Here is a 112,694-nt window from a genome sequence, read left to right as displayed (position 1 = left end):
AGGTCCTCATGCAGCGCGCCGGGTTCGACGTGCGCATCGCCCATGACGGGGACGAGGCGCTGAGTTCGGTCGCGGCCTTCACCCCCGACCTGATCCTGCTCGACGCCATGATGCCGAAGCGCGACGGCTTCGACGTCTGCCAGACGCTGCGGACCAATCCGGCCTGGAAATCGCTGCCGATCATCATGCTGACCGCGCGCAGCCGCGACGTCGAACGGCAGAAGGGTCTGGCGCTGGGCGCCACCGACTATATCACCAAGCCATTCTCCACCCGCGACCTGCTGGCCACCGTCCGCCGCCACCTGGGCATACCGGCGACGGCCGGCACCGTGGAGCCCAGCCGATGACCATCCCGGCCCTGGAAAGCGCAGCAGGTCCAGACGCCGACGGTAAGCCCGGAACCGCTCCCCGCCCCCGGCGCATGGTGCAGCCCGCCTTCCTCGCCGCCGGCCTCGGGCTGGTGGGGCTGGCGGCCGGGATGGCGGCGGCGGTCCGCGGATCGGACGCGGCGGACCCGCTGCTGACCTATGCGGTGGTGATGGCGGCGGCCTGCGCCGCCACGGTCTGGGGGCTGTGGCTGACGGTCGACCGCCGTCTGCTGCGCGCCGCGGAGACGCTGAGCCGCGAAGCCGGACTGATCGCCCATGGCAATGCGGAGGGGGCGGTCGGCGGCCGGGTGCCGCTGGCCCGCTACGGCGACCTCGTGCCGATGGCCCGCGCGGTCAACGACCTGTCGGACAAGCTGGCCCAGGTCCGCCGGGACATCGCCCACACCGTCGCCGAATCGACCGCCACGGCGGAGGAGCAGAAGACGCGGCTGGCCGCGGTGCTGCGCGACCTGCATGAAGGCGTGCTGGTCTGCAACACCCGACACCAGATCCTGCTCTACAACCAGACCGCGCTCGACATCCTGCACCTGACCGGGGATCTGGGTCTTGGCCGCTCGCTGCTGCATTTCGTGGTGGCGGAGCCGGTGACCCACACGCTGGAACGGCTGAGCCTGCGGGTGCGCGAGGGGCGGCACCTGTCCCACGAGCATGGCACCACCGCCCAGTTCGTCGGCGCCACCACCGATGGCCGCATCCTGCTGGAAGGCCGCATGAGCGCCATCCTGCAGGAGCCGGAAGCGGAACCGGACGGGCCGCCGGCCTTCGGGAGCCCGATCATCACGGGCTATGTCCTGACCCTGTCCGACGCGACCAGCGAACTGGCGGCGCTCGGCCAGCGCGACGCCCTGCTGCGCGAGGCGACGGAGGGATTCCGCGCGCCCATCGCCAACCTGCGCGCCGCGGTGGAGACGCTGTACGACACCCCCGACCTCGGCCCCGGCGAGCGTGCCGCCTTCGAAAGCGCCATGCTGGAATCCTGCGACAGCCTGTCCCAGCGGCTGGAACGGGTGACCGCCTCCTACCGCAACGTCGTCACCGGCAGCTGGCCGATGAGCGACATCCACTCCAACAACCTGATCACCCTGGTCGCCCATCGCGCCGGTGCCGACCAGCCGGCCGGCCACCCGCTGGCGGTGACGCTGACCGGCCTGCCGCAATGGGTCCATGGCGACAGCCACAGCCTGGTTCTGCTGTTCGCCCAGCTGATCGGCCGGGTGCATGGGCTGACCGGCGCCACCGCCTTCGATCTGGAGGCGGCCGGGCCGCAGGACGGCGACCGCTGGGTCTATCTCGATCTCGTGTGGGAAGGGGCGGCGGTGCCCAGCGCCACGCTGGACGGCTGGCTGGAGCAGGCCCTGCCGGGCGGCCTCGGCGGCCTGAGCGCCGGGGACGTGCTGCAGCACCATCGCAGCACCGCCTGGAGCGAGCCGCTGCCCATGGTGGACGGGACGCCCCGCGCCCGGCTGCGGGTGCCGCTGCCGCCGGCCCAGTCGCCACGCTCCGCCCATCCGCGCCCGCGTGCCGGCGCGCGTCCGGAATTCTTCGATTTCGGCCTGCTGCACCAGCCGCTGGCGACCAGCGAACTGGGCCGTACGCCGCTCGACCGGCTGCATTACGTGGTGTTCGACACCGAGACCACCGGCCTGTCGCCCAGCACCGGCGACGAGATCATCCAGATCGCCGCGGTGCGCGTCGTCGGCGGGCGCATCCTGACCGGCGAGACCTTCAACATGCTGGTCGATCCGAAACGGCCGATCCCGCCCGAATCGATCCCCTTCCACGGCATCGGCGACGCCATGGTGGCGGGAAAGCCGACCATCGACGCCGTGCTGCCGCAGTTCCGCGGCTTCGTCTCCGGCGCGGTGCTGGTGGCGCACAATGCGGCCTTCGACCTCAAATTCCTGAAGATGAAGGAACGGGCGGCCGGCGTTTCCTTCGATTGCCCGGTGCTGGACACCATGCTGCTGTCGCGCATGCTGCTGGGCAACGACGGCGACCACACGCTGGACGGCATCGCCGAACGGCTGGGCATCGCCGTGGTCGACCGCCATACCGCGCTGGGCGACAGCCTGGTCACAGCGGCAATCTTCCTGCGCATGATCGAGATGCTGCGCGAGCGCGACGTGCGGACGCTGGACGACGCCATCCGCGGCGCCAACATCCTGGTCGAGCTCGCCGCACGGGAACGCGCCTTTTGAGCGCGCCGCAACAGGCGGCGCGGCCGAACCCGCGGCCGGACCCGGGCGCGGAAGCGACGCCTGACGCCGGCCGGCGCCGCGACCGTCTTGTCGGGTTGTTCCTGCTCGCCGCGGCGCTCTTCAACCCGCCGCTGCTCGGCCTGTTCGGGGTGGAGGGCAGGCTGCTGGGGGTGCCGGCGTTCCATGCCTGGGTGTTCGGCGTCTGGGCGGCGGTGATCGCGCTGGCCGCGCTGGCCGGCCGGGCGCATTAGGGAAGAGCGCGGATGGGCAGCGGCTTGGGCGTCGGCATGGGCTGGGCCACCGTCCTGATCGCCGCCCTGGCCTATCTGTCGGTCCTGTTCGCCATCGCCCATTGGGCCGACCGCCGCGCGGCGGCCGGGCGCAGCGTCATCGCGTCGCCCACCATCTTCGCCCTGTCGCTGGCGGTCTACTGCACCACCTGGACCTTCTACGGCTCGGTCGGGCGGGCGGCGACGCTGGGCATCGGCTTCCTGCCGGTCTATCTCGGCCCCACCCTGCTGATGCTGCTGGCGCCGCTGGTGCTCCGCAAGATCCTGCGCATCGCCAAGGCGCAGCGCATCACCTCGATCGCCGATTTCCTGGCCAGCCGCTACGGCCACAGCCCGTTGCTCGGCGGGCTGGTGGCGCTGACAGCCACTGTCGGCGTCACCCCCTACATCGCGCTGCAATTGAAGGCGGTCGCCGTCAGCTTCGATGTGCTGACCGGCGGCGGGCTGGGCACCGCCCCGCCCTTCCTCGATTCCGGCTTCCTCATCGCGGCGGCGATGGCCCTGTTCGCCATCGTCTTCGGCGCCCGCCAGATCGACGCGGCGGAGCACCATCCCGGCATGGTGGCGGCCATCGCGCTGGAATCGCTGGTAAAGCTGGTCGCCTTCCTGGCGGTCGGGCTGTTCGTGGTCTGGGGACTGCACGGCGGGTTGGGAGCGTTGTTCGACGCCGCGGCATCCCGCCCCGACATCGCCCGCCTGCTGGGCAGCGAGGCCGCGCTGGGCGGAGCGGGAGGGGCATGGGTCACCACGACCATCCTGTCGGCGGCGGCGATGCTGTGCCTGCCGCGCCAGTTCCAGGTGATGGTGATCGAATCGGTGGACGAGCGGCACCTGGAGCGTGCCGTCTGGCTGTTCCCGCTCTATCTGCTGCTGATCAACCTGTTCGTGCTGCCGGTCGCCCTGTCGGGGCTGCTCACCTTCGGCGGAGGGGTCGACCCCGACCTGTTCGTCGTCGCCCTGCCCTTGCATGGCGGGGCGCAATGGCTGGCCCTGCTGGCCTTCCTCGGCGGCCTGTCGGCGGCGGCCGGGATGATCGTGGTCGAGTCGGTGGCGCTCTCCACCATGCTGTGCAACGATCTCGTGATGCCGGTGCTGCTGCGCACCCGGCCCAAGGCGCTGGCGCGGTCCGCCGATCTGGCGCCGCTGCTGCTGGCTGTCCGCCGCGCCGCCATCCTGGCGATCCTGCTGTTCGGCTACGGCTATTTCCGGCTGGCTGGTTCGGCTTATGCGCTGGTATCGATCGGGCTGATCTCCTTCGCCGCGGTGGCGCAGTTCGCCCCGGCGCTGATCGGCGGGCTCTATTGGCGGGGCGCGACTCGGCGCGGTGCCATCGGCGGGGTGTCCGCCGGCACCCTGGTCTGGGCCTACACGCTGCTGCTGCCCAGCTTCGCGCGGTCGGGCTGGCTGCCCGCTTCCTTCATCGCCGACGGGCCGTGGGGACTGACGGCACTGCGCCCCTATGCCCTGCTCGGCCTGGAAGGCTGGGACCCGCTGGCCCATGCCCTGTTCTGGAGCGCGCTGGCCAACATCGGCACCTATGTCGCCCTGTCGCTGTTCGACCGGCCGGGCGCGGCGGAGCGGGCGCAGGCCGTCGCCTTCGTCGACGTCTTCGAGTCGTCTGGGTCCACCAGCATCCCGGCAGCGCCGGAGGACTGGCGCAGCGAGGCTAGCGTCGGCGATCTCACCCGCGTGGTCGCCCGTTTCCTCGGCCTCCAGCGCGCCGAACAGGCCTTCGTCGGCGCCGCCCCGGAGGAGCCTGCGGGGCCCGAGCGGCTGCGGCTGGCCGAGCGGCTGCTGGCCGGCGCCATCGGCGGGGCGTCGGCGCGGGTGGCGCTCGCCTCCTCCGTCTCCGCCGGGGCGGTGGAGGCGGCGGAGCTGCTGCGCATGCTGGACGAGACCAGCGACGTCATCGCCCACAGCCGCCAGCTGGAACTGAAGACCGTGGAACTGGAACGCGCCACCGACGCACTGCGCGCCGCCAACGAGCGGCTGACCGAGCTGGACCGGCTGAAAGACGATTTCCTGTCCACCGTGACCCACGAGCTGCGCACACCACTGACCTCGATCCGCGCATTGAGCGAAATCCTGCACGACGATCCCGGTCTCGACTCCGGCCAGAGGCAGGAATTCCTGGCCGTCATCATCAAGGAGAGCGAGCGGCTGACCCGGTTGATCAACCAGGTGCTGGACATGGCGAAGATCGAAGCCGGGCTGCTCGACTGGCGGATCGGGTCCATCGATCCCGCCCAGGCGCTGACCCAGGCCGTGGCCGCGACGGAGGCGCTGTTCCTGGAACGCGGCATCGCCCTGTCGGTCGACATCCCCGGCCACCTCCAGCTGGTGCGCGGCGACGAGGACCGGGTGATCCAGGTCGCGGTCAACCTGCTGTCCAACGCCGCCAAATTCACGCCACCCGGCGGCAGGGTCCGGCTGCAGGCCCGACCGGAGGGCGGCCGGCTGCGGGTGACGGTGACCGACAGCGGCCCCGGCGTGGCGCCGAAGGACCGCAAGCTGGTGTTCGACCGCTTCCGCCAGGCCGGTGACAGGCTGAGCGGAAAGCCGGCCGGCACCGGGCTTGGACTGGCCATCGCCAAGCGCATCGTCGAGCATCTGGGCGGCGACATCGGGGTGGATGACGCCCCGGGGGGGGCGGATGCCGGCTCGGGCGAGAGCGGTACGGACAAGAGCGATTCGATCGGCGCCGCCTTCTGGTTCACGCTGCCGCTCGCCGGTTCCGCACCGGATGGATCGACGGCGCGCGATTCCACCGAATGATCACATACGGTTTCCGCACAAGCGGCCCACCGCACTGCAATCCCATGTTATCCTGCTCGTTGTCCGTGCGTGACATCGAATGGGAGCACCCGTTTTGCGATCCATCCCGACCTCGCTGCCACAGTGCCGCACAACCGATGGGGCGCCCCATGCCACGGTGCTTCCCGTCGGCGCGATCCACGCTTATGGTGGGGCGCCCGGCTCCGGCTGTTGCGGAATGCCGGCGGGGTTGCCCGCCGGGCGGGCGGGTTGGCGGTAGGAAGGCGGGATGGGCAAGATACTGGTTGTCGACGACGAGCGGGACGTCGAAACGCTGATCATGCAGCGCTTCCGTCGCGCCGTCCGCGCCGGCGAGCTGGAGTTCCTGTTCGCCCATGACGGGCAGGAGGCGTTGGAGACTCTGCGCACCCAGCCCGATATCGACATGGTGCTGAGCGACATCAACATGCCCGGCATGGACGGGTTGACCCTCCTCGACCACCTGCCGCGGGTGAACGCCGATATCCGCGCGGTCATGGTCTCGGCCTATGGCGACCTGGGCAACGTGCGCGCAGCGATGAACCGTGGCGCCTTCGACTTCATCATCAAGCCCATCGACTTCTCCGACCTGGAAGCCACCATCCACAAGACGCTGGAGGCGAGCCGCGCCGTGCGACGGCTGCGCGACGCGCTGCAGGAAACCCGGACGGCGGAAGCGGCGTCGCGCGCCCAGGCCGCCCGCCTGCGCCGGGTGCTGGACGGCAGCCCGATCGGCGTGTCGATCATCACCGAGACCGGCGAGCTGCTGTATTGCAACCAGCGCTGCATCGAACTGTTCGGCGTGCCTTCGGAGGCGATGCATCAGCACTGCGCACCTGCGTTGTTCCGCCATGTCGGCGAACGGCTGCCGGAAATCGCCCCGTCCTCCGACGAGATCCATTACCTGCGCGAGGACGGGCGCACGGTGTGGATGGCAATGTCCGTCGACCGGACCAGCTACGAGAACCAGCCCGTCTTCATCGTCTGGCTCTACGACATCACCGAACGCAAGGAGCAGGCCGAGGCGCTGCGGACCGCCAAGGATTCGGCCGAACAGGCCCTGGCCGATCTGGAGCGCATGCAGTCCGACCTGATCCGGGCGGAGAAGATGGCGGTCATCGCCCAGCTGATCGCCGCGGTCGCGCATGAGATCAACACACCCGTCGGCATCGCCCTGACCGCCGCCACCCATTTGCAGACGGCGTCGGATGCGATCATCATGACCTTCAAGGGCGGACAGCTGCGCAAGAGCGACTTCCAGGAGTATGTCGGCACCGCCAGCGAAGTGTCGACCCTGCTGGTCGCCAACATCGAACGCGCCGCCGCGCTGATCCAGAGCCTGAAGCTGGTGACGGAGGGCAAGGCCAGCTCCCCGCGCAGCCGATTCGACCTGCGCGACTACCTGTCCGACATCGTGCTGGCGGTGCAGGTGCAGCCGGCGGCCTCCGGCCATCGGCTGGCGCTGGATTGCCCGGACGGGCTGGCACTGGACACCTATCCCGGCGCGCTGACCGAAGTGCTTCTCGCCCTGCTGACCAATGCCTTCGCCCACGCCTTCGAGGCGGAGCCGGTCGCAGCCGTCGTCGCAGCCGGCGTGAACGGGGATGAAGGCGAGATGCCGGGCGGTGGACGGGGGCGACCGGCCGGCCGGGTCACCGTGTCGGTCCGTATGCTGGGCGAAGAGCGGGTCGAGCTGCGCATCGCCGACAATGGCCGCGGCATTCCGGCGGACATCCAGCCGCGGCTGTTCCAGCCCTTCACCACAACGCGGCGCGGTGCCGGCAGCATGGGGCTGGGCCTGTATGCCGTGTTCAACCTGGTGACCGGCAAGCTGGGCGGCGAGATCGACATCGACAGCTCGGTCGGGCGCGGGACCACTGTGATCCTGCGGCTGCCTCTGGACGCCCCCTGACTTCATCCCTCATCCGCCCGCCTGACCTGACCGACCGCCCACCCGACAGGACGATCCACAGGGACGATCATATATGGACGACAAGACCGAGCTGTTCCGCGCCCTGCCACCGCTGTCATCCTACTCTTCGCCGGGCGAGGCCCTGTCGGCGGCGGCCGACCGGGCGAGGCTTTACCATGACCAGCTGGTCGCCGCGATGCCGGGCGTGATCGTCCACCGCGACGGCATCATCCTCCATTGCAGCAACACACTGGCCCGCCTGCTGGGTTATGAGTCGGTGGAACAGGTGCTGGCCTTGCCCGACATCATGGAGCTGGTGCCGGAGGACGCCCGGCTGGCGGAACGCAACGCCTATGCCCGCTGCCTGCAAGGGCCGATCCAGTCGCAAGCGCGCCGCATCAAGCGACACCGTGCCGACACCAGCGTGCAATGGTTCGACCAGTTGCTGGAGCCGGTGGATTGGGGTGGCGCGCCCGCCGTGATGGAGATGCTGACCCAGATGCGCCCGCAGGCCGCCAACGCCGAGGTACCGCACCAGGGGCAGCTGTTGCAGGCAGCGATCGACGCCATGCCCAACGGCGTGCTGATGCTGGACCGCGGCCTGCGGCTGGAAGGGGCCAACAGCGAATATTTCCGGCTGTGGGATTACCCCCCCGGCATGTTCCCGCCCGGTACGCCGGTCGCCGAAACCCTCTATTACAACCACCAGCGCGGCGATTACGGCGACGTCCCCTGCGAGGAGACGGTGGCGGAGCTGTGTACCCGTTTCCTGGTGAAGGGGGTCATCAATTCCGAACGCCAGGTTCCCTCCAACGGCCGCATCCTGGACATCCGCACCGCTCCGCGCGCCGACGGCGGCTATGTCATCACCCACCACGACATCACCGACCGCAAGCGCATCGAGGACGAACTGCGCCAAGCCAAGGAACGCGCCGAAGCGATCCTGAAGGAGCTGCGCGACACCCAGCAACAGCTGATCGTTCAGGAGAAGATGGCGTCGCTCGGCCAGTTGACCGCCGGAATTGCCCATGAGCTGAAGAACCCGCTGAACTTCGTCAACAACTTCGCCGAGCTGTCAGGCGAATTGCTGGACGAGCTGTTGGAATTGCTGGGACCGCTCGATGGCCATCTCGACGAGGCCACCCGCGCCGACGTCGACGAACTGGTCGACAGCCTGCAAAGCAACCTGCGCAAGATCGCGGACCATGGCAGGCGCGCCGACAACATCGTCAAGAGCATGCTGGCCCATTCGCGCGGCGGCGGCGGCGAATGGCAGGCCACCGACCTCAATGCGCTGGTCGAAGAGGCGCTGGCTCTGTCCTACCATGCGGTGCGCGCCCAGGACCGCGCTTTCAACGCCACCTTGGAGCACCGCTTCGACCCGAAGGTGGGCGACGTCAAACTGGTTCCTCAGGACATGTCGCGCGTCCTGGTGAACCTGTTCACCAACAGCTTCTACGCCGTGCGCAAACGCCAGCTGGCCTCAGGCGACCCCGGCTATGAACCGCGGCTCACAGTCACAACTGAAGCGAGCATTTCCGAAGTATCGATCAGAATTCACGACAATGGCGTCGGCATGCCGCCTGCGGTGGTCGACAAACTATTCACCCCATTCTTCACGACGAAGCCCACCGGCGAGGGAACGGGCTTAGGCCTTTCGCTGAGCTATGACATCGTGGTACATCAACACAGGGGCCGATTCGACGTATCCAGCGTCGAAAACGAGCATGCCGAGTTCACGATCACGCTGCCACGCACGGTGACGGCAATGTCGCTAGGGGAGCGCCGCAAGACATGACCCTGGGAATCCTCGTCGTCGACGACGAACCGGATATCGAGGATCTCTTCCGCCAGCGTTTCCGCGCCGAGTTGCGCCGTGGTGAACTCGTGCTTCATTTCGCCGCGTCGGCGGAGAAAGCCCTTGAAAGCCTGAACACTGGGCTACAACCGGAGGCTGTTCTTGTCCTTAGCGACATAAACATGCCGGGCATGAGCGGCCTTGATCTTCTGCAATGCCTGCGTGCAAAAGTGCCGCATGTTCCGGTCATCATGGTCACCGCCTACGGTGACACGGAAAACCGCCGGCGCGCACTGGACATCGGTGCGGCCGAACTGGTGACCAAGCCGGTCGATTTTGTCGCCCTGAAGAAACTCGTGCACAGCGTCATCGAACAAAAGAGCGCCGCCTGACACGAGGCGGCGCCCTTCCGCTTTCCTCTGTCAGACACCGCATACCGCCGCGATATCGCTCAGTTCCGGCCGCGCACCATGCGAACAGGACGGACAGTCGGGATCGACCGGCACCGCGATCTCGTTGAACTCGCCGCGCAGTCCGTCATAGAGCAGCAGACGGCCAGCCAGAGGTTCGCCCAACCCCAACAGCAGCTTGATCGTCTCGGCCGCCATGATGGTACCGATCACGCCGGGCAGAACGCCCAATACGCCAGCCTCGGCGCAGGACGGGGCATATTCGGCCGGCGGCGGTTCCGGAAACAGGCAACGGTAGCACGGACGCACGCCCGCGGCGCCGCCGAACACCGACACCTGTCCTTCGAACCGGAAGATGGCGCCGTAGACGTTGGGCACGCCCAGCCGCAGGCAGGCGTCGTTGACCAGATAGCGCGTCGGCAGATTGTCGGACCCGTCGACCACCACGTCGTGACCGGCCAAAAGGTCGAGCACGTTGGCGGCCTCCAACCGCGTGTCGTGGCTCACCACTTCGATGGTCGGGTTGAGGTCGAGCAGGGCGGCGCGCCCGCTCTCGACCTTGCGCTGTCCCAGCCGGCTTTCGGCATGCAGGATCTGGCGCTGGAGGTTGCTGCGCTCGACCCGGTCGTCGTCGATCAGGGTCAGATGCCCCACCCCGGCGGCGGCCAGATACAGCGCGATGGGCGAGCCGAGCCCGCCCGCACCGATCAGGGCGACACGGCTACGCAGCAGCCTGTGCTGACCTACCTCTCCCACCTCGGGCATGGTCAGGTGGCGGCGGTAGCGCTCACGCTGGGCGGCATCGAGTTGCGGCGGCACCTCCACCGGCAGGCCCGCCGCCTTCCAGGCGGAGAAGCCGCCGGCCACCGACCGCACGTCGCCATAGCCCAGCCGCAGCAGATCCTCGGCCGCGAACAGCGACCGGGTGCCGCCGGCGCACATCAGCAGCAGGGTGCGTGCCGGATCGGACGCCTTGTCCTCGATCCGCAATTCCAGGAAACCGCGCGGCAGGCGCAGCGCCCCGACGGGAGTGCCGGTCACCGTCTCCTCGTCCTCACGGACATCGACCAGCAGAGCACCGCCACGCTGCAGAGCGAGCGCGTCGGCCGCGGTGACTTCCGGAATGCGGGCGCGCAGCTCGGACAGACGACGGTCCTTCAGGCTCATCACGCGAACTCCTCAACCGCCCGCCAGGGCGACCATCAGGGTCAGGGTGGCACCGGCCGGCAGCGCCGCCTCCAATCCACCCAGCCGTCGCACGTCATCGCGGCCGAGATAGACGTTCACGAAGCGGCGCAGATCGCCTTCCGCGGTGAACAAGCGGTCTCTGAACGCCTCCTGCCCGGCGGTCAAAGCCGCCAGGGCTTCGCGCACCGTGGTACCGGGAACCGTCACCTGATCGCTGCCGCCGACGAAGCCGCGCAGCGGAGTCGGCACGCGGATGATCACTTCTGCGTTGGTCACGTCTGCATCTCCTCTTCCGGCACGGGTTCCGCCGGCGCCGGGTCGGACGCCAGCGCCGCTTCCGCCTCCCCCGCCAACTGGCGGAACAGGTCTCGCACCTGCTTGGCCCGCATCAGGTCGATGCGCAAGTCGAGCAGATCCTTGAAGCCATATTCATACGCCCATACGTCGGCCGCCGCATCCATCCGGCAAGCGGTGCTGCCGAGATGGTCGGCGATCAGTTCCTCCACCGAGTTCGTCGGCTGACGGCTGGCGTCGGCGAAATGCAGCTCCATCACGCGTTCGATCAGCGCCGCCTCTTCGGCGGTCGACTCGTAGAGGCCGCGCAGACGCAACTCGTTCAGCACCGGCTTGGTCGTGCGCGCCAGGAACCGGCGGGGGATCAACCACAGCCGCATCGCCCGTTCGATGGCCAGTTCGGTCATCAATTCGGAGAACTCGGCGTCGGTCAGGTCGTTGCGGCGGCACCAGTCGGCCAGCGCCCCGGCCCCGCCGAGCCCGCGCATCGCGCAAAAGCGTTGCGTCTCGGTCCGCACCGCCGTCTCGTCCACCGAGACCCCCATCACCTCCGCGAACTGGCGGATCAGCAGCCGGCCGAGCGCGGCGTTGTTGATCTCCGCGAAGTCCGGCCGGTGCAGGGCAGCGTGGGTGGCGATCTCGGACAGCGGCACAGTGTTGCCGCCATGACAGACACGGCGGTCGCGCTCGTACAACACATCGAAGTAATGGGACGCATTGAAGTCGAAGGGGGCCAGCCGCGGCGGCGTGATGAGGCTGGCGAGATGGCCTAGCAGAGCCTCTGCATCGCGACGCTTCTGGTCGACCGAGCCGGTTTCCAGGAAACGCTCCAGCCGCTCCGTCTCCTCCGCAGTCAATCCGGCTTCGGCGAAGACGCGGTCCCGGGTCCGCTCGGTGAAGTAGAGGGCCTTGGCCGCGGCGATCACGCGGTCGTGCACGGCCTTGTCCACCACCCCGGCGGCCAGCGTGGCGGCCATGCTGGCGCGCAGATTCACCAGCGGCTCGGAGAGCGGAAAGTAGCCGTCCTCCGGGCCGGCATGGGCCAGCGCCACCTCGTCGTCGCCGGTCAGCCGGCCGTCGACATAGCCGCGCGCCACCTCGCCCACAGGCACCATGCCGAAGGGATGGCACTCGGCCGCCCGCAGCGCCCCCATGCTGGAGGCGCCGTAGACCGCCACCCCCTTGTGCAGGGCGAACAGGATTTCCTTGTGCCACACCGACAGCGACTGGCCGAACACCCCATCGATCAGGGCGATCACGTCGGGCCGATGGATGGTCATGGCGCTGATGATATCGGCCTGCGCAGCCGGCGCCAGATAGACCGCGCCCGGCAGGATTGCGCGGGCATCCTCCGCCGGCATGGTCGGACCCAGGAACACACAGATCTTCATGCGACCGACCCCATCTGGCCCGGATGCGCCTGCGGCGCGTGAGAGGCATGCGCCTGCAGCGCCTCGGTAAAGGCCAGCGGCCGGGCCCCCGGAGTGTAGAAGTCGAACTGGTACCCCTCCAGCCCCGGCACGAGCAGCCGCACCACCGGAATGCCGATTTCCGGGAGGGTCAGGTCGAAGACCAGCGCCTGTTCGATCCCGGCACGGCGCAGCACGGTCAGCAGGACCGTGATGTCACCCTCGAAGCTCGGGGTGGCGTGGTTGACATGGCGGCGGCCGTCGATGGTGATCGGCGTCGCTTCCAACGCCGCGATTTCCGCGTTGCCGTCGGCGTTCTGGTTACGGATCAGGTCGCGGCGGAAAAAATCGTCGCGCGATCCGGCGATCAGCACGAGACGCGACTGCACCGCTTCGGTCAAGGCGCGGCACATGGCGACGGCCGGTTCCAGGTGGCTGCCGTACCCGCGGTTCATGCCGGTCTTGCGCATCTCGCGGTCATAGACGATCGCCATGTAGCTGGGCACGCCGAGGTCGGTGGTCACGTCGAACAGCAGCGGACGGATGCCGGCCAGCTCGAACCGGTGCAGCAGGTCGCGCACGGTGGGCGCGTCGACACTGTCCAGGTCGACCCGCGGCGTCGGCCAGCGCAGCTTGTCGCCGGCATAGCGCCAGCAAGCGACGGAATCGCGCTCGATCACCTCGTAGAGGCCGGAGGCGACGGCTTCCAGGATGTGGTTGCCGCTGGCCAGCCCGTTGGTACCCATGGCGTAGAAGCTGCGCGCGCCCGGCTTGGTACCCGGCGGCATGCTGTGCAGCCCGACCGCCGTCCAGGGGGCGGCAACCGGACGCCCGCCCATCAGATCCCAGCCCCAGGTCCAGATCTCCGGACGGTCGGGGCGGAAAGAGCCGTGCTTGGTTCCCGCCAGCCGGTCCACCGGGATGCGCCCATCGGCAGGCAGGTCGTTCCAGGTCGCCTCGATATGAGGCAGCCGCAGATGTTCGGCGTGATGGAACTCGATCGCCTCCATTGCGGCAGAAACGGTGGCCGCTGCCAGGCTGAAGCCCTTGCCGGCGCTGCCGGACAGGGTCGGGCTGTTGGGGCGGTGCCCAATGACCGTATGGATGCCCAGACGGTCGAGCCCGGTCACGTCGGCCAGCCGCGTGATGCCGCAACTGGCGAAATGGGGCGAGATGCGGGCCAGGGTTTCTTCCGGCGTTGCCGTGCGGTGCGTACCGATGAAGAAGCGCTTGGCGGCGCGGTGGACGGTGTCGCCCAGGCGGATGCCGGGAAACTCCGGATAGACGGTTTCGGGAGATGCGCTGTCAGCCATGGGATGGGTCAGGACTCGCTGCTCCGGCCGGTTCGGGTGGGGTGGTCGCTGTGCTGCAAGGCAGGGGGCGGGGCCGGCCCTCTCTCGAAAGAGAAAAGATCGGCCCCAACCCGATCAAGCCTCGGCCGTGGGATCGTCGCTCGGCGCTGCCGGAGCAGGCGATGCGGATGCCGAAGCCGCGGGGGCGGCGGGGGTCGCCGACGCCGACTGGGCAGCAGCGGACGTCGCAGAGGCAGACGTCGCGGACATCCCCGAAGCCGACTGTGCGGACGCCGAGAAGGCAGACGCCGAGAAGGCCGGGTTCGGGACCGCGGACGCCGACTGCGCCGCAGCAGAGAAGGCCGACGCCGGAGCGGCAACCGCCGAGAAGGCAGGCGCCGGAACCGCGGACACCGACTGCGCCGCAGCCGAGAAGGCCGACGCCGGAGCCGCAACCGCAGAGAAGGCAGGCGCCGGAACCGCGGACGCCGACTGCGCCGCAGCCGAGAAGGCCGACGCCGGAGCCGCAACCGCAGAGAAGGCAGGCGCCGGAACCGCGGACGCCGACTGCGCCGCAGCCGAGAAGGCCGATGCCGGAGCCGCAACCGCAGAGAAGGCAGGCGCCGGAACCGCGGACGCCGACTGCGCCGCAGCCGAGAAGGCCGACGCCGGAGCCGCAACCGCAGAGAAGGCAGGCGCCGGAACCGCGGACGCCGACTGCGCCGCAGCCGAGAAGGCCGACGCCGGAGCCGCAACCGCAGAGAAGGCAGGCGCCGGAACCGCGGATGCCGACTGCGCCGCAGCCGAGAAGGCCGACGCCGGAGCCGCAACCGCAGAGAAGGCAGGCGCCGGAACCGCGGACGCCGACTGCGCCGCAGCCGAGAAGGCCGACGCCGGAGCCGCAACCGCAGAGAAGGCAGGCGCCGGAGCCGCAACCGCAGAGAAGGCAGGCGCCGGAACCGCGGACGCCGACTGCGCCGCAGCCGAGAAGGCCGACGCCGGAGCCGCAACCGCAGAGAAGGCAGGCGCCGGAACCGCGGACGCCGACTGCGCCGCAGCCGAGGTCGCCGATGCGGATTGCGCCGATGCGGAGAAGGCCGGTGCCGGGACCGCCGAAGCCGACTGCGCCGCAGCCGAAGTAGCAGAGGCCGACTGCGCCGCAGCCGACTGGGCGGAAGCCGAGAAGCCGGGTGCCGGGAACGCCGAAGCGGACGCGGACGCCGAGAAGGCCGATGCCGACTGGGCGGAGGCGGAGCTGGCAGAAGCAGACGTTGCGGAAGCGGAGGTGGCAGACGCGGACTGTGCCGAAGCCGAGGTCGCGGAGGCCGAGGCGGCGGTTGCGATCGACTCGACAGCGAGGCCACTGTCCAGTCCGCCTTCCTGACTGGTCAGGTGCTTGAAGGCGTCCGCGGCAGCGGCGCGAACATGCTCGGCGCTGACACCGCCGAACCCACCCTGGGCCAGCAGCGCCTGCTTGCCCGAAATATCGAGTGCGTTCAATTGATTACGGAATTCGCCGTCGGTAGCAAGACGCTTAATGAGGGCGAGTGCCTGTTCGTTGGCCATTTAAGGGCCCCTCCTGCAATCGGTCTGCCATTAGGATTGCTGCGAATGGGAAGCAACAGCTAAACCAATAGCATACGCAATCCGTAAAATTTCTAGTGAAAATGCACAAGAAAGTGCGATTGCCATCGAAATTTAATGCTGCGTCACGGCAACAAGATTATGGAAAAACCCGGTGCATGGCCCGGTTGCCGTTGGCCGCTGGAGCCATGCACCGCCGTCGACAGGCGAACGTGACCGGCTTCAGGCAGGGACTACGTCAGCCGACGCCTTGGCACCCAAAACGGCGCCGAAAGCAGGAGCACTGAAAGCAGGAGCCGCAAAGGCCGGGGCGGCAAAGGCCGGGGCGCTGAAACCAGCCGACGCGATGGCCGGCACGCTGATGGCCGCAGTAGCAGCCGGCCCGCTGATGCCTGCAGTGTCGGCCGGACCACTGATCCCCGCGGTGTCGGCCGGGCCGCTGATCCCTGCCACGGACATGGCCGCAATGCCGGTCACGGCTTGGTCGGCCCGAACCGCGGCAAGCGGATGCTGCATGGCCGGCGGCACAGCCTTACGGACGTCGTCGGCTGCGAGATCCGCAAATCCTTCGGTTGCCAGAAGGGCACGCTTACCTTGGGAACCCTCGCTGTTCAAACGTTTGCGGAATTCGCCGTCGGTGGCGAGACGCTTTATCAAGTCGAATGCAGTCGTCAGTGCCATGACCACTCCCGTTTCTGAAGGGCCGAACCGATCCGGCCGATAGGAGAAGGTTATCCGGTAACACTCACCCACTCAATCGCAAACACTCCTTATGCGGGATTTTTTGCATTGATGAACCATTTTCCGTACGCTCAATCCCAGACCCATGCCAGCAAGAAGATGTCAGAACCTGCCGACACCCGCTTTGAGACGCCGCGCACGCCACTCATCGCGCGTCTGGTGCCAGACATCCGCCTCCGGCGGATTCACCGGCTCGGGCAGCAGAGTGGTGCCACGCATTTCCGCCCCCAACTTGCGCGCAACAGCCTGCGAGGCGATGTTGCGGGGGTGGATGGTGTGGATGACCTCGGTCCAGCCGAGACGATCGAACACCCAGTCGATGGCGGCTGTCGCGCTTTCCACCGCATAGCCTTGGCCCCAGCAGTCGCGCATGACCGCCCAGCCGACTTCCGGCCCAGGCCAGCCTTCAGGCACCCAGGGACCGACGCGACCGACCCAGCGTCCGGTTTCCCTCTCGATGACCGAGAACATGGCGAAGCCCTGGATCGACCAGGCGCCGGCCATGGACAGGAACCCACGCCAGGCGATCGGGCGCGATTGCAGGCCGCCAATGAATTCGGTGGCTTCCGGATCTGCCATCATCGCCGCCCAGGCGTCGAAGTCCTCCGCCCGGGTGGGACGCAGGATCAGCCGAGCCGTCTCCAACACAGGTTCATCCGTGAAGGCCATCATCGCCCTGCCCCAACCATCGCCAAGAAGCGCAACCATCAGCGCGAACACCCTCCTACCATACGGCCCGAATGACGCGTCCGGACAATCGCTTCACAACCGAAGGAACAAGGCGGAACCGCCTTCGTCAACGGTCGCAAGAAATATCATTCACAAGCACCGGACCCGCGTCCAGCGCGAACTGTCGGCACTGCCGCTGCCCCATCCGCAACAACCGAATGCCCCAAATCCGAATTCACGCGTCCGGATCCCTGGCCCGATCCGGAAAACCTGCCTAGGCATTCTGGGCTAGGGCAACCACGCTCCCGCATCCCCATATGATTGGGTGATGCCCTGCCGCAACCTGCGGACGGGCGGGCAAAAAGAACAGAGACAAGAACGGAGCACGACGATGTTGCGGTTTCGGATGGCGATCCTGGCCCTGGCGGCGGTGAGCGGTGCGGCGATGGCGGGTTGGAGCGGCGGGGCCGCGGCCCAGTCCAAGCTGGATTCCTCGGGTCAGCCGGTTTGGGACGAAAGCCATAACCAGCGACCGACTGCGGTCAGCGACCGCGCCCTGCCTGCCGGCGTGGTGACGCTGCGCACGGCGACCTCGGCCCCTGGGATCCTCGGCGTCTATGCCCGCAACGGCCTGCCCTTCGACATCGTGCTGACGCGGGTCGACGCCACCCAGTGCATGAACATCGCGCCGGAGGATTGCGGCCTGCTCGGCACCGACGTCCGCGTCGCCACCGGGGCGGAGGTGCTGGTGCGCAGCCTGCGCCAGGCCGACATGACCCGGACCTACGGCATCACCCCGGTCTACAGCTGGCGCCCGGCCGTCGCCGCCAAGTGAGCGGTGCCGAATGACGGACGGGGCCGCCCGCCCGGCGGCGCGGCGGCCCCGTCCGTCTCTTCCCTATTCCCTTGACTTCCCGTCGGCCGCGGGCTGAATGCCCAAAGACCAGACGGGTTGCCGGCGATGATATCCTTGTCCAAGATCCTCCTTTTGGCGCTGGTGATCGGCGTCGTATGGTTCGGTTGGCGCTGGGTCAACCGCATCCAGGCAATCGGCCGCGCCCGCTCCGCCCCCCGCCGGCAGGATGGGCGCCGCGACGCTGCCGCCGGCCCCGCCGCGCGCGACGCAAGGCCCCACCCCGCCGCCATGGAGGCGGAGGACATGGAGAAATGCCCGGAATGCGGCGCCTATGTCGCACCCCGCTCCGCCGTGTCCTGCGGCCGGCCCTCATGCCCCTACGGCCGCTGACGTCCCGGCCGGCTCCCTTTTTCCCGGCCCGACGGCCCTGACCGCGCCGTTGCCGCGCTGCGGCTTGATTTGACGGTTGCGCCCGCCTATCGTGCGGCGCGTTTCAACACTTCTCATTGTGGACCGTCCATGGCCTCCCAGATCGGGACTTCCGACGGCGGAAACTCCGCCGACCGCCGCGGCCTGTCGTTCCAGGCCCTGATCCTCAAGCTCCACCAGTTCTGGTCGGAGCAGGGTTGCGTCATCCTGCAGCCCTACGACATGGAGGTCGGCGCCGGCACCTTCCATCCGGCGACCACGCTGCGTGCGCTCGGTCCCGATCCCTGGAAGGCCGCCTATGTCCAGCCGTCGCGCCGGCCCAAGGACGGCCGTTATGGCGAGAACCCGAACCGGCTTCAGCATTATTACCAGTATCAGGTGATCATGAAGCCGTCGCCGGCCAACCCGCAGGAACTGTATCTGGACAGCCTGCGTGCCATCGGCATCGATCCGGCGCTGCACGACATCCGCTTCGTCGAGGATGATTGGGAAAGCCCGACGCTGGGCGCCTGGGGTCTCGGCTGGGAAGTGTGGTGCGACGGCATGGAGGTGACGCAGTACACCTATTTCCAGCAGGTCGGCGGCATCGAATGCGATCCGGTCGCGGTCGAGCTGACCTATGGGCTGGAGCGGCTGGCCATGTATGTGCAGGGCGTGGAGAATGTCTACGACCTGGACTTCAACGGCCAGGGGGTGAAGTACGGCGACATCTTCAAGCGCGCCGAGATCGAATACTCGAAGCACAATTTCGAGTTCTCCAACACCGACATGCTGCTCCAGCATTTCAAGGACGCCGAGGCCGAGTGTCAGGCGCTGGTGGCGCAGAACCTTGCGCTGCCCGCCTATGACCAGTGCATCAAGGCGTCGCATCTGTTCAACCTGCTGGACGCCCGCGGCGTGATCAGCGTCGTCGAGCGCGCCGCCTATATCGGCCGCGTGCGCGCGCTGGCCAAGGCCTGCTGCGAAGCCTGGACGGGGGCGAAGTGAATCCCATGACCGAACTTCTGATCGAATTCTTCTCCGAAGAGATCCCCGCCCGCATGCAGGCGCGGGCCGCCGACGACCTCAAGCGCCTCGTCACCGACAAGCTGGCAGCCAACGGCCTGGCCTTCACCAGGGCCGAAGCGCACTCCACCCCGCGCCGTCTGGCCCTGGTGGTCGACGGGCTGGCCGAACGCACCGCCGACGTGCGCGAGGAGAAGAAGGGTCCGCGCCTCGGCTCGCCCGAGCAGGCGGTCGCCGGCTTCCTGAAGTCGGCCGGTCTCGACAGCCTCGACCAGTGCGAGCAGCGCGACACCGGCAAGGGCGTGTTCTATTTCGCGGTGACCGAGAAGAAGGGCCGCGAGACCGCCGACGTGCTGGCGGAGATCATCCCCGCCGCCATGGCCGAACTGCCCTGGCCGAAATCGATGCGCTGGGGCACCGGCACCGTGCGCTGGGTCCGTCCGCTGCACTCGATCATCGCCCTGTTCGGCGGGCGCGTGCTCGACGGCGGCTATGAGATCGGCGGCACCCAGGGCCGCATCGCCTTTGGAAACAGCACCCGCGGCCACCGTTTCCTTGCGCCTGACGCTTTCACAGTCGAGAGCTTCGCCGATTATCGGGAAAAGTTGCTGGCCGCCAAGGTCGTGCTCGACCGCGAGGAGCGCAAGGCCAGGATCAAGGCCGATGCCGAGGCGCTGGCCGCCTCCCAGGGCCTGACCCTGTCGCCCGACGACGCGCTGCTGGAGGAGGTCGCCGGCCTCGTCGAATGGCCCGTCGTGCTGATGGGCAGCATCGACGAGAGCTTCATGGACGTGCCGTCGGAGGTCCTCATCACCTCCATGCGCACGCACCAGAAATATTTCGCCGTGCTGGATGCGGCCGGCAGGATGGCCCCGCGCTTCATCGTCGTCGCCAACACCGAGACGGTGGACGGCGGCAAGGCCGTGGTCGCCGGCAACGAGCGCGTGCTGCGCGCCCGCCTGTCCGATGCCAAGTTCTTCTGGGACCAGGATCGCAAGACCAAGCTGGAAGCCCGCGTCCCGGCGCTGGAGAAGATCACCTTCCATGCCAAGCTGGGCACGGTGGCCGAGAAGGTCACCCGCGTTCAACTGCTGGCCGCCGAGATCGCCCGCGCGATCGGTGCGGACAGCGACGCCGCCAGCCGCGCCGCCCTGCTGTGCAAGGCCGATCTGGTGACCGAGGTGGTCGGCGAGTTCCCCGAGGTGCAGGGGATCATGGGCCGCTACTACGCGCTCGGCCAGGGCGAGAGCGCCGAAGTCGCCAATGCGATCGCCGACCATTACAAGCCGCTTGGCCCGTCCGACAGTTGCCCGACCGCGCCGGTGGCGGTGGCGGTGGCGCTGGCCGACAAGATCGACACGCTGGTCGGCTTCTTCGCCATCGACGAGAAGCCGACGGGCTCGAAGGATCCCTACGCGCTGCGCCGTGCCGCGCTGGGCGTGATCCGACTGGTGCTGGAGAACGGGCTGCGGGTGAAGCTGGCGGAGGTGTTCGCTGCGGCGCACAGCGCCTACAAGGTCAGCGGCTTCGCCCCCGCCGGCAGTGTCGGCGGCGACCTGATGTCCTTCTTCGCCGACCGCCTCAAGGTGGTGCTGCGTGAGCAGGGCGTGCGCCACGATCTGGTGGATGCGGTGTTCGCGCTCGGCGGCGAGGACGATCTGGTGCGGCTGCTCGCCCGCGTGAAGGCTCTGCAGGCCTTCGTCGGCTCCGAGGAGGGCGCCAACCTGCTGGCGGCCTACAAGCGCGCCTCCAACATCGTCCGCATCGAGGAGAAGAAGGACGGCCGCAGCTATGAAGGTCAGATTGACATTTCTCAGCTTGTCACTGCCGAAGAGCAGGCTCTTTATAGTTCGTTGGGAGAAGTTGACGACATTGCAGAACCGTATATTGCTAAAGAAGACTTCGCCGGCACCATGGCAGCTCTGGCGAAGCTGCGCGGCCCGGTGGACGCCTTCTTCGACAAGGTGACGGTGAACGCCGAGGATAAGGAGTTGCGCGCCAACCGCCTGCGCCTGCTGACGCAGATCCGCAGGACGCTGAACGCGGTCGCAGAGTTCTCGAAGATCGAGGGGTGAGTGCGGGGGGCATCAGCCCCCTCAAGCCGACGGCCCCCTCCCCATCCCTCCCCCGCCTTCGGCGGTGGAGGGGGCGGGACGCTTGTCCGCGTTACTGAAATGCCAAAGCGGCGGCAGTCCCCTCTCCCGCGATCGGACCGGCCTTCGGCCGGCCGAGGGCGGGGGAGGGTTAGGGAGGGGGCAAAAGACGCGCCCCCGACCTTACCGCTCACAGCCCCGCCAAGGCCCGCCGGATCGCCATCCGGAAGGCGTCCATCGAGGCGATGTCGAGCAGGAACAGCGTATGTCCGCGGGCGTCGCCGGCAGCCAGCGCCATGTCGATGCGCACGAACAGCACCGGGTCGGTGGCCGAGCCGATGACCGCCTCCGGCGCACCGGAGCCATAGCCGGGAACCGCGCCCGACAACTCGCCACCGATCAGGTTCGACAGACTGGCGAGGCAGCCGTTCAGGATGATGTTGCCGATCTCGGTCAGCGCATCCTGCTCCATCTCGCCCGGGGCCTCGGCATCCGGATCGACCGGTATCAGCCGGCCGACCAGGGCCAGCGTGCCACGTTCGGGAAAGATCAGCATCGCTTCGCCGGTGAAGGGGCCGGTGAAGGCGCCACGCACCGCGCAGACGGGCGAGCCGTCCTCCAGGTCGCCGCCGACCTCCCGGGTGATGCGAGCGCGGGTCGACACGGCGAAGGACGGCACCGACAGATGCACCTCCTCCCCCAGCATGGAGCTGAGGGCGGCCGCCGGCTCGCCCATGCCGATGTTGAACAGCTCGGCGATGGCATCGGCCTCGTCGGCGTCGAAGCGCAGCGGATCCGCGGATGCCGGAACCGATGGCGACTCGTCCATCGCCATCACTGCCCGGCCGCGGCGAGGAAGTCGCGGATCTTGTCCGAGGTGATCGGCTTGGCGATGAAGCGGATGCCCAAAGCCTCCGCCTTGCGCCGCAGCGCATCCTGGACATTGGCGGTCAGCAGCCCGATGGGCAGGCCGGTGAACCGCTCCTTCAGCCGTTCGGCGAGAACCAGCCCGTCCATGCCCGGCATGTTGTAGTCGACGATGGCGGCGACCGGCGGCGCCTCGCCGACGATCTCCAGAGCCTCCTCGCCGCTCGCCGCGGTGACGATGGTCCAGTCCGGCCGCAGAGAGGCGATGACGCTGGAGACCATGTTGCGCGCCAGTCTGCTGTCGTCCACGACGAGGATGCTGGTCATACGGTTACTTCCGCCATAAAGAGTCACGTTTATACCTGTTGGTTTCTTACCGCAAAGCGCCCCTTGTCACAACAGAGGCCCACGACATGTCCGGTATCTTCGATCGATGCGGCCTGCCGACATGGTGATGCTCACCCACGAAACGTCTCCACCGGTCCCGGTCCGCGCCGTGCTCGACACCAACATCCTGGTCGCCTACGCCCTGTTGGACAGCGGCGCGGGACGCAGTCAGGGCGGACGGTACGGCGCGATCCGCCAGTGCGTCGAGCGGGTGCGCGGCGACCGCGGGCTGGTCGGCAGCGCCGAGACGCTGGCCGAGTTGGCCGAAGTGCTGATGCGTCCCACCTTCGACCGCTACGCCGCGACCGCGGACCGGCGCCGGTTCCTGGATGCCGTCGCGGCGGAGACGGTTCTGGTCGCTCCGGCCACGGTCGGACGCCTGTGCCGCGATCCCGAGGACGACATGTTCCTGGCTGCCGCCATCGGCGGAGCCGTGCCCTGGCTCGTGACGGTCGACCGCCAGCTCCTGTCGGTGCGTAAGGCCGGCGAGACCCGCGTGCTGCGGCCCGAACGCTTCCTGAACGCCGTGGCCTGAGCCGATGCCCGCCAGATTCTCCTAGACAAACCAGATGCGGTTTCTAGAATGAAAAGGGAACACATCGCAAACTGCGAGTGAACGGCAATGGCCGCAGGCCGGTTATGGCATCGGCTTTGATGATGCGCAGGGGGCATCTGCAGCGATGAGCGTCCAACGGCTTCTGTTCGACGACCTGCCGGTAACGGAGCCGACGCGCAAGCCGCGCCGTCCGCGGGCCGCAGGCACTGCGGCTGTCATGGCGGCACAGGTCGCGGTCGACATGGTGCGTGGGGCTGCCCCCTTGCCGAAGACCCCGGCCTTGGTGGCCGCCGCCACCCTGCCGCTCGCGCCGCCACCACCGCCCCCTCCTCCGCCCGCCTTCGATCCGGCGGCATTGTCGAACGCCGAGATGCGGGCGCTGGTGCAGGCCTTGCCGGACCAGCGCCTCGCCCATCTGCTGATCGAGGCTGCGCGGGAGCTGAAGCACCGCGCCATGCCCGACCGCGGCGACCCGGATGGTGAATACGACGATATGCCGCAGCAGCCCAATCCCGCCCTGCTGCGCGCTGCGCAACAGGTGGTCGGCGACCTCTCCGGCGATGAATTCTGACCCCGGCTCCACTGTCGGGGTGACTCCTTAGCCAATAAAGTTTCCGAGACAAAACGCGCGGCTTTATGTCATGATCCTTCCCAGCCCGCGCTGTACCTGCCGCATCGCACAATAAAGCGGCCGCCAGACGCCACCGGGCCCGCCGAACCCATAAGCGACGTCTCCCGGAGGGGGCTTTGGACTGGATATCTTGGTTGCAGGAATGGGGGAATGCCTTTTACCCGCTGGCCTTTGTCTGGGCCTTTTTTGAAGGTGAAACATTTGTAATCTTCGGCGGGATGGGTGCCAAGCTCGGGATCGTCAATCTCTATTGGCTGGTCGGCACCGTGTGGGTCGGCAGCTTCATGGGCGACCAGCTGTGGTTCTGGCTCGGCCGCCGCTGGGGCTCCAAGGCGCTTGCCCGCTTCCCGTCGGCCGAGGTTCATGCCAGCCGGGTGCTGCGCTGGCTTGAAAAATACGGCGTGGCCTTCATCCTGGTCTTCCGCTTCCTCTATGGCGTGCGGAACATCGCATCGGTCGCCATCGGCACCTCGCGCATGCCCTGGTCGCGCTTCCTGTTCTGGAACTTCATCGCTGCCGGCATCTGGGCCTGGAGCTTCGCCGGCGCCGGTTACATGTTCGGCGAAGCCGCTGCAGCCATGGGCGAGAACGGCCCGAAGATCCTGCTGCTGACCGGCCTCGCCATCGGCGGCCTGTGGCTTGCCATCAAGAGCATCCGCTGGGTCCGCCGCCGCGCGCTCGCCGCGACCAACGCCGCGGAATAGACAGCCCCCCGCTTCCGGTTCACTGCCTCTCCCGGCGACGTGGACGGCACCGCAAACGAAAAGGCCCTCTCCAATCGGAGAGGGCCTTCTGCGTTCAGCGCTGCGGGGCCGGTTACAGCTCCGCGGCCATGTAGTTGGGCAGCCAGCCTTCGTTGGCGTCGCGCAGGCGCTTCAGCGACACGATGTCGCCGCCGCGGCCCGACAGCGCGGTGCCGCGGGTCTCGCCCAGCACCGCGACCGGAACGCCGGTCGCCTTGGCCTTCTCCTGCACCGCCGCGGCGTCTTCCGGACGGACGGCCAGGACGTAGCGGCCCTGGTCCTCGCCGAACAGCACGCGCGGGGACGCGCCGTCGAAGCCGGTCAAGTAGGCGCCGACGCCGCCGGCCAGCGCCATTTCGGCGATGGTGACGAGCAGGCCGCCGTCGGCCACGTCATGGCTCGACACCACCAGACCCTCGTGGATCAGGCCGCGGACGAAGTCGCCGTTGCGCCGCTCGACCGCCAGATCGACCGGCGGGGGTGCACCCTCCTCGCGGCCGAGGATCTCGCGCAGGAACAGCGACTGGCCGAGATGGCCCCCATTGGAATTCGTCGTGTCGCCAACCGCAAGGATCACGTCGCCCTCACCTCGGAAGGCGATGCCGACCGCGATCATCGCATCGGGCATGATGCCGACGCCGCCGATGGCCGGGGTCGGCAGGATCGCCTCGCCGTTCGTCTCGTTGTAGAGCGAGACGTTGCCCGACACGACCGGGAAGTCGAGCGCCTTGCAGGCCTCGCCGATGCCTTGGACGGCGCCGACGAACTGGCCCATGATCCGCGGCTTCTCCGGGTTGCCGAAGTTCATGTTGTCGGTGATGGCGAGCGGCAGCGCGCCCACCGCCGACAGGTTGCGCCACGCCTCGGCCACGGCCTGCTTGCCGCCCTCGACCGGGTCGGCCAGGCAGTAGCGCGGGGTGCAGTCGGTGGTGATGGCGACCGCCTTGGTCTGGCCCGGCACGCGGACGACCGCGGCGTCGGCCTGCCCCGACATGAAGCGGGTGTCGCCGCCGACGAGGCTGTCATACTGCTCCCAGATCCAACGCTTGGAGGCGAGGTCGGGGCAGCCGAACAGCTTGGTCAGGGTGTCGCCGAGTTCGGCCGCATAGCCGTCGAGCACGCTGTCGGCGACATCCTCGGCCTTCGGCGTCGGCTCCCACGGGCGGTCATATTCCGGCGCGGCGTTCGACACCGGGGCGATCGGCATGTCGCACCAGGTCTCGCCATACATCTTGATGACGAGGTTGCCGGTGTCGGTCAGGTGGCCGATGACGGCGAAGTCCAGCTCCCACTTGTCGAAGATGGCCTTCGCCACCTCCTCGCGGCCGGGCTTCAGGATGATCAGCATGCGCTCCTGGCTTTCGGAGAGCATGATCTCATAGGGCGTCATCGCCTCTTCGCGCATCGGCAGGCTGTCGAGCGTCAGCTCGATGCCGAGACCGCCCTTGCCGGCCATCTCGACCGACGAGGAGGTCAGGCCGGCGGCGCCCATGTCCTGGATGGCGACGATGGCGTCGGTCTCCATCAGCTCCAGGCAGGCTTCGATCAACAGCTTCTCGGTGAAGGGATCGCCAACCTGCACGGTCGGGCGCTTCTCCTCCGAATCCTCGGTGAACTCGGCGGACGCCATGGTAGCGCCGTGGATGCCGTCGCGGCCGGTCTTGGATCCCACGTAGACGACAGGGTTGCCGATGCCGGCGGCGGCCGAATAGAAGATCCTGTCGGTCTTGGCGACACCCACGGTCATGGCGTTGACCAGGATGTTGCCGTTGTAGGCCGGGTGGAAGTTGGTCTCGCCGCCCACGGTCGGCACGCCGACGCAGTTGCCGTAGCCGCCGATGCCGGCGACCACGCCCGAGACCAGATGGCGGGTCTTGGGATGGGAGGGATCGCCGAAGCGCAGCGCGTTCATGTTGGCGATGGGACGCGCGCCCATCGTGAACACGTCGCGCAGAATGCCGCCGACGCCCGTCGCCGCGCCCTGGTAGGGCTCGATGTAGGACGGGTGGTTGTGGCTCTCCATCTTGAAGATGACGGCGTCGCCGTCACCGATGTCGACCACGCCGGCATTCTCGCCGGGGCCGCAGATCACCTGCGGGCCGGTGGTCGGCAGCGTCTTCAGCCACAGCTTGGACGATTTGTAGGAGCAATGCTCCGACCACATGACCGAGATGATGCCCATCTCGGTGAAGGTCGGGGTGCGGCCCATGATGGCGAGCGCGTTCTCGTATTCCGCCTCGGACAGGCCGAACTCGCGGGCCAGTTCCAGGGTGACGGGGCGCTCCTGCGCCCGGGTAGCGTCCGCGCTCACGACAGGGCCTCCACCAGACCTTCGAACATCGGCTTGCCGTCGGTGTTGCCGTGCAGGGCCTCCACCGCGTCTTCGGGGTGCGGCATCAGGCCGAGCACGGTGCGCTTGGCGTTGAAGATGCCGGCGATGTCGGACACCGAGCCGTTCGGGTTGCCGCGCGGGTCGGCCCGCGCCTCGTCGCCGACATAGCGGAAGGCCACCTGCCCCTCGCCGTCCAGCCGCTTCACCGTCTCCGCGTCGGTCCAGTAGTTGCCGTCGCCATGGGCGACCGGGAAGCGGACGATCTGGCCCTTCGCGTATTTCTTCGTGAAGGGGCTGTCGGTGTTCTCCACCCGCAGATGCTGGACGCGGCAGACGAACTTCAGGGCGCCGTTGCGCATCAGCGCGCCGGGCAGCAGCCCGGCCTCGGTGATGATCTGGAAGCCGTTGCAGACGCCGAGAACGCGGACGCCCTGGTCGGCCCGCGCCTTGACCTCGCGCATGATCGGCGAATGCGCCGCCATGGCGCCGGAGCGCAGATAGTCGCCATAGGAGAAGCCGCCGGGCACGACGATCAGGTCGACCTTGGGCAGTTCGGTGTCGCGGTGCCAGACCAGATGCGGCTTGGTCCCGCTGACGGCCTCCAGCGCGGCGACGGCGTCGCGTTCGCGGTTGGAGCCGGGGAAAACGACGATGGCGGCCTTCATGGGGCGGTCAAAATCCGGCGTCGTGAGGGGGAGGAGTTCGCGCCGGACACTAAAGCCGCCGCCCCGGCAAAGCAAGAGTCGGCCAGGGGCGGCGGACTTGTCGGCAGCGCATTACAGGGAGCGCGTTACAGGGTGGGCGCATCCTCCTCCGGGTAGGCGGTGATGCGGTGCAACGACAGGTCGGCGCCCTTGTACTCCTGTTCGGGGTCGAGGCGGATGCCGACGGTGACGCGCAGCAGGCCGTAGACCGCCAGCCCCGACGCGAGGCCGAAGGCAGCACCGCCCAGCGTACCGACGGTCTGGCTCAGCAACGATACGCCGCCCAGCCCGCCCAGCGCCTCCTGCCCGAAAATGCCGGCCAGCAGGCCGCCGGTCAGGCCGCACAGCCCGTGCAACGGCCAGACGCCCAGCACGTCGTCGATCTTCCAATCGATCTGGCACTTGTTGAAGGCCCAGACGAACAGCAGCCCGGCGACGCCGCCGGTGACCAGCGCGCCCAGCGGGTGCATGACGTCGGACCCGGCGCAGACCGCCACCAGACCGGCCAGCGCGCCGTTATGGACGAAGCCGGGGTCGGTGCGGCTGATCACCAACGAGGTGACGATGCCGCCGACCATCGCCATCAGCGAGTTCAGCGCGACCAGACCGGACACGCCGTCCAGCGCCTGCGCGCTCATCACGTTGAAGCCGAACCAGCCGACGCACAGGATCCAGGCGCCCAGAGCCAGGAAGGGGATGTTCGACGGCGGGATGGCGATCAGCGAACCGTTGGCACGGTAGCGGCCGCGGCGGTTGCCAAGGTTCAGCACCGCGCCCAGCGCCACCCAGCCGCCGAAGGCATGGACCACGACCGATCCGGCGAAATCGTGGAAGGGCTGGCCGAAGCTCGCCGCCATCCAGCCCTGCAGGCCGAAGCGGGTGCCCCACACCGTACCTTCGAGCAGCGGGTAGAACAGCGCGATCAGCGCCAGCGTCGCCCCGGCCTGCGGCCAAAAGCGGGCGCGCTCGGCGATGCCGCCCGACACGATGGCCGGCACCGCGGCGGCGAAGGTCGCCAGGAAGAAGAACTTCACCAGATCGTAGCCATAGGCGGCAAAGCCGCCGCTTCCCTTGCCGACCAGCGTACGGGCGTCGGCAAAGAAGTCGACGCCGTAGGCGACGGCATAGCCGACGAGGAAATAGGCGATGGTCGACATGGCGAAGTCGGACAGAATCTTCACCAATGCGTTGACCTGGTTCTTGCGCCGGACCGTCCCGACCTCCAGCAGGGCGAAGCCGCAATGCATCGCCAGCACCATCACCGCGCCCATCAGCACGAAAAGGACGTCGCCACCCGTCTTTGCCGCATCCATTCTGCATAAACCTTCAGCATTTCGCCTAAAAAAGCGGCGAACTGCTAACAGATAAGGCAGATATGCGCAAGGGCGTAGCTGACGTTCGGGTGGGCAGCGTGGCGGAAATACAGCACAAAAAGCGGGCGAACCCACTTTGGGTTGCCCGCTGTCTGCGCAAGAACGATGCCAGATGATGAAGAGGGAGGCGTTACAGCCCGGCGATGGTCATGCCGTCGATGCGCACGGTCGGCGCATCCATCCCAAAACGCAGCTCCAAATCGTCGGCGGCCTCCATGTTGAGGAACATGTCCTTGAGGTTGCCGGCGATGGTGATCTCGTTGACCGGATAGGAGATCTGGCCGTTCTCGATCCAGAAACCGCCGGCGCCGCGGCTGTAATCGCCGGTGACGCCGTTGACGCCCATGCCCATCAGGTCGGTGACATAGAAGCCGTCCTTGATCTCCGCCAGCATGTCGGCGCGGCTGCGCTTGCCGGCGGCCATGTAGACGTTGGCGGGGGCCGGGCCGGGCGGGCCGGAGGTGCCGCGGGCGGCATGGCCGGTGGTCTGCAGGCCGAGCTGCCGGGCCGAGCGCAGGTCGAGCAGCCAGGTGGTGAGCACGCCGTCCTCGATCAGGGTGCGGCGCGACACTTCGACGCCCTCGGCATCGAAGGGGCGGGAGCGCAGGCCGCGCTTCACATGCGGATCGTCGACGATGGTGATGGAGGAGGCGAAAATCTGCTGCCCCATCCGGTCCTTGAGGAAGCTGGTGCCGCGGGCGATGCTGGGACCGCTGATGGCGCCGGTCAGGTGGCCGAGCAGACCGCGCGACACCCGCGGGTCGAACAGCACCGGCACCTTGCAGCTCTTGACCCGGCGTGGATTCAGGCGGCGCACCGCGCGCTCGCCGGCCTCGCGGCCGATCTCGGCGGGGGCGCGCAGGTCGCCGCCATAGACCTTGCTGTCATAATCATAGTCACGCTCCATCCCGGTGCCGGTCCCGACGATGACGGAGGCCGACAGCGACTGGCGCGACACGCCGTAGCTGCCGGCAAAGCCGTTGGACGCGGCGATGGCGATGGTCGAGCGGCTCCAGCTGGCATCGGCCCCTTCGGAATTGGTGACGCCCTCGACGGCCAGCGCGGCCTCTTCGGCGATACGGGCGCGCTCGATCAGTGTTTCCGACGACGGCTCCTCAGCATCGCAGATGTCGAGGTCGGGCCAACTGCGGGCCAGCTGCTCCGGGTCGGCGATTCCGGCAAAGCCGTCCTCCGGCACCACGCGGGCCATGGCGATGGCGCGCTCGACCAGTTCGCCCAGCGCCTTGGCGCTACGGTCGGTGGAGGAGACGATGGCCTGCCGCTTGCCGATGAACACCCGAAGGCCGAGATCGCCCGACTCCGAGCGCTCCAGCTTCTCGGTGCTGCCCAGCCGCTGGGCGAGGGAGACGGACGCGCTGTCGAACAGCACGGCGTCGGCTGCATCCGCCCCGGCGGCGCGCGCCTTGGCGATCAGGTCGTCCAGCAGGTTCAGGACCCCGGACGAATCCGTCTTGTGCTGGTCGTTCGGCGAAACGGTCATCAGGCTCTCCGGTTGGTCTCCGTCCTTGTCTACCAAATGGGACGGCGACGCGGAACGGGGAAGAGGCGAAATGCCCCCTCCCCGCTCCGCGTCGCCGTCGATACCGTCCCCGGTTGGGGGATCAGGCCAGTTCGCGCCGGCAGACCGGGGCGTTCAGCGCCGGAACCTTCAGGGCGAAGGCGCCGTCACCCAGCAGCGACTGCACGACCAGCAGCAGGGTCCAGAAGGCCGGAAACTCCCAACCGCCGCCCGGCGCATTGAAGACCCAGCCGTTGCCCGCATGCTGGAGGGTCGCGCCAATCAGGATGGGCAGCAGGGCAAGCGCAATCCAGCGGGTATAGACACCGGCGATCAGCAGAAGCCCGCCGCCGATCTCGCCCAGGATCACCAGATAGGCGAAGGCGCCGGGGTAACCGATGCTCTCGAAATAGCCGACGGTGCCGGGAATGGTGAAGGTCAACACCTTCAGGACCAGCCCGTGGGCCAGGAACAGCATGCCGAGCGCGACACGCAGAAGGAAGGCGGCATAGAGAGCGGTGCGGATGTCGATCATGGCCAGGGTCTCCTCAAATTCAGGGCGGCGGGTCCAAGCTGGGTGGGGGCCGCGTTTCGTCTGAAGAGGAGATTAGCCGGTTCCGTGGGCGTGATAATCCGCGGAGTTCGCGATGGTTTGTTGTAAATAGAAGGACAATTCAGCGGAGCGGTGCCCTCTCCCGACTCGGGAGAGGGCAATTCGGTCCCTCACCCCCGCTTCCAGGTGGTGCCCTGCGGCCCGTCTTCCAGCACGATGCCCTTGTCGGCCAGCTCCTTGCGGATGCGGTCGGCCTCGGCGAAGTTCTTTGCCGCGCGGGCGGCCTTGCGGCCGGCGATCAACTGCTCGACGTCCGCGTCGCTCAACCCCTCGGCGCCACCGGCCGGAGCCCAGCGGAACCACGCCTCCGGATCCTGCTGCAACAGGCCGAGCTGCTGGCCGGCCCCCAGCAGGGCCCCCTTGGCAGCGGCCTTCTCGGCGTCGCTCTTCGTCTTGTTCACGGCGGTTGCCAGCTCGTGCAGGTGGGCGATGGCGAGCGGGCTGTTCAGATCGTCTTCCAGCGCAGCGAGCACGTCGAACGGCACCTCGGCGACGGCCGGAGCCGGATCGCCGCGCAGCGCCTGATACCAGCGGTCGAGCGTGCCCTTGGCCTGGCGGATGCCCTCGCGAGTGAAATCCAGCGGCTGGCGGTAATGTGCGCTCAACAGGGTCAGGCGGATCGCCTCGCCGGGGAACTCGTCCAGCAGGTCATGCACGGTGAAGAAGTTGCCGAGCGACTTCGACATCTTCTCGCCTTCGACCGTCACGAAGCCGTTGTGGACCCAATAGCGGGCCAGCCGGTCGGTGCCGTTGGCGCAGCAGCTCTGCGCGATCTCGTTCTCATGGTGCGGGAAGATCAGGTCCAGCCCGCCGCCATGGATGTCGAAGGTGGCGCCCAGATGCTCCTTCGCCATGGCCGAGCATTCGATGTGCCAGCCCGGCCGCCCGCGGCCCCACGGGCTGTCCCAGCCGGGCTGATCGGGGCTGCTCGGCTTCCACAGCACGAAGTCGGAGGCGTCGCGCTTGTAGGGTGCCACCTCCACCCGCGCGCCAGCGATCATGTCGTCCAGCGAGCGGCGGGACAGCTGGCCGTAGCTCGGCATCGACGGCACCGAGAACAGCGCATGGCCTTCGGCGGCATAGGCGTTGCCGCGCTCGATCAGCGTCGCGATCAGCGCGATCATCTGGCCGATATGCTGGGTCGCCCGCGGCTCGATGGTCGGGCGCCGGGCGTTCAGCGCGTCCATGTCGGCATGGAACAGGTCGGTGGTGCGGGTGGTCAGCGCGTCGATCGGCTCACCGCTGTCGCGCGCGCGGTCGATGATCTTGTCGTCCACGTCGGTGATGTTGCGGACATAGGTCACCGCCGGATAGAGCCGCGACAGCAGCCGGAACAGCAGGTCGAACACCACCACCGGCCGGGCGTTGCCGATATGGGCGGTGTCGTAGACCGTCGGACCACAGACATACATGCCGACATGGTCCGGGCGAAGCGGCTCGAAGCGCTCCTTGCGGCGGGTCAGCGTGTTGTAGAGGTCCAACGGCACGATCCGAACTCCCGGGAAAGAAGGGTCTGGAAAAGAAAGGGTTATGCGGTCTCTCCGCCCAGCCGGCGAAGCGCCCGCGCGCGCCCGATCAGGGGTAGCAGGTTCTTCAACTCCGGTCCATGGTCGCGCCCGGTCAGCGCCCGGCGCAGAGGGAGGAACAGGTCCTTGCCCTTGCGGCCGGTCGCCGCCTTCACCGCATTGGTCCAGGCGCCCCAGGTGGCGGTATCCCACGGTTCGGCGGGCAGGAGATCCGCCGCCTGCGCCAGGAAGGCGGCATCCTCCACCAGCGGCGCCACCGGCGCATGGGTGACCGCCCACCAGTCGCCGGCATCGGCCAGCCGCGACAGGTTCGGCCGCACCGCCTCCCAGAAGACGGGGTCGACCCCGGCCAGCCCCAGCGCCTCCAGCCGACCGGCAACCGCGTCGAACGGGGTCAGGTGCAGGATGCGGGCGTTCAGCCGGCCCAGCTCCTCCGGATCGAATTTCGGCGTGCCGCGGGCGATCTTGGACAGGTCGAACTCGGCCACCAGCTCGTCCAGGGTCAGCCGCGCCTCGATCGGGTCGGAGGTGCCGAGCTTGGCCAGCAGGCTGTTGACCGCCATCCGCTCGATGCCGTCCTCATCGCGCAGGCTGGCGACCGACAGGCTGCCCAACCGCTTCGACAGCCCCTGCCCGCCGGCATCGGTCAGCAGCGGCAGATGGGCGAAGGACGGCACCGCGGCGCCGATTGCCTGGAAAATCTGGCTCTGCACCGCGGTGTTGGCGACATGATCCTCGCCGCGGATGATGTGGGTGATGGCGAAGTCTGCATCGTCCACCACGCTGGTCAGGGTGTAGAGTGGCCGGCCATCCTCGCGGATCAGCACCGGGTCGCTCAGCGCCGTGCCCTCGAAATGCACCGGTCCGCGGACGAGGTCGGTCCATTCCACCGGCGTCGGGGTCAGCATGAAGCGCCAATGGGGCTTGCGTCCCTCGGCTTCCAGCCGGGCGCGGTCGGCGTCGGTCAGGCGCAGCGCCGCACGGTCGTAGATCGGCGGACGCCCCTGCGACACCAGGCTGGCGCGCTTGAGGCTCAGTTCCTCCGGAGTCTCGTAGCAGGGATAGAGCCGGCCGGCGGCCTTCAGCGCGGCGGCAGCCTGGTCATAGCGCGGATAGCGGTCGCTTTCGCGGGCGAAACGATCCCAGCTCAGGCCGAGCCAGGTCAGGTCCGCCGCGATGGCGTCGGCGAATTCCTGGGTCGAACGCTCCTCGTCGGTGTCGTCCAGCCGGAACATGAAGCTGCCGCCCGTTTTGCGCGCGAACAGCCAGTTGACCAGGGCCAGTCGCACATTGCCGACATGGATGCGGCCGGTCGGGCTGGGGGCGAAACGGACGGCTGTGGGCATGGCGGTGCTGGTCATGGCGGGACTCGCTTGAAACGGACTGACCCGGACGAAGGGGTGCGCTGTCCTAGCATGCCGGACCGCCGGCCGGAAGTGCCGCAGCCGGCCCTCAGGCCGGCGTTCAGACCGGTCCGGGCCGGTCGCCGAGCGTCTTGTTCAAGGTACGCACCTGCCGGTTCAGCGTGTCGATCTGCTCGCGGTCCATGCCGGACCGTTCGACCAGCGTGTCCCCCAGGCAGCGGCTCTCACCCAGCAGGCTGCGGCCGGCATCGGTCAGCCAGACCTGGACCTGCCGCTCGTCGAGCCGGCTGCGCTGCCTTTCCAACAGTCCGACCTGTTCCAGCCGCTTCACCGGCGGGGTCGCCGTGCTCGATTCCAGCGCCAGCCGGTCGGCGATCGCGCCCACCGTCGCGCCGTCCGCCTCCCCCAGCACACTGAGGATCAGGTACTGCGGATAGGTGATGCCCATCGCATCCAGCATCGGCTTGTAGGTGCGGGTGATCGCCATGCTGGTCATGTAGAGGGCGAAACAGAGCTGGTCGTCCAATGGGATAGAGAGCGGGATAGAGAGCGGGATAGAGGGCGGGATGTTGGGCGGACTGGCCATGGTGCCTCTCCTTGGGACCGCTGCCTTCTTCATATCACGGGAAATGATATCGCGATAAAAAATTGTCTGGACAGCCCGGTCCGAGCGGCGTAAGCATTTCCTTATCGCGATATTGAATTCCGCACAATGATTCTCCGGCGCATCACCGATGCACCGCCTACCCGCAACGGACACTCCAGCAAGGAAGATCGACATGACGAGCCAGATCGAAGACACCCATGCGAATCCCGGCACCTCCCGGCGGGGCCTGCTCGCCGCGGGGCTGGGCCTGACCGCAGCCGCCGCCGTGGCACAAACCGCCCAGGCGGCGCAAGGCGGGCCGGCGGCTGCCGGCAAGAGCCATGGCAAGGGCGGCGGTACCAGCGGCGGCAAGGGCAGCGGCACTTTCACCACCAAGGACGGCGCGCAGATCTTCTACAAGGACTGGGGCACCGGCCAGCCCATCGTCTTCCATCATGGCTGGCCGCTGTCGTCCGACGACTGGGATGCCCAGATGCTCTATTTCCTGGGCAAGGGCTTCCGGGTCATCGCCCATGACCGGCGCGGCCATGGCCGCTCGACCCAGACCGATACCGGGAACGAGATGGACACCTATGCCGCCGACGTCGCCGCGCTGGCAGCCCATCTCGACCTGAGGAACGCCATCCATATCGGCCATTCGACCGGCGGCGGCGAGGTCGCCCGCTATGTCGCCCGGCATGGCGGCAACGGCCGCGTCGCCAAGGCGGTGCTGATCGGCGCGGTGCCGCCGATCATGCTGAAGACGCCGGCCAATCCTGGCGGCCTGCCGCTGGAGGTGTTCGACGGTTTCCGCGCGGCGCTCGTCGCCAACCGCGCCCAGTTCTTCCGCGACATTCCCGCCGGCCCCTTCTATGGCTTCAACCGAGACGGCGCCAAGGTCTCGCAGGGGGTGATCGACAATTGGTGGCGCCAGGGCATGATGGGCGGCGCCAAGGCCCATTACGACTGCATCAAGGCCTTCTCGGAAACCGACTTCACCGAGGATCTGAAGAAGATCGACGTGCCGGTGCTGGTGATGCATGGCGATGACGACCAGATCGTGCCGATCGCCGATTCCGCCCTGCTGGCCGTCAAGCTGCTGAAGCGCGGCACGTTGAAGGTGTACAAGGGGCTGCCGCACGGCATGGCGACCACCCATGCCGAGACCATCAACCCCGACCTGTTGGCCTTCATCAAGGGCTGATGCGGCCCTGCGACCGCAAGGATCGGATCGCCGGGGCGGCGGGAGGGCGACGGCGGGAGGAGCGCAAGCCTCCCCCGCCGCGCGAGCGATTTTGCCGCAGCCGGAAGCATGGTAGGCGGGAACGGCGGCCTGCGTTAGCTTGGCGGCAAATCCATCCCTCGGAGACATCCCATGGCGGAAAAGAGCTTGCGGATCGGCGTCGTGCTGTCGGGCTGCGGCGTGTACGACGGCACGGAAATCCATGAAGCGGTCTGCACCCTGCTGGCCATCGCCAGGGCGGGCGCGGAGGCAGTGTGCTACGCTCCCGACATCCCGCAGGCCCATGTCGTCGACCACCTGACCGGCCAGGAGACCGGCGAGAACCGCAACGTGCTGGTCGAATCGGCCCGCATCGCCCGCGGCAGGATCACTGCGCTCAGTGAATTCTCGGCCGGCGACGTCGATGCGCTGATCTTCCCCGGCGGCTTCGGTGCGGCGAAAAACCTCAGCGATTTCGCCTTCAAGGGAGCCGACTGCTCGGTCAACCCGCAGGTGGTCGCCGCGGTCGCGGCCATGCGCGCCGCCGGCAAGCCGATCGGCGCGCTGTGCATCGCCCCCGCGATCCTCGCCAAGATCCTGGGTCAACAGGGGGTGGAACTGACGGTCGGCAATGATCCCGGCACCATCGCCGCGCTGGAGGCGATGGGCGCGGTCCACCGCACCACCACCCATGGCGAGATCGTGGTGGATCCGGAGCTGAAGATCGTCACCTCGCCCTGCTACATGCTGGACGCCGACCTGGCCCAGATCGCCGAGGGTGCCGAGAATACGGTCAAGGCTCTGGTCGAACTGACGCGCTGAGCGCGTCGCGCGGCTCAAGACGAGCGGATGACGAGCAGATGACGAGGGGGGGGGGTGGCGATACCTCCTTCGTCACAACCAATGTCACATCGCTGCGAAACAATTCATTAACCGACACCCCCACACCCTTGCCATCAGTTTCATTTCCAAGGCGAGGGCTGGCGATGACCTGCATAGTGGGGTTGGTGGAGGGTGATCGGGTGTGGATGGGGGGCGACAGCGCCGGGGTCAACGGGCTGGACATCACCGTCCGCGCCGACACCAAGGTGTTCCGCAATGGCGATTGCCTGATCGGCTTCACCAGTTCCTTCCGCATGGGCCAACTGCTGCATTACCGGCTGGAGGTTCCGTCGCGCGACGGCGGCACCGACCTGTTCCGCTACATGGTGGTCGATTTCGTCGACGCCGTGCGCAACTGCCTGAAGGACGGCGGTTACGCCCACCGCTCCAACGATGTCGAGACCGGCGGCACCTTCATGGTCGGGTTGGAGGGGCGCCTGTTCACCGTACAGTCCGACTATCAGGTCGGCGAGGCGGTGCGCGGCTTTCATGCCATCGGCTGCGGGTCGGACTATGCGCTGGGTTCGCTCGCCTCCACGGCCGGCCAGCCACCGGAAGAGCGGGTGTTGAAGGCCCTGGAATGCGCCGAGTTGTTCAATGGCGGCGTCCGGGCTCCCTTCACCATCCAGTCGAGCCTGCGCCGGCCTCAACTCGCACTGACCGAAGCAGCGTAAATCCTCCCGACCAAAGTAGAACGTGACGGCCAAGGCTTCGCTCTGGTCATCCAAAGCATCGTGGCGTATGAACCGATGTCCTGCTGCAATGCGGGACAAGGGAATAACCACGAAGAAATTGGGTGTTAGAGATGACGGACCAAGCAGTCACCGCCGATGCTTATTTCGGTGAAGACGAGAACCCGGCCGGGTTGTTGAGCAACTGGGGAAATTCTCCCTGGCTCGTCTTCCCTGCCTTGCTGCTGATTCTGATCATGCCGTTGGCGATCATCTTCCATCCGACCTGGGTGGTGCTGCCGGCGGTGCTGTGGAGCTTCGGGATGATCGCCACCATCATCAAGCTGACGCGCGGCTGACGCCCGGCATATCCGCTTCCGGCTCGGTCGGTCAGCGGGGAGGAGGAGCGCCCCTCCTCCCCCCACGTCCCGATCAGGCCCCGATCAGGCCCCGATCAGGCCCCGATCAGGCAAGGTCGACGGGGCCGCAGGCTACCGGGAAGCGCCGCTCCCGCCCGCCCGGCCGGTGGGAGATGCGCGGCCCCGGCGGCGCCCGTCGGCGTGCCGGTTCCGCATCCAGCACCATCCGCCAGACGAGGCCGATCGTTTCAGCCGAATGTCCGCGGGCGGCGAGATCGGCAGGCGACAAAGCCCCGTCGAACAGCCCGGCCAGCAGGTCGTCCAGTGCATCCGCCGGCGGCAATCCGGCAGGCGTGGCTGCTTTCAGCCGACGGTCCAGCACCCGTTCCGGCACCACCCGCCCGGCCGGCCCGCGCGATCCCGCCGGCTGGTGGGCGTTGCGCCAGCGCGCCAAGTCCAACACCATGCTCTTCGGCACATCGGCCAATATCGCATAGCCACAACCCGACTCGTCGACGGCGAGGCCGAGCACGCGGTCGGTGCGGTCGGCGGTCGCCAGCAGCAGGGCGCCCATCCGCTCGGCGAGCGCCGCCAGGGTCGCGGCGCGCAGACGGGTATGCAGCCGGTCCGCGGCATCGGCGGTGTCCCGGCCGGCGAAGGCGGGGGCGAGCAGCGAGTCGGCAGCCTTCAGCACCGGTCCCAACGCGACATTGTCCAGGCGGCAGCCCAGCAGTTCGACGATCTCCGCCGCATCGCCCAGCGCGTCGGCCAGCGCCGCGGTTTCGCCGCCCGGCAGGGGAGCGCGGACCGCCAGCACCCGGTCAGCCCCCAGCGCATCGACCGCAAGGGCCGCGACCAGCGCCGAGTCCAGCCCGCCGGTCAGCCCGACCACCACCCCCGGTGCATGGCCCTTGGAAACCGCATCGTGCAGGCCAAGCATCAGGGCGCCGTAGAGCGCTTCCGCCCCTTCGACCGGAGCAATCATTTCGGCTTCGGAACTATCCCAGGACTCATTGCCGGATTCGTCCGTGTCGCGGGTCCACCGGGTCAGCAGCAGATGTTCCGCGAACAACGGAGCCTGGGCCACGAGCCTGCCGCCTTCCGCCAGCGCGAAACTGCCGCCGTCGAACACCTGCTCATCCTGTCCGCCCACTGCATTCACCGCGACAAGCGGCAGCCCGACCTCAACCACCCGCGCCACCGCGGCCTGCACCCGCCCGTCCATCCGGCCGGGGGCGAAGGGGCTGGCGAGCATGGCGACCAGAAGTTCCGCACCGCTCTCGGCCAGCGTCTCCGCCACGTCGGCGACTGCAAGGTCGCTGCCGATCAGCAGGCCGACACGCACACCCCGAACATTGATCGGCCCTGGCATCGGACCGGGATCAAAACGATCTTCACCGGTGCTGCCGACCGTATCGAAGATCATTTCGGCCTGAAAACGAATGGCGGCGATCCTGCCATCATCCAGCAGCAATGCCGCATTGTGGTGTTTGGCGCCATCGCGCCAGGGCGCGCCGATCAGCAGGGCCGGACCACCGTCCGCCGTTTCCGCCGCCAGCGCCCCAACCGTCGCCTCCACAGCATCGAGGAAAGCGGGGACACGCAGCAAATCGAGCAGCGGTGCGCCGGACAGGGCGCCGGCAGGACAGACGACGACATCGGCACCGCGGGCCGCGGCCTCATTCCGGGCGGCACGGATACGGACAGCATTCGCAGCGAGGCTCCCGATGCTGGGGTTGGCCTGGGCCAGCGCGATGGAAAGGCGGTCGGTCATGGTGCGGGTTCCCTCTTCCGGGCCGTTTGCAGGCAGGGTAGCAGGGGCTCCGGTCCGGTGAAAGCCGCCGGTCGTCGCAGGTCATCACGGGAACGGAACAAGTGCCTGCCGACCGGAACGGAAAGTCATGGAGCTGCGGATACTTAGTAAGGTAAGGAAGTTATATCGAAAACAAAAGAAATATCCGAAATTAACAAATGGTAAAGGTTGCGAGGACCATGATTCCCTTGTGCAAGAACAACGCGATGCGGGGGCATCAATGTACTACGCGGAGCTCAGCGGCCCGAACGGCAAACCGTCGGTGCTGTCCACGGCTGTGCAGAACGGCGCGTCAAAGACGGCCGGCACGGCAAAGGACGGGCTGACCAAATCGGACGCGAAGACGGCGGACGGCGGCAAGACGGACAAGAGCAGCCAGTCGCCGGCCTACACCATCAGCCAATCGATGGAATCGCTGCTGGACAGCCTGACCGGCAAGGGCGGCGGCTCGGGCGCTTCCCAGGCGGCCGGCGGCGGCTCGGCGGCCAGCGGCAGCAGCGGCGTCGACCGCGCCCGGCAGGCGCAATCGCTGATGCAGTCGGCACTGGACCATGCCAACGACCTCTCGGGCGCTTTCGGCAAGGCCGTCGACACGCTGAAGCAGGGGCTGGGCGACACGCTGAGCGCGCTGGGCGTTCCGCAGAACCGCATCGACGACGCCGTGAAGGGCTTCGGCGACAATGTGAAATCCAAGCTGGGGAACATGAACCTCAGCGACCTGACCGTCGACATGCAGGCCTCGCAGTCGCAATGGTCCATCGAATCCCACGGGATCGAGCTCGAGATCCAGGACGGCGACCGCAGTGTCCGCATCTCCTTCGCCAAGTCGACGCTGGATTTCCGCCGTGACGACCAGCGGCTGCAGGCTTCGCTCGGCAAGGGCGGCAGCGAGATGGCGCTGAGCGCCACGGGCATGACCACCACCGCCACCGGGAAGTCCACCGGCATGATCGTCCGCTCCGATGGGTTCAGCGACGATGAGATCAAGGACATCCTGGGCAAGCTGAACGACATGGCGTCCAAGGGCGGCGGCAGCAGCGGGATGAAGGGCCTGGCCGTGCTGAAGCCGACCACCGGCAAGGACGGCGTGACCCACCTGTCGCTCGACCTGTCCGCCCCGGTGGAAGGGTTGACGTCCGGCAAGTCCGCCGCCACCACGGCCGCGGCTTCGACCGGTACCGCCGCCAAGTCGCAGAGCGTGGACCTCACCGCCTGAACCGCGGCGCCCGCAGGTCAGTTGTCACAGCACCGGTCAGGCACCATGCCGGACCGGTGCTTGCCCCGGCCGGATGGCTTCTTTACAAGCGGAGCGGAGGCGGAGCGGAAGGTTTCGCCTCTCCTGCCACCGGAACCATCCCCGGACCGAAGCCATGACCGACCGCGACACGCTGCTGGCTCTGAACCAGGCCTTCTACCGGGCCTTCACCAACCGCGACGTCTCCGCGATGGAAGCCCTGTGGGCAGAGACCCTGCCCATCTCCTGCATCCATCCCGGTTGGACCGCCCTGTTCGGGCGTGAAGCGGTGCTGACGAGCTGGCGCGACGTGCTGGGCTCTCCCAACGGCGTCACCGTCCAGGCCCGCAACGAGCGTGTCACCCTGCACAACGACACCGCCCTGGTGGTGTGCGAGGAGATGCTGGGCAGCGCCGTCCTGGCCGCCACCAACCTCTTCGCCCGCGAGAATGGCGGCTGGCGCCTTGCCCACCATCAGGCCGGCCCCATCGCCCATCAGCGGGCCGACGTCGAAATTCCGGCAAAGCCGCCGCGCCGCCTGCATTGATGCCGCGGCCGGGCGTCCGACTCCCCCCGGGACTCCTCACGGCAAGCTCGCCACCTCCGGCCGGACCTCCAGACCGCGGGCCAACCGGCGGGCCAGATCGATCGCCACCCGGTCCGCCGCGACCTGATCGGGATCGCTGTTGGTCAGCGCCACCACGCCCCAGCGATGCGCCCGCGAAAAGGCGATGTAGGCGTTGAAGCCGCCGGTGGAGCCGGAATGCCAATGGATCGGCGTGCCGTCGTCGTCCCAGGCGACGAACCACCCCAGCGCCATGGCTCCCACCCCCAAAGCCCCCGGCTCGGCCAGCGACTGCCCGTCCACCTGCACCGATTGCGCCAGCGCAAGAGTGGCCGCGGTTCCGGGAGAGCAGCCGCGGCCGTCCGGCCCCGCGGCGCTGCCCGGACAGTCGCCCAGATTGGCCGACAGCCAGCGCAGCAGATCGTCGACAGTCGAATAGAGGCCGAAGGCGGGCAGCATCGCCGGCGCCTCCCAATCCGGCACGCTCCGTCCACGGGCGTGCCCCGCCGCCTTGCGCGCCCACTGCTCCGCAGTCGGATGCAGCGTGGTGTCGCGCAGTCCGAGAGGTTCGGTCGCCACCCGCTTCAGCAGCCTCTCGTAAGGTTGGCCGGCCGCCGCCGACAGCGCCTCCCCCAGCACGGCCATGCCGACGTTGGAATAGCTGAAGCGCTTGCCCGGCGGCATCGGCAACCGATAGCCGGACAGCCACAGCGCCACGTCGCCGCGCGACAACGGCTTGTAGGGGTTGTACGGGTCTTCCAGCCGGCTCCAGGAAAAGCGTGGCGTCTCCGGTACGCTGGGCAGGCCGGCGGTATGGGTGGCAAGGTCACGCAAGCGGATCGGCCTGCCGTCGTAAGCCGGCACATGGGCGACCGCAACCGGCCCGATGCGGTGCAGATGATGCTCCAGCGGGTCGGCGGGATCCACCCTGCCCTCCCGCACCAGTTCCGCCATGATGGTGCCGGTGAAGGGCTTGGTCAGCGACGCGATCTGGAACAGGGTGTGCCCATCCGGCGGACCGCCGTCGGGCCGGCCGGCATCGCCGCGCCCGACCACCACGCTTCGTCCGTCGCGGATCACGCCGACCACCAGGCTTCCCGCGCCGGCCGGCGGCTGCCGTGCCTCCACCGCCCCGATCAGTGCATCGCCCAGTGCGTCCCGCATCTGCCCAACGGCCGGAGCGACCGCCGGGTCGAACCCGATGGCGCCGGTCGCGCCGGGCGGCACGCTCCATGCGAGCAGACTTACCATGACCAAGAGCAGCCTGCGCCGCATTCCCGCCTCCGCCCGGTTCGCCACAGCGAGTAGGGAGAGTGGGCGGTGGACCGGCGGGCAAACAGGGCCGCGAAGGGCGATCCGGCTTAAGACGCGGACGGGGCCGCGGGGGTACTCCCCCACCGCCCGGTCCAGGCTTATCGGGTCAGGCGCCTATTCGGTCGGGACATCTGACTTGGGCGGGCGGCGGTCCTTGACGATTGACAGCGGCACGTCGTCGGCCGCGATCTCCAGGATCGGATGGCCGTCGAGCAGGGACGGGCAACGCTTGGCCTGGGTGAAGGCAAGGAAGAAATCGGCCTTGCGCCAGTCCGGTTCGATCCCGTTGACCAGCCGCAGCCAGGGAGGCAGTTCGAACCGCACCGCCAGCGTGTTGCCGCAGACGGTCAGGGTGTACTGCCGCGGCGGGGCGTGGCCGTCATTCTCACGCTCGACATATTCGATCAACTCCTGCAACGCCTCGTGCAGGGAATTGCCCCAATAATCCAGCTCGAACCTGCCGTCGGCGCCGCGTACGCCCCCGACGAACTGGTTATAGTACACGTACTGGTTCGGGTGCATGGCGCCGAGCTGCCACGCGTACACCACGGCGACGACGGTCATCGCCGCGGCGAAGCCCTGGCCCAGCGCCCGGCCGCCGCGCTGGCACAGGCACCACAGCCGGTCGGCGGCGATGGCAGCCATCACCACGAAGGGCGGGACCAGGAACAGGAAATGGCGGATGCCGTTGTAGACCGACGGCCGCATCAGGATGAACAGCAGGATCGGCAGGAAGCCCGCCAGCGCCAACGGGGTATAGCGCACCAGCTTGAAGGCCCCGGTCCGCCGCCAGCCGCCGCGGGCCAGCCAGACCGCGGCCAGCACCACTGCGGCCCCGACGCCGATCACCACCGCTTCCGGCAGCTTCACCGCGAGATAGACCGGCAGGTACAGTGCCGGCGGGTCGTTGGAATGGACCAGCTCGCCCATGAACAGCGTCTGGATGTCGATGGGAAAATGCGAGACGACGCGCAGCGCCTCCAGGGGATTGCGCAGCGGCCGCTGCACCACCCAGGGCCAGAACACCGCCATGATGGCGTAGGCGACCGGGATCGCCGGCCACAGCGACAGGAAGGCCCGGCGCGCGTCGACCAATGCCCAGCGGTGCCCCTCCTGGCGGGTCAACAGCGCAAAATGCAGGGCCATGGCGACCGCCAGATAGAAACCGGCCAGTACCCCGCCGACACGGATGGCCAGCGTCATGCCCAGCACCAGCCCGAACTTCAGCACCGCGCTGCGGCTGGGCCGCGGCAGCTGGATCAGGATGCGGGTTGCGAAATAGAGCGTCCACACCATGCCGGCCGCGAAGGGCACGTCCTTGGTGTTGTTGAACATGGCGCCGTAATAGACCCCGCTCAGCGCCAGCAGCGCCGCGGCGATGAAGCCGGCGCGCGGCCCGGCCAGCAGCCGGGTGTAGCGCCAGGTCCCGGCGATGCCCAGCACCCCCACCAACGCGCAGAGCAGATGCCGCGTCTCATACTCCTCGAAGGGCGAGAAGGGGACGATCAGCGCGGTGGTCAGGTCGAACAGGCCGCCGTAATAGGCGAGATCCTTGAAATGGAAGGCCGACCGGTCCTGGAAGCCGCTGGTGTAGTAGGACAGCAGCTTCTTGCCGTAGATGTGCTGGACCTCCTCGTCGGTGCTGATGCCATAGCTGAGGAAGGTCAGCGCCGACAGGATCAGCAGCCCGAGCAAAAGCGCGCGCGACAGCCCGTCCCACAGCGCAACCTCGCCGCGCACCACCGCGGCACCGGCCGGAGTGCCGGCGGTGGATGCCGCTTCGCCGGCCGTCCCGGCCGCCGACGTGCGGAGGACGGCGGGCGGATCATCGCCGGTGCGCCGGCGGGTCTCGATGCTCATCGCCGCGGCTCCTGCCCGGCGTCCACCATGTCCGTGGCCGGGACGGCCGAGGGCTCGAAGCCATGTGCGTGCGGCTCCGACCCGTCATGCTCCTCCGGCGGGCCGAAGCCATGGGCCGAGCGGACGATGAACAGCGGCCGCCCTTTCACCTCGGCGAAGACCCGGCCCAGATAATCGCCGATGATCCCCAGCGTGATCAGCTGGATGCCGCCCAGGAAAAGCACCGCGACCAGCAACGATTCATAGCCCGGCACGTCGATGCCGTGGAACAGGGTGCGCACCAGCCGGATCAGGATATAGACGAAGGCCACCCCCGACACCGCCATGCCGACCAGGCTCCACACCTTCAGCGGAAAGGTGGAGAAGGCGGTCAGCCCATCCAGCGACAGGCGCAGCAGCTTGACGAAGCCCCATTTGGTATCGCCGCCGGCGCGTTCGCCCTGTTCATAGGGGATCGCCGCCTGACGGAAGCCGACCCAGGCGAAGATGCCCTTCATGAAGCGCGTGCGCTCCGGCATCCGGTTGATGACGTCGACCACGCGGCGGTCCATCAGGCGGAAATCGCCGACCTCGCGCGGCAGCTTGATCTCCGACAGATGGTCGAAGACCCAATAGAACAGCTTGGCGAACAGGCGGTGCTTCAGGCTCTGCCCCACCCGGGCATGGCGCACCGCGACGACCACGTCGAATCCTTCGCGCCATTTGGCGATGAAGGCGGGCAGCAGCTCCGGCGGGTGTTGCAGATCGGCGTCCATCGGCACCACGGCATCGCCGGTGGTGTGGCTGAGCCCGGCCGACAGAGCCAGTTCCTTGCCGAAGTTGCGTGACAGGTCGACCACCTTCACCCGCTGGTCATGGTCATGGACGTCCAGCAGCCGGTCGACGGTATCGTCGCGGCTGCCGTCATTGACGCAGACGACCTCCCAATCCATGCCCACCCCGTCGAGCACCGGGATCAGCCGGTCGAACAGGGCGGAGATGTTCGCCCCCTCGTTGTAGAAGGGGATGACCACCGACAGGCGCCCCCGCCGCGGTCGGCCGGAACGATCCGCAGGGGGGCGGCTCACTGGAGGCCGGCCGGCGTCGGAACTGCGTGCGGGAGCGGTGCGGACATCCGAAGAAGCCGCGGAAATGGGCGCGTCGGGAATGGACATGGCCAGCCGTCGGGTCAAAGCGTCAGAAGCCGGGTGATGGCGGAATCGGCGACGACCCCGGCCGGCCGCTGCGCCCTTTGGCATATATCACGATACGGGGTGATGTTCAAAATGCCTCTCCTGTGACCGCCACGGCACAAAAAATGATCGTTCCGGGCTGGCGGCTGGCCGGATGACCTATGCCTGTGGACTGACGCAACGGGCGAACACGCAAAGCGGCGGTTTATTCCACAGCATTGGAGCCGCTGTTTCCTCGCATTCGGCCCTGAGCCTCCGGCCCCGGCCTCCCATACCCGGGCATGTGGCGCGGTTCCCGACAGTGGCACGGTTCCTGAAAAGGGTCGTGATGACTGACCTGTTCCGGGGGGTCCTGCCCAACTGCCGGGCAACGACCCCCGAGCCGACGGAGGCCTCGACCATGAGCCTTTTCAATCGCTTTCGTGTGGGCACCAAGATCACGGCCGCAAGTGCCGGCATCCTGCTGTTCCTGGTGCTGATCGGCGGCATCGGAGTGGTGGCGCTGTCCGATGCCGGCAGCGCGGTGGAAACCTACCGGCGGCTGGGCCAGCAGACCAACGAGCTGGGCCGCATCCAGGCCCTGATGCTGGAGATGCGCCAGCAGGCGACCCGTTTCCTGCTGACCGGCGATGCGGAGGTCGGCGCGACCGTCCGCCGCCATGCCGAAGACGCGGCCCGGACCATCGACACGGCCCGCGGCCTGTTCTCCGACCCGGCGCTGCGGCAGACCGTCGACCGCATGGCGCAGGGGATCGCCCAGTATCGGGAGGCATTCACCACCACCATGGATCTCCAGTCGCAGCGCGCCAAGGCCATCGCCGAACTGGACGAGATCGGGCCACGGCTGGAAAGCGCGCTCGACACCATCATGGACAGCGCCAGCGCCGCCGGCGACACCGACGCTGCCTATTTGGCGGGCATGGCGTTGCGCCACATGCTGTCGGCCCGCATTTCGGCCACCCGCTACAACATCGACGGATCGCCGGCATTGGCCAGCCAGGCACGCTCGCAGTTCACCGATGCGGCCAGCCGCGGAGGGGCGATGATGGCGAAGCTGACCGACATGGACCGCCGCAAGATGGCGATGTCCTACACGGCGATGCTGCGTGTCTACACCACCGGCTTCAACGCGGTGGTCAAGGCAACGACCGAACGCGACAAGCTGGTGAAGGAGGTGCTGATCCCCGTCGGCGATTCCATCGCCGCAGAGGCGGAACAGCTGACCATCGCCAGCGTCGGGCATCAGAAGACGCTCGGCATGGAGGCCGGGGCCTTCATCGCCAAGGCACGCAACGTGATGATCGCCGCTTCCCTCGTTGCGGTGGTGCTGGGTCTGGCAACCGCCCTGCTGATCGGCCGCGGGCTGTCGCGGCCGGTGGTGGCGATGACCGACCGCATGACCCGGCTGGCCGGCGGCGACCGCGGCGTCGACATTCCCGGCCTGGAGCGCGCCGACGAGATCGGCGGCATGGCCAGGGCGTTGCAGGTCTTCAAGGACAGCCTGATCGAGAGCGACCGTCTGGCCGAGCGCCAGCAGGCCGAGCACGAGGCGCGGCGCAGCCGTGGCGAGCGCATCGACCGGCTGACCCAGGAGTTCGACCGGCTGGTGCTGGAGGCGCTGGGCCGCGTGTCGGCGGCGGCGACGCAGTTGCAGGCGACTGCCCAGACCATGTCGGCCACCGCCGAACAGACCACCCGACAGGCCGATGCGGTCGCCAGCGCCTCGCTCGATGCGACCGGCAATGTCGAGACGGTCGCCGCCGCGACCGAGGAACTGACCGCCTCCATCGCCGAGATCGGCCGGCAGGTAGCGGAAAGCACCCGCATCGCCGGTCACGCGGTCGCCACCGCCGAGCGGACGGACGGCACCGTCCGCGGGCTGGTCGACGCCGCGCAGCGCATCGGCGAGGTGGTTCAGCTGATCACCGACATTGCCAGCCAGACCAACCTGCTGGCGTTGAACGCCACCATCGAGGCGGCGCGGGCCGGCGAGGCGGGGAAAGGCTTCGCGGTCGTGGCGCAGGAGGTGAAGAGCCTCGCCAGCCAGACCGCCAAGGCGACGGAGGAGATCGGCGGCCAGATTGCCGGCATCCAGGAGATCAGCCGTCAGGCCGCCGGCGCAATCGCCGAGATCGGCCGGGTCATCGCGGAGGTCAGCCACATCTCTACGACCATCGCCGCGGCGGTGGAGGAACAGGGTGCCGCCACCAAGGAGATCAGCCGCAACATCCAGCAGGCGGCGCGCGGCACCCAACAGGTGTCCGGCAACATTGCAGGCGTATCGGAAGCTGCGGCCTCGACCGGCGGCGCCTCGCGCGAGGTGCTGACCGCCGCCGACGGGCTGAACCACGAGGCGACGGACCTGCGCGGCTTCGTGTCGCGCTTCCTGACCGACATGCGCGCCGCGTAAGAAACGCCATCGTTCGCCCTCGCAAGCATGACGGTCATGGCACCGGCAAGACCCGAATCGACCGGGTCTTGCCAGTGTTCCAGACTTGCCGGACTGTCCCGCCGCTTACCCGTCTACATTCCCCTTGCGCGGGCCGGCGCCCTTCGGCACATAGGCGCGATGATCCTGACCCCCATCGCAATCGACGACATGCCGAAGGCCCTCGCGGCCTTCGACGCCCATCTGGACGACCATCCGCAGGCGCAGGCCGCCTTCCGCCGGATCGCCGCGACCTGGCCGGTGCGCCCGGCCGACCAGCCGGGCGGCGGCGTCGACACGCCAGCCCATCGGGCCGAGGCGGTGCGGCTGGCCCACGCCCACGGCATCGAAACGCTGGACGAGCCGCCCAGCCGCTCCTTCATGTGGGATGGCAAGGTGATCCGCACCGACGTCGAGGCGACGGTGATCGTGCATGAGGTGACGCACTGGCTGTGCGCGGCGCCGGAGCGGCGGACGCTGATCGACTATGGGCTCGGCCCCGGCCCGGAGACCACCGCCCGCCGGGAAGCGCGCGCCGACAAGCGCCTGTGCTTCGAGGACTGCATGCATGAGGAGCAGCAGACCTCGCTGCTCGGCGTGCTGTGGGAAGCCGAACTGGACCAGCCGGCGATCCTGGCCTTCCTGGAACAGAACTGGATGGAGCATTGGGAGCGGTCGAGCACCGCCGCCTTCTTCATCCGCCATGCCGAAGAGCTGTTCACCCGCGGACTGATCGACGCCGAGGGCCGCCCCACCACGGCCCGCGAGTGGGCCGATGCAAGACGGTCGGTGCCGGTGGGGTGAGGTATCTGCCGCAACATTCGGCCTCGCCACCTCCCGCAAAAAAACGCCCTCTCCCGTATCCACGGGAGAGGGCGTCGTCGTTTCAGCCTGCCGTCACGCCGCGGTGATGCGGGTGATGAAGGCTTCGATCTCATGGTCGAGGCGGTTGAAGCTGCGCGACAGTTCCTCGGTGGTGTTCTGGACTGAACCGGCGGAATGGCCGGTGGTTTCGGCCGCCTGCTGGACCAGCCGCATCTCCTGCATCACCGCCATGGTGTCGACGGCAGCGCGCTGCGAACGGGCGCTGATGTCACGGGTGGCGGCGTCCTGCTCCTCGACGGCGGCGGCCACGGTGCCGAGCGATTCGTCGACTTGACGGATGGTGCCGACGATGGCGCGGATTGCGCCGACAGCGGCATGGGTGGCGCCCTGGACCGCGGCGATTTCCGCCCCGATCTCCTCCGTCGCCTTGGCGGTCTGGTTGGCGAGGCTCTTAACCTCCTGCGCCACGACCGCGAAGCCCTTGCCCGCCTCGCCGGCCCGCGCCGCCTCGATGGTGGCGTTCAGCGCCAGCAGGTTGGTCTGGCCGGCGATCGACTGGATGAGGCCGACGACCTCCTCGATCTTGCGGCTGGCTTCGCTCAGCCCCTGGACGATGCTGTCGGTCCGGCCCGCCTCCTCCACCGCGCCACGGGCGAGCAGCGCCGACTGGCTGATGGAGCGGGTGATCTCGTCGATGGAGGCGCGGAGCTGTTCGGCGCCGGCCGCGACGCTCTCGACCTCGCTGGTCGCCTCCTGCACCGAATGGGCGACGCTGTCGCTGTGGTGGCTGGTCTGCTTGGCGTTGTCGAGCATCGAGTTCGCTTCGTTGCGCATCGAGGTCGCGGAGCGCACCACCTCGCCCATCATCGCCTTGACCGACGCCTCCAGGTCGTTGGCGAGCGCGGACATGGACTGGCGCCGCTCCTGCTCGTTGCGGAGGCGCATCGCCTCCTGCTCGCGCGACAGCTCCTGCACGCGGATGGCGTTCTCCTTGAAGACCTGGACCGTCCGGGCCATCTGGCCGATCTCGTCGCCGCGCTCGGCCGCCGGGATGTCGGCCTCCAGGTTGCCGCGGGCCAACCGCTCCATCACGTCGGTCAGGCGCACGATCGGCCGGGCGATGTTCATGCCGATGAACAAGGCGACGCCGACCGTGACCAGCAGAGCCGCACCGGCCACCGCCATGAAGGCCTGGGTGGTGCGGTCGACCGACTCGTTGACCTGGGCGTAGGCGTCGGTGGAGACCTTGCGCTTGTAGGTCAGGTAGTCGCGGCTGGTCGCCTGCAGGCGGGTATAGGCCGACTGCACCTCCTGCAGGAAGTCGAGCGGATCGACACCCATCTTCAGGAGATCCAGGAAGCTGACCACCTTGGCCAGATATGTGGCCGAATCGGTGCCGAACCGCTCGAAATACTTGGCTTCCTCGTCGGTGTCGGCGGTGGCGCCCTTCAGCGTAGCCGCCTGTCCCTTCAGCTTGTCGAGTTGTCCGTTGAGGGCCTTCATCTCCTCTTCCACCGCCTTGGGCGAGGCGTTCGCACTGTTGAGGATCACGGTCCGGTACATGCCGGCATGGGCCACCGTCAGCGTGTCGGTCAGCCCCTGGATCTCTGCCTCCCGCGTGAAGGAACGGTTGAAGAGGGCGTCGAGCAGCGTCGATTGCTGGGTGATCGCCGACCAGCCGAGCAACGCGATCACCAGCATGCCGACAATCGCCGTCGTCGCCGGAATGGCCATCTTGACGGGAATGTGGAAGTTGTTGAGGAGGGTCATGGGGCACCTGCATCGGCCGCCGGTTCAAGGCGCGAACCGTCCGGCATGGCATTGGGGCGGAGGAATGGCCGGCTGTCGCGGAACACCGGCGGCGCCATCGGCAACGCCCCCAGTTCCACCTTCACCGCTCCGTTCCACGATACGTCGTTCGGACGAGATCCGTGGCGGTCGGCCCGCCGGCGCGGGCACCGCCGGACCATCTCATCCGGGAAATCTTTTTCAATGATTAACGCACATACATTTATCGGCGTCTTCGACCTGACATACTCTATGCCGGATTCATCGACAAACTTGCCGCCTTTACAAGAGGACATACTATAATATGTCATCACGGGCACGGCCCGTTTACTTCCCATCGAAGCATGGGATGCGGTTCGCGCCGGACGCGCCACTCTCACTTTTAGCGTGTTTTTTTCTGTCAAGACACAGCCCAGCCGTCGCCTCGTTCCATCACTGGTCATACAATTAGAGGCTAACAGGATTTAGATATCGCTTCAATGGAGAGGGACTCGGCCTCTCCGCCTTGTGAGACATCATATTCCGTTCATTCTCCCTCGGCCTCCCCTGGAGGCTATGGAAGTCGAATGGAGATAATTTCAAAGATATGACAAATGGTCACACTGCGCGATCGGGCCGGCCGCGCCGCCGTCAGCCGGCTGCCGAGACCATGAAGGCGATGGAGATCGACACCGGCGACAGCAGGGTGGAGATCAGCAACGACATCGACACCACCTCGCGCCCGGCATTGTAGCGCTCGGCGAAGACATAGGCGTTGATACCGATGGGCAGGGCCGCGGCGGTCACCGCGGGGGCGACCCACACCGGCGGCAGGTCGAAGACATGGGTGGCCAGCAGCCAAGTCAGCAGCGGATGCAACCCGGTCTTCAGCAGCGCGACCACCGTGGCCGGCAGCACCGCTCCCGAAGCCGGACTGAGCGCCAGCGAAGCGCCGAGGGTGAAGCAGGCACAGGGAAGGACTGTCTGCGCCATCAAGGTGAAGCTCTTCATCACCATGGGCGGAATCGGCAGATGGATCAGGTTGGCGGCCAGCCCGAGGATGACGGACACCACCAGCGGGCTGGCCAGCGTCGCCTTGGCCGCTGCCAGCGTCGCCTGCACGGGACGGCCTGTCCGGCCGCTGCGCGCCGAACGCTGGGTTTCCGCCAGCATGGTCGCCGAGGTGAACAGCAACGGCGACTGGAAGACGATCAGCAGCATCACCGGCACCGCCACGGTCGGGCCATAGGCCTCCATGATGATCGGCGAGCCCAGCAGCGCGATGTTGGAGAAGGAACTGGCCAAGCCGATGGGAGCGATCTGCTCCCGCCGGCCGGCAAGCCGCATCCACAGCCCGCCGACCAGGAAGACCGCGACCGCCCCGATGTAGAAGGATCCCAGCACCGCCCATTCCAGGGGATCGGGAATGTCCGCCCGGGCCATGTTGGAGAACAGCAGGGCCGGCAGCGCATAGATGCCGAGGAATCGCGAAAGCCCCTGGACCATCGCATTGCTGAACCCGCGGTAGCGCGCCGCCCAGAAACCAAGCGCGATCAGGCCGAACATCGGCAGGACGATCTGGAATATCAGCGACATGTAGGCGGCACCGTGTGGGCAGGATCGGCAGGTGGGCGATGCAGGGGCTTTCCCTCACCCCGCTCCGTTCAATCGGCGGGGACGATCTCCAGCGGCGGGACGCCGAGCACGTCGACCAGGGTGGCGCCGGCCTCGATCTGCTCGGTCCACCGGCGCTCGCGCTCCAGCAGGGCCAGGCTCTGGCTGAGGGCGGCGTCGGCAAAGGCCAGCGGCACCACCACCACGCCGTCCTCGTCGCCCAGGATCAGGTCACCCGGATTGACCGGCACGCCGCCGATCGCCGCGGTGACGTCCATCTTGCCGCCGAAATTCTTGTGCGGGCCGCGGGCGACGGCGCCCTTGGCGAAGACCGGCAGGCCCAGGCCGCGGATCTCGTGCAGATCGCGAACGGAGCCGTCGACCACCAGACCGCCCAGACCGCGGCGCTTGCAGCAGCGCACGACCCATTCGCCGGCCAGCGCCACGTCGTCCAGGCCGCCGCCGGCCACGACGACGACGTCGCCCGGTTCCGCCAGGCTGACGGCATGGTGAACCATGCTGTTGTCGCCGGGCATGGTGACCACAGTGCGGGCCTGACCGCAGAGGCGCATGCCCGGAACCATCGGCTTGATACGCGAATCCATGCTCTGGCAGCGGTTCAGGGCGTCGGAGGCGACGCTGCTGGGCACCGACGACCAAACGGCAAGGGTCTGGGGCGACAGATGACGGTATTCGACGAGATAGCGTTGCATGGCCATGGCGATTTCCTTTCGTTTCTGGAGCGGGTTTGGGCGGGGGGCGGCAATCGCCCGGGGAAATGGCGGGCTTCCGGCACAGCCGGGCCATCGCCCCCGATGCTCATGGCCCGCGATTCACATGATCTCCGCGTGGCATGGCCCCGCGCATGCCCACCTGGCCCGCATTTCGCGACTGGCAGTCGACGGCGGGTGCCGGCTCGGGCGATTGCGGGATGCACCGGAGGATCCTATGGACCGGCCACGCCCAAAGGCAGGCAGCCGGCTGGAAACCCTGCTGCGGGAACATCTTGGGGTTACGATGCGCGTTTCCGCAGACTGTCAGCGATTGTCACAACCCCCGGAACGTTTGAATCCGATTATTTAGATTTTGAAGTGTATATACTCCTGCGGTCATACGCAAGGAAGTTGACAATCTGTAAATACGTCATATGAAATTTCATCCCGTTTCCCGCGTCGTCATAAAGAAGAAATGTCGAATGACGGGAAATTATAAGAAAGTTGCGAGCCCTGCGCAGTTTGCGGAAACTGCCATGCTGGCGTTGCCGACACTGGCTTGGGCCGTCGGAACGTCACACCGCATCGGTCAGGGAGAGCCGTACAATTGTATGACGATCCAGCCTCGATTTTCTGCAATCGGAGGGTGGAGCCGCGCAACTCGCAAGCCCAACCGGACGATGGCGAAAGGGAGGGGACGGGAAAGATCGCCAAAATGCGAAAGGCCGGCACCCGAAGGTCCGGCCTTTTGAAATCGCATACCTTCGACAACACGCCGAAGGAAACTGGAGCGGGCGAAGGGATTCGAACCCTCGACCCCAACCTTGGCAAGGTTGTGCTCTACCCCTGAGCTACGCCCGCGCTCCGCATCCACCGTCCGGCGCCTCGACAGTGCCGTCAGGCGGTGTGCGGCGGACTATACTGATCGGCCGACGCAATGCAAGGCCCTTGTTTCGGTTTTTTCACCGGCTGGACGATTTTCCGCGCCCCCGCTACAAGAGCAAACATGGACACCCCATCGCATCCCGCTCCCGATCCGAACGCGTCCCCGGACTTGGCTCCGGACCTGCCGCTGCCGACCGCGCCGGAGCAATTGCTGGCGCGGCTCGACGCCCTCGGCATCCCGACCACGACGCACAGCCATCCGCCGCTGCACACGGTGGAGGAAAGCAAGGCCCTGCGCGGCGCCCTGCCCGGCGGCCATTGCAAGAACCTGTTCCTTAAGGACAGGAAGGATCAGCACTGGATGGTGGTGGCGCTGGAGGATGCCCGTGTCGACCTGAACCGGCTGGACAAGGTCATCGGATCGGCGCGGCTGTCCTTCGCCTCGCCCGAACGGCTGTGGCGGCATCTCGGCATCCGGCCGGGCTCGGTCACCCCCTTCGCCCTGGTGAACGACGGCGACCGCAAGGTGCGCGTCGTCCTGCAGAAGGCGATGATGGAGCATGAGCTGCTGAACTACCACCCGCTGCTGAACGACCGCACCACGGCAATCCGGCCCGACGACCTGCTGCGCTTCATCCGCGCCTGCGGGCACGAGCCGGCCATCGTCGAGTTCGGCCGGGACGAGGGCTGACTGCGGCTGACTGCGCGGAGAAGCGGCCCTTGCCGGGGTGCCGGAGCGACGCAATGCTTGCTTGAGCCGCCCTGCACGCTCACATATGTCGGCAACGAACGCGGTCGGGGTCTGCAATGGCCGGACCGGCAAACTCATGGCCCAATGGGATGTCCCGCCAGGATATCCCATTGGGCCGGACATCACGAACGGGACAGAAACACGCCATGTTCTCCATGCCCCCCGCAAATGCGCCGAAGCCCGCCGCTCCCGCCGCCGGTGCCGCCGACATCGTCAAGGACAGCACCGACCGCGCCTTCATGGCCGACGTGATCGAGGCTTCGCGCGACGTTCCGGTCATCGTCGATTTCTGGGCGCCCTGGTGCGGCCCCTGCAAGCAGCTGGGCCCGATCATCGAGAAGGTGGTGCGCGCCGCCAAGGGCGCCGTCCGCCTGGTGAAGATCGACACCGACGCCAACCCGATGATCGCCTCGCAGCTGCGGGTCCAGTCGATCCCGGCCGTCTACGCCTTCTTCCAGGGCCGGCCGGTCGACGGCTTCATGGGCGCGCTGCCCGAATCGCAGGTGAAGGCCTTCGTCGACAAGCTGCTGGCGCTCGCCAAGCAGGCCGGCGTCGGCGGCGGGGCCGACGACCTGCTGGAGGAGGCCTTCGCCCAGGCCAAGGGGATGATGGAGGGTGGCGACCTGCAGGGAGCGCTCGACATCTATAGCCAGATCATGCAGGCGGAGCCGGAGAACGCCCAGGCCTATGCCGGGATCCTGCGCTGCCTGATCGCCGCCGGCGACCTGGAGAACGCGAAGCAGATGCTGGCCCAGGCGCCCGAAGCCATCGCCAAGGACAAGGAGCTGGCGAATGTCCGCGCCGCCCTGGACGTGGCGGAACAGGCGGCCAATGCGGGCCCGATCCCGGAGTTGATGGAGAAGGTCGCCCACGACCCGAACGACCATGCGGCGCGCTTCGACCTCGCCATGGCCCTGTTCGCCGCCGGCAAGCGCGAGGCCGCGGTGGACGAGCTGCTGGAGATCTTCAAGCGCGACCGGACCTGGAACGACGACGGCGCGCGCAAGCAGCTGGTGAAGTTCTTCGAGGCGTTCGGCCAGACCGACCCGCTGACGGTGAAGACCCGCCGCCGGTTGTCGACGATGATGTTCAGCTGAGGCCGTTTCCCCCGCAACCGTTTTCCGGTAGGGGGACGGCTGTTCCACCGGCGAAGGGGGCCTATCTGATTGGCATGACCAGAAACCCCTTCGACCCGGATTTCGGGCAATTGCCGACGATGCTGCCGGTGTTTCCGCTGGCCGGCGTCCTGCTGCTGCCGCGCGCGCGGCTGCCGCTGAACATCTTCGAGCCGCGCTACCTCGCGATGGTCGAGGATGCGCTGGGCAGCGGCCGCATGATCGGCATGATCCAGCCGCTCGACCCGGTTTGCCGGGCTCGCGAACCGGCTGTCTACCCCTGCGGCTGCGCCGGCCGGATCACCAGCTTCGCCGAGGCCGAGGACGGCCGCCTTATGATTACCCTGACCGGGGTCGCCCGCTTCGAGATCGGACGCGAGGTCGAGGGAGCGCGCGGCTACCGCCGCGTCGTTCCCGACTGGCGCCCCTTCCGGTCAGATATGGAGCATGATCCTTGCGGCGCTGTCGACCGCAGCCGCCTGCTCGGCGCATTGAAGAGCTATTTCCGCGTCCAAGGCCTGTCGGTCGACTGGAAATCCATCGAATCGACGCTGGATGAGCGGCTGGTCAACTCGCTGGCGATGATCTGCCCCTTCACGCCCAGCGAGAAACAGGCGCTGCTGGAGGCGCCGACCCTGGCCGAGCGCGGGAAGCTCTTGATCGGACTGGTCGAGATGGCCATTCTCGACAGCCATGACGGGGACGGTCCGCCGCCCAGACATTGATGCGGCACCGGCATCCCCCCCTCCCTTCACCTGCGAGACACGACATGGCGACGCCCGAGGACAAGAGCAGCGAATCGAAAACCAGCGCCCGCGTCGACCCCAAGCTGCTGGAGATCCTGGTCTGCCCGCTGACCAAGGGACCGCTGCGCTACGACGCCGAGCGCGGCGAGCTGGTCAGCGAGCGCGCCGGGCTGGCCTATCCGATTCGCGACGGCATCCCGATCATGCTGATCGATGAAGCGCGCAGCCTCGACAAGGCGGGGTCCGCGCGATGAGCTCCGGCGAGTCCACCGGCAATGGGTTCGGCACCGTGCAGTGGCCGACGGAAATCCGGCTGAAGAAGGACGACAAGCGGCTGGAGGTCGATTTCGACGACGGCAGCCGCTTCTCCTACCCGGCGGAGTTCCTGCGCGTGGTCAGCCCGTCCGCCGAGGTGCAGGGCCACAACCCAAGCCAGAAGCAGACCGTCGCCGGCCGGCGCCATGTCGGCATCATGCGGGTGGAGGCGGTCGGCAACTACGCCATCCGCATCGTCTTCGACGACCTGCATGACAGCGGCATCTTCAGCTGGAAATACCTTTACGAGATCGGCAGCGAGCAGGAGCGGCTGTGGGCCGACTATCTCGCCGAACTGCAGGCCAAGGGCCTGAGCCGCGATCCCGGCCGGCGGTAGGCCGCCGGCGGCGGATGCCCTCTTCCTATTCGGGAGAGGGCATTCCTCTCACTTCCAGATCGGCTTTCCGCTGCCGGGCAGGCCATAGAGGTCCCATTTCCGGCTGACCGTCTCCACCACCTCGTCGGCCATGCGGATCTTCTGCCCCCACTCCCGCTTGGTCTCCGGCGGCCATTTGTTGGTGGCGTCGAGCCCGACCTTGCCGCCCAGGCCCGATTCGGGGCTGGCGAAATCGAGATAGTCGATCGGGGTGCCCTCGATCACGGTGATGTCGCGGGCCGGGTCCATGCGGGTCGACATCGCCCACATCACGTCCTTCCAGTTCCGCGCGTCGATGTCGTCGTCCACGACGATCACCCATTTCGTGTACATGAACTGGCGCAGGAAGGACCAGACGCCCATCATGACCCGCTTGGCGTGGCCGGGATAGGCTTTCTTCATGCTGACCACTGCGATGCGGTAGGAGCAGCCTTCCGGTGGCAGCCAGAAATCGACGATCTCCGGGAATTGCTGGATCAGCAGCGGGATGAACACCTCGTTCAGCGCCTCGCCCAGCACCGACGGCTCATCGGGCGGCCGGCCGGTGAAGGTGGAGAGGTAGATCGGCTTGCGCCGCATCGTCATGGCGGTGACGGTGAAGACCGGGAAGGGCTCGACCGAGTTGTAATAGCCGGTGTGGTCGCCGTAGGGCCCCTCGTCGGCATACTCGTCCAGGCTGACATGGCCTTCCAGCACGATCTCGGCCTGGGCCGGCACCTTCAGCGGCACCGTCCTGCACTCCACCAGCTCGACCTTCTTGCCGCGCAGCAGGCCGGCGAACTGGTATTCCGACAGGGTATCGGGCACCGGCGTCACCGCCGCCAGGATGGTGCCGGGGTCGGCCCCGAGCACGACGGCGCAGGGCAGCGGCTCGCGCTTGCCGCTGGCGGCCCAGCGGTGATGGTGCTGGGCGCCGCCGCGGTGCTTCAGCCAGCGCATGATGGTCTTGTTCCTGCCCAGCACCTGCATGCGGTAGATGCCGAGATTGAAGTCGTCCTCGCGCTTGCCGGTCGGCCCCTTGGTCACCACCAGCGGCCAGGTGATCAGCGGCGCCGGCTCGCCCGGCCAGCAGCTCTGCACCGGCAGCCGGCCGAGGTCGATGTCGTCGCCGGTCAGCACCACCTCCTGGCAGGGCGCCGAGCCGACGGTCTTCGGTTTCATCGACATCACGGTCTTGGCCAGCGGGATCAGCTCCAGCGCCTCGCGGAAGCCGCCCGGCGGCTCGGGCTGCTTCAGGAAGGCCAGCGTCTCTCCGACCGCGCGCAGCTGGTGCGGCTCACGGTCCATGCCCCAGGCGACCCGCTCCACCGTGCCGAACAGATTGACCAGCACCGGCATCTCGGAACGCGTGCCGTCCGCCTTCACGACGTTCTCGAACAGCACCGCCGGGCCGTTCTCGGCCAGCAGGCGGGTCTGGATCTCGGTCATCTCCAGCACGGTCGACACCGGTTCCTTCACCACCACCAGCCGCCCCGCCTTCTCCAGCCGGTCGATGAAGTCGCGCAACGAAGTGTAAGGCATCGCGGGGTGTCCGTGAGTGAGGGTACGTCCGAAACGGACGATAACCTTCAACCAGACGGCCGGCCCGTCAAGTGCGGCCCGCCTGCTTTCAAAAAGAAAAACCCCTCCCCCGCCCTCGGCGGACCGGGGGTCCGTGCCGAACGCGGGAGAGGGGCGATCAAGGTCGAGTGTCGGTCGGCTTATCCCCGTTCCGGGGATCAGTACATGTGCTGGCCGCCGTTGACCGACAGGGTCGAGCCGGTCATGAAGCCGTTGTCGTCGTCGACAAGATACAGCACCGCCTTGGCGATCTCCGAAGCGCGGCCGAGACGGCCGACCGGGATGCGGGCGACGATCTTCTCCAGCACGTTGGCCGGCACCGCGCGCACCATGTCGGTGTCGATGTAGCCGGGGGCGATGGCGTTGACGGTGATGCCCTTGGCGGCGCTTTCCTGCGCCAGCGCCTTGGTGAAGCCGTGGATGCCGGACTTCGCCGCGGCGTAGTTGACCTGGCCGTACTGGCCGGCTTGGCCGTTGACCGAGCCGATGTTGACGATGCGGCCGAACCCGCGCTCACGCATGCCGTCGATGACATTGCGGCACATGTTGAAGCACGAGGACAGGTTGGTGTGGATCACCGCCTCCCACTGTTCGTAGGTCATGCGGTGCATCACGCCGTCGCGGGTGATGCCGGCATTGTTGATCAGCACCTCGACCGGACCGAGATCCGCCGTGATCCTGGCGATGCCCTCCTTGCAGGCGTCGAAGTTGGAGACGTCGAACTTGTAGGCCGGGATGCCGGTGCGGGCGGTGAACTCCTTGGCCGCCTCGTCGTTGCCGGCATAGTTGGCGGCGACCTTGTAGCCGGCATTCTTCAGGGCGACGGCGACTGCCTCGCCGATGCCGCGGGTGCCACCGGTGACGACTGCAACACGAGCCATTGTTTTTCTCCCCAGATTTAGTGGTGATTGGTTGGTTTCTTTGATTTTTTATTTTTGGGTATGACGGACCCTCCGCAGGTCCGGCGGATCCATCATGCCTCGGGCGGAGCGGGCCGCTTCCGCCAGGGAAGGCGGCCCGTCCGGTATCAGTCGCGCTGGACGCAGAGGGCGATGCCCATGCCGCCGCCGATGCACAGGGTGGCGAGGCCCTTCTTGGCGTCGCGCTTCTGCATCTCGTACAGCAGGGTGGTCAGCACGCGGGCACCCGAGGCACCGACCGGATGGCCGAGCGCGATGGCGCCGCCATTGACGTTGACCTTGCCGGTGTCCCAGCCCAGATCCTTGTTGACCGACAGCGCCTGGGCGGCGAAAGCCTCGTTCGCCTCGATCAGGTCGAGGTCGTCCACGGTCCAGCCGGCCTTTTCCAGCGCCTTGCGCGAGGCCGGGATCGGGCCGGTGCCCATGATCGCCGGATCGACGCCGGCGGTCGCCCAGGAGACGATGCGGGCCAGCGGGGTGACGCCGCGCTTGGCCGCATTCTCCGCCGTCATCAGGACCAGCGCCGCGGCGCCGTCATTGATGCCCGACGCGTTGCCGGCGGTCACCGTGCCGTCCTTGGAGAAGGCCGGGCGCAGCTTGGCCAGCGATTCCGGCGTCGTGCCGTGCTTGGGATACTCGTCGTCCGACACCACCACGTCGCCCTTGCGGCCCTTGATGGTGACCGGGACGATCTCGTCCTTGAAGCGGCCGGACTTCTGGGCCGCTTCCGCCTTCTGCTGGGAGGCGGCGGCGAAGGCGTCCTGCTCCTCGCGGGTCAGCTGCCACTTCTGGGCGACGTTTTCCGCGGTGTTGCCCATGTGATAGCCATGGAAGGCGTCGGTCAGGCCGTCGCGCAGCATGGTGTCGAGCAGTTCCGCCGTGCCCATCTTGGTGCCGTTGCGCAGATGCATGACGTGCGGCGCCATGCTCATGCTTTCCTGTCCACCGACGACCAGGACGTCGGCGTCGCCGTTCTTGATCGCCTGGTAGCCGAGGGCGACGGCGCGCAGGCCCGAGCCGCAGAGCTGGTTGATGCCGATGGCGGTCGCCTCCACCGGGATGCCGGCGTTGACGGCGGCCTGGCGGGCCGGGTTCTGGCCCTGGCCGGCGGTCAGGATCTGGCCAAAGATGACCTCGTTCACTTCCGCCGCGTCGGTCTTGGCGCGCGCCAGCGCTTCGCGGATCGCGACCTCGCCCAGGACATGGGCGGGAACGGCGCTGAGGGCGCCGTTGAAGCTGCCGATGGGCGTACGGGCCGCACTGGCAATGACAACCTCGGTCATGGAACGCTCCTCGAATTAGGACAGTTTTATTATAGCGATGGTAGGACGCTCGGAGTGATTCTTACCTTAAGACGTGCAGATGGCCGGACGCAAGATGGCCGAAGGTCGCTGCACTAACCTGTCGCAGCAAGCCAATCGGCGAGCGGAGTCCACACTCCGGTCTCGGCGCCGGCGCTGACGACCATTCCGATATGGCCGAGCGGCGGCCGGTGCGTGCGGGCGCCGGGAATGGCGGCGGCAAGCGCCAGGGCAGAGGCCGGCGGAACGATGCGATCGCGCTCCGGGATCAGTGCCAGGGTGGGCACGCGGATGGACGCTGGATCGACCGGCAGTCCGGCGACCATCCAGGAACCGGCCATGGTGTCATTGCGGCCGTACCAGCCGGCCAGCGCGTCGCGTGCCACGCCGGCCACCAGCGGCACGCCGTCGTTCAGCCAATCCTCCAGCGCCACGAAGGCGCCCGCCGCGCGGGAGCCGGGGGCCATGCGGGCGAACTGGCTGAATTTCTTCAACGCCAGCAGCGGGTCGAGCTGGGCGAACAGGGCCTGCAGCGCATCGGTCGGCAACTCGCCCCAGCGCTCCAGCGCCGGGCCCCAGGGCTGGATGAAGGCCGCCACCCGGTGTGCGGTGGCCGCGTCCTCGGCATGGAAATCCCACGGCGTGGCCATCAGCCCCAGCCCCGCCAGCGACCGCGGCCGACGCTGCGCCAGCGCCGCCGCCAGCAGCCCGCCCATGCAGTAGCCAACCACCGGAACCGGCTGTCCGCAAGACTCCACCACCAAATCGAGCGCCCGTTCCAGCCGGCCGGCGATGTAATCGGTCAGGGTGAAGCGGCGTTCCAGCGGCCCCGGGGTTCCCCAGTCCAGCAGCAGCGGCCGGAAGCCGCGCGCCGCCAGCCAGCGCATCAGGCTCCTGTCGCGCGACAGGTCCAGGATATAGGCGCGGTTGACCAGCGACGGCACGAACAGCACCGGCCGGCCCGCTCCCATCCCATAATCGAGAAGCCGCGAGCCGCCTTCCGCCCAGACCGTCGGCGGATCGGGCAGGTCGCGGACATAGGGATGGCGGCGGTACCGCTCGATGCCTGTCAGGACGGCGTCGATGCGACGGCGGATCTCCCGGTCAACCTCCCGGCTCAGGCGGTCGCCGCCGCCGGGCAGCCGGTCGGCCTGCAACAGGTCGTCCCGCAGGGCCGCCGCCCGCCCCCTCAGCGCCGGACTCCAGGGCAGCAAGCCGTTCCTCAAGAGCGGCAATCCGGCCGCGGAGCTGAGCAAGCTGCCCAGCGCCGCCGTCAGGTGCAGGCTCAGCGGCCGCGGCCCGCGGCGCATCGGCGTGCCGTCCGCCCGCCTCTTGTCCGCCAGACGCTCGCTCATCGGAAGGCCGTCCGTTTTGGGGGGAGAGGGTGTGGGGGAAAGGGGACGGACGGGGATCCCATCCGGTGCCGGGCGTTCCGCCGAAGCCGAAGCCTCCCGAACCGAAACCGGCCGGTCCAAACGGGAAGGGAGCGGCCGCCATTCCCTGCCCCATCATCTGGAACAGACGGGCCATCATGTCCGCCATCTCCGGATCGGCGGCGCCGGCCGTCCATTGGTCCTGCCACAGGTCCAGATAGCGGCGCGCCAGCGATTCGTAGGAAGGCGGATCGGATGGGGGTTCTGGTTGCGACGGGTCGGCCATGCCCGGATTATAGGCGGGACGACACCGCATTGACCAGTGCGGCATGGCTCACCACCTGTCCTTTCGGGTATCGCGGGGGGCTGTCCTGGCCCGTCGCAGCCGTCAGTCCGGCCCGGTTTCCCACCGCAACCGCGGCGCTATGCCGCGGCGCAACGCTGGACAAATTGCTATCCCTTCGAGTAGTTCTAATGACGGAACAATCTCCGCCGCCAAGGCCCCCCGTGTCCGGAACACCGCGTGTCTGTATCACCGTGCCTGGAACACGTCCCTTCTTGAAAGAGTCCGCGATGGCCGACAAGGAAGACCAGAAGTCCGCTCCGATCACGATCAAGAAGTACGCCAACCGGCGGCTCTACAACACCGCCACCAGCAGCTATGTCACGCTGGACCATCTGTGCCAGATGGTGAAGGACGGCTTCGACTTCGTGGTCTACGACGCCAAGACGGGAGAGGACATCACCCGCTCGGTCCTGACCCAGATCATCGTGGAAGAGGAAAGCAAGGGTCAGAATCTGCTGCCCATCAGCTTCCTGCGCCAGTTGATCGGCTTCTACGGCGACAACATGCAGTCGGTGGTGCCGCGGTATCTGGAATATTCGATGCAGGCCTTCTCCCGCAATCAGGAGCAGATGCGCGACTATTTCCAGAACACGCTGGGCGGCATCTTCCCGTTCGGCCGTCTGGACGAGGTCAGCAAGCAGAACATGGCGATGTTCGAGCGCGCCATGCGGATGTTCACGCCGTTCGGTGCGGCCGGCGCCCCGGACGAGGCGCCCGGCCAGCGCCCGCCCGGGCAGCCCGGTACGACGCCCCCGGCGGCCGCGGCCGGCCCAACCTTCGACGAGTTGCAGAAGCAGATAGACGAATTGCAGAAGCAGATCGCCGGTATCGCGCGGCCTGCAGGCAAGGCGGACACGAAATAGCCGGTCGGTTCGGAAAGGTTCCCGGCAGACGGGCGGCACGAAAGGCGGGGTCATACCCCGCCTTTTTCATTGCCCAGGGAAAGCCCTGCGCGCAGGCTTCTTCCATACCGAGGGGGGGTGCCCGAGGATCATACGCAACAGGGGCATCTTCTCGTCCAGCGTACCGGACACCGCACCGGGCCAATCGGCAGGAAGGAACCGACGATGACCACCGAACTGACCGTCTCGATCACCCTGGCCAGCGACGACCCGCGGGAAACCACCCGTTTCGAGGACAGGCTGCGCGACTGGCTGGACCATCAGCCTGGCGTGGCCGGCATGGCCATCGCGGACCGCGGCAACGACGCGGCCACCGAAACCATCTGGCGCGCCGCGCGCAAGGCGACCTTCGGACCGGCGCTGAAGAACCCGTTCGCGCCATAACAGGCGCTCTATATCCACTTGTCCGGGCCGGCTATCCCCTGAACAGGTGCGGGACCGTCGCCGAATCCGGGCCAATGCCCAGGCCGACGCGCGGATCCGTCGATTCCCGCACCGCCATGCCCAGGCACTTGTCTCCGACGATCCAGGCGTGCAGGACGGCCCGCGTGTCCTCCTCGCGGAATCCGGACGGGGTTTCCAGCCACACCGCCCCCTGCGCCGCCACGTCAGCGCCGACAGCCGGCCCATCGTCGGCGATCACCGCCCCCTGCTCGACGATGCGCGTCGGCGCGCCGTCCAGCCCATGGAGCGCACGCACCGTCACCATATCAGCATCCGCAACCCCGCCGGGGTCGAGCGCGGCACGGCACAGGTTGGGATGGCGCGGATAAAGGTGCGACAGCACCGCCAGCAGCCCATGGTTCGACCACAGCCAGCACCACAGCGGCGACAGCACGCTCATGCCGCTGCTGCGCAGCCGCTGCAGGAAGGCGTCGTCAGCCAACCCGTCCCACGGATAGAGCTTCGCCAGCCAGGAGATCGGCTGCCCTTCGTCGTCCATGAAGCGGCGGCCATCCCAGGCGATGGACTGCAGAGGCAGCAGGCGCGTGTCGATGCCGGCCTCCGCCGCGGTGGCGGCCAGATAGACCAGTTCGCCCTCGCGCACCGGATCGGGGGTTGCGCAGGTCGCGTGCATGCGCCCACGGCCGGGGAGACCGGCCGCCAGCTCCTCCCACCGCTCGACCAGCGCCTCGTGCAGGCCGTTGAACTGGTTGGCGTCCGGGGCCATGGCCTCCCGCCAGTTGCGCTGAACGAGCGAGGCGGCGAACAGCCCTTCGCCGGTGTCGTAGTTGCATCCCAGCAGCTTGACGCTGTCGCGCCCGTCATAGGCCAGCGTCAGCCGGCCGGCGAGACCGCCCGCCCGTTCGTTGCGCCGCCCGCCGGCCCAATAATCGGCCCACGAGGCCTCCAGCAGCCTCCCCATGTCGCCGCGGATGCCGAGCGCGGCGAACAGCTTGTGCTCCACCACATGGCGGACGGCGACGCCGATCATGCTGTGCAGTTCGTCCGCCACGCTTTCGATCAGGTCGATCTGCGAAGCGGTGAATTCATAGACGGTGTCCTCACGCCAACTGGCCCCGGCCGACATGGCACGCACACCGTAGGGATATTTGCGAAGGCCCGGGCGCCAGTCCGCCCGCGGCTTCATCGTCGTCCTGCGCATGACGTCCGATCCGCCCCGATCAGGTCCGGCCGGCCGCGCGGGAGGCCGCGCGAGCAGGCGCCGCAGGCAATTCCGCTGGGGTACGGGAATGAATGGCTGGGATGACGGGCGGCAGGCTGGTCAACGGTCCACTCCGGAGGAGGCCAATCCTAGAGACATGCATAGACATGACGGCCCCCGGCCTGGGGCCGGACTTGCACGAGAGCGGGGACCGGGGCGGATGGTTGCGGTGCAAACACGGCCCTGCTTATCTACTATCGCGCCTGACCGCGGTGCGCCAGCGCGCATCCGCGATATCACCCCCGTTCGGAATGCTGCCGCCCGAAATGCTCCTGGACCGTTGCGGACCTTCCGGCGGGCCGCGGCGGCACACGACCGCAGCGGCCCGCAGCGGGGGATCAGATCAGTGATGCCAACGGATGACGGGCGAGCGACCGCAAGGCCCACAGGGCCAGCCGGCCGCGCCGCGGCTTCATCGCGACCGCCACGGATGCCGCCGGCGGGACGGCTGTGAAGCCGGGCACCAGGGTCGCCACGCCGTCTCGGGCGGAGGCAGGGACGGGGGCCGCGCCCAGGCGCCGAATCCGGCGCGCGGACAGCACGATGCGCAACACCTCTTCTTCGGACACTGCGCGGCGGGCCGGGCCGGCGGCGAGGCTCGCCACCTCGCACAAGGCCGCCCGTTCGGCCAGAAGCCCGGTCAGCCCCTTGGCCGCTGCCGTCAATAGAGCTTCATCATAGAGGGAGAGGACAAGCGTCCTCATCCCGTGTTCCATCCGTGTGGACATGGCGGGCGCTCCGGAAATAAATCGGAATGGCGGGCGGATCGACAGAAGCGATTATCCGTGCGCGGCACCCGTTCGGCCATGCGCCCCAAGGGGGTAACACCCTGGCTGCGCCCTCCTGATACCGGAAAGCCACAATGTGGGTGTTGTAAAACAACGGGAAGTATCGGGGATGCTCCGCCCCGACAGCGGGAAGAAATGGTGGAGCCAATCGGGATCGAACCGATGACCTCTACAATGCCATTGTAGCGCTCTCCCAGCTGAGCTATGGCCCCACATTGGTGCGCTTGGAGGGAGTCGAACCCCCACGGCCTTTCAGCCACTAGGACCTGAACCTAGCGCGTCTACCAGTTCCGCCACAAGCGCGTCCGCGTGTCTTGGGGTCACGCGGGGCGCTCTATGTACCCAGAGCCGGCGCCGCGCTCAAGAGAAAAAACGCAACTGCGCAAAAGTTTTTCCCCGGCGCCGGCTTGCCGCCCTACTCCGCCGGCTTGATGGCATAGAAGCGGTAGACCCGCATGCCGGCCTCGATGGCGGCGACGCGGCGGGCCCAGAGCTCGACCTCCTCCATCACCGCCAGCTTGGTGGGGGTGTCGAGCTGGAATTTCTCCAGATGCTCGACCAGTCCCTGGATGGCGGACAGGATCAGGCCGCGATGGGTGTCGGTGATGTCCTCGGCGATGCGGAGGTCGAGGTTGCGCTGGGCGAAGGCGTTGGCCATGCGGTCCTTGGGCCACAGGTTGGGCGCCAGCGGCTCCTTGTCGCACCAGGTCTGGACCGCCTTGGCGCCCAGCACGTCGGCCTCGGCGATGTAGTCGGTGATGAGTAGATGGCCGCGCGGTTTCAGCGCCAGCTCCATCCCGTCGAACATCTGTTCCTTGTCGCGGACGGAGAAGAGGCCTTCCTTGTAGACGATGGCGTCGACGCGCTTGGGATAGCCGAAATGTTCTGGGTTGAAGGTCTCGACCGGCGCCTTCTTCTCGAGTCCCATCTTGAAGGAACGGACCATGCCTTCCTTCGCCAGCAGGTCCGACGCCTCCAGCCCGGTGACCCAGCAGCCGTATTTGCCGGCCATGGTGCGGCTGGTGCCGCCGAGCCCGGCCGCGAGGTCGAGCACGCTCATCGCCGGATTCAGCCCCAGCGGCTTGACCAGATAGGGGATATGCTCGGCCCCGCCGGGGGTGTTGAACCCCTCGCCCCACATCTTTTCCGCCACCTCGATGCGAGTCGCGGTCCACAGCGGCTTGCCCCATCGGTTCATGCCGGGTTCCGGGCCGGCAGGCTGCTGTGCCTCGCCCGTCGAAGACGTTGGCGACTCCTCGCCCTTCTTCGCCTTCATGCCCGACAGGTCATAGCCTTCCCACCACGCGTAGAGCCGCGTCTTCAGGCTCGGCCCATGCCCAGACGATTCGTCCTTGTCCGCCATCGCCGCCGTACCCCACGTCGTACACCATCGGCCAATCGATGCCGCCGCCACCGGCAGCCCTCAGCCGGCGTCGTGCCAAACCTGCGGTTGCCCTGTGCCGTCGCAGCACGCCACTCGCAAGATCCGTCGGGCCTCATGGTTAGACGGACGCTAATTGCATGCAAGTGGAAAAATTTCTTCGCGGTAACGCGATCGCCCGCCCTGCGGCGATGCCGAAGATCAGCGTGAGGCCTTGGCCGGCAGCGGTACCGGCTCGGGCAGCGAGGCCGGCAGCGAGGCCATGCGCGTGCCGGCGGCGTTCAGCACCGGCCGGCAGGCCGCCGGCATCTTGCGGACCACCCGCGGCTCCGGCTTGTATCCAGGCGGACGTTCGATGGCCGGGGACGCGCTGGCCAGCCAGGACATCAGCTCGTCGTCGCAGCCGTCGCCCTCCGGCTGGGCTGTCTGCTGCTCGCACAGCGGGCTGCCGGACGGACAGGTCAGGCGGATGTGCATGTGCCCGTCATGGCCATGCCAGGGCCGCAGCTTGTTCAGGAACCTGCGGTCGGTCCAACTGCGCTGGCACATCGCCAGCTTGATCGCCGGGCTGACGAAGATGCGGGCGACCCGCACATCGGCGGCGGCGATCTGGATCATGCGGGCCTGCCGGTCCGTCCAATCCTCCGTGACGCGCATGCGGTCGTAATCGACATACTTGATCTCGTCCAGCCGTTCGCGGCCGGCCCGCCCCATCGGCGGCAGGTCCAGCCGCAGCCAGACATCGGCATCCAGGCCGATCTGGTGGCTGGCATGGCCCGACGGCATCGGTCCGCCGCGCGCCTGCCCCATGTCGCCGATCAGCGCGGTGCCGAGCCCGGCGAGCGCCACGCGCTGGCCGAAATCGCGCAGCATGTCGACCAGCACGGGATGGCCGTAATTGCGCTGGCGCGACAGGCGGATGACCTGATAGCCGACTCCTTCGGGAGGCAAGGCGCGGGCGCCGGCGATGCAGCCGGCGGCATAGCCGCCGATGGCCTGCGGCGCGCCCAGCGACGGGCCGGACACCGCCCCCCAGGCGACGCTGGTGGCATAGGCCGGGATCAGCTCCGGTTTCCTCTTGCGCTGCTTGGCGTCGGCCTCGCCGGCAGCCAGCAGGGCGACCGCAACGCCGGCGCACGCGATCAGCCCAAAGACCCGGCCCCCAAATGACAGACGCCCCATATCGTCCCCCACCGTCCCAGCACCGCCATCCAGTCGGCTATAGCGGAGTCGCGGTTAAGGAATGATGGAGGAGGCGTCACCGACGCACAACCGAACCGACAGGCACCGGCCCTGTCCATCGGGGGGACCCATCCGGAGTGTACCCGATGGCCGGAGGCGGCGGTTGCGGCTCAGTCCAGGGTCTGGCGATAGCGCTTCAGCGCGACCACAGTCACCACCGCCAGGAACAGGGTGAGCGCCAGCACCTCCGCCAGGATCTCGCCCAGGCCGTTTCCCTTCAGCAGGATGCCGCGGACGATGCGCAAAAAATGGGTCAGCGGCAGCAGTTCGCCCACCGCCTGCGCCCAGCCGGGCATGCCGCGGAAGGGAAACATGAAGCCAGACAACAGCATCGACGGCAGGAAGAAGAAGAAGGACATCTGCATCGCCTGGAGCTGATTGGCCGCCAGGGTGGAAAAGGTGAAGCCGACGGCAAGGTTGGCGGCGATGAACAGGATCAGCACCGCCGACAGCAGCCCCAGGCTGCCGACGACCGGCACGTCGAACAGCAGCCGCGCCGCCACCACGATCAGCACGACCTGGACATAGCCGACGACGACGAAGGGCACGATCTTGCCCAGCATCACCTCGAACGGGCGGGCCGGCATGGCCAGCAGGTTCTCCATGGTCCCGCGCTCGCGCTCGCGGGTGACAGCCAGCGCGGTCATCATCACCATGGTCATGGTCAGCACCACCCCCATCAGGCCGGGCACGACGTTGTACTGGGTGATGCCCTCGGGATTGTAGCGGCGGTGGACCCGCAGGTCGATGGGATCCGGCCCGGTGCGCAGGGACGCCAGCGGCCCGGTCAGGTCGGGGGCCAGCGCCTGCCGGGCGATGGTGGTCAGCGCCGCCAGCGCGTTGCCGGTCGCCGCCGGATCGGTCGCATCGGCCTCCACCAGCAGCACCGGGCGGGTGCCGCGCTGCAGGTCGCGGGCAAAGCCGGCGGGAACCGTCACCGCGAACTGGACCGTCCCTTCCGCCAGCAGCCGGTCGATGTCGGCCTCCGACCCGGCTGCCCGGGTGACGGCGAAATAGCCGGAATTCTCCATCGCCGCCAACAGGGTCCGGGCGAAGGGACTCGAATCGGCCACCAGCACCGCCGTCGGCAGCCCCTTGGGGTCGGAGTTGATGGCGAAGCCGAACAGGATCAGCTGCAGGATCGGCACCCCCACCATCATGGCGAAGGTCAGCCGGTCGCGCCGCATCTGGATGAATTCCTTGACCATCACCGCCATCAGACGGCCCACCGATATCCGCGCCATCGCACCGCTCCGCGCCGATCATCCCGAACCGGGACGCATGGACGCAAGGGTAGCGCGGCCGGGCCTTGCCGGCGATGGGACGTTCGGGCGCGGGACGGCGGCGGAGCCTTCCTCCCTACACCGCCGCATCCGCCCGGTCGAACTGCAATGCGGCAAGCCGGGCATACAGCCCGCCCTGCGCCACCAGTTCGGCATGGGTGCCGGTCTCCACCACGCGGCCCTTGTCCATCACGACGATGCGGTCGGCGTTCAGCACCGTCGCCAGCCGGTGGGCGACGATCAGCGTGGTGCGGCCATGCATCAGCCGGTCGAGCGCGTCCTGCACCATGCGCTCGCTCTCGGCGTCGAGCGCGCTGGTCGCCTCGTCGAGCAGCAGGACCGGCGGGTCGCGCAGGATGGCCCGGGCGATGGCGAGGCGCTGACGCTGGCCGCCGGACAGCCGCACGCCCTTCTCGCCCAGGAAGGTGCCCAGGCCCTCGGGCAGCGCATCGAGAAAGTCGAGCGCATGGGCGGCCTCGGCCGCTGCCCGCACCTCGGCATCGGTCGCGTCGGGGCGGCCGTAGCGGATGTTCTCCCAGGCATTGGCGGAGAAGACGACCGGATCCTGCGCGACAAGGCCCAAACGGCGGCGGACATCCACCGGATCGGCCTCGCGCAGTTCGACGCCGTCGAGCCGGATCGAACCGGCCTGCGGGTCGTAATAGCGCAGCAGCAGCTGGAACACCGTCGACTTGCCCGCCCCCGACGGACCGACCAGCGCCACCCGCTCGCCCGGCTTCACATCCAGAGAGAACCCCTCCAGCGCCGCCCAGTCGGGGCGCGAGGGATAGTGGAAGCGCACGGCGTCGAAGGCGAGCGCGCCGGCCGCCGGGCTGGGCAGCGGCTTCGGCAGCGCCGGCGCACGGATTTCCGACTCGATCGACAGCAGGCCGAACAGGCGTTCGGTCGCGCCGGCGGCGCGCTGCAGGTCGCCGATCACCTCGCTGATGGCGCCGACCGATCCGGCGACGACGACGGAATAGATGACGAAGGCCGACAGCTCGCCCGGCGTCAGCCGTCCGGCCACCACGTCATGCCCGCCGATCCACAGGATGATGCCGACCGCGCCGAACACCAGGACGATGACGATCACCGTCATCAGCGCCCGCACCCGCACGCGGCGGATGGCGACGTCGAACGCCTCCTCCACCCGGCGGCCGAACAGGGCGCGGTCGATGGCCTCGTGGGTGAAGGCCTGGACGGTACGGATGGCGGCAAGCGTCTCCTCGACGAAGGAGCCGACGTCGGCGATGCGGTCCTGGCTGTCGCGCGACAGCTTGCGCACCCGCCGGCCGAAGAAGACGATGGGGGCGACCACCAGCGGCACCACCAGCGCCACCAGCCCGGTCATCTTGGGCGAGGTGACCAGCAGCATGCCGGTGCCGCCCAGGAACAGCAGCGCGTTGCGCAGCGCAATGGAGGCCGACGACCCCACCACCACCTGCAGCAGCGTGGTGTCGGTGGTCAGGCGCGACAGGATCTCGCCGGTCTTGGTCGTCTCGAAGAAGCCCGGCGAAAGGGTCAGCACATGGTCGTAGACGGCACGGCGGATGTCCGCGACCACCCGCTCGCCGATCCAGCTGACCAGGAAGAAGCGGCCGTAGGTGGAGGCCGCCATCAGCGCGATCACCCCCAGCAGCACCAGCAGCGCCCGGTCGAGCAGCGAGGTGTCGCCGCCGGCGAAGCCCTGGTCGATCAGCACCCGCATCCCCTGCCCCAGCCCCAGCACGGTGCCGGCCGCCACGGTCAGCGCCAGCATCGCGCCCAGGATGTGCCACCGGTAGGGCAGCAGGAACGGGATCAGCCGGCGCAGCGGACCGAGGTCGCGGCGGCGGGCATCGGCCTCGCCACGGGATGAGGCGGCGATGAGGTCGGGGGAGGATTGGCGAGCCACGCTGTTCCCGCTGGTTGGTTGGGGTTATTGCTGCGGACCGCTGCCATATAGCGTGGGGCGGCGACGCCAACAAGGCGAGCCGCCGCCCATCGGGGCCTGGAACCCGATTGCAGGCGCACTCGTTTCCGGGGTTGCGCGGGGGGACGTGTTTTGGTATAGACGCCGCTCGCTTTGCAGGAACTCCCGGCCATGAAGACTGACATCCATCCCGATTATCACGAGATCACCGTGGTCATGACCGACGGCAGCTCGTTCACGACCCGCTCCACCATGGGCAAGCCGGGCGACACGCTGCGTCTCGACATCGACCCGAAGTCGCACCCGGCCTGGACCGGCGTGCAGAAGCTGCTGGACACCGGCGGGCAGATCGCCAAGTTCAACAAGCGCTTCGCGTCTTTCGGCCTCAAGAAGTAAGCGGTTCTCGCGCTTCCATCCTGCCGACCCGAAAAGGGCGCCCGATCCGGTCGGGCGCCCTTTTCGCATGTCCGCAGATCCAAAGACGGAAGCCGAAGACCGAAGCCTCAGCCCACCGTCCTCACCCCACGGCGGCGGCGCGTTCCACATCGGCACGGACCATGGCGTCCAGCCGGTCGACGCGCATATAGAGGCTGTGGCTGCGCTCCAGCAGGCTGCGCAGGCCGGCCGGCAACTCCTCATTGTCGGGACCGCTGGGATCGGAACAGATCTCGCCGCCGGACAGCGCGAAATCTTCGCTCGCCGCCTGTTCCTTCGTCATCTCGCCGGCATGGACGGCCTTCTGCGCCAGCAGCCACGCCATCACCTGGGTCAGGCGGCTGGTCACCCGCATCGATTCGTAGGAAATCTGCAGACGAACCTGCGGCGGCAATTTCCGATGCTCGGCCGCATCATGATAGGCGATGTAATTCCGCGCCTCGATCAAGAGGGCCATGGTCTCGTCATAGGGACCGTTGAAGAAGAAACTGTGCGAAGTCATGGTCTTCGGCCCCCTCCCGCGGACTTTCGGCCCTAGCGTGAGCCTTGCCGCAACTGATTAACAATTGGTGACCGGGCATTATCCGACAACCCCAAGCGGGTTCGGCCGGGCATGCGTACGGACACCCTCTTGAACAGGAAAAAGCGTCGATTATCTCTCGCTCGTCCAGCGGATGCCCATACGGGGTCCGCCACCACCACCGCCCCAGAGGACCGACGGACTCCGTGGTCTTCAGCGGCCGTATCGCTCTTTCGGAGGATATGTCATGCGCAGCTACGACCTTTCGCCCCTGTTCCGCTCCACCGTCGGTTTCGACCGCCTGTCGCGCCTGCTGGAGACCGCGACCACCGGTGACGAGGCGGCCTCGTACCCGCCCTACAACATCGAGAAGATGAACGAGGATTCGTACCGGATCACCATGGCCGTCGCCGGTTTCGGTATCGATGACCTCACCATCACCGCCCACCAGAATTCGTTGACCGTCACGGGTAAAGCTAAGAAGGACGAGCCCGGCGGCCAATTCCTCTACCGGGGTATCGCCGGCCGCGCATTCGAGCGCCGCTTTCAGCTTGCCGATTTCATCAAGGTCAATGGCGCGTCTCTTCAGAATGGCCTTCTGCACATCGAGTTGGCGCGCGAGGTACCCGAAGCGATGAAGCCGCGGAGCATTCCGATCGCCGGCACCACCGGCAGCGGCGCGGTGGAGGTGGGTGCGCCCACCCAGTCCCCGGCCCTGACCCAGCGGGCCGCGTAACATCCCGACCGGCGCGTCCGCGACGAGCGGACGCAAGGCCGGCAGACGTCCGACAGGCAGACATCGGAACAGCGCCCCGGAAGCTTCCGGGGCGCTGTTTTCCATTGCCTTTACCGTGGCGGCCTGCGGCTGCGGATCAGCCCAGCGGGAAACTCTCCGGCGGGGCGACGACCCACTCCGCATAGCCAGCGCGCAGCAACTCATAGGCGGCGACCAGCCCGGCGGCACCGGCATAGGCGGTGAGCAGCACCCGTTCCGGCGGAAGCTGCGCCCCGAATCCCGTCATCAGCAGCGCCCCCAGGAACGGGCCGCCCAGCAGCAGCGCCGCAAGCCACAGCGGTTCCGCCGACAGCCAGGCGCTCAGCACCGCGCGGGTCCGCTGCGACAAGCGAAGCAACGTCCCCGCCTTCGCGTCGAGCGCATCGAGGCTGCCGGCGCGCAGTTCCGCCACCCGCCGTCCGTCGGCATCGAGGAACAGCACCTCCACCTTCATGCCGTGCCGCCGCACCGACGCGCGCACCGAGTCGCCGAGCCGCGTCTCCAGCAGGATCGCGTTGCCACCGAGCGCCGGCAGCGCGTCGCGCACCTCGGCGGGCGGCTCGCCCCACTCGCGCAGCGCGGCCAGGATGACGCGCGGATCGTCGCAGGGGACCGCATCCACATGCAGAACCCGGCCCCTTGGTGCGGTCACCTTCAGAAGCAGCACCTGTTCCGCCGGGTCATGCGTGCCTTCCACCCTCAAACCGCCCTCGGCCACATAGGAGAATCGCAGGCATCCATCGTGGCGGCAGAGCGTGTTCATGGCGGCGGCCCCTTCCGGTCGTATCCCTGGCGGATCGCGCCGAAGGGATCTGGGCGTTGGTGATGGAATGACCAACAAACCAGCAGGGGGAACGGCCATCGGGGCCGTCCGGCGCAAAAGGGGAGGCTCGTTCGGCCGGATCGCGGCAACGGATCGCGGCGGCGCCACGCTCCGGACAAGAAAAAAGCGCCGAGCCCTGCGGCTGGCGCTTGAAGCTTATCCTCTCAAGAGAGAGAATGGCGGATGGGGGGAGATTCGAACTCCCGATACCCGTGAGGGTATGCCGCATTTCGAGTGCGGTGCATTCAACCGCTCTGCCACCCATCCGCTGCCCCGTTTGGCGGGGTGCGCGGAACCTATATAAACGCTTTCGGCCGTGCAAGCCTTTTTTGCAGAAAAATGCGCGTGTTCCAGCCCGCATCCCTGTTGACTCCGAGCCCCTCCTGCGTATAGATCGTCGCTCCCATGAACGGGCTTGCGCATCGAACGGTGGGCGAGAAGCCCGCCGTTTGTTTTGACATAGGCAGTGACGACAATGTTTGCAGTGATCCGCACCGGCGGCAAGCAGTACAAGGTCGCCAATGGCGACGTGATCCGTGTTGAGAAGCTCGAGGCCGATGCTGGCGCCTCCATCACGCTCGAAGACGTGCTGATGGTCGGCGACGCCGGCACCACCACCATCGGCACCCCGACCGTGGCGGGCGCCTCGGTCGTCGCCGAGGTCGTCGCCCAGGATCGCGGCCCGAAGATCATCGTCTTCAAGAAGAAGCGCCGCCAGAACTACCGCCGCAAGAACGGCCACCGCCAGGACCTGACCGTCCTGCGCATCACCGGCATCAACGGCGCGGCCTGATCCGGTTCTTCCGGACAAGGCATTCTGCGTCCTTCAGTTTTAGGAGCAACACCCCATGGCACACAAAAAGGCAGGCGGCTCGTCCCGCAACGGCCGTGACTCCGCCGGCCGCCGTCTCGGCGTGAAGCGTTTCGGTGGCGAGAACGTCGTCTCCGGCAACATCATCGTCCGTCAGCGTGGCACGAAGTTCCACCCGGGCGAGAATGTCGGTCTCGGCCGCGACCACACCATCTTCGCGATGGCCGACGGTCAGGTCTACTTCAAGCACAGCTCGAACGGCCGCACTTTCGTGAACGTCGTTCCGGCCAACGACCAGGTTCCGGCCATCGCTGCCGAGTAACCTCTTCGGGTCGTTGCGCGGCCTGTGTCGCAGGCCTGCACGCTTGTGGGATAGAATCGGGGGACCGGGCGACCGGCTCCCCGATTTTCGTTTTTGAGTCCGGCACTGTCCCGCTGCCGGCTTTCCTTCCGTTTACGGGCAAGGTCCCCCGATGAAGTTTCTCGATCAGGCCAAGGTGTTCTTGAAGAGCGGTGACGGCGGCCCCGGTGCCGTGGCGTTCCGGCGCGAGAAGTACATCGAGTTCGGCGGTCCCGACGGCGGCGACGGCGGCCGGGGCGGCGACGTGGTGATCGAGGCGGCGGACGGCCTGAACACGCTGATCGACTACCGCTACAAACAGCATTTCAAGGCGCAGCGCGGCCATCACGGCATGGGCAGCAACCGCAACGGCGCGCGCGGCGAGGACGTCGTCCTGCGCGTGCCGGTGGGAACCCAGATCCTCGACGAGGATCAGGAGACCGTGCTGTGCGACCTGACCGAGGCCGGCCAGCGCCGGGTCTTCCTGCGCGGCGGCGACGGCGGGCACGGCAACGCCCATTTCAAGACGCCGACCAACCGCGCGCCGCGCAAGTTCCACCCCGGCTGGCCGGGGCAGGAGCAGTGGGTGTGGCTGCGGCTGAAGCTGATCGCCGATGCCGGACTGCTGGGATTGCCCAACGCCGGCAAATCGACCTTCCTGGCCGCGACCACCGCGGCCAAGCCCAAGATCGCCGACTACCCCTTCACCACGCTGGCCCCCAACCTGGGGGTCGTCCGCGCCGGTGACGAGGAATTCGTCATCGCCGACATTCCCGGCCTGATCGAGGGTGCGCATGAGGGTCATGGGCTGGGCGACCGTTTCCTCGGCCATGTCGAGCGGTCGCGCATCCTGCTGCACCTGATCGACGGCACCGCGGACGACGTGGTCGCCTCCTACCGGACGATCCGCAACGAGCTGGAAGCCTATGGCGGCAACCTCGCCGACAAGCTGGAGGTGATCGGGCTGAACAAGGCCGACGCCCTGCTCGACGAGGAGATCGAGGAGAAGAAGGCGGCGCTGGAAGAGGCGTCGGGCGCCGAGGTCATGGTGCTGTCCGGCGCCACCGGCCAGGGCGTGAAGCAGGTGCTGTTCCGGCTGCTGACCGTCATCAAGGAATCGAAGGAGGAAGAGCCCGAGGTCATCCACGCCCCCGCGACCCGCTCCATCCCGCGCCCGCCGGTCGGCCAGAAGCTGCCCGACGACGGCGAGATGCAGTGGGACGACGAGGCCGGCGAATGGGTCGGCGGCGAGGAGGCCGGCTTCGAGGAGGATGATCTCGAAGAGGGCGATCTCGAAGAGGGCGCCGAGCTGGAAGGCGAAGGGGACGAGGCACTTGACGGGGAGGAGCCGGAGGGCGAAGAGGACGGCTCGGACGACGATACGGACGGAACCTCCCGCCATGGCGCTTGACGCCCCTACCCTTCTCGAGTCCCGCCGGCTGGTCGTGAAGATCGGCTCGGCCCTTCTGGTCGATGGTGAAACCCGGCAGATCCGCCGTGCCTGGCTCGACGCGCTGGCCGACGACGTCGCCGCCTGCCGCAGGCGCGGGCAGGAGGTGGTGATCGTCACCTCCGGTGCCGTCGCCTGCGGACGCGAGCATCTCGGCCTCGTCGGCCGGGCGCTGAAGCTGGAGGAGAAGCAGGCGGCGGCGGCCACCGGCCAGATCCGACTGGCCCACGCCTATCAGGAGACGTTGGCCCGCCACGACGTCACCGTCGCCCAGGTGCTGGTGACGCTGGAGGACACCGAGGAACGGCGGCGCCACCTGAACGCCCGCAACACCATCGACACGCTGCTGAAGCTGGGCGCCGTCCCGGTCATCAACGAGAACGACACGGTGGCCACCGCCGAAATCCGCTTCGGCGACAACGACCGGCTGGCGGCGCGGGTGGCGCAGATGGTCAGCGCCGACACGCTGGTGCTGCTGTCGGACATCGACGGCCTCTACACCGCTGACCCGCGCAAGGATCCGGATGCCCGCCACATCCCCACAGTGCGCGAACTGACGCCGGAGATCGAGGGCATGGCCGGCGAACCGCCCCCCGGCTACAGCAGCGGCGGCATGGTGACCAAGATCGCCGCCGCCCGCGTTGCGCTGTCGGCCGGCTGCCGCATGGTGATTGCCAAGGGCAAGCGCATGAACCCGTTGGCGGCGCTGGAAGCGCGGCCGGAGGATGGCGGCGCGCCCTGTACCTGGTTCCTGCCGTCGGCCGAGCCGACCAAGGCGCGAAAGGCCTGGATCGCCGGCCATGTCAACGCATCGGGCGTGCTGGTGGTCGATGACGGCGCCCAGCGGGCGCTGGCCAACGGCGCCAGCTTGCTGCCGGCCGGCGTCGCCGCCGTCCAGGGCGACTTCGACCGCGGCGACGTGGTGATCGTCCGCAGCCAGGACGGGCGCGAGCTGGCGCGCGGCCTCGTCGCCTACAGCGCCGACGACGCCCGCAAGATCCTCCGTCACAAGAGCACCGAGATCGAGGAGATCCTGGGCTATCACGGGCGCGACGAGATGATTCACCGCGACGATCTGGTGGTGCGATGACCGCCGACATCCCCCCCTCTGCCCGCACCCCGATCCGCGCCATCCTGTGGGACATCGACGGCACGCTGATGGACAGCGAGCCCTGGCACCAGCGCATCACCGTCGAGATCTGCCGCGGCTACGGCCATGAGCTGAGCGACGAGGATTGCCGGACGATGCATGGCATCGCCTTCCGCGAGATCTACGCCGCCCTGCACGCCCGCCGCCCCTTTCCCGTCGACCTGAAGCGCTGGGCCGACGAGATCAACGCGCAATATGTCGCCAACGTCGACCGGGTGCGGCCGCGCGACGGCGCCTTCGCCCTGGTGGAGGCCTTCGCCGCCCGCGGTCTGACGCAGGCCTGCGTGTCGAACGGCGGCCGCATGATCGTCGACGCCAACATGCGCGCCATGTCGATCCCGCATTTCCGCTTCAGCATCGCCCGCGAGGACGTCGCCAACGGCAAGCCCCATCCGGAGCCCTACCTGCTGGCGGCGACGATGCTGGGCCTGCCCCCGGACGCCTGCGCCGTGATCGAGGACAGTCCGACCGGCGCCCGCAGCGCCAAGGCCGCCGGCATGCTGACCATCGCTTGGCCCCAGCACCCGGCCGTGATCTTCGACGCCGTCGACCATCTGGTCGAAGATCCGGCCTCGCTCGACTGGGATGCGCTCTGCGGCTGAGGGCAGGCGCCGCCCCTCCATCCGCTCAGTCCAGCGTCCGGCCCGCCATCTGCGCGGCCTGCGGGATGCCCAGGGCCGCGCGCGCAGGCCCTGCTGCCTCACTTCCGGATTGCGTCACTTCTGGATGTTGACCACGGCTGACGCTGGAGCCAGGGCGATGCCGCGGTCGGCTAGCGCGGTCATCCACAGATTGATCCGTTCGATCGTGGTCGGATAGGGCGAGGCGAAGCCGACGGCGGCGCCGTTGGTCTTGGCCAGTTCCTCCAACTCGCGCAGCTGGTCGTCGATGGCGCCGCGCGACAGGTCGCGGTCGATGACCCGGTCGCCCAGCGCCCGCGGCACGCCGGCGAGATTGGCGAGCGGTCCGGCCACGCTCTTCGGGGTGAGACGGGCATCGACGAACAGCAGGCCGCGGGCCTTCAGCGCGTCGATCACCGGCTGCATCGCCGCCGGGTTGGCGGTGAATTTGCTGCCGGTGGTGCTGGTGATGCCGACATAGCCCACCGCCTTGCCCAGCGACCATTCCAGCCGCTCGATGTTGCGGTCGGGGCCGAGCATGGTCAGCAGCGCGTTGGGGCCGGGATCGTCGCGCGGGTAGTTCTGCGGCTCCATCGGCACCGAAAGCATCACCTCGTGCCCCTTGGTACGGGCACGCTCGATCCAGTCGTCCAACCGCTCTGCATAGGGCAGGAAGGCCAGCGTGATGCCGGGCGGCAGCTTGGCCAACGCGTTGCCGGTGGTCACCCCGCTGAGCCCGAGGTCCGACATGACGATGGCGATGCGAGGCCGCTTGTCGGTGGCCGGGAACGGGCGGGCATAGACCTGCCAGGGCTTGCGCCCGTCCTGGGCGATGCGCGGCAGCGGCCCGTTGCGGCTGTCCTCCACCAGCCCCGGCACCGGGGCCGGGGTCAACGTGACCGCCGCTCCCGGCACGCCCGGCAGGGGCAAGGGCGCCGCATCGGTCGGGAGCGGCGCCGTCGCGGGCGCCGCCGCCTTCGGCATGGGAGGCGGCGGCAACGCGGCCACCGCCACCGTCGCCGCCGGAATCTCCGCCTGCCACGCTTCCCGGGTCGCGGCGGCGTTCAGCGCCAGCCAGCCGGCCACCCCGGCATAGGCCACCGCCGTCAGGACGGCGGCGCCCAGCAGGGCCTTCGACAGCGGCTTGCGCGGCCCGCGGCCCGCCCCATCGCCGGTGCGGCGCAGGCGACGCAGCCAGCCGAGGCCGGGGCGCAGGCCCCGGACATCGAACCGCAGACGACCGAGCAAGGCTGGAACCTTCACCGTCCGCCGCTCCGGTCAGCGCGCCGCGGCGCGCTGCTGGAACAGGGCGACGCCCCGCAACAGATCCAGCGCACGGGCAAGCTGGAAGTCGAAGGGTGGCTCGGCACCCTCCGCCGCCGCACCCTCAGCCGGAGTTGCCCCGGGAGCAGCAGGCGCGGCTGGTGCCGCACCCGGCGCCGGGGCAGCGCCGGCACCCGGACCGGGGGCGGGCGCCGCCGGGTTGGGGGCCGCCGGAGTGCCCGGAGCCGCCGGGTTGGTCGTGGCCGGACGCGGCGCCCGGTTCTGGTTGGCGGCGTCGGGGTTGACCAGCGCGCCCTTCAGGTCGGCCTCGCGGCGGCGGACGATGTTCCTGTCCAGATCCTCCACCTTGGCGACATGCACCTCGATATCCGGGGTGATGCCCAGCTGCTGGATCGAGCGGCCCGACGGCGTGTAGTAGCGCGCCGTGGTCAGACGCATGGCGCCGTGGCCGGGCAGCGGAATGATGGTCTGGACCGATCCCTTGCCGAAGCTCTGGGTGCCCATGACGATCGCGCGCTTGTGGTCCTGCAGGGCGCCGGCGACGATTTCCGACGCCGAGGCCGAACCGCCGTTGATCAGCACCACCAGCGGCAGCCCCTTGATCAGGTCGCCCGCCTTGGCGTTGAAGCGGGTGCCCTCCTCCGCCCGCCGGCCGCGGGTCGACACGATCTCGCCCTTCTCCAGGAAGGTGTCGGACACCGAAACCGCCTGGTCGAGCAGGCCGCCCGGGTTGTTGCGCAGGTCCAGCACGAAGCCCTTCAGCTTGTCGCCCAGCTGCTGCTGGATCGAGGCGATCGCCTTCTCCAGCCCGCTCTGCGTCTGCTCGTTGAAGCTGGTGACGCGGACATAGCCTATCTCGCCCTCGGTGCGGAAGCGGACCGACTGCACCTTGATGACGGCGCGGGTCAGCGACACGGTAAAGGGCTCCCCCGCCTCGCCGCGGCGGACGGTGACCTTCAGCTCGCTGCCGATGGGGCCGCGCATCTTCTCGACCGCCTCGTTCAGGCTGAGGCCCATCACCGCCTCGCCGTTCAGCTGGACGATCAGGTCGCCCGGCTGCAGGCCGGCGCGGAAGGCCGGGGTGTCGTCGATGGGCGACACGACCTTCACCAGGCCGTTCTCCATCGTCACCTCGATGCCCAGCCCGCCGAACTCGCCGCGGGTCTGGACCTGCATGTCCTGGAAGCTCTTCTTGTTCAGATAGCTCGAATGCGGGTCGAGCGAGGTCAGCATCCCGTTGATCGCCGCTTCGATCAGCTGTTCATCGGTCACCGGCTCGACATATTCGGCGCGCACACGCTCGAAGACATCGCCGAACAGGTTCAGCTGCCGGTAGGTGTCCGACGAGTTGCTGGACTGTGCGGTGACGGTGGCGACGCCGGCTCCCAGAAACACCAGAGCAGCCGCTGCGGCGGCGCGCTTGATCATCCTCATCTACCCTTGTCCTTTCCCCTCCGGGGCGCCGAACCCGCGTTGCGGGTTGATCGGCTGGCCGTTTCGTCGCAGCTCGAAATAGAGATCCGGATTGCCGTCCGGCGGCATGACCGCCAGCGGTTCCCCGCTGGCCACCTTACGCCCGACGGCCGTGTCGATCCGGCCCAAACCCGCAATCAAACTATGATATCCGTTGCCGTGTTCCACGATCAAGATTAGGCCATAGCCCTTGAAGGGCCCGGCAAACACGATCGTGCCGCTGCGCGGCGCCACCACGGCGGCGGCGGCGCGGGTCTGGACGGTGACGCCACGGCTGGTGGCGCCGAAGCGGTCGGCCTCGCCGAAGCGGGTGGTCAGCCTGCCGGCGGCGGGCAGCACCATGCCGGCGACCGCCGGCGGGCCATCGGCTGCGCGGTTGGGGGCACGCGCCGCGAGATCTCGCTCGCGCGCTGCCTCGCGGGCAGCCTCCTCCTTGGCGCGCAGTTCTTCCGCAGCCTTCTGCTCCGCCAGCTTCTGCTCGGCGGCACGCAGGTCGGCAAGCTTGCGTTCGGCATCCTTGCGTTCCGCCTCCTTCCGGGCGGCGAGGCGGCGTTCGGCCTCGCGCTTTTCCGCCTCGCGCCTGGCGGCCTCCCTGCGCTCCGCCTCGATCCGCTCCGCTTCGCGGCGGGCGGCGGCTTCGGCGGCGGCGCGGCGTTCCGCCTCGATCCGTTCCATCAGCTGGCGCAGGTCGACGGCCTGCCCGGACAGGTTGGCCATGCGCTGGCCGACCTGGACGCGTTCCTCCTCGGTCTGGCGCGACAGCTCCTCGCGCCGGGCGATCAGGCGGTTCATCTCGCCCTGCTTCTCGGCCAGCGCCACCCTGGCGGCCAGCGCCTTGGACCGCCGGTCGACCAGCTTGCCGCGGGTGTCGGCCAGTGCGGTCAGCGCCTGGGCCAGCGCGTCGGCGCGCGCGCGAAGCGCCGGCACGGCGTCGCGCAGCAGCAGGGCGGAGCGCAGCGTATCGACCGGGCTTTCCGGCCGGGCCAGCGCTGCTTCCGGCGGGATGCGCGCCAACCGTTGCAGAGCGCCCAGCAGGGTCGCGATCTGCTGCCGTTCGCCGTCGAGACTGGCGGAACGCTCGCGCTCCTCCGCCTCCAGCGTGGTCAGGGAGTCTTCGAGCTGGTCGAGCGCCTGTTCCTGCCCCTGCGCCTGATCGGCCAGCCCGATCAACCGGCCGCGCAGATCGTCCAGTTCGGTCTGAAGGGCCTGGGACTGGCGCTCCAGCTGCTGCTGGCGCTGTTTGCCGGTCTGAAGCTGCTGCTCGACCCGCTTCAGCGTGTCCTTGGGTGCGTCGGGTTGGGCGCCGCCCTGCGCATTCGCCGGCTGGACGAGGATCAGTCCGGCGATGACAACGAAGCCTGCAAGCAATCCCTCTCCCGCCCCGGATACCCTCTCCCCGACAAATACCCTCTCCCCCCGGGGAGAGGGCTGGGTGAGGGGGATGCAGTGCGTGACACAAGTCGAAAAACCGGGCTGCGCCCCAATCCTCTTGCGATTCCACGCCACGCCCCCCCCTCACCCCGACCCTCTCCCCGGGGGGGAGAGGGGGATTCAAGGGCGAAGGGACCGCCCGGCGCCATCCGTTACTCCGCCGCCGCGCGGGCGGCGGTGCGGACCAGCAGGTTGCGGCCGGTCATCTCGGCCGGCTGCGGCAGGCCCAGCAGGCCCAGCAGGGTCGGCGCGATGTCGGCCAGACGGCCGCTCGCGATGCGGGCGCCGGCCGGGCCGTTGACCAGGACCAGCGGCACCTTGTCCAGCGTGTGGGCGGTGTGCGGGCCGCCGGTCTCGGGATCCTTCATCAGCTCGCAGTTGCCGTGGTCGGCGGTGACCAGCATGGTGCCGCCGGCACGCCGCACCGCGGCCTCCACCTGGCCCAGGCTGCCGTCGACCGCCTGCACCGCCTTGATCGCGGCATCGAGCATGCCGCTGTGGCCGACCATGTCCGGATTGGCGAAGTTGACGACGATCAGGTCGTACTTGCCGGAGTCGATGGCGCCGACCAGCTTGCCGGTCACCTCGGCGGCCGACATCTCCGGCTGCAGATCGTAGGTGGCGACCTTCGGCGACGGCACCAGGATGCGGTCCTCGCCCTCGTACACCCGCTCCTCGCCACCGTTGAAAAAGAAGGTGACGTGGGGGTATTTCTCCGTCTCGGCGATGCGCAGCTGCGTCATTCCGGCCTCGCTGACCACTTCGCCCAGCACCTTGGTCAGGGATTTCGGCGGAAAGATGGTGGTCATCAGCTTGGCCAGCGCCGACGAATATTCGACCATGCCGACCACGGCGGCCAGCTTGGGCGCGCCGTCGACCGGGAAGCCGTCGAAATCCTTGTCGACATAGGCGGCCAGGATCTCGCGGGCGCGGTCGGCGCGATAGTTCGCCATCAGGATGGCGTCGCCGTCCTTGATGCCGGCATAGTCGCCGATCACCGTCGGCAGGATGAACTCGTCATGCTTGCCGGTGGCATAGCTCTGCTCGATCGCCTGCATCGGGTCGGCGGCGCGCTCGCCCTCGCCCTTGGTCATCGCGGCATAGGCCTTGGCGACGCGGTCCCAGCGCTTGTCGCGGTCCATGGCGTAATAGCGGCCGATCACGGTCGCGACCTCGACGCCCGCCATCTCATGGACGTCGGCCATGAACTCGGCGAGCTGGTCCTTGGCGCTCTGCGGCGGAACGTCGCGGCCGTCGGTGAAGGCGTGGACCGCCACCGGCACGCCCTCGCGGGCCAGCACACCGGCCAGCGCGGCGATGTGGTCCTGGTGCGAATGGACGCCGCCCGGCGACAGCAGCCCCATCAGGTGGACGCGCCCGCCGGTCTTGTGCATCGTCTTGACGAGGTCGTTCAGCGCCGGATTGCGCTCCAGCTCGCCCTCGACGATGGCATGGTCGATCATCACCAGATCCTGCATGACGACCCGGCCGGCACCGAGATTCATGTGCCCGACCTCGGAATTGCCCATCTGCCCCTTGGGCAGCCCGACCTCCTCCTCGCTGGCGTCGAGGAAGGCCGTCGGCTCGGCCGACCACAGGCGGTCCCAGTTCGGGGTCTCGCCCAGCGCAATCGCGTTGTCGGACCGCTCCTCGCGATAGCCCCAGCCGTCCAGGATGCAGAGGACGACAGGGCGGGGTCGGGTGGTCTCGGTCATCGCGCTTACCTTTCTCGAAAGGTTGTGGTCTCGGAGTTTCGTGTTTTTCCGCTCCGGCGCGTCGGTTGGCGCCGGATGCGACGCTCAGGATCAGGATCTGTGATAGGGGTGGCCGGCAAGAATTTGTTGGGCGCGATAGAGTTGCTCCGCAAGCATGCCGCGCACCAGCATGTGGGGCCAGGTCATCGGCCCGAAGGCGAGCAGGAAGTCGGCCCGCGCGCGCACCGCGTCGCCATGGCCGTCGGCACCGCCGATCAGGAAGGCGAGATCGCCGGCGCCGCGGTCGCGCCAATCGCCGATCCTGGCGGCGAAGGCCTCGCTGGGCAGCGCCTTGCCGCGTTCGTCCAGCGCCACGACGATGGCGCCGGCCGGCACGGCGGCGAGCAGCAGCTCGGCCTCCTGCCGTTTCAATTCGTCGGAGGAGAGGCGTTTCTTCACCTCGACCTCCTTCAGGGTGAAGGGCCAGACGAGCCGGCCGACATACTCGTCGAACAGGTCGCGGGTCGGTCCACCCCGCGACCGCCCGACGGCGGCGAGCCACAGACGCATGATGCGGCCCTCCGCCCCCGGCCCGTCAGGCGCTCAGCCGCGCCGTGTCGGACGGCGTCGGCAGGTCAAGACCCCACATCTTCTCGATGTTGTAGAAGGTCCGGACCTCCGGCTTGAACAGGTGGACGATCACGTCGCCGGCATCGACCAGAACCCAGTCGCTCTGGGTCAGGCCCTCCATCTCGACGCCGCGGACGCCGGCCTGCTTCAACTTGTCGGCCAGCTTCACGGCCATGGCGGCGATGTGCCGCGTGTTGCGGCCAGAGGCCACGACCATGTAATCGGCGAAGGTGGTTTTCCCGGCGAGATCGATGACGGTCACGTCATCCGCCTGGTCGGCGTCAAGCGACGCCTCGATGAGCGCCTTCAGCTCCTGCGGTTCCAGGATCTGGGGAACGGCGGCTGGCCGCGGAGCGGTCGCGGCCGTTTCGGTGTGCGTGGTGATGGCTCCAACCTCTTGCAACGGTTTCACGATCCGGCGGCCCGTGCCTGCCGGATCGCCGTCGCCGAGGCCGGGTGCAGGGGATTGCGTAAGAACGCCCAGGCCGGCCGCCTGCGGCGCGCCAGCCCTTTGACCCCCGACACGGACACCCGCCGACGGGTGTAACGCTGGGCGGCCTTGCCGCTCAGCGCCCCAAGAGAATAGGTCGGACGGGCGAAAACCGCAACGGCCACCGACTCGAAGATTCGTGTCCAAAGCTTCCAGCGCGGAATTTGCCGCAGATTGTCCGCCCCCATCAACCAGACGAAGCGGGTTTTCGGGAAGCGGCGCTGCAGCTTGGCCAGCGTGTCGGCGGTGAAGCGGGTGCCGAGCGCCGTCTCGATCGCCGTCACCTCGATACGCGGATGGGCAGCGACCGAGCGCGCCTCGGCCAGCCGGTCGTCGAGCGCGGCCATGCCCGCAGCTGGCTTCAACGGGTTCTGCGGGCTGACCAGCCACCACACCCGGTCAAGGCCGAGCGTCTTCAGCGCGAACAGACTGATGTGCCGGTGCCCGTCATGGGCCGGATTGAACGACCCGCCGAGAATGCCGACGGTGAGGCCGGCATAGAGAGGACCGGAATAGAGATGAGGGGCCTTCTCCGACCTGGAACGGGTTCCCTCCCCCTTACAGCCGCGTCTGGCCATCGCCGCGCACGACATACTTGTAGCTGGTCAGCTGCTCCGCACCCACCGGGCCGCGGGCGTGGAACTTGTCGGTGGAGATGCCGATCTCGGCCCCCATGCCGAACTCGCCACCGTCGGCGAACTGGGTCGAGGCGTTCCACAGCACGATGCCGCTGTCCACCCGCGCCAGGAACCGTTCCGCCACCGCCGGATCCTCGGTCAGGATCGATTCGGTGTGGTGGGAGCTGTGGGCGTTGATGTGGTCGATTGCCGCATCCACCCCGTCCACCACGCCGCAGGCGATGATGGCGTCGAGATATTCGGTGTCCCAGTCCGCCGCCGCCACCGGGGTCACGCGCGGATCGGCCGCCTGGACCGCCTCGTCGCCGCGCACGGCGCAGCCGGCGTCGAGCAGATCCTTGACCAGCAGCGGCAGCGCCGTGCCGGCGATGGCGCGGTCGACCAGCAGCGTCTCGGCCGCGCCGCAGATCGAGGTGCGGCGCATCTTGGCGTTCAGCACCACCTTGCGCGCCGCCTCCAGGTCGGCGGCGGCATCGACATAGACATGGCAATTGCCGTCCAGATGCTTGATGACCGGCACCCGGCTCTCGTCGGCGATGCGCTGGATCAGCGACTTGCCGCCGCGCGGGATGATGACGTCGATATAATCGCGCATCGTCAGCATGTGGCCGACGGCGGCACGGTCGGTGGTGGGCACCAGTTGGATCGCCGCTTCCGGCAGCCCTGCCTCGCGCAGGCCCTGGACCAGGCAGTCGGCGATGGCGCGCGACGAGCGGATGCTCTCCGACCCGCCACGCAGGATGGCGGCGTTGCCCGACTTCAGGCAGATGCCGCCGGCATCGGCGGTCACGTTGGGCCGGCTTTCATAGATGATGCCGACCACGCCCAGCGGCACGCGGACGCGCTGGATGCGCAGGCCGTTGGGCCGGGTCCAGTCGGCCAGCACGCCGCCGATGGGATCGGGGAAGTCGGCGATGTCCTCCAGACCCTTGGCCATCGCCTCGATGCGCGCGTCGTCCAGCATCAGCCGCTCGCGCATGGGACCGGACAGGTCGCGGGCGTTGGCCATATCCTCGGCGTTGGCGGCCTTGATATCGGCCGCCCGGGCGCGGATGGCCGCCGCCGCCGCCCTCAATGCCCGGTCCTTCGACGGTCCTGGCACGGTCGCCAGCGCGGCCGCGGCGGCGCGGGCGGCGCGGCCGAGGGCGATCATCTGGTCGTGCAGGGCGTCGGTGGTGTCGAGCAGGGCGGACATGGAGGTCTCCAGACACTCTATCCGTTGAAGGGACGACGACCTTAACGAATTGTTCGGGGTTGCGAAAGCCGCGCGGTTGTGGGACTTCGGCGTTGCGGGAGGGGCGGGCGTGTGCAAAACGCAACGCACCCCCCAAGGGCCGAGCCGGCAGGAGCCGAGCCGGCAGGGGCCGGGCCGGAATATCGGGTGGGGTGACATGCTGACGCTGCTGCTGATCGTCTCCGCCTTCTTCGCCGGGGTGCTGAACGCCGTCGCCGGGGGCGGCAGCTTCCTGACCTTCCCGGCGCTGATCCTGGCCGGGGTGCCGCCGCTGAACGCCAACGCCACCAGCACCGTCGCGGTGTCGCCGGGCGCGCTGGCCAGCGCCTATGGCTACCGGCGGGAGCTCGGCCGCATCCGCGAAATCCACCTGCCCTCCTTCCTCGGCATCAGCCTGCTCGGCGGGCTGCTGGGCGCGCTGCTGCTGCTGTGGACGCCGCAGCGCACCTTCGAGGCGATCGTCCCCTGGCTGCTGCTGTTCGCAACGCTGCTGTTCGCCATCGGCCCGACGGCGTCGGCCTGGGTCCGCCGCAATTTCACCATCGGCCACGGCACGGTGCTGGCCGTCCAGTTCCTGATCGCCGTCTATGGCGGCTATTTCGGCGGCGGCATCGGCATCCTGATCCTGGCGACGCTGGGCGTCTTCGGCCTGACCGACCTGCATGCGATGAACGGGCTGAAGTCGCTGGTGTCGGGTTGCCTGAACGCGGTGGCGGTGGCCGCCTTCGTCGCCGGCGGCGCCGTCTACTGGACGGAGGCGCTGATCATGCTGGTGGCCGCCATGGCCGGCGGCTACGCCGGCGCCTCGGTCGCCCGCCGCATCCCCCCGCCCCTGCTGCGCAAGGCCGTCATCCTGGTGGGCGCGGCGATGACCGTCTATTTCTTCGTCACCAAGACCTGAACCACCGCTGAACCGCGCCCTGACGCCCGACTGGAGCCCTCCTGCCATGTCCAAGAAGACCCTCGACCGCGACGCCCTGCCCTATCGTCCCTGCGTCGGCATCATGCTGCTGAACGACCGCGGCGAGGTGTTCGTCGCGAAGCGTTGCGGATCCGAAGCCGACTGGCAGATGCCCCAGGGCGGCATCGACGAGGGCGAGGACGCCCGCACCGCCGCCTTCCGCGAACTGGAGGAGGAGATCGGCACCGCCAAGGCGGACTTCATCGCCATGACCGCCGCCCCCCACCGCTACGACCTGCCCGACGAGTTGCTGGGCCGGGTGTGGAAGGGCCGCTGGCGCGGGCAGGAGCAGATGTGGATGCTGGCCCGTTTCACCGGCACCGCGGCCGACATCCGGCTCGACACCGCGCATCCGGAGTTCGACGCCTGGAAATGGGTCGATGCGGACGAGTTGCCCGGCCTGATCGTCGCCTTCAAGCGCCCGGTCTACGAATCGGTCCTGGCGGAGTTCCGCCCGCTGATCGCGGCGCCGAGAGGCTGATCACCCGTCGCGCCGCCCGGCTGCCCGCCACTCCGCCTCCTTGTCCCAAATTTGCTTGTCCCAATTTTGATTGCGGTTATCCCCAACTTCTTCCCTCATGCCCTTCGGCCCCAGACTCGCGCTTAACGAATCCTTATGGCGGCTCTGGCAACGTCGCTGCTGCAACCGGAATGCGCTGAAGCGGCCCGGCTTTCGACGGAGGGTGACGTGTCGCTGATCAAGTGGACCGAGGAGGATGACGGACGCATTCGCCTGGGCCTGCCCAGCGACCTGGACCTGCCGATGGCGCAGCCGCTGCTCGACAGCCTGCGGGCGGCGTTCAAGGCATCCGCCGACGTCACCGCCCAGGCCGATGCGGTGGAGCGGATCAGCGCCGCCTGCATCCAGGCGCTGGTGGTTGCTGCGCGCGACGCGGCGGAGCGGGGAGCCGCCTTCGCCATCCTGCGCCCGTCCGACGTCCTGTCCGAAGCGTGCGAGGATCTGGGTCTCGCCGCCTGGTTGAAGCAATGGAGCCGAGCGTGAAGAAGAAAGTGATGACGGTGGACGACTCGCGCACCATGCGCGACATGGTGTCCTTCACCCTGCGCGGGGCCGGCTACGAGGTGGTCGAGGCCGCCGATGGCCAGCAGGCGATGAACGCCATCGCCACCACCAAGGTCGATCTGGTCATCACCGACCTGAACATGCCCAATATGGACGGGCTGACGCTGATCCGCCGGCTGCGCGCCATCCCGGCCCACCGGACGCTGCCGATCCTGATGCTGACCACCGAAGCCGACGAGAAGAAGAAGGCCGAGGGCCGCACCGCCGGGGCAACCGGCTGGATCGTCAAGCCCTTCAACCCCGACAAGCTGGTGTCGGTGGTGCAGAAGGTCTGCGGCTGACCGCAAGCCGGCAGCCGCGTTCGGCAGCAAGATTAAGGAACCGCCGTGGACGATCTCAGCCGCTTCAAGCAGACCTACTTCGACGAAAGTGCCGAACTGCTGGCCGTCGCCGAGGCCGGACTGCTGCGCCTCGCCCCCGGCGAGATCGACATGGACGAGGTGAATGCGATCTTCCGCGCCGTCCACTCGATCAAGGGCGGCGGCGGCGCCTTCGGCTTCGCCGGTCTCGTCGCCTTCGCGCACGAGTTCGAGACGGTGATGGACGGCGTGCGCAACGCCGAGATTCCCATCACCACCGGGCTGGTGGACACCCTCATCCGCGCGAACGACGTGCTGGCCCGCATGCTCTCGCATGCCGCCGATGGAACCGAGGCGCCGGAGGGAACCACAGACGACACCGTAGCCGCGCTTCGCCGCTTCCTGGGCAAGGCGGAGGCCGTCCCCGGCCAGCCGGAGCCGGCACCGGAGCCCGCCGCCACGCTCCACCCCGACGACGAGGACGACGAGGCCGGCATCTTCGGCGACGCGCTGGCCGCCATCCAGGCCGCCCGCGACGACCAAGGGCCGTCCGCGACCCCGGCGGCGGACGCCGTTCCGGACGGGAAGATCCGCTGGACCGTCGTCTTCCGTCCCAAGGCGGAGCTGCTGCTGTCCGGCAACGAGCCGACCTACATGCTGCGCGCCCTGCGCCGGCTGGGCGAGGCGGAGATCGTCTGCCACCTGGACCGGCTGCCGAGCCTGCGCGACCTGGACGCCGAACTGCTGCATCTGTCCTGGACGGTGACCCTGCTGGCCGGCCCGGAGGTGGACCGCGCCCGGATCGACGACGTGTTCGAGTTCGTCGCCGACGACTGCGACATCCGCATCAGCGCCGAGGCGCCGCCTCCAGCCGTCATACCCGCAATTCCCCCCGGGGCCGGTCCCCCGGCGCTTCAGAACGCGGCCCCGGCGCCCGGCGCCGATCTGCAGGACAAAGCCGTTCCGCCGCCACCGGCCACGCCGGCCGCCACCACGTCCGGCGCCGCCGGCCCTGGGAAGGCCGCCGACGGCGCCAGGCGCGGCAACGGCGGCGACCATGCCGGGCCGACCAGCCACACCATCCGCGTCGACCTCGACAAGATCGACCGGCTGGTCAACATGGTCGGCGAGATGGTCATCACCCAGGCGATGATCGCGGAGCATGTGCGCGACCTGCCGCCCGGCCAGTTCCAGGAACTGCTGGAAGGGCTGGAAAGCCTCGCCCAGCACACCCGCGAACTGCGCGAAAACGTGATGTCCATCCGCGCCCAGCCGGTCTCCAGCGTCTTCTCGCGCATGCCGCGGCTGGTGCGCGAATGCGCCGCCGCCACCGGCAAGGAAGTGATGCTGGTCACCTCGGGCGAGACGACGGAGGTCGACAAGACGGTGGTGGAAAACCTCGTCGACCCGCTGACCCACATGATCCGCAACTCCATCGACCATGGGCTGGAAGGCCCGGAGGAGCGCGAGCGGACCGGCAAGCCGCGCGCCGGCACCGTGCATCTGTCGGCCGCCCACCGGTCGGGCCGAATCGTCATCGAGGTGACCGACGACGGGCGCGGCATCAACCGGGCAAAGGTGCTGTCCAAGGCGATCGAAAAGGGGCTCGTCCAGCCGGGATCCAGCCTGTCGGACGAGGAAATCGACAACCTGATCTTCCTGCCCGGCTTCTCCACCGCCGATCAGGTGTCGAACCTGTCCGGCCGCGGCGTCGGCATGGACGTGGTGCGGCGGAACATCTCCAGCCTGGGCGGGCGCATCGGCGTCTATTCGGCGCCGGGCGAGGGCTCGCGCTTCGTCCTGTCGCTGCCGCTCACGCTGGCGGTGCTGGACGGCATGGTGATCTCGGTCGGCGACGAGCGCTTCGTCCTGCCGCTGACCAACATCGTGGAAAGCCTGCGTCCCAAGCCGGCGGACCTGCACGGGCTGGTCAACAAGTGCGACGTCATGATGGCGCGCGGCGAATATGTGCGGCTCGTCCACCTGCACCGGCTGTTCGGCATCCCCAAGGCCATCGACGACGCCACCCGCGGACTGGTGGTGCTGGTGGAGACGGAGGACGGCTCCCGACTCGGGCTGGTGGTGGACGAGGTGCTGGGCCAGCAGCAGGTCGTGATCAAGAGCCTGGAGGCCAATTTCCGCCGGCTGGACGGGGTCGCCGCCGCGACCATCCTGGGTGACGGCCGGGTCGCCCTGATCCTTGACGTCGCAGGCCTGCGCGAGATGAGCCGCCACGGCGCAGCCCCCGCCACCGGCATTCCAACCACCGCCATTCCCCTGGCCGCCCCGGCGGACAGGTCCGACCAGCGTCAACGCCAAACGGTTTGAGGTCCAGCGATGAGCAGTTCCACCGCGATCGCCCCCGTCAGCTCCCGCACCGATCTCCAGCCTGCCGGCGGCGCGAACGGGACGGAGGAGCAGTACGTCACCTTCACCGTCGGCAGCGAGGAATACGGCGTCAACATTCTCGCAGTTAGGGAAATCCGCGGCTGGACGCCGGAAAGCCGGTTGCCTAACCTTCCCGACTATGTCCGCGGCGTGATCAACCTGCGCGGCATCATCATCCCGATCTTCGACCTGCGCGCCCGCTTCGGCGGTGGCCCGACCGAAGTGACGAAGCGGCATGTCGTGGTGGTGATGCAGGTGGGGGAACGCACGCGCGGCATCCTGGTCGACGCGATTTCCGACATCCTCGCCATCGGCCACGACGAGATCAAGCCGCCGCCCGACGTCGACAGCGGCCTGATCGACGCCGAGTATCTGAGCGGTCTCTACACCGCGGACAACCGGATGGTGACCCTGCTCAATGTCGGGAAGCTGTTCGTGGGCGAACATGCCGAGCAGGACGCCGCCCCGCTCACTGCGGTGCGGGAAACGGTCTGACCCGAAGCAGGCATCTCCGGACCGGGCCATGCCATGGTCCGGCCCGGAGGAACCTGCCGACCCGATGATTTCGCGGGCTCTGCCGATCCGCCCATTCGTGGGCGGAAGCCGGAGACCTGCCTTGAACCCGACCCTGCCTCGAACCGGTCCGACGGTTCCCGCCGGGGCCCTGCGCCAGCCAGAACAAGAAGCCACTGCAAGGGGAAGCGTCAAAAATGGCCACCGACGGGACGATCACCAAAACCGGAACATTCCTAAGCGACATGCGCATCGCCAAGCGGTTATGGCTGGGCTTCGGGCTACTGCTGCTGCTGATCGCTGCCCAGTCCGGCATCGGCATGTTCGGACTGGACGGGCTGAACCGCCGCATCGACGGCGTCATCTCGTCCGGCGACCTCGCCGTCTTCGCCAAGGATTTGGAAAACCGACTCGCCGCCGAACGGCTGCAGACCCGCGAATACATCAACCTCGGCACGCCGGAGGCGCTGGAGCGTCTGCGCGCATTGCGCGGCGGGTTCGATACGGCGATGGCCGACCGGCAGGCCAGATTGAAGGGCTCGCCCCAGGCCGCGGCCTTCGCCGGGCTGGCCACGCTGCACGGCACCTACCATGAGCGGTTCGATGTGGTGCGCGCGATGCGCGAGCGCGCCGACCGCACGCTGCACGACCGCATGGACCCGCTGGGCGCCGAGCTGACCAAACGGCTGCAGGATGCCGTGGCCGCGGCAACCGCATCCGGCGACGCTTCCGGAAACAGGGACATCGCCTTCGGCATACAGGAGATCGAGAACCGCTGGCTGATGACCCGTTTCGCCGCCAACCGGGCCATCGGGCTGCGCGATGCCGCAGCCGCCGCCCAGGTCGAGGCGGCGGGCAAGGCGATGGCCGACGGCATCGTCCGGCTGCTGGCCAGCCTGCGCGGCGACGGCGGCCAGTCGGCGGAGAAGGCCGCGGAGATCGCAGCGGGGCTGCGCGAGATCGACGCCCGCGCCCGGGACTACCGCACCGCCTTCCGCGAGGTGGTCGCCGTCAATGACGAAGTGGGCCGGCGCACCGACGACCTCGCCGCCGCCGCGACCGCGATCAACCACGCCATCGACGCCATCGTCGGCTCCATCGCCGAAGGCGCCAGGGCGACCGAGGCCGAGGCCGGACAGGAGGCGGGCTTCGCCATCCGCCTGACCCTGGGGCTGGGACTGTTGTCGCTGGTGATCGGCGTCGTCGCCGCCAACCGCATCGCCGCCTCGATCATCGGGCCGGTCAGCGGCATCCGCCGGGTGATGGCCGATCTGACCGCCGGCAAGCTGTCGGTCGCGGTTCCGCACACCGGACAGCGGGACGAGCTGGGGGACATGGCCCGCGCCGTCGCCGCCTTCAAGGACGAGGCGGTGGAGGCGGTGCGCTCGCGCATCGCGCTGGAGCGGGTGTCGGCCAACATCATGATGGCCGACACCGACGGCCGCATCCTCTACGCCAACGACTCGATCATGACGATGTTCCGCCACGCCGAGGCCGACCTGCGCACCGCCCTGCCCGATTTCGATTCGCGCACCCTCGTCGGCCGGAACTTCGACGTCTTCCACCGCGACCCCGGCCACCAGCGCCGCCTGCTGACCGACCTGACCCAGACCCACCGCGGCTGGGCCAGGGCCGGCGGCCGCAGCTTCCAGGTCATCGCCAACCCGGTGGTCAGCCGTCATGGCGAGAAGCTCGGCACCGTCATCGAATGGCGCGACATGACCGAGGAGCTGGCGATCGAGGCCGAGATCGGCGCGATGGTGGAGAACGCCGTGCGCGGCGACTTCAGCCGCCGCATCGCGCTCGACGGCAAGACCGGCTTCTTCCGGCTGGTCAGCGAGGGCATCAACCGGCTGTCCGCGAATATCGCCGGCGTCACCGAGGAACTGGCGACGATGCTGGAGGCGCTGTCGCGGGGCGACCTGACGCGCCGCATCGACAAGGACTACGAAGGGGTGTTCCAGCGGCTGAAGGACGATTTCAACCGCACGGTGGAGAGCCTGTCGGAAATCGTCCGGCGCATCGACCACGCCACCGGCTCCATCGCCGTCGCCAGCCGCGAGGTGGCCGCGGGCAGCATGGATCTGTCGGAGCGGACGGAGCAGCAGGCCTCCTCGCTGGAGGAGACCGCGGCCAGCATGGAACAGCTCGCCGCCACCGTGCGGTCCAACGCCGACAATGCCCAGCAGGTCAACGGCTTTGCCACCGAGGCGCGGACCGCCGCCGCCCGCGGCGGCGAGGTGGCGACCAATGCCGTCGAGGCGATGCGCCGGATCGAACAGTCGTCGCAGAAGATTTCCGACATCATCGGCGTCATCGACGAGATCGCCTTCCAGACCAACCTGCTGGCGCTGAACGCGGCGGTCGAAGCGGCACGCGCCGGCGACGCCGGCCGCGGCTTCGCCGTGGTGGCGCAGGAGGTGCGGCAACTCGCCCAGCGCTCCGCCCAGGCATCGAAGGAGATCAAGGCGCTGATCCTCGACAGCGGCGGGCAGGTGCGCGAGGGCGTCGGCCTCGTCCGGTCCGCCGGCAGCGCGCTGACGGAGATCGTGTCGGGCATCGGCCGCGTCGCCAACCTGGTGTCGGAGATCGCGCGGGCGACCTCCGAACAAGCCTCCGGGCTCGACGAGGTCAACATCGCCATCGCGCAGATGGACGAGATGACCCAGAAGAACGCGGCGCTGGTGGAGGAAAGCACAGCCGCCGCCCGCTCGCTGGAGGATCAGGCCGACCAGCTGCGCCAGCAGATGACCTTCTTCACCCTGGACCGCGGCGCCCAGGCGCACGCCGCCTTCGTCGGCGACGCCCCCCGGTGGCAGCGGGAGCCCGCCTGATCATGGCGGCGGCAGCACGATGACCGACCGGTCGACCATCCTCTCCACCGAAACCGCGACACCCCGGCGCACGCCGGCCGCGGTGTTCGACACTGCGCGCGAGTTCCGCTTCGAACGGCACCATTTCGACCTGATCGCCGGCCTGCTCTATCAGCTGGCCGGCATCGCTCTCGCTCCCCACAAGGTCGAGATGGTCTATGCCCGGCTGGCGCGGCGCCTGCGCGAGCTGGAACTGCCGGATTTCGACGCCTATTGCGCCCTGCTGGAAAGTGACGGGGGGGAATGCGAGATCGGCTTTCTGGTCAATGCGCTGACCACCAACCTGACCAGCTTCTACCGCGAATCGCACCATTTCGATTTCCTGGCCTCCGTCGTCCTGCCGCAGCTGCGGGAACGGAACGCCGGCGCGTCGCGGCCGCGGCTGCGGCTGTGGTCGGCCGGCTGCTCCTCGGGACCGGAGCCCTACACCATGGCGATGGTGCTGGTCTCGACGATGGGGGCCGACCTGCGCCGCTGGGATGCCCGCATCCTCGCCACCGACATCGACACCCACATGGTAGAAACCGCCCGGCGCGGCATCTATCCGCTGTCCGGCACCACCGGCATCCCGCCCGCCATCCGCCAGCGCTTCACCGTCGACACCCGGCTCGACGGCGAACCGGCGGTGGCGATGGGCGACGAGCTGAAGCGGCTGGTGACCGTCAAGCCGCTCAATCTGCTGGAACACTGGCCGATGTCCGGGCCGTTCGACGCGATCTTCTGCCGCAACGTCCTGATCTATTTCGACCGCCGCGGCCGGACCAAGGTGATCGAGGATTTCGCCCGGATGATCCGCCCTGGCGGCCATCTGTTCCTCGGCCATTCGGAGAGCCTGTATGGCGTGTCGAACCTGTTCCGCCAGGCCGGCCCGACGATCTACCGGAGGGAATGAGCGATGGACGCCATCCCCCTCCGCCATGACGGCCCCCCGTCGGTCACGGCCCGCCCGTTGGGCAGCGGCCGGTACTACAACCCGGAATTCGGGGCCGAGACGGTCAAGATCGGGCTGGGCCAGCAGTCGGTCAGCGACATCGCCGGCCTGATGATCGCGACGACGCTCGGCTCCTGCGTGGCGGCCTGCATCCACGATCCCGTGCGGGCCATCGGCGGCATGAACCATTTCATGCTGCCGGATGTGCCTGCCAGCGAACTGGATGGCGACGGTGCCGCCGCGCGCTACGGCTCGGTCGCCATGGAGCTGCTGATCGACGCGCTGCTGGCCGGGGGAGCGGAACGCGCCCGGCTGCAGGTGAAGCTGTTCGGCGGCGGCCGGGTCATCGAGTCCAGCTATGACATCGGCGGGCTGAACAGCCGTTTCGCGCTTGACTATGTCCGGACGGAGGGGCTGACCCTGGCCGGGCAGGATCTGGGCGGCGGGTCGGCCCGGCGCATCCATTATTTCCCGCAGGACGGACGGGCGTTCCGCCGCCTGCTGCGACCGGAGGCGGCGGCCGACGCCGTCACCATCGAACGGCACTTCATCACCCGCCTGCACCGGGAGCCGGTGGAGGGCGGGGTGGACCTGTTCGAGCCGCCGCATTCGGGAGGGAGCTGACCGATGCCCAGGCCCATCCGCGTCGTCGTGGTCGACGACAGCGCCCTGATGCGCGAGATGCTGAAGGACATCCTGACCCGCGAACCGGGGATGGAGGTCGCGGGCGTCGCCCGCGACGCCTTCGAGGCGCGCGACGTCATCAAGGCCACCAATCCCGACGTCATCACGCTGGACGTCGAGATGCCCAAGATGGACGGCCTGTCCTTCCTGGAGAAGATCATGACCCTGCGGCCGACGCCGGTGATCATGGTCTCGTCCCTGACGCGCGAGGGCTCCGACGCCGCCATCCGCGCGCTGGAGCTGGGGGCGGTGGATTGCCTCGCCAAGCCCGGCGGCTCCGACGGGCTGGGGTTCGAGGCGACGGCGCTGGAGCTGGTGTCGAAGATCCGCGTCGCCGCCACCGCGCGTCTGACAATGCGGCGCCCGCTTGTCGCCCACGGCGTCCTGCCGGCGCCGCGGCGTTCCGGATCGGGCAAGCGGCTGATCGCCATCGGTGCCTCGACCGGCGGGGTGGAGCGCATCCGCGACGTGCTGGCCGCCATGCCGGCGGACTGCCCGCCCATCGTCATCACCCAGCATATGGGACCGAGCTATCTGCCGAGCTTCGCCGCCCGGCTCGACCGGCTGTCGGCCCCTGCGGTCCGGGTCGCCGCCCATGGCGACCGGCCGGCCCAGGGGCTGGTCCTGATCGCCCCCGGCGACCGCCATCTCGCCATCGCACGCGACACCGCCGGCTTCGTCTGCCACATCCAGGACACGCCGGCGGTCAGCGGCCACCGCCCCTCGGTCGACGTGCTGTTCGCGTCGGTCGCCAAGGCGGCGGGCAGCAATGCGGTCGGCGTGATCCTGTCCGGCATGGGCCGCGACGGCGCCATCGGCATGAAGGCGATGTTCGACGCCGGCGCCTTCACCATCGGCGAGCAGGAATCGAGCTGCGTCGTCTACGGCATGCCACGCGCCGCCAGGGAGAACGGCGCAGTCAGGATAGAGTTGCCGCTTGCCACCATTCCTGCCGAAATGCTGCGTGCCTTCGACGCCATCGGCGAACACCCCCGCACCGCCTGACATGTCCGGGTATCAGGGTCGAGTTTCAAGGAGTACCAGCATGTATATCCCCGATGCCGCGCTTCCGGCGACCGATCGCCCGAGCGGTGACGGTCCCGACGCCAAGGTCTCGGTCACCACCGACCTGCTGTCGACCTGGCTCGGCTTCGCCGATGTGCAGCGCCGTACGCTCGACCTCGTGCAGAGCGAGCTGACGCGGACCTCGGACCATGTGGAGACCTCCACGCTCGACCTGTCGAACCGCTTCCGCGAGCTGGCGGAGAAGGCGCTGGAACAGTCGGAGCGCGTGGCCCAGATCGTCGCCATGGCCGGAACGGTCGACATCGACGGCGAACGGATGCCGCTCGACACGCTGGTCGTCGGCATGCAGGACATGATCACCGACATGGTGACCAACATCGTCAACCTGTCGCGCCACGCCATGAGCATGGTCTATCTGCTGGACGACGTGCAGAAGGACGTGGGCGAGCTGGAGAAGTCGATCGGCGACATCGACGGCATCAACCGCCAGACCAACTTCCTGGCGCTGAACGCCACCATCGAGGCCAGCCGCGCCGGAGAGGCCGGCCGCACCTTCGCGGTGGTGGCACAGGAGGTGCGGCATCTGTCCCGCTCCACCGGCGAGTTGGCTGAGCGCATGCGCAGCAAGGTCACCGCGGTTGTGAAGGGCGTGCGCAACGGCCACGACATCCTGCGGCAGATCGCCAACACCGACATGTCGCCGCAGATGCTGGCCAAGGAACGCGTCGACAAGACGATGGACAGCCTGGTGGCGCAGACCACCCATTTCCAGTCGGTGCTGGAGACCGCGGCGAACGTGTCGTCCGACATGTCGTCCACCATCGCCCACGTCATCACCGGCATGCAGTTCCAGGATCTGACCAAGCAGCGGATCGAGGCGATCAATGACAGCCTCGCCATCATGAACGCCGGGCTGGGCGAGTTGGAAACCCGCATCCGCGCCCAGGTGCCCGCCGGCGTCGGCGCGCGCGAACCGCAGGAGTGGATGAACCAGCTGCTGGACCGCTTCACGCTGAGCGAAATGCGCGAGCGCTTCGTGCGCAAGCTGCTGCTGGAGGGCACCGCGCTGGACGAGAACGGCGTGCTCGACCTCGACGCCGGCAAGGGGAACAGCTCCAGCGGCGATATCGAGCTTTTCTAGCGTGCCGCAGCCGTCGCTTGTAGGATGAACCATCTTTCGGGAAAGACGGATGTCATGGATTACGGTATCGAATTGCGCGATCAGGAGGCGGTCGTCCGTCTGCGCGGACGCCTGACCTTCAACGATCACGCGAAGTTGCGCGTCCTGATCGGCGAAATGGCGCAGAATGCGGCGAAGCGGCAAGTGCTCGACCTGTCGTCGCTGGAGTTCGTCGATTCGGCCGGCATCGGCATGCTGCTGATCGCGCGCGAGGAGATGGCCAACACCGGCAAGCAGTTCATGCTGCGTGCCGCCACCGGCCAGGTGAAGCGGGTGCTGACCGTGGCGCAGATCGCCAAGATCGTCCAGATCGAGGACTGACCGGCTTGACCGACGGGACGACCGTTCCCTCCTGCCTTCCTTCCGGAAGCCGCACCCGCTTCGCCGGCCTGATCGGGCCGGGCCTGTCCTCCGACCGCCTGGACCCGCTGGCCGGGGCGCTGGGCTTGCATCCGGCCGCGGTCCCGGCCGGCTCCGGCCCTGCGGACGGCCCGCTGGCCGCCGTGCTGACCGGAGCATGGGGAGCCGGCACGCAGGGAACCGGGGCGGAGGACTCCGACCCTGACGCGCCGGCGCTGTGGCTGCCTCCGGTCGCGGCCTGGATCGAGCCGGCCGCCGGCCCCGGCCCCGACGAAGGGGCCGCCGCGCTGGCGCCCCAACTGGCCCCTTTGCTCGCCGAGGCCTCATCCGCCGATCTCTACGTCAACCTGACCACCGCCACCGCACACGGCCTCCAGCTCGGCGCCCGGCTGCTGGCCGCCCTGGCCGCTCGCCATCCGCTCGCCGGGGACCGCCGCAACGACATCGAGCTGGCCCTGCACGAGGCCGTCAGCAACGCGCTGGTGCATGGCAACCTGGGCGTCGCCGGCATGAAGGAGTTGAGTGCGGTCGAGCTCGAACGCTTTTCCCGCGACCTCCGCGACCGGCTGGGCGACCCGGTGCTGGCCGCCCGCCGCGTCGTCATCCTGGTGCGGACCGAGTCGGCGGAGGACGGACGGACGGTCGCCGCGGTGGAGATCTCCGACGAGGGTGCCGGCTTCGTCCCCGCTCCGCGCGGCGGCTGCCCCGGCAGCGGCGGGGCCTCGGGCCGTGGCCTGGATCTGATCGGCACCATCGCCGAGAAGCTGGAGATCGTCGACGGCGGTCGCCGCATCCGCCTGAGGTTCCGGCTGTGATCGGCGGACATGTCCAGGATAGCGGCCCCAACGGCGGCCGGGAGGACCGGGGTTCCGATTGCCAGATCTTCGACTGCCCGATCCTGGTGGTCGACGATACCGCGTCCAACCGCAAGCTGGTCGGCGCCCTGCTGGCCGAGGCCGGGTTCCGCAAGCTGTCCTTCGCCTCCGGCGGACGGGAGGCGCTCGACCTGATCGCCGCAGCCGGCGCTCCCGACCTGCTGATCCTGGACATCATGATGCCGGGGATGGACGGGTTCGAGGTCTGCCGGCGGCTGCGCGCCATGCCGGAGATGGCAGACCTGCCGATCCTGGTGCAGACCGCCCTGTCGTCGGGCGAGGACCGCAACCGCGCGTTCGCCGCCGGCACCACCGACCTGGTGACGAAGCCGCTGGAGCGGACGGAGCTGCTGGCCCGCGTGCGCATCCATCTGGAAAGCCGGCTGCTGATCCGCAGCCTTCTGGCCTACCGCGCGCGGGTGGAGGCGGAACTGGCGATCGCCCGCTCGATGCAGGAGCATCTGCTGCCGACTCCCGCCCAATGCGCCGCGGTCGGCGAAGCCGCCGGCTGCACGCTGCGCGCCCGCACCGTGATCTCCCCCGATCTTGGCGGCGACCTGTGGGGATTGCTGCCGCTCGGGGGGCGGCGATTCGGCGTCTATCTGCTGACCGTGGCCGGCCAGGGCGTGTCCGCCTCGCTGAATGCTTTCCGGCTGCACACGCTGCTGCAGGAACTGGGCCCCATCCATGGCGAGGACGCCGCCGCACTGCTGACCGTGCTGAACGATCGCGCCTCCGACATGATGGCCCCGGGCGAAAAGGCGACGATGACCTACGGCGTGGTCGACGGCGAGGCCGGGCGCTTTACCCACGCCTCCGCCGAAGGCACGCCGCCGATGATCCTGCGCAACGACATCCTGCAAGGCCGCGGCGTGCCGGAATTCGGCACCGCCACCGGCCTGCCGATCGGCGTCGCTCCCGGGACCCGCTACCGTGCCGAGGCGATGGACCTGCCGCCGGGCGCCGTGCTGGCGCTCGGTGCCGTCGCCGCCCCGGAAGCCCCGGAGGCATCAGGCGGCGGCGACCACGCGCTTCTGTGGATCGAGCGGAAGGCCCCGACATGAGAAGAGCGCCATGAGCGACGGCCCGGACCTTCCGCCGACCGGGACGGGCAGCGCACCGGACGGGCTGGCCGATGCCCGGGTGCTGATCGTCGACGACAACCGGATGAATCGTCACCTGCTGGTGGCGGTGCTGGAGCGCGGCGGCATCACCCTGATCGAACAGGCGGAGAACGGGCACGACGCCCTGGCCCGCATGGAGCGGTTCAAGCCGGACATCGTGCTGCTCGACCTGATGATGCCGCAGATGGACGGGTTCGAGATGTGCCGGCAGCTGCGCGCCGATCCGCGCTGGGCATCGCTGCCGGTGCTGGTGCAATCCAGCCTGAGCCGGGCGGAGGACCGCGCCCGCGCCTTCGCCGCCGGGGCGACCGACTATGTCACCAAGCCGATCAATGCCGTCGAGCTGATGGCCCGTGTCCGCATCCACCTCGTCAAGCGCGCCATGCTGCGCGACCTGGAGTGCTATCGCAGCCGGACCGAGGTGGAGCTGGGATTGGCCCGCGCCATGCAGGGACGCCTGCTACCCGGCCCCGAGCGGCTGGCCGCGCTGGAGGAGGCGACCGGCGTGGCCATCCACGCCCATTTCGAGCCGTCTTCCGAACTGGGCGGCGATTTCTGGGGGATCGACCATCTGCCGGACGGCCGGATCGCCGTCTATCTGGTCGATTTCTCCGGCCATGGCGTCGGCGCCGCGCTGAACACCTTCCGGCTGGACGCCATCTGCCGCCAGATCGGCAGCACCGCCCTGGCCCCCGCGGAGTTCCTGTGCACCGTGAACCGCCGGCTGTGCGGCCTGCTGCCGATCGGGCAGTTCGCCACCATGCTGACCGGCCTGATCGACCCTGCGGCCGGGATTTTCCACTACGCCTCCGCCGGGTCGACGGCGCCGATGGTATGGCTGCCCGGCGACGAGGCCCCGCGGCTGGGCGACGGCAGCGGCCTGCCGCTGGGCCTCCTGCCGTCGGCCACCTACGACTGCCGGCAATTGCCGATGCCGCCGGGCTCCCGCCTGTTCCTCTATTCCGATGCTGCCATCGAAATCCGGCTGGACGGGGGCTCGCACGACGTGCTGGACGAGCACGGCCTCGCCCTGCTGCTCGCCCGCCGCCTGCAAGACGGCGACAACGTCGATAACGGCGGCGGCAGCGGCGACGGCGCCCGCCTGCTGTCCGGCCTGCTCGACGACCTGCATGCCACCGGCCCGATCGACGACGACCTGACTGCGCTGCTGCTGACCCGACGAGGTTGAGAAACCGCCAGCCCCAAAGCAAAAAGGCCGCCCCCGAGGGAGCGGCCTTTCGCGTTCGGCGGGAGCCGACCGATCAGCGCGAGTAGAACTCGATGACCAGGTTCGGTTCCATCTGGACCGGGTACGGGACGTCGGCCAGCAGGGGAGCGCGGACAAAGCGGCCCTTCAGCGCGCCGCCGTCGACTTCCAGATAGTCGGGGACGTCACGCTCGCCCGAAGCGGCGGCTTCCAGCACCAGGGCCATCTGCTTGGACTTGGCGCGCACCTCGACGGTGTCGTTGTCCTTGATGCGGGCCGAGGCGACGTTCAGGCGACGGCCGTTGACCAGGATGTGGCCATGGTTGATCAGCTGACGGGCGGCGAACGGGGTCGGCGCGAACTTCATGCGGTAGACCACGGCGTCCAGACGGCGCTCCAGCAGGCCGATCAGGTTCTCGCCGGTGTCGCCCTTGCGGCGCACGGCCTCGGCATAGATGCGGCGGAACTGCTTCTCGCCGATGTTGCCGTAGTAGCCCTTCAGCTTCTGCTTGGCCATCAGCTGCAGACCGTAGTCCGACGGCTTCTTGCGGCGCTGGCCGTGCTGGCCCGGGCCGTACTCGCGCTTGTTCAGCGGGCTCTTGGCGCGGCCCCACAGGTTGACGCCGAGGCGGCGGTCGATCTTGTACTTGGACTCTTGACGCTTGCTCATAGCTCTCAGGCCTCGTTGGACACGAGTTGATGTTGTCCCGGTAGGTCCGGCCGCCCTTGCAGGCGACGGACGGGGCGCAAAAGAGTGCGCGCGCCCGCGTTCCCAGGAGGTGAAGGCGCGCACAATACCCATTGGCGCTCCGGAGTCAAGCATTGCAAGGCCGGGCATTGCGAAGCCGGGCAACATGGCGGCGATGCGGCCCGGCGCCCGCTCCCTCTTGCGCGCGCCCATGCTTTTGCGCTCCCCTTGCCGGCAACGGCATGACGGTGGGACGAAGGCGATGGAACGGGTGGATTGCGTGGTCGTCGGGGCGGGCGTGGTCGGGCTGGCGGTGGCGCGGCGGCTGGCGCGGGCCGGGCGCGAGGTGATCGTGCTGGAGGCCGCGGACGCCATCGGCACCGGCACCAGTTCGCGCAACTCTGAGGTCATCCATGCCGGCATCTATTACCCGACCGGCAGCCTGCGCGCCCGGCTGTGTGTTCCCGGCCGCGACGCGCTCTATGACTATTGCGCCGCCCACGGGGTGGAGCACCGCCGCATCGGCAAGCTGATCGTCGCGACGGAGGAGGACCAGTTGCCGAAGCTGGCGGCGATCCGTGCCCAGGCCGCCGCCAACGGCGTCACCGACCTGGAGGAGATCGATGTGGCCACCGCAAGGGCATGGGAGCCGAACCTGCGCACCGTCGGCGCGCTGCTGTCGCCCTCCACCGGCATCGTCGACAGCCACGGCCTGATGCTGGCCCTGCTGGGCGACGCCGAGGAGGCCGGGGCGATGCTCGCCCTGCTCAGCCCTCTGGAGCGCTCCCACTGCAGCGCGGACGGCTTCGAGCTGGAGGTCGGCGGGGCCGAGCCGATGCGGATCGCCTGCTCCACCCTGGTCAACGCCGCCGGGCTGGGCGCCTGGGCCGTCGCCCGCGGGCTGGAGGGGCTGGATGCCGCCCATGTGCCGCCGCGGGTGCTGGCCAAGGGCAATTACTATGCGCTGGCCGCCGGCCGCTCTCCCTTCTCGCGGCTGGTCTACCCGGTGCCGGTGGAGGGGGGATTGGGCGTCCACCTGACGCTCGACCTCGCCGGACAGGCCCGTTTCGGTCCCGACGTCGAATGGCTGGGCGACAGGACGGAGCCGGTCGACTACGCCGTCGATCCGGTGCGCGCCGACTCCTTCTACGGCGCGGTGCGCGCCTATTGGCCGGATCTCCCCGACGGGGCGCTGGTGCCGGCCTATTCCGGCGTGCGGCCGAAGCTGAGCGGCCCGGGACAGCCGCAGGCCGACTTCCTGATCCAGGGGCCGGATGCCCATAGCATCGACGGGCTGGTCAACCTGTTCGGCATCGAATCGCCGGGCCTGACCTCCTGCCTCGCCATCGCCGACAGGGTGGCTTCGGAGCTGGGCGAGCCCCCTGACTTCCTTAACCATGGATGAGGCCTGCAAGATGCTTGATCGCGGCATCCCGCCTCCCAATCTATAGGCATGGCGGCGCCGGCATGTGCTGGGCCGCCGATCCGCCGGGCGCCGGAAACGGGCCCATCTCCCGCAACTCGCTCCCGTCGTGAGGAGGATGCGTCGTGACGACTCGCCTTTCGCTCTTCAACAGTCCGCTCCTGCTCGGGTTCGACCAGTTCGAGCGGACGCTCGACCGCATCGCCAAGAATTCGGCCGAAGGCTACCCGCCCTACAACATCGAGCAGATCGGCGACGACGGACTGCGCATCACGCTGGCCGTTGCCGGTTTCACCTCCGAGGACCTGTCGGTCCAGATCGAGGACAACCAGCTGGTCATCCGCGGCCGCCAGACCGACGACAAGTCGCGCATCTACCTGCATCGCGGCATCGCCGCGCGGCAGTTCCAGCGCAGCTTCGTGCTGGCCGAGGGGATCGAGGTGGTGGGCTGTTCGCTCGACAACGGGTTGCTGAACATCGACCTGACCCGCCCGATGCCGGAACCCAAGGTCCGCACCATCAAGATCGAGCAGCCGAAGAAGGCCGCCGGTGCCGCGCCCCGCACCATCGACGTGTCCGCCGACGGCAGGGACGGCTGAATCGACGACCGGATTCCGGCAGCCGGATTTTCATGCGCATTCCGTTCCCTGCACATCTCGTTCCCGATACTCTGCACGCGCGACCGCCCATAAGGGGAGCCGCCGGGAGACCATGATGATGATCAACGACACCCACAGCCAGCTGCGCCAGCTGTCGCCCCAGGATTTCGCCGGCTTCGGCCTTGGCGACGTCGCCTATGTCCGCCACGTCGAGGTGGACGGCACCCTCGCCTTCGCGATCCACGCCGCCGACGGCACGCCGCTGAGCGTCGTCGCCGAGCGCGACCTGGCCTTCGCCGCCATCGTGCAGAACGACATGGAACCGGTCAGCGTCCACTGACCGTTGCGGAACGGATGCGCCGGCGGCAGCCGGCGTGTCCGGCAGCAAGGGCAGTGGTTCACAAGCGCGAGTCGCTTGGCTGCCCGCTTCGATTTGTCGCTTTCGCGTCGCAGACAGCAGCATCTCGATCCTTGTCAGCCCTAACTCCTGTTGTAAGGTGCGCTCTGCGATAATCGTTGATGCAGGCGTAAAAACGCATCGGGAGACGGCCGGGTGGATGGCGGGGAAAGCGATACCGCGGCAGAGGCAAGAACCGCGGCAGATACCGAAAAGCGTAAATCCTGGGACGACGAGGCCCGCGATTCGCTGCACATCCTGCCATTGTCGGCCATCCCGCTGGAAACTCCCGGTCTTCAGCATTCCCGGCTGATCAAGAACGTCCGGTTGCAGACCGTGGTGGAGATGTTCCGCGACGCCCAGACCGGCAGCGGCCAGGTGACCGCCCGCCACCTCCCCGCCTATTTCGAATCCCACAAGGACGAGATCGAACGCGATCTGGTGAAGCTGGAAAAGATCGGCGCCGCGTCCAGCTTCGACGTCTATTCCTCGCGCATCGAGTTGCGGCGGCTGAACATCGACGTCAACAGCGTCGAGTCGCTGACCCTGTCCGACCGCAAGAAGGCGGAGCTGACCAACTACATGCGGGTCTTCACCCGCCCGTTGATGGAATATGTCTATGGCACGGAGGAGGTGCAGGTCGCCGACGTCACCGACATCATCCAGCTGTTCGCCAATCCCAACCGGGACGAGGCGCTGCGCAACCTGCGCATGATGGCCGACCGGCTGGACATCGGACTGGGCGAAATCCCGCAGTTCCTGGAGGAGTATGGCGACATCTTCCTGTCGCTGGCCTATTTCCGCAAATGCCTGGACGAGATCGTGCCGGAGGTGCAGCGCTTCGTCACCTGGATGGGCGAGATCCGCAGTTCCGCCGAGGTGAAGCGCGATTCCCGCCAGATGCGCATGCTCGACGACATCGCCCGCGACCTGACCGACATCTCCACCTCCATCACCGGCCGGTTCGAGAGCTTTGACAACCGCTCCAAGGACTTCTGGAGCGACATCAACGCCGACACCTTCCGGACGATCCGCGAGTTGATCTCCTCCCACCACGTCACCATCGGCGGCGTGCTGTGCGGTCTGGCCGTGAAGATGGATTTGTGGAAACACCGCTTCGCCCGCGGCGGCGGCGGACCCAACCGCCGCATGGAATTCGTGAAGTCGGAGATCCTGCCTGGCCTGTCGCACATCAAGGCGCTGGAGCAATCGGCGCGGACGGGTCATCTATAAGGAGGGCGCCGCGGCATCACGGCCGCAGCGCCCGCGTTGCGCTCACTTCACCCCCCAAGCGACAGCAGCGTCTCCCCAACTCCGCCATCCAGCAGAGCCGTGGCGAGCAGCGTCAGGATGGGGATGACGAACATCAGCCCGATGAGCAGGCGCACGACCAGATCCTTGCGCCGGGCCGACCGGCACAACGGGCAGTCGTCGGGTCCATGCCCGTAATCGGAGCCGCAGTAGGGGCAGGCTGTGGTGTCGACCATGGCGGACAGGCTTTCGACGCGGGCCATAGGCCCCTGGACGCGGTCATTCTGGACCCTCGCACCGCCCAATCGTCATGAAATGCCTGTCATCTCCGAAATTCCCGCCTCCAATGGCGCCAATCCGGCGATTCGCGGTCAGGCTGCCCGCTCCAGCGGCGTCAGGCCGGCGACGGTGCGGCGGAACTGTTCGGCGAAGCGGGCGCGGTCGGCAGCGGCCAGGGTGAAGGTCACATGCAGGCGGCCGCCGGGACCCGGCTCGAGTCCACGCACGGCGGCGGGGACCGGCTCCAGCCCCGGCAGGGCGACGCGCAGCACGGTCCCCTCGGCCAGGCCGGCCCACAGCTCCGAAGGCAGGCCGCTGAGCTGCGCCCCGCCTTCGGAGGCGTTGTCGACCGTGACCGGCACCTCGCGCCCGCCCTCCAGCCCGATACCCAGCCGGCCCGGGCGGTTCAGCGGATAACGCGGCGCCGACCGGCGGTTGACCTCCGGCGTCGCGGTGCGGATCGCCTCCACCAGGACACGGCGGAGCTGGTCGATGCTGGTCGCCACCCGGCCGGACAGGGCGTTGACCTCGACGGCGCGTTCACCGGTGGTCGTCGCCTCCTGGGAGACTGCGGCGATGCGGGTCGCCACCTCCTGCGCGGCGTTGGAGGTCTGGACGACGTTGCGGGCGATCTCGCCGGTCGCCGCCTCCTGTTCCTCGATCGCGGCGGCGACGTTGGCCGACACGCTTTCCACCCCGCGCACCCGCCCGGCGATGGCGCGCACCGCCTCGACCGCCTCGGCGGTGGTGGCCTGGATGGCGGCGATCTGGCTTTCGATCTCCTCCGTCGCCTTGGCGGTCTGGCCGGCAAGCAGCTTCACCTCGCTGGCGACGACGGCGAAGCCCTTGCCGGCCTCCCCGGCCCGCGCCGCCTCGATGGTGGCGTTCAGCGCCAGCAAATTGGTCTGGCCGGCGACGTCGTTGATCAGGCCGGTCACCTCGCCGATCCGGGTCACGGCATCGGACAGACGCTGGATCGTCTCCTCCGCCCGGGCCGATGCCTCCACCGCCTCGCCGGTCATCGCGGTGGCGGTGGCGATCTGGCTGGCGATCTCGCGGATCGAAGCGCTGAGCTGTTCGGACGCGGCGGCCACGGTCTGGGCGTTGGACAGCGCCTGGGTCGCGGCGGCGGCGACGCTCTGGCTGTTGTCGCTGACCGCGCGGGCCGATTCGGCCATTCGGGTGGCGTTGCCGGCCATCTGGCCGGTCTGGCTGGCGACCACATCCACTGCATTGGACGCCTCGGTCTCCACCGTCTCGGCCATATGCTGCAGGGCGGCCTGCTTTTCGCGTTCGGACCGCTCGCGTTCCTCCTCGCGCAGCCTGCGCAGCCGTTCGGCCTCCTCCGCATTCTCCTTGAAGACGCGGAGCGCCCGGGCCATCGCCCCGATCTCGTCATTGCGGTCGGCGCCGGGGATCGCGACGGCGAGGTTGCCCTGGGCCAGGGTGCGCATCGCCGCGGTGAGTTCGCCCACCGGCCGCACCACGCGCCGCCTTATGCCCAGCACGCCCACCACCACCACCGCCAACACCAGGGCCGAGACGCCCCACACCGCGGTCATGAACAGGCGTTCGCGGTCGGCGGCATAGACCTCGGTTTCACTGTTGTAGCGGGTGGTGGCCTCCACGATCCGGTCGACGACGGCACGGTGGGCGGCGTAGGCATCGGCGATGATCTTGTAGGAGGCTCTTGCCGCCGCCTCGTCCTTGCGGGCCAGCGCAGGCAGGAAGACGGTCTCGACCTCAGTCCAGAAGCGCATCACCGGCGCGTGCGAGGTCCTGGTCAGCGTTTCCAGGATCGTGGGCTCGAAGCTCTCCTTCAGCCAATAGTCATGCCGCTCGTCATAGTCCTTGCGCAGTTGAGCCAGACGCCCGCGCCGCTGGCCGGCCGAAGCCGGGTCGTTCATCGCCAGCGTCGCCTCCAGATAGGCTTCGATGACATATTCCGGCGGGGGCAGGATGTCAGCGATCACGTCCTTGCCCAGCACGATGCGCTGGTAGATCGGACCGCCCACCTTCAACTCACGGATCGCCAGCGCACCGGTGACGGCGACCGCCAGGAAACCAAGCGTGACCACCACGCCGAACAGGTTGGTGAGCGCGGCGATCCTGAGAGTCTTCAGCATGATGTGCCCTTGCGCAGAGACGACGGCGAAGGGTTGCTTCTCAAATTGTCCCATTTGTGACAAGCAAAAAACTTGCTCGATTATCGGGTCTCAGCGAAATGATGTTTCGCTAGGCGATTCGCCCCCAAATTGTGCAGCGTCTGCACGAGCCTCACCGGAAGCGGCAGGCTCAGGTCAGGATCTGGATGCCGATCCAGCCGCCCAGGGCGAGGATCACCAGCATCACCAGCAGCACCACGATCACGGCATTGGTGCGTCGGATCGACCGGCAGCGCGGGCAGCCCTGTTCAGTGGCGGGGTAGCGGTGGTCGCAGCGGTCACAGCGGACGGTCTGGTCCGTCATCGGTCGTCTCATGTCGGCAAGAAGGGGAGGCAGGCCGTCGGCCCGGCCGCATCCATAGCACAGCCGCCCTCAATCCGCATCGCCGCCAACCCGCAAATCCACTGCCCGCAAATCCACTGCCCGCAATTCCTCTGCCCGCAATTCCGCCGCCTGCAGGCGGCGCGGGCTGTGGTCGAGCGGCTCCAGCAGCGGGATTTCCGCCCCCTCGGGTGCGGCATGCAGGTCGCGGAAGCGGCGCGCGCTGACCAGCACCCGCGATTCCAGCGTGCCGACCGCACTGTTGTAGCAGCCGACCGCCTTGTCGAGCTGGCCGCCCAGCCGCTCCATATGGCCGCCCAGGTCGGACAGCCGCTTGTACAGCTCCGCCCCCAGGGCGCTGATCTCGCGGGCGTTGTCGGCCAGCCGCTCCTGCCGCCAGCCATAGGCGACGGCGCGCAGCAGGGCGATCAGCGTGGTCGGGGTGGCCAGGATGACGCGATGGTCGATGCCGGCCTCGATCAGCGCCGGATCCTGCTCCAGCGCGGCGGAGAAGAAATTCTCGCCGGGCAGGAACAGCACGACGAATTCCGGGCTGTCGTCGAACTGGTCCCAATAGCCCTTGGCGCCGAGCTGCTTCATGTGCTCGCGCACATGGCGGGCGTGGCGGGCCATGCCGTCGCGCCGGGCCGTGTCGTCGACCGCCTGGACGCCGTCCAGATAGCCTTCGAGCGGGGTCTTGGCGTCGACCACGATGGTCTTGCCGCCGGGCAGCGTGACGATCAGGTCGGGACGCAGCCTGCCGCCGCCCGGCCCGACGGCGCCACCCTCCACCGACGCCTGCTCGACGAAGTCGCAATGGTCGAGCATCCCCGCCATCTCGCAGACCCGGCGCAGCTGGATTTCGCCCCAGCGCCCGCGGGCCGCCGGGGTGCGGAGCGCGCGGACGAGGTTGCCGGTCTCCGCCCGCAGCTGGCCCTGGGTCTCGACCAGCGACAGCACCTGCTGCTTCAGCCCCTCATAGGCGCCGGCCCGCGTGCTCTCCAGGTCGCGGATCTGGCGGTCCATCGCCTCCAGCGACTGGCGCACCGGATCGACGATGGCGGCGATGGCGGTCTGGCGCTTATCGAGGTCGCCCTTCGCCTGCTCCTGGAAGCCGGCCAGCGTCTCGCGCGCCAGATCGAGGAAGCTGCGGTTGTTGCGGTGCAGGGCTTCGGCCGACAGCGCCTTGAAACTATCGGTCAGCACCGTCTGCGCCCGTTCCAGCAGGGCCAGCTTCTCGGCAGCCGCCGCCCGCTCGGCGTCCAGCCGGGTGGACAGCCGGGCATGGGTTTCGCGGGCATCGGCGGTCTCGCCGTGCAGCCGGGCGATCTGGTGGTCGCGCGCCTCGATCTCCTCGCGCAGATCGTCCTCGGTCCGTTCGGCGAGATCCAGGCGGGTGGCGAACTCCGCATGCAGGGCGGCGGCGGCAGCCTCGGCCCGGCCGGCGGCGGCGCGCAGCACCGCCCAGGCGACGGCAACCCCCAGCAGCAGGCCGGCCAGCAGCCCGGCCACCAACGACAGCCCGTCCACCGCAATCCCGTTCACCGCGAACTGCGTCAACACCCGCTCCCCCACATCGAAGAAGGGCACAGCCTATCGGAACGAAACGCGAATTGGAACAGGCCGCGAACGGATGGATCCGGAGCAGCCAGGGCGCGGCCGGGGAAACACAGCCGGGCGATGGCCGCGCCCGCTCTTTCTCCGCTTGCCCAACGGAGGATACCGCGCCATATCGGAGGCCATGCCCGACGACACGCTCCCCACCGTCAACGCCGCCGACAGCACCCCTCCCTGCGCGCCCGACTGCGGCGGCCCCCGCGTCCGCGCCATCCCGCCCGGCGAGGACCGCGAGCGGCTGATGTGCCCCGACTGCGGCTACATCGCCTACCAGAACCCGCTGATCGTGGTGGGAGCGGTGGCGACCTGGGAGGACGGGCGCATCCTGCTGTGCCGCCGCGCCATCGAGCCGCGCAAGGGCTTCTGGACCCTGCCCGCCGGCTACATGGAGGAGCGCGAGAGCACCCGCGACGGCGCCGCCCGCGAGGCGTGGGAGGAGGCGCGCGCCCGCATCGCCATCGACCATCTGCTGGCGATCTACGACATTCCGCGCATCAGCCAGGTGCAGATGATCTTCCGCGCCCGCCTGCTGTCGCCGGAGGTCGAGCCCGGCCCGGAAAGCCTGGAGGTCGGCCTGTTCGCCTGGGAGGAGATTCCCTGGCCCGAGCTGGCCTTCCCCACCGTCGTCTGGGCCTTGCGGGAACATCGCGAGCGGCTGGGCCACGACGACTGCGCTCCCGCAGTCAATCCCACCCCCGACGCGCTCGCCCGCTGGGAACGGATGCTGTAGGCGGACGGCGAATCCCCTAACGCCCAGGCAGCGGTTCCGCCGGAAACTTCGCCACCAGTTCGCGGTCC

General features: G+C 68.3%; 106 protein-coding genes, 4 tRNA genes and 1 pseudogene (2 of these 111 running past the window's edge). 57 read left to right on the top strand and 54 right to left on the bottom strand.

What is annotated here, in order from left to right; all coding sequences use genetic code 11:
* The 7 genes from AL072_RS07655 to AL072_RS07625 all read left to right on the top strand — a co-directional run.
* Positions 1-347 carry the 3' portion of a response regulator transcription factor gene (locus AL072_RS07655; RefSeq protein WP_045580828.1) on the top strand. 55 nt of this gene lie to the left of the window's left edge, so the window shows 347 of its 402 coding nt (coding positions 56-402); its start codon lies off the left edge, out of view; it ends in the stop codon at positions 345-347.
* A complete protein-coding gene (locus tag AL072_RS07650; RefSeq protein ID WP_045580829.1) occupies positions 344-2,587 on the top strand; it encodes a 3'-5' exonuclease in 2,244 nt (747 codons plus the stop codon). The genes AL072_RS07655 and AL072_RS07650 overlap by 4 nt, the downstream gene beginning before the upstream one ends.
* Positions 2,584-2,838, top strand: coding sequence for a hypothetical protein (locus AL072_RS07645; protein ID WP_045580830.1), 255 nt, complete (start codon positions 2,584-2,586; stop codon positions 2,836-2,838). The genes AL072_RS07650 and AL072_RS07645 overlap by 4 nt, the downstream gene beginning before the upstream one ends.
* A gap of 12 nt (positions 2,839-2,850) precedes the next feature.
* Positions 2,851-5,652, top strand: a complete 2,802-nt coding sequence (locus tag AL072_RS07640) for a sensor histidine kinase (protein WP_245636620.1) — start codon at positions 2,851-2,853, stop codon at positions 5,650-5,652.
* Between the two features lie 268 nt (positions 5,653-5,920).
* On the top strand, positions 5,921-7,582 hold the full coding sequence (locus AL072_RS07635) for an ATP-binding protein (protein ID WP_045580831.1): 1,662 nt from the start codon (positions 5,921-5,923) through the stop codon (positions 7,580-7,582).
* A gap of 73 nt (positions 7,583-7,655) precedes the next feature.
* Positions 7,656-9,380 (top strand): PAS domain-containing sensor histidine kinase, encoded by a 1,725-nt coding sequence (locus AL072_RS07630; RefSeq protein WP_045580832.1) that lies wholly within the window; start codon positions 7,656-7,658, stop codon positions 9,378-9,380.
* A complete protein-coding gene (locus AL072_RS07625) occupies positions 9,377-9,772 on the top strand; it encodes a response regulator (protein WP_045580833.1) in 396 nt (131 codons plus the stop codon). Before AL072_RS07630 ends, AL072_RS07625 begins: the two co-directional genes overlap by 4 nt.
* A gap of 30 nt (positions 9,773-9,802) precedes the next feature.
* Here the strand turns inward: AL072_RS07625 and moeB are convergent, their stop codons facing one another.
* From moeB to AL072_RS07605, 4 genes are read right to left on the bottom strand one after another with little or no spacing between them, the layout of a single operon-like run.
* On the bottom strand, positions 9,803-10,957 hold the full coding sequence (gene moeB / locus AL072_RS07620) for a molybdopterin-synthase adenylyltransferase MoeB (protein WP_045580834.1): 1,155 nt from the start codon (positions 10,955-10,957) through the stop codon (positions 9,803-9,805).
* Positions 10,958-10,969: 12 nt separating this feature from the next.
* Positions 10,970-11,254, bottom strand: coding sequence for a MoaD/ThiS family protein (locus AL072_RS07615; protein ID WP_045580835.1), 285 nt, complete (start codon positions 11,252-11,254; stop codon positions 10,970-10,972).
* On the bottom strand, positions 11,251-12,663 hold the full coding sequence (locus AL072_RS07610) for a TfuA-like protein (protein WP_045580836.1): 1,413 nt from the start codon (positions 12,661-12,663) through the stop codon (positions 11,251-11,253). Before AL072_RS07610 ends, AL072_RS07615 begins: the two co-directional genes overlap by 4 nt.
* The gene (locus AL072_RS07605; protein ID WP_045580837.1) at positions 12,660-13,994 is read right to left on the bottom strand and encodes a YcaO-like family protein; all 1,335 of its coding nucleotides are present in this window, start codon (positions 13,992-13,994) and stop codon (positions 12,660-12,662) included. Before AL072_RS07605 ends, AL072_RS07610 begins: the two co-directional genes overlap by 4 nt.
* Positions 13,995-14,121: 127 nt before the next feature.
* Here AL072_RS07605 and AL072_RS07600 point away from each other — a divergent pair, with 127 nt between their 5' ends.
* Complete coding sequence (locus tag AL072_RS07600; RefSeq protein WP_052709909.1) at positions 14,122-15,357, top strand: hypothetical protein; 1,236 nt, start codon at positions 14,122-14,124, stop codon at positions 15,355-15,357.
* 422 nt (positions 15,358-15,779) lie between these two features.
* Here AL072_RS07600 and AL072_RS07595 read toward each other — a convergent pair whose 3' ends face one another.
* Together AL072_RS07595 and AL072_RS07590 are read right to left on the bottom strand one after the other, a co-directional pair.
* Positions 15,780-16,238, bottom strand: coding sequence for a hypothetical protein (locus tag AL072_RS07595; protein ID WP_045580838.1), 459 nt, complete (start codon positions 16,236-16,238; stop codon positions 15,780-15,782).
* Between the two features lie 162 nt (positions 16,239-16,400).
* Positions 16,401-17,006 (bottom strand): GNAT family N-acetyltransferase, encoded by a 606-nt coding sequence (locus AL072_RS07590; protein ID WP_245636619.1) that lies wholly within the window; start codon positions 17,004-17,006, stop codon positions 16,401-16,403.
* Between the two features lie 352 nt (positions 17,007-17,358).
* Between AL072_RS07590 and AL072_RS07585 the strand changes: the two genes are divergently transcribed.
* From AL072_RS07585 to glyS, 4 genes are all read left to right on the top strand, one after another.
* Positions 17,359-17,802: a hypothetical protein gene (locus AL072_RS07585; protein WP_045580839.1), complete on the top strand. Its 444-nt coding sequence runs from the start codon at positions 17,359-17,361 to the stop codon at positions 17,800-17,802.
* A gap of 126 nt (positions 17,803-17,928) precedes the next feature.
* Entirely contained in the window at positions 17,929-18,213 is a 285-nt protein-coding gene (locus AL072_RS07580) for a hypothetical protein (RefSeq protein WP_045580840.1), read from the top strand.
* 129 nt (positions 18,214-18,342) lie between these two features.
* Positions 18,343-19,239: a glycine--tRNA ligase subunit alpha gene (locus AL072_RS07575; RefSeq protein WP_045580841.1), complete on the top strand. Its 897-nt coding sequence runs from the start codon at positions 18,343-18,345 to the stop codon at positions 19,237-19,239.
* 5 nt (positions 19,240-19,244) lie between these two features.
* Positions 19,245-21,332, top strand: coding sequence for a glycine--tRNA ligase subunit beta (gene glyS / locus AL072_RS07570; protein WP_045580842.1), 2,088 nt, complete (start codon positions 19,245-19,247; stop codon positions 21,330-21,332).
* Positions 21,333-21,540: 208 nt separating this feature from the next.
* Here glyS and AL072_RS07565 read toward each other — a convergent pair whose 3' ends face one another.
* Both AL072_RS07565 and AL072_RS07560 read right to left on the bottom strand, forming a co-directional pair.
* Positions 21,541-22,179: a chemotaxis protein gene (locus AL072_RS07565; RefSeq protein ID WP_045582411.1), complete on the bottom strand. Its 639-nt coding sequence runs from the start codon at positions 22,177-22,179 to the stop codon at positions 21,541-21,543.
* A 5-nt stretch (positions 22,180-22,184) separates the two neighbouring features.
* Positions 22,185-22,544: a response regulator gene (locus tag AL072_RS07560; RefSeq protein WP_045580843.1), complete on the bottom strand. Its 360-nt coding sequence runs from the start codon at positions 22,542-22,544 to the stop codon at positions 22,185-22,187.
* Between the two features lie 106 nt (positions 22,545-22,650).
* Between AL072_RS07560 and AL072_RS07555 the strand changes: the two genes are divergently transcribed.
* The 3 genes from AL072_RS07555 (at position 22,651) to AL072_RS07545 (ending at position 24,495) form a co-directional block, all read left to right on the top strand.
* Positions 22,651-23,139, top strand: a complete 489-nt coding sequence (locus AL072_RS07555) for a putative toxin-antitoxin system toxin component, PIN family (RefSeq protein ID WP_045580844.1) — start codon at positions 22,651-22,653, stop codon at positions 23,137-23,139.
* A gap of 145 nt (positions 23,140-23,284) precedes the next feature.
* Positions 23,285-23,731, top strand: coding sequence for a hypothetical protein (locus AL072_RS07550; protein ID WP_045580845.1), 447 nt, complete (start codon positions 23,285-23,287; stop codon positions 23,729-23,731).
* 278 nt (positions 23,732-24,009) lie between these two features.
* On the top strand, positions 24,010-24,495 hold the full coding sequence (locus AL072_RS07545; protein ID WP_052709910.1) for a DedA family protein: 486 nt from the start codon (positions 24,010-24,012) through the stop codon (positions 24,493-24,495).
* Between the two features lie 112 nt (positions 24,496-24,607).
* Here AL072_RS07545 and purL read toward each other — a convergent pair whose 3' ends face one another.
* The 8 genes from purL to AL072_RS07505 form a co-directional block, all read right to left on the bottom strand.
* The gene (purL, locus tag AL072_RS07540; protein ID WP_045580847.1) at positions 24,608-26,845 is read right to left on the bottom strand and encodes a phosphoribosylformylglycinamidine synthase subunit PurL; all 2,238 of its coding nucleotides are present in this window, start codon (positions 26,843-26,845) and stop codon (positions 24,608-24,610) included.
* Positions 26,842-27,531, bottom strand: a complete 690-nt coding sequence (gene purQ / locus AL072_RS07535) for a phosphoribosylformylglycinamidine synthase subunit PurQ (RefSeq protein WP_045580848.1) — start codon at positions 27,529-27,531, stop codon at positions 26,842-26,844. The genes purL and purQ overlap by 4 nt, the downstream gene beginning before the upstream one ends.
* A 125-nt stretch (positions 27,532-27,656) precedes the next feature.
* Positions 27,657-28,883 carry an ammonium transporter gene (locus AL072_RS07530; protein WP_045580849.1) on the bottom strand — a complete coding sequence of 409 codons (1,227 nt, stop codon included), beginning with the start codon at positions 28,881-28,883 and terminating at the stop codon, positions 27,657-27,659.
* 190 nt (positions 28,884-29,073) lie between these two features.
* Entirely contained in the window at positions 29,074-30,444 is a 1,371-nt protein-coding gene (locus tag AL072_RS07525) for a TldD/PmbA family protein (protein ID WP_045580850.1), read from the bottom strand.
* Between the two features lie 121 nt (positions 30,445-30,565).
* Entirely contained in the window at positions 30,566-30,997 is a 432-nt protein-coding gene (locus AL072_RS07520) for a DoxX family protein (protein ID WP_045580851.1), read from the bottom strand.
* Positions 30,998-31,185: 188 nt separating this feature from the next.
* Positions 31,186-32,562 carry a cysteine--tRNA ligase gene (gene cysS, locus AL072_RS07515; protein ID WP_045580852.1) on the bottom strand — a complete coding sequence of 459 codons (1,377 nt, stop codon included), beginning with the start codon at positions 32,560-32,562 and terminating at the stop codon, positions 31,186-31,188.
* A gap of 41 nt (positions 32,563-32,603) precedes the next feature.
* Positions 32,604-33,947 carry a glutamate--tRNA ligase gene (gene gltX / locus AL072_RS07510; RefSeq protein ID WP_045582412.1) on the bottom strand — a complete coding sequence of 448 codons (1,344 nt, stop codon included), beginning with the start codon at positions 33,945-33,947 and terminating at the stop codon, positions 32,604-32,606.
* Between the two features lie 118 nt (positions 33,948-34,065).
* On the bottom strand, positions 34,066-34,551 hold the full coding sequence (locus AL072_RS07505; protein WP_045580853.1) for a MarR family winged helix-turn-helix transcriptional regulator: 486 nt from the start codon (positions 34,549-34,551) through the stop codon (positions 34,066-34,068).
* Between the two features lie 193 nt (positions 34,552-34,744).
* On the opposite strand from AL072_RS07505, the gene AL072_RS07500 reads away from it, so the two are divergent.
* From AL072_RS07500 to AL072_RS07485, 4 genes are all read left to right on the top strand, one after another.
* A complete protein-coding gene (locus AL072_RS07500) occupies positions 34,745-35,755 on the top strand; it encodes an alpha/beta fold hydrolase (protein WP_045580854.1) in 1,011 nt (336 codons plus the stop codon).
* Positions 35,756-35,926: 171 nt separating this feature from the next.
* The gene (gene elbB / locus AL072_RS07495) at positions 35,927-36,595 is read left to right on the top strand and encodes an isoprenoid biosynthesis glyoxalase ElbB (protein WP_045580855.1); all 669 of its coding nucleotides are present in this window, start codon (positions 35,927-35,929) and stop codon (positions 36,593-36,595) included.
* 164 nt (positions 36,596-36,759) lie between these two features.
* Positions 36,760-37,329 (top strand): hypothetical protein, encoded by a 570-nt coding sequence (locus tag AL072_RS07490; RefSeq protein WP_045580856.1) that lies wholly within the window; start codon positions 36,760-36,762, stop codon positions 37,327-37,329.
* Between the two features lie 131 nt (positions 37,330-37,460).
* Positions 37,461-37,685: a hypothetical protein gene (locus AL072_RS07485; protein ID WP_045580857.1), complete on the top strand. Its 225-nt coding sequence runs from the start codon at positions 37,461-37,463 to the stop codon at positions 37,683-37,685.
* Between the two features lie 106 nt (positions 37,686-37,791).
* Here the strand turns inward: AL072_RS07485 and nadE are convergent, their stop codons facing one another.
* Positions 37,792-39,459, bottom strand: coding sequence for an NAD(+) synthase (gene nadE / locus AL072_RS07480; RefSeq protein ID WP_045580858.1), 1,668 nt, complete (start codon positions 39,457-39,459; stop codon positions 37,792-37,794).
* A 259-nt stretch (positions 39,460-39,718) separates the two neighbouring features.
* On the opposite strand from nadE, the gene AL072_RS07475 reads away from it, so the two are divergent.
* Complete coding sequence (locus tag AL072_RS07475; protein ID WP_045580859.1) at positions 39,719-40,714, top strand: hypothetical protein; 996 nt, start codon at positions 39,719-39,721, stop codon at positions 40,712-40,714.
* A gap of 154 nt (positions 40,715-40,868) precedes the next feature.
* Complete coding sequence (locus AL072_RS07470) at positions 40,869-41,279, top strand: nuclear transport factor 2 family protein (RefSeq protein ID WP_045580860.1); 411 nt, start codon at positions 40,869-40,871, stop codon at positions 41,277-41,279.
* A 36-nt stretch (positions 41,280-41,315) separates the two neighbouring features.
* Here the strand turns inward: AL072_RS07470 and AL072_RS07465 are convergent, their stop codons facing one another.
* The 3 genes from AL072_RS07465 to AL072_RS07455 all read right to left on the bottom strand — a co-directional run bounded on the left by AL072_RS07465 (position 41,316) and on the right by AL072_RS07455 (position 45,484).
* Positions 41,316-42,572, bottom strand: coding sequence for a serine hydrolase domain-containing protein (locus tag AL072_RS07465; protein ID WP_045580861.1), 1,257 nt, complete (start codon positions 42,570-42,572; stop codon positions 41,316-41,318).
* A gap of 153 nt (positions 42,573-42,725) precedes the next feature.
* Positions 42,726-44,471 carry an ArnT family glycosyltransferase gene (locus AL072_RS07460; protein WP_045580862.1) on the bottom strand — a complete coding sequence of 582 codons (1,746 nt, stop codon included), beginning with the start codon at positions 44,469-44,471 and terminating at the stop codon, positions 42,726-42,728.
* A complete protein-coding gene (locus tag AL072_RS07455) occupies positions 44,468-45,484 on the bottom strand; it encodes a glycosyltransferase family 2 protein (RefSeq protein WP_281178611.1) in 1,017 nt (338 codons plus the stop codon). Before AL072_RS07455 ends, AL072_RS07460 begins: the two co-directional genes overlap by 4 nt.
* Positions 45,485-46,043: 559 nt before the next feature.
* Between AL072_RS07455 and AL072_RS07450 the strand changes: the two genes are divergently transcribed.
* Entirely contained in the window at positions 46,044-48,053 is a 2,010-nt protein-coding gene (locus AL072_RS07450; protein WP_045582413.1) for a HAMP domain-containing methyl-accepting chemotaxis protein, read from the top strand.
* Positions 48,054-48,212: 159 nt separating this feature from the next.
* Positions 48,213-48,875 carry a hypothetical protein gene (locus AL072_RS07445; protein WP_045580864.1) on the top strand — a complete coding sequence of 221 codons (663 nt, stop codon included), beginning with the start codon at positions 48,213-48,215 and terminating at the stop codon, positions 48,873-48,875.
* A gap of 93 nt (positions 48,876-48,968) precedes the next feature.
* Here AL072_RS07445 and AL072_RS07440 read toward each other — a convergent pair whose 3' ends face one another.
* The 5 genes from AL072_RS07440 to AL072_RS07425 all read right to left on the bottom strand — a co-directional run bounded on the left by AL072_RS07440 (position 48,969) and on the right by AL072_RS07425 (position 53,851).
* Positions 48,969-50,666 (bottom strand): methyl-accepting chemotaxis protein, encoded by a 1,698-nt coding sequence (locus tag AL072_RS07440; protein WP_045580865.1) that lies wholly within the window; start codon positions 50,664-50,666, stop codon positions 48,969-48,971.
* Complete coding sequence (locus AL072_RS34210; RefSeq protein WP_144428169.1) at positions 50,663-51,004, bottom strand: hypothetical protein; 342 nt, start codon at positions 51,002-51,004, stop codon at positions 50,663-50,665. Before AL072_RS34210 ends, AL072_RS07440 begins: the two co-directional genes overlap by 4 nt.
* Before the next feature lie 310 nt (positions 51,005-51,314).
* Complete coding sequence (locus tag AL072_RS07435; protein WP_045580866.1) at positions 51,315-52,259, bottom strand: AEC family transporter; 945 nt, start codon at positions 52,257-52,259, stop codon at positions 51,315-51,317.
* 68 nt (positions 52,260-52,327) lie between these two features.
* Entirely contained in the window at positions 52,328-52,996 is a 669-nt protein-coding gene (locus AL072_RS07430) for an RraA family protein (RefSeq protein ID WP_045580867.1), read from the bottom strand.
* A gap of 780 nt (positions 52,997-53,776) precedes the next feature.
* Positions 53,777-53,851: transfer RNA gene (locus AL072_RS07425), tRNA-Gly, on the bottom strand.
* Positions 53,852-53,996: 145 nt separating this feature from the next.
* Between AL072_RS07425 and AL072_RS07420 the strand changes: the two genes are divergently transcribed.
* The 5 genes from AL072_RS07420 to AL072_RS07400 all read left to right on the top strand — a co-directional run bounded on the left by AL072_RS07420 (position 53,997) and on the right by AL072_RS07400 (position 57,139).
* Positions 53,997-54,566 carry a prolyl-tRNA synthetase associated domain-containing protein gene (locus AL072_RS07420; RefSeq protein WP_045580868.1) on the top strand — a complete coding sequence of 190 codons (570 nt, stop codon included), beginning with the start codon at positions 53,997-53,999 and terminating at the stop codon, positions 54,564-54,566.
* A 206-nt stretch (positions 54,567-54,772) separates the two neighbouring features.
* Complete coding sequence (locus AL072_RS07415; protein ID WP_045580869.1) at positions 54,773-55,723, top strand: thioredoxin family protein; 951 nt, start codon at positions 54,773-54,775, stop codon at positions 55,721-55,723.
* 74 nt (positions 55,724-55,797) lie between these two features.
* Entirely contained in the window at positions 55,798-56,466 is a 669-nt protein-coding gene (locus AL072_RS07410; protein WP_045580870.1) for an LON peptidase substrate-binding domain-containing protein, read from the top strand.
* A 44-nt stretch (positions 56,467-56,510) separates the two neighbouring features.
* Entirely contained in the window at positions 56,511-56,741 is a 231-nt protein-coding gene (locus tag AL072_RS07405; RefSeq protein ID WP_045580871.1) for a Trm112 family protein, read from the top strand.
* On the top strand, positions 56,738-57,139 hold the full coding sequence (locus AL072_RS07400) for a gamma-butyrobetaine hydroxylase family protein (RefSeq protein WP_045580872.1): 402 nt from the start codon (positions 56,738-56,740) through the stop codon (positions 57,137-57,139). The genes AL072_RS07405 and AL072_RS07400 overlap by 4 nt, the downstream gene beginning before the upstream one ends.
* Before the next feature lie 48 nt (positions 57,140-57,187).
* Here the strand turns inward: AL072_RS07400 and AL072_RS07395 are convergent, their stop codons facing one another.
* From AL072_RS07395 to AL072_RS07380, 4 genes are all read right to left on the bottom strand, one after another.
* Positions 57,188-58,699, bottom strand: a complete 1,512-nt coding sequence (locus AL072_RS07395; protein WP_045580873.1) for a UbiD family decarboxylase — start codon at positions 58,697-58,699, stop codon at positions 57,188-57,190.
* Positions 58,700-58,896: 197 nt separating this feature from the next.
* On the bottom strand, positions 58,897-59,619 hold the full coding sequence (phbB, locus tag AL072_RS07390) for an acetoacetyl-CoA reductase (protein WP_045580874.1): 723 nt from the start codon (positions 59,617-59,619) through the stop codon (positions 58,897-58,899).
* A 146-nt stretch (positions 59,620-59,765) separates the two neighbouring features.
* Positions 59,766-60,941 (bottom strand): acetyl-CoA C-acetyltransferase, encoded by a 1,176-nt coding sequence (locus tag AL072_RS07385; RefSeq protein ID WP_045580875.1) that lies wholly within the window; start codon positions 60,939-60,941, stop codon positions 59,766-59,768.
* A gap of 113 nt (positions 60,942-61,054) precedes the next feature.
* Positions 61,055-62,314, bottom strand: coding sequence for an alpha/beta fold hydrolase (locus AL072_RS07380; RefSeq protein WP_045580876.1), 1,260 nt, complete (start codon positions 62,312-62,314; stop codon positions 61,055-61,057).
* A 591-nt stretch (positions 62,315-62,905) separates the two neighbouring features.
* On the opposite strand from AL072_RS07380, the gene phaR reads away from it, so the two are divergent.
* Both phaR and AL072_RS07370 read left to right on the top strand, forming a co-directional pair.
* On the top strand, positions 62,906-63,541 hold the full coding sequence (phaR, locus tag AL072_RS07375) for a polyhydroxyalkanoate synthesis repressor PhaR (RefSeq protein ID WP_045580877.1): 636 nt from the start codon (positions 62,906-62,908) through the stop codon (positions 63,539-63,541).
* A 204-nt stretch (positions 63,542-63,745) separates the two neighbouring features.
* Positions 63,746-63,964, top strand: a complete 219-nt coding sequence (locus AL072_RS07370; RefSeq protein WP_045580878.1) for a hypothetical protein — start codon at positions 63,746-63,748, stop codon at positions 63,962-63,964.
* Positions 63,965-63,995: 31 nt separating this feature from the next.
* Here AL072_RS07370 and AL072_RS07365 read toward each other — a convergent pair whose 3' ends face one another.
* The 8 genes from AL072_RS07365 to AL072_RS07330 all read right to left on the bottom strand — a co-directional run bounded on the left by AL072_RS07365 (position 63,996) and on the right by AL072_RS07330 (position 71,834).
* On the bottom strand, positions 63,996-65,186 hold the full coding sequence (locus tag AL072_RS07365) for a glutathionylspermidine synthase family protein (RefSeq protein ID WP_045580879.1): 1,191 nt from the start codon (positions 65,184-65,186) through the stop codon (positions 63,996-63,998).
* 398 nt (positions 65,187-65,584) lie between these two features.
* Positions 65,585-65,950: a hypothetical protein gene (locus tag AL072_RS07360; protein WP_245636618.1), complete on the bottom strand. Its 366-nt coding sequence runs from the start codon at positions 65,948-65,950 to the stop codon at positions 65,585-65,587.
* A gap of 220 nt (positions 65,951-66,170) precedes the next feature.
* A tRNA-Ala gene (locus AL072_RS07355) sits at positions 66,171-66,246 on the bottom strand.
* A 4-nt stretch (positions 66,247-66,250) separates the two neighbouring features.
* Positions 66,251-66,337 (bottom strand) — tRNA-Leu (locus tag AL072_RS07350).
* A gap of 112 nt (positions 66,338-66,449) precedes the next feature.
* On the bottom strand, positions 66,450-67,397 hold the full coding sequence (locus tag AL072_RS07345; protein WP_045580881.1) for a methyltransferase domain-containing protein: 948 nt from the start codon (positions 67,395-67,397) through the stop codon (positions 66,450-66,452).
* Positions 67,398-67,616: 219 nt separating this feature from the next.
* Entirely contained in the window at positions 67,617-68,597 is a 981-nt protein-coding gene (gene mepA, locus AL072_RS07340) for a penicillin-insensitive murein endopeptidase (protein ID WP_052709911.1), read from the bottom strand.
* Positions 68,598-68,767: 170 nt separating this feature from the next.
* Positions 68,768-69,901, bottom strand: coding sequence for an ABC transporter permease (locus tag AL072_RS07335; protein WP_045580882.1), 1,134 nt, complete (start codon positions 69,899-69,901; stop codon positions 68,768-68,770).
* A gap of 115 nt (positions 69,902-70,016) precedes the next feature.
* Positions 70,017-71,834, bottom strand: coding sequence for an ABC transporter transmembrane domain-containing protein (locus AL072_RS07330; RefSeq protein ID WP_082108830.1), 1,818 nt, complete (start codon positions 71,832-71,834; stop codon positions 70,017-70,019).
* Positions 71,835-72,023: 189 nt separating this feature from the next.
* Here AL072_RS07330 and rpmE point away from each other — a divergent pair, with 189 nt between their 5' ends.
* A complete protein-coding gene (rpmE, locus tag AL072_RS07325; RefSeq protein ID WP_045580883.1) occupies positions 72,024-72,248 on the top strand; it encodes a 50S ribosomal protein L31 in 225 nt (74 codons plus the stop codon).
* A 121-nt stretch (positions 72,249-72,369) separates the two neighbouring features.
* Here the strand turns inward: rpmE and AL072_RS07320 are convergent, their stop codons facing one another.
* On the bottom strand, positions 72,370-72,789 hold the full coding sequence (locus AL072_RS07320; RefSeq protein WP_045580884.1) for a DUF1465 family protein: 420 nt from the start codon (positions 72,787-72,789) through the stop codon (positions 72,370-72,372).
* A gap of 265 nt (positions 72,790-73,054) precedes the next feature.
* On the opposite strand from AL072_RS07320, the gene AL072_RS07315 reads away from it, so the two are divergent.
* Entirely contained in the window at positions 73,055-73,543 is a 489-nt protein-coding gene (locus AL072_RS07315) for an Hsp20 family protein (RefSeq protein ID WP_045580885.1), read from the top strand.
* Between the two features lie 136 nt (positions 73,544-73,679).
* Here the strand turns inward: AL072_RS07315 and AL072_RS07310 are convergent, their stop codons facing one another.
* Together AL072_RS07310 and AL072_RS07305 are read right to left on the bottom strand one after the other, a co-directional pair.
* A complete protein-coding gene (locus AL072_RS07310) occupies positions 73,680-74,345 on the bottom strand; it encodes a hypothetical protein (RefSeq protein WP_045580886.1) in 666 nt (221 codons plus the stop codon).
* 237 nt (positions 74,346-74,582) lie between these two features.
* Positions 74,583-74,672: transfer RNA gene (locus AL072_RS07305), tRNA-Ser, on the bottom strand.
* 208 nt (positions 74,673-74,880) lie between these two features.
* On the opposite strand from AL072_RS07305, the gene rplU reads away from it, so the two are divergent.
* From rplU to AL072_RS07280, 5 genes are all read left to right on the top strand, one after another.
* Positions 74,881-75,198, top strand: a complete 318-nt coding sequence (gene rplU, locus AL072_RS07300) for a 50S ribosomal protein L21 (protein ID WP_045580887.1) — start codon at positions 74,881-74,883, stop codon at positions 75,196-75,198.
* A 55-nt stretch (positions 75,199-75,253) separates the two neighbouring features.
* A complete protein-coding gene (gene rpmA / locus AL072_RS07295; protein WP_045580888.1) occupies positions 75,254-75,538 on the top strand; it encodes a 50S ribosomal protein L27 in 285 nt (94 codons plus the stop codon).
* A gap of 151 nt (positions 75,539-75,689) precedes the next feature.
* The gene (gene obgE, locus AL072_RS07290; RefSeq protein WP_045580889.1) at positions 75,690-76,967 is read left to right on the top strand and encodes a GTPase ObgE; all 1,278 of its coding nucleotides are present in this window, start codon (positions 75,690-75,692) and stop codon (positions 76,965-76,967) included.
* Entirely contained in the window at positions 76,957-78,096 is a 1,140-nt protein-coding gene (proB, locus tag AL072_RS07285; RefSeq protein ID WP_045580890.1) for a glutamate 5-kinase, read from the top strand. Before obgE ends, proB begins: the two co-directional genes overlap by 11 nt.
* Positions 78,093-78,758 (top strand): HAD family hydrolase, encoded by a 666-nt coding sequence (locus AL072_RS07280; protein ID WP_045580891.1) that lies wholly within the window; start codon positions 78,093-78,095, stop codon positions 78,756-78,758. Before proB ends, AL072_RS07280 begins: the two co-directional genes overlap by 4 nt.
* Positions 78,759-78,872: 114 nt before the next feature.
* On the opposite strand, the gene AL072_RS07275 is transcribed toward AL072_RS07280, so the two are convergent.
* The 8 genes from AL072_RS07275 to AL072_RS07240 all read right to left on the bottom strand — a co-directional run bounded on the left by AL072_RS07275 (position 78,873) and on the right by AL072_RS07240 (position 87,611).
* Entirely contained in the window at positions 78,873-80,039 is a 1,167-nt protein-coding gene (locus AL072_RS07275) for a divergent polysaccharide deacetylase family protein (RefSeq protein ID WP_045580892.1), read from the bottom strand.
* Positions 80,040-80,054: 15 nt separating this feature from the next.
* Positions 80,055-81,494, bottom strand: coding sequence for a S41 family peptidase (locus AL072_RS07270; protein WP_045580893.1), 1,440 nt, complete (start codon positions 81,492-81,494; stop codon positions 80,055-80,057).
* Complete coding sequence (locus AL072_RS07265; RefSeq protein WP_045580894.1) at positions 81,495-82,901, bottom strand: murein hydrolase activator EnvC family protein; 1,407 nt, start codon at positions 82,899-82,901, stop codon at positions 81,495-81,497.
* 215 nt (positions 82,902-83,116) lie between these two features.
* A complete protein-coding gene (gpmI, locus tag AL072_RS07260) occupies positions 83,117-84,679 on the bottom strand; it encodes a 2,3-bisphosphoglycerate-independent phosphoglycerate mutase (protein WP_045580895.1) in 1,563 nt (520 codons plus the stop codon).
* 90 nt (positions 84,680-84,769) lie between these two features.
* Positions 84,770-85,228 (bottom strand): 23S rRNA (pseudouridine(1915)-N(3))-methyltransferase RlmH, encoded by a 459-nt coding sequence (gene rlmH, locus AL072_RS07255; protein WP_045580896.1) that lies wholly within the window; start codon positions 85,226-85,228, stop codon positions 84,770-84,772.
* A gap of 25 nt (positions 85,229-85,253) precedes the next feature.
* Positions 85,254-85,700, bottom strand: a complete 447-nt coding sequence (rsfS, locus tag AL072_RS07250) for a ribosome silencing factor (RefSeq protein ID WP_045580897.1) — start codon at positions 85,698-85,700, stop codon at positions 85,254-85,256.
* Positions 85,697-86,356 (bottom strand): nicotinate-nucleotide adenylyltransferase, encoded by a 660-nt coding sequence (locus tag AL072_RS07245; protein WP_045580898.1) that lies wholly within the window; start codon positions 86,354-86,356, stop codon positions 85,697-85,699. Before AL072_RS07245 ends, rsfS begins: the two co-directional genes overlap by 4 nt.
* Positions 86,337-87,611, bottom strand: coding sequence for a glutamate-5-semialdehyde dehydrogenase (locus tag AL072_RS07240; RefSeq protein ID WP_045580899.1), 1,275 nt, complete (start codon positions 87,609-87,611; stop codon positions 86,337-86,339). The genes AL072_RS07245 and AL072_RS07240 overlap by 20 nt, the downstream gene beginning before the upstream one ends.
* A 196-nt stretch (positions 87,612-87,807) precedes the next feature.
* Here AL072_RS07240 and AL072_RS07235 point away from each other — a divergent pair, with 196 nt between their 5' ends.
* The 15 genes and pseudogenes from AL072_RS07235 (at position 87,808) to AL072_RS07165 (ending at position 103,137) form a co-directional block, all read left to right on the top strand.
* On the top strand, positions 87,808-88,551 hold the full coding sequence (locus AL072_RS07235; RefSeq protein WP_045580900.1) for a sulfite exporter TauE/SafE family protein: 744 nt from the start codon (positions 87,808-87,810) through the stop codon (positions 88,549-88,551).
* Between the two features lie 46 nt (positions 88,552-88,597).
* The gene (locus AL072_RS07230) at positions 88,598-89,092 is read left to right on the top strand and encodes an RNA pyrophosphohydrolase (RefSeq protein WP_045580901.1); all 495 of its coding nucleotides are present in this window, start codon (positions 88,598-88,600) and stop codon (positions 89,090-89,092) included.
* A gap of 207 nt (positions 89,093-89,299) precedes the next feature.
* Positions 89,300-89,614, top strand: coding sequence for an STAS domain-containing protein (locus tag AL072_RS07225; protein WP_045582416.1), 315 nt, complete (start codon positions 89,300-89,302; stop codon positions 89,612-89,614).
* Positions 89,599-89,976, top strand: a complete 378-nt coding sequence (locus AL072_RS07220) for a response regulator (RefSeq protein WP_082108831.1) — start codon at positions 89,599-89,601, stop codon at positions 89,974-89,976. Before AL072_RS07225 ends, AL072_RS07220 begins: the two co-directional genes overlap by 16 nt.
* Before the next feature lie 45 nt (positions 89,977-90,021).
* Positions 90,022-92,322 (top strand): chemotaxis protein CheA, encoded by a 2,301-nt coding sequence (locus AL072_RS07215; RefSeq protein ID WP_045580902.1) that lies wholly within the window; start codon positions 90,022-90,024, stop codon positions 92,320-92,322.
* Between the two features lie 9 nt (positions 92,323-92,331).
* Positions 92,332-92,877, top strand: a complete 546-nt coding sequence (locus AL072_RS07210; protein WP_045580903.1) for a chemotaxis protein CheW — start codon at positions 92,332-92,334, stop codon at positions 92,875-92,877.
* 263 nt (positions 92,878-93,140) lie between these two features.
* The gene (locus AL072_RS35955) at positions 93,141-95,729 is read left to right on the top strand and encodes a methyl-accepting chemotaxis protein (protein WP_281178607.1); all 2,589 of its coding nucleotides are present in this window, start codon (positions 93,141-93,143) and stop codon (positions 95,727-95,729) included.
* 19 nt (positions 95,730-95,748) lie between these two features.
* Positions 95,749-96,660 carry a CheR family methyltransferase gene (locus AL072_RS07200; RefSeq protein ID WP_052709912.1) on the top strand — a complete coding sequence of 304 codons (912 nt, stop codon included), beginning with the start codon at positions 95,749-95,751 and terminating at the stop codon, positions 96,658-96,660.
* Positions 96,661-96,663: 3 nt separating this feature from the next.
* Positions 96,664-97,323 (top strand): chemotaxis protein, encoded by a 660-nt coding sequence (locus AL072_RS07195; RefSeq protein WP_045580905.1) that lies wholly within the window; start codon positions 96,664-96,666, stop codon positions 97,321-97,323.
* Positions 97,324-97,326: 3 nt separating this feature from the next.
* A complete protein-coding gene (locus AL072_RS07190) occupies positions 97,327-98,388 on the top strand; it encodes a protein-glutamate methylesterase/protein-glutamine glutaminase (protein WP_045580906.1) in 1,062 nt (353 codons plus the stop codon).
* A gap of 481 nt (positions 98,389-98,869) precedes the next feature.
* A pseudogene (locus AL072_RS36235) lies at positions 98,870-99,550 on the top strand (methyl-accepting chemotaxis protein); the annotation flags it as partial.
* Positions 99,551-99,604: 54 nt separating this feature from the next.
* Positions 99,605-99,910 (top strand): STAS domain-containing protein, encoded by a 306-nt coding sequence (locus tag AL072_RS07180; RefSeq protein ID WP_045580908.1) that lies wholly within the window; start codon positions 99,605-99,607, stop codon positions 99,908-99,910.
* 5 nt (positions 99,911-99,915) lie between these two features.
* The gene (locus tag AL072_RS07175; protein WP_045580909.1) at positions 99,916-100,764 is read left to right on the top strand and encodes an ATP-binding protein; all 849 of its coding nucleotides are present in this window, start codon (positions 99,916-99,918) and stop codon (positions 100,762-100,764) included.
* On the top strand, positions 100,761-101,888 hold the full coding sequence (locus tag AL072_RS07170) for a response regulator (RefSeq protein ID WP_082108832.1): 1,128 nt from the start codon (positions 100,761-100,763) through the stop codon (positions 101,886-101,888). The genes AL072_RS07175 and AL072_RS07170 overlap by 4 nt, the downstream gene beginning before the upstream one ends.
* A gap of 10 nt (positions 101,889-101,898) precedes the next feature.
* Positions 101,899-103,137, top strand: coding sequence for a PP2C family protein-serine/threonine phosphatase (locus AL072_RS07165; protein WP_045580910.1), 1,239 nt, complete (start codon positions 101,899-101,901; stop codon positions 103,135-103,137).
* Positions 103,138-103,210: 73 nt separating this feature from the next.
* Here AL072_RS07165 and rpsD read toward each other — a convergent pair whose 3' ends face one another.
* A complete protein-coding gene (gene rpsD, locus AL072_RS07160) occupies positions 103,211-103,825 on the bottom strand; it encodes a 30S ribosomal protein S4 (protein WP_045580911.1) in 615 nt (204 codons plus the stop codon).
* A gap of 280 nt (positions 103,826-104,105) precedes the next feature.
* Here rpsD and AL072_RS07155 point away from each other — a divergent pair, with 280 nt between their 5' ends.
* From AL072_RS07155 to AL072_RS07140, 4 genes are all read left to right on the top strand, one after another.
* A complete protein-coding gene (locus AL072_RS07155) occupies positions 104,106-105,248 on the top strand; it encodes an NAD(P)/FAD-dependent oxidoreductase (RefSeq protein ID WP_045580912.1) in 1,143 nt (380 codons plus the stop codon).
* A 143-nt stretch (positions 105,249-105,391) separates the two neighbouring features.
* A complete protein-coding gene (locus tag AL072_RS07150) occupies positions 105,392-105,865 on the top strand; it encodes an Hsp20 family protein (protein ID WP_045580913.1) in 474 nt (157 codons plus the stop codon).
* 112 nt (positions 105,866-105,977) lie between these two features.
* On the top strand, positions 105,978-106,205 hold the full coding sequence (locus AL072_RS07145) for a DUF1150 family protein (RefSeq protein ID WP_045580914.1): 228 nt from the start codon (positions 105,978-105,980) through the stop codon (positions 106,203-106,205).
* A gap of 213 nt (positions 106,206-106,418) precedes the next feature.
* Positions 106,419-107,495, top strand: a complete 1,077-nt coding sequence (locus AL072_RS07140) for a hypothetical protein (protein WP_052709913.1) — start codon at positions 106,419-106,421, stop codon at positions 107,493-107,495.
* A gap of 47 nt (positions 107,496-107,542) precedes the next feature.
* On the opposite strand, the gene AL072_RS07135 is transcribed toward AL072_RS07140, so the two are convergent.
* The 4 genes from AL072_RS07135 to AL072_RS07125 form a co-directional block, all read right to left on the bottom strand.
* Positions 107,543-107,749, bottom strand: coding sequence for a hypothetical protein (locus tag AL072_RS07135; RefSeq protein ID WP_245636617.1), 207 nt, complete (start codon positions 107,747-107,749; stop codon positions 107,543-107,545).
* Between the two features lie 135 nt (positions 107,750-107,884).
* Entirely contained in the window at positions 107,885-109,918 is a 2,034-nt protein-coding gene (locus AL072_RS07130) for a methyl-accepting chemotaxis protein (RefSeq protein ID WP_045580916.1), read from the bottom strand.
* 169 nt (positions 109,919-110,087) lie between these two features.
* Positions 110,088-110,261 carry a hypothetical protein gene (locus AL072_RS35170; RefSeq protein ID WP_167543367.1) on the bottom strand — a complete coding sequence of 58 codons (174 nt, stop codon included), beginning with the start codon at positions 110,259-110,261 and terminating at the stop codon, positions 110,088-110,090.
* A 69-nt stretch (positions 110,262-110,330) separates the two neighbouring features.
* Complete coding sequence (locus AL072_RS07125) at positions 110,331-111,839, bottom strand: DNA recombination protein RmuC (RefSeq protein ID WP_063840344.1); 1,509 nt, start codon at positions 111,837-111,839, stop codon at positions 110,331-110,333.
* 181 nt (positions 111,840-112,020) lie between these two features.
* On the opposite strand from AL072_RS07125, the gene AL072_RS07120 reads away from it, so the two are divergent.
* On the top strand, positions 112,021-112,626 hold the full coding sequence (locus AL072_RS07120; protein WP_045580917.1) for an NUDIX hydrolase: 606 nt from the start codon (positions 112,021-112,023) through the stop codon (positions 112,624-112,626).
* Between the two features lie 16 nt (positions 112,627-112,642).
* Here the strand turns inward: AL072_RS07120 and AL072_RS07115 are convergent, their stop codons facing one another.
* Positions 112,643-112,694: the end of a ChaN family lipoprotein gene (locus AL072_RS07115; RefSeq protein ID WP_052709914.1), read on the bottom strand. It continues 1,178 nt past the right edge of the window; 52 of the gene's 1,230 nt are visible here — the last part of the coding sequence; the start codon falls outside the window, past its right edge — the gene reads right to left on this strand; the stop codon is at positions 112,643-112,645.

The organism is Azospirillum thiophilum (genome assembly GCF_001305595.1).
Lineage (GTDB): Bacteria > Pseudomonadota > Alphaproteobacteria > Azospirillales > Azospirillaceae > Azospirillum > Azospirillum thiophilum.
The sequence above is the reverse complement of the archived record's forward strand: the minus strand, read 5'-3'. Positions and strand labels throughout refer to the sequence as shown.

Bases quoted from the DNA above. Each gene is read 5' to 3' on its own strand.
- AL072_RS07650 (WP_045580829.1), top strand. From the start codon at position 344: ATGACCATCCCGGCCCTGGAAAGCGCAGCAGGTCCAGACGCCGACGGT.
- AL072_RS07640 (WP_245636620.1), top strand. From the start codon at position 2,851: ATGGGCAGCGGCTTGGGCGTCGGCATGGGCTGGGCCACCGTCCTGATC.
- AL072_RS07635 (WP_045580831.1), top strand. From the start codon at position 5,921: ATGGGCAAGATACTGGTTGTCGACGACGAGCGGGACGTCGAAACGCTG.
- AL072_RS07630 (WP_045580832.1), top strand. From the start codon at position 7,656: ATGGACGACAAGACCGAGCTGTTCCGCGCCCTGCCACCGCTGTCATCC.
- AL072_RS07625 (WP_045580833.1), top strand. From the start codon at position 9,377: ATGACCCTGGGAATCCTCGTCGTCGACGACGAACCGGATATCGAGGAT.
- moeB (WP_045580834.1), bottom strand. From the start codon at position 10,957: ATGAGCCTGAAGGACCGTCGTCTGTCCGAGCTGCGCGCCCGCATTCCG.
- AL072_RS07610 (WP_045580836.1), bottom strand. From the start codon at position 12,663: ATGAAGATCTGTGTGTTCCTGGGTCCGACCATGCCGGCGGAGGATGCC.
- AL072_RS07605 (WP_045580837.1), bottom strand. From the start codon at position 13,994: ATGGCTGACAGCGCATCTCCCGAAACCGTCTATCCGGAGTTTCCCGGC.
- AL072_RS07595 (WP_045580838.1), bottom strand. From the start codon at position 16,238: ATGGCACTGACGACTGCATTCGACTTGATAAAGCGTCTCGCCACCGAC.
- AL072_RS07590 (WP_245636619.1), bottom strand. From the start codon at position 17,006: ATGGTTGCGCTTCTTGGCGATGGTTGGGGCAGGGCGATGATGGCCTTC.
- AL072_RS07585 (WP_045580839.1), top strand. From the start codon at position 17,359: ATGTTGCGGTTTCGGATGGCGATCCTGGCCCTGGCGGCGGTGAGCGGT.
- AL072_RS07580 (WP_045580840.1), top strand. From the start codon at position 17,929: ATGATATCCTTGTCCAAGATCCTCCTTTTGGCGCTGGTGATCGGCGTC.
- AL072_RS07575 (WP_045580841.1), top strand. From the start codon at position 18,343: ATGGCCTCCCAGATCGGGACTTCCGACGGCGGAAACTCCGCCGACCGC.
- glyS (WP_045580842.1), top strand. From the start codon at position 19,245: ATGACCGAACTTCTGATCGAATTCTTCTCCGAAGAGATCCCCGCCCGC.
- AL072_RS07565 (WP_045582411.1), bottom strand. From the start codon at position 22,179: ATGGACGAGTCGCCATCGGTTCCGGCATCCGCGGATCCGCTGCGCTTC.
- AL072_RS07560 (WP_045580843.1), bottom strand. From the start codon at position 22,544: ATGACCAGCATCCTCGTCGTGGACGACAGCAGACTGGCGCGCAACATG.
- AL072_RS07555 (WP_045580844.1), top strand. From the start codon at position 22,651: ATGCGGCCTGCCGACATGGTGATGCTCACCCACGAAACGTCTCCACCG.
- AL072_RS07550 (WP_045580845.1), top strand. From the start codon at position 23,285: ATGAGCGTCCAACGGCTTCTGTTCGACGACCTGCCGGTAACGGAGCCG.
- AL072_RS07545 (WP_052709910.1), top strand. From the start codon at position 24,010: ATGGGTGCCAAGCTCGGGATCGTCAATCTCTATTGGCTGGTCGGCACC.
- purQ (WP_045580848.1), bottom strand. From the start codon at position 27,531: ATGAAGGCCGCCATCGTCGTTTTCCCCGGCTCCAACCGCGAACGCGAC.
- AL072_RS07530 (WP_045580849.1), bottom strand. From the start codon at position 28,883: ATGGATGCGGCAAAGACGGGTGGCGACGTCCTTTTCGTGCTGATGGGC.
- AL072_RS07525 (WP_045580850.1), bottom strand. From the start codon at position 30,444: ATGACCGTTTCGCCGAACGACCAGCACAAGACGGATTCGTCCGGGGTC.
- AL072_RS07520 (WP_045580851.1), bottom strand. From the start codon at position 30,997: ATGATCGACATCCGCACCGCTCTCTATGCCGCCTTCCTTCTGCGTGTC.
- gltX (WP_045582412.1), bottom strand. From the start codon at position 33,947: ATGCCCACAGCCGTCCGTTTCGCCCCCAGCCCGACCGGCCGCATCCAT.
- AL072_RS07505 (WP_045580853.1), bottom strand. From the start codon at position 34,551: ATGGCCAGTCCGCCCAACATCCCGCCCTCTATCCCGCTCTCTATCCCG.
- AL072_RS07500 (WP_045580854.1), top strand. From the start codon at position 34,745: ATGACGAGCCAGATCGAAGACACCCATGCGAATCCCGGCACCTCCCGG.
- elbB (WP_045580855.1), top strand. From the start codon at position 35,927: ATGGCGGAAAAGAGCTTGCGGATCGGCGTCGTGCTGTCGGGCTGCGGC.
- AL072_RS07490 (WP_045580856.1), top strand. From the start codon at position 36,760: ATGACCTGCATAGTGGGGTTGGTGGAGGGTGATCGGGTGTGGATGGGG.
- AL072_RS07485 (WP_045580857.1), top strand. From the start codon at position 37,461: ATGACGGACCAAGCAGTCACCGCCGATGCTTATTTCGGTGAAGACGAG.
- nadE (WP_045580858.1), bottom strand. From the start codon at position 39,459: ATGACCGACCGCCTTTCCATCGCGCTGGCCCAGGCCAACCCCAGCATC.
- AL072_RS07475 (WP_045580859.1), top strand. From the start codon at position 39,719: ATGTACTACGCGGAGCTCAGCGGCCCGAACGGCAAACCGTCGGTGCTG.
- AL072_RS07470 (WP_045580860.1), top strand. From the start codon at position 40,869: ATGACCGACCGCGACACGCTGCTGGCTCTGAACCAGGCCTTCTACCGG.
- AL072_RS07465 (WP_045580861.1), bottom strand. From the start codon at position 42,572: ATGCGGCGCAGGCTGCTCTTGGTCATGGTAAGTCTGCTCGCATGGAGC.
- AL072_RS07460 (WP_045580862.1), bottom strand. From the start codon at position 44,471: ATGAGCATCGAGACCCGCCGGCGCACCGGCGATGATCCGCCCGCCGTC.
- AL072_RS07450 (WP_045582413.1), top strand. From the start codon at position 46,044: ATGAGCCTTTTCAATCGCTTTCGTGTGGGCACCAAGATCACGGCCGCA.
- AL072_RS07445 (WP_045580864.1), top strand. From the start codon at position 48,213: ATGATCCTGACCCCCATCGCAATCGACGACATGCCGAAGGCCCTCGCG.
- AL072_RS07440 (WP_045580865.1), bottom strand. From the start codon at position 50,666: ATGACCCTCCTCAACAACTTCCACATTCCCGTCAAGATGGCCATTCCG.
- AL072_RS07435 (WP_045580866.1), bottom strand. From the start codon at position 52,259: ATGTCGCTGATATTCCAGATCGTCCTGCCGATGTTCGGCCTGATCGCG.
- AL072_RS07430 (WP_045580867.1), bottom strand. From the start codon at position 52,996: ATGGCCATGCAACGCTATCTCGTCGAATACCGTCATCTGTCGCCCCAG.
- AL072_RS07420 (WP_045580868.1), top strand. From the start codon at position 53,997: ATGGACACCCCATCGCATCCCGCTCCCGATCCGAACGCGTCCCCGGAC.
- AL072_RS07415 (WP_045580869.1), top strand. From the start codon at position 54,773: ATGTTCTCCATGCCCCCCGCAAATGCGCCGAAGCCCGCCGCTCCCGCC.
- AL072_RS07410 (WP_045580870.1), top strand. From the start codon at position 55,798: ATGACCAGAAACCCCTTCGACCCGGATTTCGGGCAATTGCCGACGATG.
- AL072_RS07405 (WP_045580871.1), top strand. From the start codon at position 56,511: ATGGCGACGCCCGAGGACAAGAGCAGCGAATCGAAAACCAGCGCCCGC.
- AL072_RS07400 (WP_045580872.1), top strand. From the start codon at position 56,738: ATGAGCTCCGGCGAGTCCACCGGCAATGGGTTCGGCACCGTGCAGTGG.
- AL072_RS07395 (WP_045580873.1), bottom strand. From the start codon at position 58,699: ATGCCTTACACTTCGTTGCGCGACTTCATCGACCGGCTGGAGAAGGCG.
- phbB (WP_045580874.1), bottom strand. From the start codon at position 59,619: ATGGCTCGTGTTGCAGTCGTCACCGGTGGCACCCGCGGCATCGGCGAG.
- AL072_RS07385 (WP_045580875.1), bottom strand. From the start codon at position 60,941: ATGACCGAGGTTGTCATTGCCAGTGCGGCCCGTACGCCCATCGGCAGC.
- AL072_RS07380 (WP_045580876.1), bottom strand. From the start codon at position 62,314: ATGAGCGAGCGTCTGGCGGACAAGAGGCGGGCGGACGGCACGCCGATG.
- phaR (WP_045580877.1), top strand. From the start codon at position 62,906: ATGGCCGACAAGGAAGACCAGAAGTCCGCTCCGATCACGATCAAGAAG.
- AL072_RS07370 (WP_045580878.1), top strand. From the start codon at position 63,746: ATGACCACCGAACTGACCGTCTCGATCACCCTGGCCAGCGACGACCCG.
- AL072_RS07365 (WP_045580879.1), bottom strand. From the start codon at position 65,186: ATGCGCAGGACGACGATGAAGCCGCGGGCGGACTGGCGCCCGGGCCTT.
- AL072_RS07360 (WP_245636618.1), bottom strand. From the start codon at position 65,950: ATGAGGACGCTTGTCCTCTCCCTCTATGATGAAGCTCTATTGACGGCA.
- AL072_RS07345 (WP_045580881.1), bottom strand. From the start codon at position 67,397: ATGGCGGACAAGGACGAATCGTCTGGGCATGGGCCGAGCCTGAAGACG.
- mepA (WP_052709911.1), bottom strand. From the start codon at position 68,597: ATGGGGCGTCTGTCATTTGGGGGCCGGGTCTTTGGGCTGATCGCGTGC.
- AL072_RS07335 (WP_045580882.1), bottom strand. From the start codon at position 69,901: ATGGCGCGGATATCGGTGGGCCGTCTGATGGCGGTGATGGTCAAGGAA.
- rpmE (WP_045580883.1), top strand. From the start codon at position 72,024: ATGAAGACTGACATCCATCCCGATTATCACGAGATCACCGTGGTCATG.
- AL072_RS07320 (WP_045580884.1), bottom strand. From the start codon at position 72,789: ATGACTTCGCACAGTTTCTTCTTCAACGGTCCCTATGACGAGACCATG.
- AL072_RS07315 (WP_045580885.1), top strand. From the start codon at position 73,055: ATGCGCAGCTACGACCTTTCGCCCCTGTTCCGCTCCACCGTCGGTTTC.
- AL072_RS07310 (WP_045580886.1), bottom strand. From the start codon at position 74,345: ATGAACACGCTCTGCCGCCACGATGGATGCCTGCGATTCTCCTATGTG.
- rplU (WP_045580887.1), top strand. From the start codon at position 74,881: ATGTTTGCAGTGATCCGCACCGGCGGCAAGCAGTACAAGGTCGCCAAT.
- rpmA (WP_045580888.1), top strand. From the start codon at position 75,254: ATGGCACACAAAAAGGCAGGCGGCTCGTCCCGCAACGGCCGTGACTCC.
- obgE (WP_045580889.1), top strand. From the start codon at position 75,690: ATGAAGTTTCTCGATCAGGCCAAGGTGTTCTTGAAGAGCGGTGACGGC.
- proB (WP_045580890.1), top strand. From the start codon at position 76,957: ATGGCGCTTGACGCCCCTACCCTTCTCGAGTCCCGCCGGCTGGTCGTG.
- AL072_RS07280 (WP_045580891.1), top strand. From the start codon at position 78,093: ATGACCGCCGACATCCCCCCCTCTGCCCGCACCCCGATCCGCGCCATC.
- AL072_RS07270 (WP_045580893.1), bottom strand. From the start codon at position 81,494: ATGAGGATGATCAAGCGCGCCGCCGCAGCGGCTGCTCTGGTGTTTCTG.
- gpmI (WP_045580895.1), bottom strand. From the start codon at position 84,679: ATGACCGAGACCACCCGACCCCGCCCTGTCGTCCTCTGCATCCTGGAC.
- rlmH (WP_045580896.1), bottom strand. From the start codon at position 85,228: ATGCGTCTGTGGCTCGCCGCCGTCGGGCGGTCGCGGGGTGGACCGACC.
- AL072_RS07245 (WP_045580898.1), bottom strand. From the start codon at position 86,356: ATGGCCAGACGCGGCTGTAAGGGGGAGGGAACCCGTTCCAGGTCGGAG.
- AL072_RS07240 (WP_045580899.1), bottom strand. From the start codon at position 87,611: ATGTCCGCCCTGCTCGACACCACCGACGCCCTGCACGACCAGATGATC.
- AL072_RS07235 (WP_045580900.1), top strand. From the start codon at position 87,808: ATGCTGACGCTGCTGCTGATCGTCTCCGCCTTCTTCGCCGGGGTGCTG.
- AL072_RS07230 (WP_045580901.1), top strand. From the start codon at position 88,598: ATGTCCAAGAAGACCCTCGACCGCGACGCCCTGCCCTATCGTCCCTGC.
- AL072_RS07220 (WP_082108831.1), top strand. From the start codon at position 89,599: ATGGAGCCGAGCGTGAAGAAGAAAGTGATGACGGTGGACGACTCGCGC.
- AL072_RS07210 (WP_045580903.1), top strand. From the start codon at position 92,332: ATGAGCAGTTCCACCGCGATCGCCCCCGTCAGCTCCCGCACCGATCTC.
- AL072_RS35955 (WP_281178607.1), top strand. From the start codon at position 93,141: ATGCGCATCGCCAAGCGGTTATGGCTGGGCTTCGGGCTACTGCTGCTG.
- AL072_RS07200 (WP_052709912.1), top strand. From the start codon at position 95,749: ATGACCGACCGGTCGACCATCCTCTCCACCGAAACCGCGACACCCCGG.
- AL072_RS07195 (WP_045580905.1), top strand. From the start codon at position 96,664: ATGGACGCCATCCCCCTCCGCCATGACGGCCCCCCGTCGGTCACGGCC.
- AL072_RS07190 (WP_045580906.1), top strand. From the start codon at position 97,327: ATGCCCAGGCCCATCCGCGTCGTCGTGGTCGACGACAGCGCCCTGATG.
- AL072_RS07180 (WP_045580908.1), top strand. From the start codon at position 99,605: ATGGATTACGGTATCGAATTGCGCGATCAGGAGGCGGTCGTCCGTCTG.
- AL072_RS07165 (WP_045580910.1), top strand. From the start codon at position 101,899: ATGAGCGACGGCCCGGACCTTCCGCCGACCGGGACGGGCAGCGCACCG.
- rpsD (WP_045580911.1), bottom strand. From the start codon at position 103,825: ATGAGCAAGCGTCAAGAGTCCAAGTACAAGATCGACCGCCGCCTCGGC.
- AL072_RS07155 (WP_045580912.1), top strand. From the start codon at position 104,106: ATGGAACGGGTGGATTGCGTGGTCGTCGGGGCGGGCGTGGTCGGGCTG.
- AL072_RS07145 (WP_045580914.1), top strand. From the start codon at position 105,978: ATGATGATGATCAACGACACCCACAGCCAGCTGCGCCAGCTGTCGCCC.
- AL072_RS07135 (WP_245636617.1), bottom strand. From the start codon at position 107,749: ATGGTCGACACCACAGCCTGCCCCTACTGCGGCTCCGATTACGGGCAT.
- AL072_RS07130 (WP_045580916.1), bottom strand. From the start codon at position 109,918: ATGCTGAAGACTCTCAGGATCGCCGCGCTCACCAACCTGTTCGGCGTG.
- AL072_RS35170 (WP_167543367.1), bottom strand. From the start codon at position 110,261: ATGACGGACCAGACCGTCCGCTGTGACCGCTGCGACCACCGCTACCCC.
- AL072_RS07120 (WP_045580917.1), top strand. From the start codon at position 112,021: ATGCCCGACGACACGCTCCCCACCGTCAACGCCGCCGACAGCACCCCT.